The 113,770-nt window shown below is 57.3% G+C and carries 106 protein-coding genes and 2 pseudogenes (2 of these 108 running past the window's edge); 73 read left to right on the forward strand and 35 right to left on the reverse strand.

Translation table 11 applies throughout. The features are described from left to right. A protein-coding gene (locus tag CKW32_RS04630) for an acetylornithine transaminase (RefSeq protein ID WP_095184182.1) crosses the window boundary here: on the forward strand, positions 1-478 show its final stretch. Its footprint begins 701 nt before the window's first position; 478 of the gene's 1,179 nt are visible here — the last part of the coding sequence; its start codon lies off the left edge, out of view; the stop codon is at positions 476-478. Here CKW32_RS04630 and punR read toward each other — a convergent pair. Further along, the gene (gene punR, locus CKW32_RS04635) at positions 450-1,373 is read right to left on the reverse strand and encodes a DNA-binding transcriptional activator PunR (RefSeq protein WP_095184183.1); all 924 of its coding nucleotides are present in this window, start codon (positions 1,371-1,373) and stop codon (positions 450-452) included. The genes CKW32_RS04630 and punR overlap by 29 nt on opposite strands. A gap of 122 nt (positions 1,374-1,495) precedes the next feature. Between punR and punC the strand changes: the two genes are divergently transcribed. Then, entirely contained in the window at positions 1,496-2,674 is a 1,179-nt protein-coding gene (gene punC / locus CKW32_RS04640; RefSeq protein ID WP_032888880.1) for a purine nucleoside transporter PunC, read from the forward strand. 67 nt (positions 2,675-2,741) lie between these two features. Here punC and CKW32_RS04645 read toward each other — a convergent pair whose 3' ends face one another. Beyond that, on the reverse strand, positions 2,742-3,575 hold the full coding sequence (locus CKW32_RS04645; protein ID WP_095184184.1) for a nucleoside-binding protein: 834 nt from the start codon (positions 3,573-3,575) through the stop codon (positions 2,742-2,744). A gap of 157 nt (positions 3,576-3,732) precedes the next feature. Between CKW32_RS04645 and CKW32_RS04650 the strand changes: the two genes are divergently transcribed. Further along, positions 3,733-5,235: a nucleobase:cation symporter-2 family protein gene (locus CKW32_RS04650; protein ID WP_032888883.1), complete on the forward strand. Its 1,503-nt coding sequence runs from the start codon at positions 3,733-3,735 to the stop codon at positions 5,233-5,235. 100 nt (positions 5,236-5,335) lie between these two features. Here the strand turns inward: CKW32_RS04650 and CKW32_RS04655 are convergent, their stop codons facing one another. Beyond that, the gene (locus tag CKW32_RS04655) at positions 5,336-6,268 is read right to left on the reverse strand and encodes a proline iminopeptidase-family hydrolase (RefSeq protein WP_032888886.1); all 933 of its coding nucleotides are present in this window, start codon (positions 6,266-6,268) and stop codon (positions 5,336-5,338) included. Between the two features lie 92 nt (positions 6,269-6,360). Next, entirely contained in the window at positions 6,361-7,125 is a 765-nt protein-coding gene (locus CKW32_RS04660) for a LuxR family transcriptional regulator (RefSeq protein WP_032888888.1), read from the reverse strand. Positions 7,126-7,308: 183 nt separating this feature from the next. Between CKW32_RS04660 and CKW32_RS04665 the strand changes: the two genes are divergently transcribed. From CKW32_RS04665 to CKW32_RS04690, 6 genes are read left to right on the forward strand one after another with little or no spacing between them, the layout of a single operon-like run. Beyond that, complete coding sequence (locus CKW32_RS04665) at positions 7,309-8,196, forward strand: proline iminopeptidase-family hydrolase (protein WP_095184185.1); 888 nt, start codon at positions 7,309-7,311, stop codon at positions 8,194-8,196. A 3-nt stretch (positions 8,197-8,199) separates the two neighbouring features. Then, on the forward strand, positions 8,200-9,147 hold the full coding sequence (locus tag CKW32_RS04670; RefSeq protein ID WP_032888892.1) for an ABC transporter permease: 948 nt from the start codon (positions 8,200-8,202) through the stop codon (positions 9,145-9,147). Continuing rightward, positions 9,144-10,001 (forward strand): ABC transporter permease, encoded by an 858-nt coding sequence (locus tag CKW32_RS04675; RefSeq protein ID WP_032888893.1) that lies wholly within the window; start codon positions 9,144-9,146, stop codon positions 9,999-10,001. Before CKW32_RS04670 ends, CKW32_RS04675 begins: the two co-directional genes overlap by 4 nt. Further along, complete coding sequence (locus CKW32_RS04680; RefSeq protein WP_032888895.1) at positions 9,998-10,954, forward strand: ABC transporter ATP-binding protein; 957 nt, start codon at positions 9,998-10,000, stop codon at positions 10,952-10,954. Before CKW32_RS04675 ends, CKW32_RS04680 begins: the two co-directional genes overlap by 4 nt. Continuing rightward, positions 10,951-11,922 carry an ABC transporter ATP-binding protein gene (locus tag CKW32_RS04685; RefSeq protein ID WP_095184186.1) on the forward strand — a complete coding sequence of 324 codons (972 nt, stop codon included), beginning with the start codon at positions 10,951-10,953 and terminating at the stop codon, positions 11,920-11,922. Before CKW32_RS04680 ends, CKW32_RS04685 begins: the two co-directional genes overlap by 4 nt. Positions 11,923-11,957: 35 nt before the next feature. Beyond that, entirely contained in the window at positions 11,958-13,472 is a 1,515-nt protein-coding gene (locus tag CKW32_RS04690) for an ABC transporter substrate-binding protein (RefSeq protein ID WP_095184187.1), read from the forward strand. 193 nt (positions 13,473-13,665) lie between these two features. Here CKW32_RS04690 and CKW32_RS04695 read toward each other — a convergent pair whose 3' ends face one another. From CKW32_RS04695 to CKW32_RS04710, 4 genes are all read right to left on the reverse strand, one after another. Continuing rightward, positions 13,666-14,406 carry a YciK family oxidoreductase gene (locus CKW32_RS04695; RefSeq protein ID WP_032888901.1) on the reverse strand — a complete coding sequence of 247 codons (741 nt, stop codon included), beginning with the start codon at positions 14,404-14,406 and terminating at the stop codon, positions 13,666-13,668. Between the two features lie 202 nt (positions 14,407-14,608). Beyond that, positions 14,609-15,280, reverse strand: coding sequence for an N-acetylmuramic acid 6-phosphate phosphatase MupP (gene mupP / locus CKW32_RS04700; RefSeq protein WP_032888903.1), 672 nt, complete (start codon positions 15,278-15,280; stop codon positions 14,609-14,611). A gap of 4 nt (positions 15,281-15,284) precedes the next feature. Further along, entirely contained in the window at positions 15,285-15,983 is a 699-nt protein-coding gene (gene ubiG, locus CKW32_RS04705; protein ID WP_017734479.1) for a bifunctional 2-polyprenyl-6-hydroxyphenol methylase/3-demethylubiquinol 3-O-methyltransferase UbiG, read from the reverse strand. A gap of 64 nt (positions 15,984-16,047) precedes the next feature. After that, complete coding sequence (locus CKW32_RS04710; protein WP_095184188.1) at positions 16,048-17,379, reverse strand: TRZ/ATZ family hydrolase; 1,332 nt, start codon at positions 17,377-17,379, stop codon at positions 16,048-16,050. A gap of 109 nt (positions 17,380-17,488) precedes the next feature. Here CKW32_RS04710 and mtnA point away from each other — a divergent pair, with 109 nt between their 5' ends. The 28 genes from mtnA to CKW32_RS04855 all read left to right on the forward strand — a co-directional run bounded on the left by mtnA (position 17,489) and on the right by CKW32_RS04855 (position 50,858). After that, complete coding sequence (gene mtnA / locus CKW32_RS04715) at positions 17,489-18,559, forward strand: S-methyl-5-thioribose-1-phosphate isomerase (protein WP_095184189.1); 1,071 nt, start codon at positions 17,489-17,491, stop codon at positions 18,557-18,559. A gap of 423 nt (positions 18,560-18,982) precedes the next feature. Further along, a complete protein-coding gene (gene gyrA, locus CKW32_RS04720) occupies positions 18,983-21,643 on the forward strand; it encodes a DNA gyrase subunit A (RefSeq protein ID WP_095184190.1) in 2,661 nt (886 codons plus the stop codon). A 110-nt stretch (positions 21,644-21,753) separates the two neighbouring features. Continuing rightward, positions 21,754-22,839: a 3-phosphoserine/phosphohydroxythreonine transaminase gene (gene serC, locus CKW32_RS04725; RefSeq protein ID WP_095184191.1), complete on the forward strand. Its 1,086-nt coding sequence runs from the start codon at positions 21,754-21,756 to the stop codon at positions 22,837-22,839. Next, positions 22,839-23,933, forward strand: coding sequence for a prephenate dehydratase (gene pheA / locus CKW32_RS04730; RefSeq protein ID WP_003172650.1), 1,095 nt, complete (start codon positions 22,839-22,841; stop codon positions 23,931-23,933). Before serC ends, pheA begins: the two co-directional genes overlap by 1 nt. Positions 23,934-23,942: 9 nt before the next feature. Next, positions 23,943-25,055 (forward strand): histidinol-phosphate transaminase, encoded by a 1,113-nt coding sequence (hisC, locus tag CKW32_RS04735; protein WP_032888914.1) that lies wholly within the window; start codon positions 23,943-23,945, stop codon positions 25,053-25,055. Between the two features lie 28 nt (positions 25,056-25,083). Continuing rightward, positions 25,084-27,294 carry a bifunctional prephenate dehydrogenase/3-phosphoshikimate 1-carboxyvinyltransferase gene (locus CKW32_RS04740; protein WP_256585251.1) on the forward strand — a complete coding sequence of 737 codons (2,211 nt, stop codon included), beginning with the start codon at positions 25,084-25,086 and terminating at the stop codon, positions 27,292-27,294. Then, positions 27,291-27,980 carry a (d)CMP kinase gene (gene cmk, locus CKW32_RS04745; protein WP_003172653.1) on the forward strand — a complete coding sequence of 230 codons (690 nt, stop codon included), beginning with the start codon at positions 27,291-27,293 and terminating at the stop codon, positions 27,978-27,980. Before CKW32_RS04740 ends, cmk begins: the two co-directional genes overlap by 4 nt. A 120-nt stretch (positions 27,981-28,100) precedes the next feature. Further along, positions 28,101-29,786: a 30S ribosomal protein S1 gene (gene rpsA, locus CKW32_RS04750; protein WP_027604177.1), complete on the forward strand. Its 1,686-nt coding sequence runs from the start codon at positions 28,101-28,103 to the stop codon at positions 29,784-29,786. Between the two features lie 146 nt (positions 29,787-29,932). Continuing rightward, on the forward strand, positions 29,933-30,217 hold the full coding sequence (locus tag CKW32_RS04755) for a hypothetical protein (protein WP_032888916.1): 285 nt from the start codon (positions 29,933-29,935) through the stop codon (positions 30,215-30,217). A gap of 132 nt (positions 30,218-30,349) precedes the next feature. Further along, positions 30,350-30,646: an integration host factor subunit beta gene (gene ihfB / locus CKW32_RS04760; RefSeq protein ID WP_032888918.1), complete on the forward strand. Its 297-nt coding sequence runs from the start codon at positions 30,350-30,352 to the stop codon at positions 30,644-30,646. Positions 30,647-30,678: 32 nt separating this feature from the next. Next, a complete protein-coding gene (locus CKW32_RS04765) occupies positions 30,679-30,924 on the forward strand; it encodes a lipopolysaccharide assembly protein LapA domain-containing protein (protein ID WP_095184193.1) in 246 nt (81 codons plus the stop codon). Positions 30,925-31,743: 819 nt separating this feature from the next. Further along, positions 31,744-32,799: a hypothetical protein gene (locus CKW32_RS04770; RefSeq protein WP_143499321.1), complete on the forward strand. Its 1,056-nt coding sequence runs from the start codon at positions 31,744-31,746 to the stop codon at positions 32,797-32,799. 15 nt (positions 32,800-32,814) lie between these two features. Beyond that, positions 32,815-33,624 (forward strand): glycosyltransferase family 2 protein, encoded by an 810-nt coding sequence (locus tag CKW32_RS04775; protein WP_095184195.1) that lies wholly within the window; start codon positions 32,815-32,817, stop codon positions 33,622-33,624. After that, the gene (locus tag CKW32_RS04780) at positions 33,621-34,676 is read left to right on the forward strand and encodes a glycosyltransferase family 4 protein (protein ID WP_095184196.1); all 1,056 of its coding nucleotides are present in this window, start codon (positions 33,621-33,623) and stop codon (positions 34,674-34,676) included. Before CKW32_RS04775 ends, CKW32_RS04780 begins: the two co-directional genes overlap by 4 nt. Next, positions 34,669-35,640, forward strand: coding sequence for an NAD(P)-dependent oxidoreductase (locus CKW32_RS04785; protein WP_095184197.1), 972 nt, complete (start codon positions 34,669-34,671; stop codon positions 35,638-35,640). The genes CKW32_RS04780 and CKW32_RS04785 overlap by 8 nt, the downstream gene beginning before the upstream one ends. Before the next feature lie 428 nt (positions 35,641-36,068). Beyond that, the gene (locus CKW32_RS04790) at positions 36,069-37,568 is read left to right on the forward strand and encodes an oligosaccharide flippase family protein (protein ID WP_095184198.1); all 1,500 of its coding nucleotides are present in this window, start codon (positions 36,069-36,071) and stop codon (positions 37,566-37,568) included. Between the two features lie 114 nt (positions 37,569-37,682). After that, entirely contained in the window at positions 37,683-38,786 is a 1,104-nt protein-coding gene (locus CKW32_RS04795) for a glycosyltransferase family 1 protein (RefSeq protein WP_095184199.1), read from the forward strand. A 4-nt stretch (positions 38,787-38,790) separates the two neighbouring features. Continuing rightward, positions 38,791-39,750 carry a GDP-mannose 4,6-dehydratase gene (locus CKW32_RS04800; protein WP_095184200.1) on the forward strand — a complete coding sequence of 320 codons (960 nt, stop codon included), beginning with the start codon at positions 38,791-38,793 and terminating at the stop codon, positions 39,748-39,750. Positions 39,751-39,780: 30 nt separating this feature from the next. Next, a complete protein-coding gene (gene gmd, locus CKW32_RS04805; RefSeq protein WP_032888934.1) occupies positions 39,781-40,905 on the forward strand; it encodes a GDP-mannose 4,6-dehydratase in 1,125 nt (374 codons plus the stop codon). 1 nt (position 40,906) lies between these two features. Further along, positions 40,907-41,884: a GDP-L-fucose synthase gene (locus CKW32_RS04810; RefSeq protein WP_032888936.1), complete on the forward strand. Its 978-nt coding sequence runs from the start codon at positions 40,907-40,909 to the stop codon at positions 41,882-41,884. A 157-nt stretch (positions 41,885-42,041) separates the two neighbouring features. After that, positions 42,042-43,457 carry a mannose-1-phosphate guanylyltransferase/mannose-6-phosphate isomerase gene (locus tag CKW32_RS04815; protein ID WP_095184201.1) on the forward strand — a complete coding sequence of 472 codons (1,416 nt, stop codon included), beginning with the start codon at positions 42,042-42,044 and terminating at the stop codon, positions 43,455-43,457. 4 nt (positions 43,458-43,461) lie between these two features. Continuing rightward, positions 43,462-44,229 (forward strand): glycosyltransferase family 2 protein, encoded by a 768-nt coding sequence (locus CKW32_RS04820; RefSeq protein WP_095184330.1) that lies wholly within the window; start codon positions 43,462-43,464, stop codon positions 44,227-44,229. Beyond that, positions 44,229-45,194 (forward strand): SDR family oxidoreductase, encoded by a 966-nt coding sequence (locus tag CKW32_RS04825; RefSeq protein WP_095184202.1) that lies wholly within the window; start codon positions 44,229-44,231, stop codon positions 45,192-45,194. Before CKW32_RS04820 ends, CKW32_RS04825 begins: the two co-directional genes overlap by 1 nt. Beyond that, positions 45,191-46,216 carry a glycosyltransferase family 4 protein gene (locus tag CKW32_RS04830; RefSeq protein ID WP_095184203.1) on the forward strand — a complete coding sequence of 342 codons (1,026 nt, stop codon included), beginning with the start codon at positions 45,191-45,193 and terminating at the stop codon, positions 46,214-46,216. The genes CKW32_RS04825 and CKW32_RS04830 overlap by 4 nt, the downstream gene beginning before the upstream one ends. Before the next feature lie 92 nt (positions 46,217-46,308). Then, complete coding sequence (locus tag CKW32_RS04835) at positions 46,309-48,303, forward strand: nucleoside-diphosphate sugar epimerase/dehydratase (RefSeq protein WP_095184204.1); 1,995 nt, start codon at positions 46,309-46,311, stop codon at positions 48,301-48,303. 111 nt (positions 48,304-48,414) lie between these two features. Beyond that, complete coding sequence (locus CKW32_RS04840) at positions 48,415-48,747, forward strand: helix-hairpin-helix domain-containing protein (RefSeq protein ID WP_032888945.1); 333 nt, start codon at positions 48,415-48,417, stop codon at positions 48,745-48,747. A gap of 602 nt (positions 48,748-49,349) precedes the next feature. Further along, on the forward strand, positions 49,350-49,994 hold the full coding sequence (locus tag CKW32_RS04850) for a GntR family transcriptional regulator (protein WP_095184205.1): 645 nt from the start codon (positions 49,350-49,352) through the stop codon (positions 49,992-49,994). Between the two features lie 15 nt (positions 49,995-50,009). After that, positions 50,010-50,858, forward strand: a complete 849-nt coding sequence (locus CKW32_RS04855) for a DUF1989 domain-containing protein (RefSeq protein WP_095184206.1) — start codon at positions 50,010-50,012, stop codon at positions 50,856-50,858. A gap of 6 nt (positions 50,859-50,864) precedes the next feature. Here CKW32_RS04855 and CKW32_RS04860 read toward each other — a convergent pair whose 3' ends face one another. Then, entirely contained in the window at positions 50,865-51,032 is a 168-nt protein-coding gene (locus CKW32_RS04860; RefSeq protein ID WP_081797766.1) for a DUF2897 family protein, read from the reverse strand. 111 nt (positions 51,033-51,143) lie between these two features. Then, positions 51,144-52,508, reverse strand: coding sequence for an ethanolamine permease (gene eat, locus CKW32_RS04865; RefSeq protein ID WP_095184207.1), 1,365 nt, complete (start codon positions 52,506-52,508; stop codon positions 51,144-51,146). Positions 52,509-52,917: 409 nt separating this feature from the next. Between eat and kdpF the strand changes: the two genes are divergently transcribed. The 6 genes from kdpF to CKW32_RS04895 all read left to right on the forward strand — a co-directional run bounded on the left by kdpF (position 52,918) and on the right by CKW32_RS04895 (position 60,862). Beyond that, a complete protein-coding gene (gene kdpF, locus CKW32_RS04870; protein ID WP_003218754.1) occupies positions 52,918-53,007 on the forward strand; it encodes a K(+)-transporting ATPase subunit F in 90 nt (29 codons plus the stop codon). A 9-nt stretch (positions 53,008-53,016) separates the two neighbouring features. Further along, complete coding sequence (gene kdpA, locus CKW32_RS04875) at positions 53,017-54,711, forward strand: potassium-transporting ATPase subunit KdpA (RefSeq protein ID WP_032888953.1); 1,695 nt, start codon at positions 53,017-53,019, stop codon at positions 54,709-54,711. A gap of 14 nt (positions 54,712-54,725) precedes the next feature. Next, a complete protein-coding gene (gene kdpB, locus CKW32_RS04880; protein ID WP_177326448.1) occupies positions 54,726-56,783 on the forward strand; it encodes a potassium-transporting ATPase subunit KdpB in 2,058 nt (685 codons plus the stop codon). A 97-nt stretch (positions 56,784-56,880) separates the two neighbouring features. After that, a complete protein-coding gene (gene kdpC / locus CKW32_RS04885) occupies positions 56,881-57,426 on the forward strand; it encodes a potassium-transporting ATPase subunit KdpC (protein ID WP_095184208.1) in 546 nt (181 codons plus the stop codon). A 57-nt stretch (positions 57,427-57,483) separates the two neighbouring features. Further along, the gene (locus CKW32_RS04890) at positions 57,484-60,135 is read left to right on the forward strand and encodes a sensor histidine kinase KdpD (RefSeq protein WP_095184209.1); all 2,652 of its coding nucleotides are present in this window, start codon (positions 57,484-57,486) and stop codon (positions 60,133-60,135) included. A 37-nt stretch (positions 60,136-60,172) separates the two neighbouring features. Beyond that, the gene (locus tag CKW32_RS04895; protein WP_032888961.1) at positions 60,173-60,862 is read left to right on the forward strand and encodes a response regulator; all 690 of its coding nucleotides are present in this window, start codon (positions 60,173-60,175) and stop codon (positions 60,860-60,862) included. A gap of 21 nt (positions 60,863-60,883) precedes the next feature. Here the strand turns inward: CKW32_RS04895 and CKW32_RS04900 are convergent, their stop codons facing one another. After that, entirely contained in the window at positions 60,884-61,921 is a 1,038-nt protein-coding gene (locus CKW32_RS04900) for a patatin-like phospholipase family protein (protein ID WP_032888962.1), read from the reverse strand. Positions 61,922-62,139: 218 nt separating this feature from the next. Between CKW32_RS04900 and CKW32_RS04905 the strand changes: the two genes are divergently transcribed. From CKW32_RS04905 to CKW32_RS04915, 3 genes are all read left to right on the forward strand, one after another. Then, entirely contained in the window at positions 62,140-62,418 is a 279-nt protein-coding gene (locus tag CKW32_RS04905; protein WP_032888964.1) for a hypothetical protein, read from the forward strand. A gap of 45 nt (positions 62,419-62,463) precedes the next feature. Beyond that, on the forward strand, positions 62,464-63,225 hold the full coding sequence (locus tag CKW32_RS04910) for a CHAD domain-containing protein (RefSeq protein WP_095184210.1): 762 nt from the start codon (positions 62,464-62,466) through the stop codon (positions 63,223-63,225). Positions 63,226-63,315: 90 nt separating this feature from the next. Then, entirely contained in the window at positions 63,316-64,113 is a 798-nt protein-coding gene (locus tag CKW32_RS04915; protein ID WP_095184211.1) for an acyl-CoA thioesterase II, read from the forward strand. Positions 64,114-64,116: 3 nt separating this feature from the next. Here CKW32_RS04915 and CKW32_RS04920 read toward each other — a convergent pair. The 3 genes and pseudogenes from CKW32_RS04920 to CKW32_RS04930 all read right to left on the reverse strand — a co-directional run bounded on the left by CKW32_RS04920 (position 64,117) and on the right by CKW32_RS04930 (position 66,962). Next, positions 64,117-64,478 (reverse strand): annotated as a pseudogene (locus CKW32_RS04920) (terminase). A gap of 99 nt (positions 64,479-64,577) precedes the next feature. Then, positions 64,578-66,059 (reverse strand): methyl-accepting chemotaxis protein, encoded by a 1,482-nt coding sequence (locus CKW32_RS04925; protein WP_095184212.1) that lies wholly within the window; start codon positions 66,057-66,059, stop codon positions 64,578-64,580. A gap of 96 nt (positions 66,060-66,155) precedes the next feature. Next, positions 66,156-66,962 carry a TatD family hydrolase gene (locus CKW32_RS04930; RefSeq protein ID WP_032888971.1) on the reverse strand — a complete coding sequence of 269 codons (807 nt, stop codon included), beginning with the start codon at positions 66,960-66,962 and terminating at the stop codon, positions 66,156-66,158. A 236-nt stretch (positions 66,963-67,198) separates the two neighbouring features. Between CKW32_RS04930 and CKW32_RS04935 the strand changes: the two genes are divergently transcribed. The 3 genes from CKW32_RS04935 to CKW32_RS04945 all read left to right on the forward strand — a co-directional run bounded on the left by CKW32_RS04935 (position 67,199) and on the right by CKW32_RS04945 (position 69,726). Beyond that, on the forward strand, positions 67,199-68,620 hold the full coding sequence (locus CKW32_RS04935) for a transglycosylase SLT domain-containing protein (RefSeq protein ID WP_032888973.1): 1,422 nt from the start codon (positions 67,199-67,201) through the stop codon (positions 68,618-68,620). 103 nt (positions 68,621-68,723) lie between these two features. Beyond that, positions 68,724-69,158: a DoxX family protein gene (locus CKW32_RS04940; protein WP_032888975.1), complete on the forward strand. Its 435-nt coding sequence runs from the start codon at positions 68,724-68,726 to the stop codon at positions 69,156-69,158. Between the two features lie 259 nt (positions 69,159-69,417). Further along, the gene (locus CKW32_RS04945) at positions 69,418-69,726 is read left to right on the forward strand and encodes a hypothetical protein (protein ID WP_032888977.1); all 309 of its coding nucleotides are present in this window, start codon (positions 69,418-69,420) and stop codon (positions 69,724-69,726) included. A gap of 4 nt (positions 69,727-69,730) precedes the next feature. Here CKW32_RS04945 and CKW32_RS04950 read toward each other — a convergent pair whose 3' ends face one another. The 3 genes from CKW32_RS04950 to CKW32_RS04960 are packed head-to-tail and all read right to left on the reverse strand — an operon-like array spanning position 69,731 to position 73,140. Continuing rightward, positions 69,731-71,476 carry a Gldg family protein gene (locus CKW32_RS04950; RefSeq protein ID WP_095184213.1) on the reverse strand — a complete coding sequence of 582 codons (1,746 nt, stop codon included), beginning with the start codon at positions 71,474-71,476 and terminating at the stop codon, positions 69,731-69,733. 15 nt (positions 71,477-71,491) lie between these two features. Then, positions 71,492-72,217, reverse strand: coding sequence for an ABC transporter permease (locus CKW32_RS04955; protein ID WP_095184214.1), 726 nt, complete (start codon positions 72,215-72,217; stop codon positions 71,492-71,494). Continuing rightward, positions 72,214-73,140, reverse strand: a complete 927-nt coding sequence (locus tag CKW32_RS04960; RefSeq protein WP_095184215.1) for an ATP-binding cassette domain-containing protein — start codon at positions 73,138-73,140, stop codon at positions 72,214-72,216. The genes CKW32_RS04955 and CKW32_RS04960 overlap by 4 nt, the downstream gene beginning before the upstream one ends. Before the next feature lie 209 nt (positions 73,141-73,349). Here CKW32_RS04960 and CKW32_RS04965 point away from each other — a divergent pair, with 209 nt between their 5' ends. Beyond that, positions 73,350-74,333, forward strand: coding sequence for a hypothetical protein (locus tag CKW32_RS04965; RefSeq protein ID WP_095184216.1), 984 nt, complete (start codon positions 73,350-73,352; stop codon positions 74,331-74,333). A gap of 113 nt (positions 74,334-74,446) precedes the next feature. Next, complete coding sequence (greB, locus tag CKW32_RS04970; RefSeq protein ID WP_048729176.1) at positions 74,447-74,920, forward strand: transcription elongation factor GreB; 474 nt, start codon at positions 74,447-74,449, stop codon at positions 74,918-74,920. Between the two features lie 45 nt (positions 74,921-74,965). Here the strand turns inward: greB and CKW32_RS04975 are convergent, their stop codons facing one another. Further along, on the reverse strand, positions 74,966-77,476 hold the full coding sequence (locus CKW32_RS04975) for an ABC transporter permease (protein ID WP_095184217.1): 2,511 nt from the start codon (positions 77,474-77,476) through the stop codon (positions 74,966-74,968). Beyond that, a complete protein-coding gene (locus CKW32_RS04980; RefSeq protein ID WP_032888990.1) occupies positions 77,476-78,159 on the reverse strand; it encodes an ABC transporter ATP-binding protein in 684 nt (227 codons plus the stop codon). The genes CKW32_RS04975 and CKW32_RS04980 overlap by 1 nt, the downstream gene beginning before the upstream one ends. Positions 78,160-78,169: 10 nt before the next feature. Between CKW32_RS04980 and CKW32_RS04985 the strand changes: the two genes are divergently transcribed. The 3 genes from CKW32_RS04985 to CKW32_RS04995 all read left to right on the forward strand — a co-directional run bounded on the left by CKW32_RS04985 (position 78,170) and on the right by CKW32_RS04995 (position 80,182). Beyond that, positions 78,170-78,775: an arylesterase gene (locus tag CKW32_RS04985; RefSeq protein WP_032888992.1), complete on the forward strand. Its 606-nt coding sequence runs from the start codon at positions 78,170-78,172 to the stop codon at positions 78,773-78,775. Between the two features lie 58 nt (positions 78,776-78,833). Continuing rightward, positions 78,834-79,127, forward strand: coding sequence for a hypothetical protein (locus CKW32_RS04990; protein ID WP_010211879.1), 294 nt, complete (start codon positions 78,834-78,836; stop codon positions 79,125-79,127). A gap of 86 nt (positions 79,128-79,213) precedes the next feature. Next, the gene (locus tag CKW32_RS04995; protein ID WP_032888994.1) at positions 79,214-80,182 is read left to right on the forward strand and encodes a L,D-transpeptidase family protein; all 969 of its coding nucleotides are present in this window, start codon (positions 79,214-79,216) and stop codon (positions 80,180-80,182) included. A gap of 135 nt (positions 80,183-80,317) precedes the next feature. Here CKW32_RS04995 and oprI read toward each other — a convergent pair whose 3' ends face one another. Next, positions 80,318-80,569, reverse strand: coding sequence for an outer membrane lipoprotei OprI (gene oprI, locus CKW32_RS05000; RefSeq protein ID WP_003172710.1), 252 nt, complete (start codon positions 80,567-80,569; stop codon positions 80,318-80,320). Between the two features lie 612 nt (positions 80,570-81,181). On the opposite strand from oprI, the gene CKW32_RS05005 reads away from it, so the two are divergent. After that, positions 81,182-81,463 carry a GNAT family N-acetyltransferase gene (locus tag CKW32_RS05005; protein ID WP_003189869.1) on the forward strand — a complete coding sequence of 94 codons (282 nt, stop codon included), beginning with the start codon at positions 81,182-81,184 and terminating at the stop codon, positions 81,461-81,463. A 64-nt stretch (positions 81,464-81,527) separates the two neighbouring features. Here the strand turns inward: CKW32_RS05005 and CKW32_RS05010 are convergent, their stop codons facing one another. Both CKW32_RS05010 and CKW32_RS05015 read right to left on the reverse strand, forming a co-directional pair. After that, a complete protein-coding gene (locus CKW32_RS05010; protein WP_032888996.1) occupies positions 81,528-82,604 on the reverse strand; it encodes a 3-deoxy-7-phosphoheptulonate synthase in 1,077 nt (358 codons plus the stop codon). A gap of 131 nt (positions 82,605-82,735) precedes the next feature. Then, the gene (locus CKW32_RS05015) at positions 82,736-83,170 is read right to left on the reverse strand and encodes a pilus assembly protein PilZ (RefSeq protein ID WP_032888998.1); all 435 of its coding nucleotides are present in this window, start codon (positions 83,168-83,170) and stop codon (positions 82,736-82,738) included. Here CKW32_RS05015 and CKW32_RS05020 point away from each other — a divergent pair. From CKW32_RS05020 to cysB, 5 genes are all read left to right on the forward strand, one after another. Continuing rightward, entirely contained in the window at positions 83,169-83,555 is a 387-nt protein-coding gene (locus tag CKW32_RS05020) for a thioredoxin (RefSeq protein WP_032889000.1), read from the forward strand. The two genes, CKW32_RS05015 and CKW32_RS05020, sit on opposite strands and share 2 nt — an antisense overlap. Further along, on the forward strand, positions 83,552-84,505 hold the full coding sequence (locus CKW32_RS05025; protein ID WP_095184218.1) for a putative 2-dehydropantoate 2-reductase: 954 nt from the start codon (positions 83,552-83,554) through the stop codon (positions 84,503-84,505). Before CKW32_RS05020 ends, CKW32_RS05025 begins: the two co-directional genes overlap by 4 nt. A gap of 16 nt (positions 84,506-84,521) precedes the next feature. Further along, positions 84,522-85,439, forward strand: a complete 918-nt coding sequence (locus CKW32_RS05030) for a 5'-nucleotidase (protein WP_032889004.1) — start codon at positions 84,522-84,524, stop codon at positions 85,437-85,439. A gap of 53 nt (positions 85,440-85,492) precedes the next feature. Next, a complete protein-coding gene (locus tag CKW32_RS05035; RefSeq protein ID WP_095184219.1) occupies positions 85,493-85,993 on the forward strand; it encodes a universal stress protein in 501 nt (166 codons plus the stop codon). A gap of 104 nt (positions 85,994-86,097) precedes the next feature. Continuing rightward, complete coding sequence (gene cysB, locus CKW32_RS05040) at positions 86,098-87,072, forward strand: HTH-type transcriptional regulator CysB (RefSeq protein WP_095184220.1); 975 nt, start codon at positions 86,098-86,100, stop codon at positions 87,070-87,072. Between the two features lie 5 nt (positions 87,073-87,077). Here the strand turns inward: cysB and CKW32_RS05045 are convergent, their stop codons facing one another. Together CKW32_RS05045 and CKW32_RS05050 are read right to left on the reverse strand one after the other, a co-directional pair. Beyond that, on the reverse strand, positions 87,078-87,560 hold the full coding sequence (locus CKW32_RS05045) for a GreA/GreB family elongation factor (RefSeq protein ID WP_095184221.1): 483 nt from the start codon (positions 87,558-87,560) through the stop codon (positions 87,078-87,080). Positions 87,561-87,572: 12 nt separating this feature from the next. Beyond that, complete coding sequence (locus tag CKW32_RS05050) at positions 87,573-87,941, reverse strand: hypothetical protein (protein ID WP_032889011.1); 369 nt, start codon at positions 87,939-87,941, stop codon at positions 87,573-87,575. A gap of 132 nt (positions 87,942-88,073) precedes the next feature. Here CKW32_RS05050 and earP point away from each other — a divergent pair, with 132 nt between their 5' ends. Then, positions 88,074-89,207: an elongation factor P maturation arginine rhamnosyltransferase EarP gene (gene earP / locus CKW32_RS05055; RefSeq protein WP_095184222.1), complete on the forward strand. Its 1,134-nt coding sequence runs from the start codon at positions 88,074-88,076 to the stop codon at positions 89,205-89,207. A 49-nt stretch (positions 89,208-89,256) separates the two neighbouring features. Further along, positions 89,257-89,829, forward strand: coding sequence for an elongation factor P (locus tag CKW32_RS05060; RefSeq protein WP_032889016.1), 573 nt, complete (start codon positions 89,257-89,259; stop codon positions 89,827-89,829). A gap of 62 nt (positions 89,830-89,891) precedes the next feature. On the opposite strand, the gene CKW32_RS05065 is transcribed toward CKW32_RS05060, so the two are convergent. From CKW32_RS05065 to CKW32_RS05075, 3 genes are all read right to left on the reverse strand, one after another. After that, positions 89,892-90,311, reverse strand: a complete 420-nt coding sequence (locus tag CKW32_RS05065) for an organic hydroperoxide resistance protein (protein ID WP_032889018.1) — start codon at positions 90,309-90,311, stop codon at positions 89,892-89,894. A gap of 144 nt (positions 90,312-90,455) precedes the next feature. After that, positions 90,456-90,908: a MarR family winged helix-turn-helix transcriptional regulator gene (locus CKW32_RS05070; protein ID WP_095184223.1), complete on the reverse strand. Its 453-nt coding sequence runs from the start codon at positions 90,906-90,908 to the stop codon at positions 90,456-90,458. A gap of 78 nt (positions 90,909-90,986) precedes the next feature. Next, positions 90,987-91,937, reverse strand: coding sequence for a LysR family transcriptional regulator (locus CKW32_RS05075; RefSeq protein ID WP_032889023.1), 951 nt, complete (start codon positions 91,935-91,937; stop codon positions 90,987-90,989). 108 nt (positions 91,938-92,045) lie between these two features. Here CKW32_RS05075 and CKW32_RS05080 point away from each other — a divergent pair, with 108 nt between their 5' ends. Further along, the gene (locus CKW32_RS05080; RefSeq protein WP_095184224.1) at positions 92,046-92,795 is read left to right on the forward strand and encodes a sulfite exporter TauE/SafE family protein; all 750 of its coding nucleotides are present in this window, start codon (positions 92,046-92,048) and stop codon (positions 92,793-92,795) included. On the opposite strand, the gene CKW32_RS05085 is transcribed toward CKW32_RS05080, so the two are convergent. Next, a complete protein-coding gene (locus CKW32_RS05085; RefSeq protein ID WP_032889029.1) occupies positions 92,785-93,639 on the reverse strand; it encodes a LysR family transcriptional regulator in 855 nt (284 codons plus the stop codon). The two genes, CKW32_RS05080 and CKW32_RS05085, sit on opposite strands and share 11 nt — an antisense overlap. Before the next feature lie 96 nt (positions 93,640-93,735). Here CKW32_RS05085 and CKW32_RS05090 point away from each other — a divergent pair, with 96 nt between their 5' ends. Together CKW32_RS05090 and CKW32_RS05095 are read left to right on the forward strand one after the other, a co-directional pair. Beyond that, entirely contained in the window at positions 93,736-93,942 is a 207-nt protein-coding gene (locus CKW32_RS05090) for a DUF1127 domain-containing protein (protein WP_233896991.1), read from the forward strand. Between the two features lie 45 nt (positions 93,943-93,987). Continuing rightward, the gene (locus tag CKW32_RS05095; protein WP_095184226.1) at positions 93,988-95,220 is read left to right on the forward strand and encodes a winged helix-turn-helix domain-containing protein; all 1,233 of its coding nucleotides are present in this window, start codon (positions 93,988-93,990) and stop codon (positions 95,218-95,220) included. Between the two features lie 95 nt (positions 95,221-95,315). Here the strand turns inward: CKW32_RS05095 and CKW32_RS05100 are convergent, their stop codons facing one another. After that, positions 95,316-96,662 (reverse strand): class II 3-deoxy-7-phosphoheptulonate synthase, encoded by a 1,347-nt coding sequence (locus CKW32_RS05100; RefSeq protein ID WP_032889037.1) that lies wholly within the window; start codon positions 96,660-96,662, stop codon positions 95,316-95,318. Positions 96,663-96,786: 124 nt separating this feature from the next. Here CKW32_RS05100 and CKW32_RS05105 point away from each other — a divergent pair, with 124 nt between their 5' ends. After that, positions 96,787-97,542, forward strand: coding sequence for a spermidine synthase (locus CKW32_RS05105; protein ID WP_032889040.1), 756 nt, complete (start codon positions 96,787-96,789; stop codon positions 97,540-97,542). A 115-nt stretch (positions 97,543-97,657) separates the two neighbouring features. Here CKW32_RS05105 and CKW32_RS05110 read toward each other — a convergent pair whose 3' ends face one another. Then, a complete protein-coding gene (locus tag CKW32_RS05110) occupies positions 97,658-98,449 on the reverse strand; it encodes a crotonase/enoyl-CoA hydratase family protein (RefSeq protein WP_095184227.1) in 792 nt (263 codons plus the stop codon). 422 nt (positions 98,450-98,871) lie between these two features. Between CKW32_RS05110 and CKW32_RS05120 the strand changes: the two genes are divergently transcribed. Then, positions 98,872-100,545, forward strand: coding sequence for a DEAD/DEAH box helicase (locus CKW32_RS05120; RefSeq protein WP_027606997.1), 1,674 nt, complete (start codon positions 98,872-98,874; stop codon positions 100,543-100,545). 86 nt (positions 100,546-100,631) lie between these two features. On the opposite strand, the gene CKW32_RS05125 is transcribed toward CKW32_RS05120, so the two are convergent. Beyond that, complete coding sequence (locus tag CKW32_RS05125) at positions 100,632-101,399, reverse strand: class III extradiol ring-cleavage dioxygenase (RefSeq protein WP_095184228.1); 768 nt, start codon at positions 101,397-101,399, stop codon at positions 100,632-100,634. A gap of 105 nt (positions 101,400-101,504) precedes the next feature. Between CKW32_RS05125 and CKW32_RS05130 the strand changes: the two genes are divergently transcribed. Continuing rightward, complete coding sequence (locus CKW32_RS05130; protein WP_095184229.1) at positions 101,505-102,161, forward strand: thiopurine S-methyltransferase; 657 nt, start codon at positions 101,505-101,507, stop codon at positions 102,159-102,161. Positions 102,162-102,220: 59 nt separating this feature from the next. Here CKW32_RS05130 and htpX read toward each other — a convergent pair whose 3' ends face one another. Beyond that, positions 102,221-103,108: a protease HtpX gene (gene htpX / locus CKW32_RS05135; protein WP_032889053.1), complete on the reverse strand. Its 888-nt coding sequence runs from the start codon at positions 103,106-103,108 to the stop codon at positions 102,221-102,223. Between the two features lie 303 nt (positions 103,109-103,411). After that, positions 103,412-104,623 (reverse strand): pyridoxal phosphate-dependent aminotransferase, encoded by a 1,212-nt coding sequence (locus tag CKW32_RS05140; protein ID WP_032889055.1) that lies wholly within the window; start codon positions 104,621-104,623, stop codon positions 103,412-103,414. A gap of 202 nt (positions 104,624-104,825) precedes the next feature. Between CKW32_RS05140 and msrB the strand changes: the two genes are divergently transcribed. The 3 genes from msrB (at position 104,826) to CKW32_RS05155 (ending at position 106,325) form a co-directional block, all read left to right on the forward strand. Next, entirely contained in the window at positions 104,826-105,218 is a 393-nt protein-coding gene (gene msrB / locus CKW32_RS05145) for a peptide-methionine (R)-S-oxide reductase MsrB (RefSeq protein WP_032889057.1), read from the forward strand. A 133-nt stretch (positions 105,219-105,351) separates the two neighbouring features. Beyond that, positions 105,352-105,837 (forward strand): glutathione peroxidase, encoded by a 486-nt coding sequence (locus CKW32_RS05150; RefSeq protein WP_095184230.1) that lies wholly within the window; start codon positions 105,352-105,354, stop codon positions 105,835-105,837. Continuing rightward, positions 105,834-106,325, forward strand: coding sequence for a MarR family winged helix-turn-helix transcriptional regulator (locus tag CKW32_RS05155; protein WP_095184231.1), 492 nt, complete (start codon positions 105,834-105,836; stop codon positions 106,323-106,325). The genes CKW32_RS05150 and CKW32_RS05155 overlap by 4 nt, the downstream gene beginning before the upstream one ends. On the opposite strand, the gene CKW32_RS05160 is transcribed toward CKW32_RS05155, so the two are convergent. Further along, a complete protein-coding gene (locus tag CKW32_RS05160; protein WP_095184232.1) occupies positions 106,279-108,588 on the reverse strand; it encodes a response regulator in 2,310 nt (769 codons plus the stop codon). The genes CKW32_RS05155 and CKW32_RS05160 overlap by 47 nt on opposite strands. 163 nt (positions 108,589-108,751) lie before the next feature. Between CKW32_RS05160 and CKW32_RS05165 the strand changes: the two genes are divergently transcribed. Together CKW32_RS05165 and CKW32_RS05170 are read left to right on the forward strand one after the other, a co-directional pair. After that, positions 108,752-109,642 carry an ATP-binding protein gene (locus CKW32_RS05165; protein WP_032889064.1) on the forward strand — a complete coding sequence of 297 codons (891 nt, stop codon included), beginning with the start codon at positions 108,752-108,754 and terminating at the stop codon, positions 109,640-109,642. After that, positions 109,639-110,121 (forward strand): GAF domain-containing protein, encoded by a 483-nt coding sequence (locus tag CKW32_RS05170; protein ID WP_032889067.1) that lies wholly within the window; start codon positions 109,639-109,641, stop codon positions 110,119-110,121. Before CKW32_RS05165 ends, CKW32_RS05170 begins: the two co-directional genes overlap by 4 nt. Before the next feature lie 25 nt (positions 110,122-110,146). Here the strand turns inward: CKW32_RS05170 and CKW32_RS05175 are convergent. Next, positions 110,147-113,770, reverse strand: a pseudogene (locus CKW32_RS05175) (transporter substrate-binding domain-containing protein) (it continues 11 nt past the right edge of the window).

Here is a 113,770-nt window from a genome sequence, read left to right on the forward strand (position 1 = left end):
TGAAGGCATCCTGCCGGACGTGATGACCTTGGCCAAAGGCCTGGGCAACGGTGTGCCCATCGGCGCCTGCCTTGCAAGGGCGGGGGTGGCCCAGTTATTCACGCCGGGCAGCCACGGCAGCACTTTCGGCGGCAACCCGCTGGCGTGTCGCGTGGGCTGCACCGTGTTGGACATTATCGAAGAGCAAGGCCTGTTGCAGAACGCTGCGCAGCAGGGCGAGCGCTTGCTGGCGCGGTTGCGGATGGAATTGGACGAACACCCGCAGGTAATGGCGATTCGCGGGCAAGGCTTGATGATCGGCATCGAGCTGACCAGCCCTTACCGCGAACTGGCCCAGCGCGCTGCCCAGGAGCATGGGCTACTGATCAATGTGACGCGGGGTAAGGTCATTCGCCTGTTGCCGCCGTTGACCCTGGATGCCAAGGAGGTCGAAATGATCGTGCGAGCCATCACCCGTTTATTGGATCAGGCCCATTGAGCCATTCCTGGTTCATTGTCTCTTTATCCCCCAGATACTCCAGCAACCACGCCATGGCCGGGGACAGCTTGTTCTGTGCCCAGGCCACGCACGACGGGCTGGCGGGGAAGGGCCGGGTCAATTGCAGCGCCACCAGTTCACCGCGTTCGATCCACGGCAACACCTGATGCGCTGGCGCCATGCCGACGCACAGACCATCACGCAGGCAATCGATGGCGGACGCCCAGTTCGGCACCACCAGCCGACGCTGGTTATCCAGCGTCCAGGTGTCGCGCTTGGGGAGGTTGCGTGAAGTGTCGGTCATGCACAGTGATGCGAACGGGCGCAGTTGGTCATCGCTGAGCAGCCCTTGCACCGCCGCCAGTGGATGCTTGGCGCTGACCACACACAACCAGTTCAACAATCCCATGTCGCGAAAGGTGAAGTGACTGGCCACCGGCACCGCGCTGGTGGCGCCGATCACAATGTCGGTGCGCTCATCGGCCAGGGCGTCCCACACGCCGTTGTACACCTCGTATTCCAGCAACAATTCCACCTCGGGGAACTGTCGATAGAAATCCAGCACCAACTGCCGGCAACGCTGGGGTTTGACGATGGAGTCCACGGCCACCTTCAACTGACCGCTCCAACCGTTCGCCACTTGCTGACACAGACGCCGCGTGCCGAGCATCTTTTTCATCACGCCTCGGGCTTCGTCTATAAATAGACGGCCCGCCGGGGTCAGCTCTACGTCGCGATGGCGCCGCACAAACAGTGGCACTGCCAACCATTCTTCCAGTTGACGCACCGTGTAGCTGATGGCCGACGGCACGCGGTGCAATTCCTGGGCGGCAGCGCTGAAACTGCCATGGCGTGCCACCGCATCGACTACATCCAGGGAGTATTCAGACCACATGGTGACTGCCTTCAAAATTATTGATAAGAGTGTCCAATTATTATCGCTTCACACAAAATCTGTCAGCCTCATAATGGCCGCCAGTCAGCAAATAGTTTGATGGCAAGATCTACAAGGCTTCAATGAAAAATTCTTTTGGTTTTACCTGGTACCTGGCGGGGCTGAGCATGCTCGGTTATCTGGCCATGGATATGTACTTGCCGGCGTTCGGCGCCATGGGCGAGCAGTTGCAGATTGGCGCTGGCGCGGTGGGGGCCAGCTTGAGTATTTTCCTCGCCGGCTTTGCGCTGGGGCAGTTGCTGTGGGGCCCGTTGTCCGATCGCCTGGGGCGCAAGCCGATCTTGCTCGCAGGCTTGAGTCTGTTTGTGCTGGGCTGCGCCGGAATGTTCTGGGTCGAGACCGCGTCGCAGTTGCTGGCCTTGCGCTTTATGCAGGCCATTGGCGTGTGCTCCGCTGCTGTGAGCTGGCAGGCGCTGGTCATTGACCGCTACCCGGCCGACAAGGCTCACCGGGTGTTCGCCAGCATCATGCCGCTGATGTCGCTGTCGCCTGCCCTGGCGCCGCTGTTGGGCGCGATGGTGCTGAACCACTTCGGTTGGCAGGCGATCTTTGGGGTCTTGCTGGGCGTATCACTGCTGTTGCTGCTGCCGACCTTGTTCCTGCGCAGCGTGCCGAAACGGCAGGCAGAAACTCCGACACGCCTCGGTTATGGGCAGTTGCTCACCTCCCGGGTGTTCACCGGCAACGTGATGATCTTCGCTGCCTGCTCCGCCAGTTTCTTTGCCTGGCTGACGGCTTCGCCGTTCATCCTTGGCGACATGGGCTACAGCCCGAATGACATCGGCCTGAGTTACGTGTTGCCGACACTGGCGTTTCTGGTGGGCGGCTACAGCTGCCGCAGCGCCTTGCAGCGTTTCCAGGGCAAGACGTTGTTGCCTTGGTTACTGGCGGCCTACTGCATCAGCATGGTGGCGCTGTATCTGGTTGCGACCATGACCGTGCCGACCCTCACCACCTTGCTGATTCCGTTCTGTCTGATGGCGTTGGTCAACGGTGCGAGTTATCCGATCGTGGTGGCGAATGCACTGATGCCGTTTGCGGAAAATTCCGGCAAGGCGGCCGCGTTGCAAAACACCTTGCAACTGGGCCTGTGTTTTCTCAGCAGCCTGCTGGTGTCTTCGATGATCGACCAACCGCTGCTGATCACCGTGATCGTGATGCTGGCGACCGCGCCACTTGCGGTGTTGGGCTACTGGCTGGCGCGGCCGAAGCACACGGCTTCGAAGCTGTCGCGCGTTTAGGCTGACAGTGCGATCACTGTGAGAGGGGGCAAGCCCCTCCCACATTTTGACTCGGCTGGGTCAGTGGCTAAAACGTGATCTCCATATTCACCGTCGGTGTTGACGTGCGGCTACCCCGGCCGCCGTCTACACCGAATTTGTTGTGCCAGTACTCGTAACCCACGCCGAGGTACAGGTTCGGCTTTACGCTCTTACCCGGTCGTACCGCCACCATCAACGCGGTGCGCATCAAGGCTTCCGGCGCAGTGTCACGGCCATGGTAGTCCTCGCCTTTTTCCCCGACGTAATTGATAAAACCCTGGAATTTTGCCCCGTGGTTGGCGATTTCGAATGGGCGCATCCAGGTCAGGTTAAGCATGTAGGTGTCGTCGAAGGTGTGGTTCGACTCCTGCGCGCCGGGGATGCCGGTGTGATTCTTTTCCTTGTAGTACATCAGGCTCAGGTCCAGCACGCCCACGGTGTTGAACTTCAAGGTCGGGCCGAGCACCAGCGCACGCTTTTTGGCCGAGGCGAAGTTGTTGTTGCGGTTGGCATCAAAGCCCAAGGTCAGCGCGTAATCCTTGATCAGCCCGGTGCCCAGCGGCACATCAAATACGCGTGAGGCGTACAGCTGGTGCCGGTACACGGCGTACACCTCGCTGCCACCGTGATCAGTGCCCTTGCGCGGGTCGCGGCTGTCGGACAGGAACACGTCCAGGTTCAGGAAATTGCTGCCGTATTGGTAGCCGCTGGCGTGGGTGAAGCTGTAGATGCGCTTGCTGAATTCATCGGGGTTGTTCGGGTTGGTGAACTGCTGGCCGTAGCGAAAGCTTACGCTGTTGTTCATCCATTCCACCGCGACAGCCTCCCCGCCGCCGAGAAGGGTGAGTGCAACGGTGGCGCCCTGTAATACCTTTTTCATGGTCCTGGTCCTTTGGCGTTCTGGCTCATCACGGCCGGATTGTTTTTGTAACGCCGGCGGAGGGTATCTTGTTCGATTGATTGTATACAACTCTATGGACATCTAGTCCTAACATTGCATACAGTGGCCGCACAACAAAAACAGAGAACCCCTCACCATGACTATCCCGAAGGCGTCACCGCAGCGGCCAGAAGATGAGAATCTCGGCGTCGCCGCCAACATGGCTTACGGCCTGCAGCATGTGCTCACCATGTACGGCGGCATCGTCGCGGTACCGTTGATCGTCGGTCAGGCGGCCGGGTTGTCACCGGCAGATATTGGTCTGCTGATCGCCGCGTCGCTGTTCGCGGGTGGCTTGGCCACCCTGTTGCAAACCCTTGGCCTGCCGTTCTTTGGCTGTCAGTTGCCGCTGGTGCAGGGCGTGTCATTTGCCGGTGTGGCAACCATGGTGGCGATTGTCGGCAGCGACGGCGCTGGCGGGGTGCCGGCGATTCTTGGGGCGGTGATGGCCGCGTCGTTTATCGGGCTACTGATCACGCCCGTGTTCTCGCGGATTACCAAGTTCTTCCCGCCGTTGGTGACTGGCATCGTGATCACCACCATCGGCCTGACGCTGATGCCCGTGGCGGCACGCTGGGCCATGGGGGGTAACAGCCGCGCTGCGGATTTCGGCAGCATGCCCAATATCGGCCTGGCGGCGTTGACCTTGGTATTGGTGCTGCTATTGAGCAAGATTGGCAGCGCAACCATCTCGCGCCTGTCGATCCTGCTGGCGATGGTCATCGGCACGGTGATTGCGGTGTTCCTCGGCATGGCGGACTTTTCCGGCGTGACCCAGGGCCCGATGTTTGGTTTCCCTACGCCCTTCCATTTCGGCATGCCGACCTTCCACATCGCGGCGATCATTTCCATGTGCATCGTGGTGATGGTGACCCTGGTGGAAACCTCGGCCGACATCTTGGCCGTGGGCGAGATCATCGACACCAAAGTCGACTCCAAACGCCTCGGTAATGGCCTGCGCGCCGACATGCTGTCGAGTATGTTCGCGCCGATCTTCGGTTCGTTCACCCAGAGTGCGTTCGCCCAGAACGTCGGCCTGGTGGCGGTGACCGGGGTGAAGAGTCGCTTCGTGGTTGCCACCGGTGGCCTGTTCCTGGTGATCCTTGGCCTGCTGCCATTCATGGGGCGGGTGATCGCCGCGGTGCCCACCTCGGTGCTGGGCGGTGCCGGGATTGTGCTGTTCGGCACCGTGGCGGCCAGTGGTATTCGCACCCTGTCGAAAGTGGATTACCGCAACAACATGAACCTGATCATCGTCGCCACCTCCATCGGTTTTGGCATGATTCCGATTGCAGCGCCGAGTTTCTACGATCAATTCCCCAGCTGGTTTGCGACCATTTTCCACTCGGGCATCAGCTCGTCGGCGATCATGGCGATCCTGCTGAACCTGGCGTTTAACCACTTCACGGCGGGCAATTCGGATCAGCAGTCGGTGTTCGTAGCGGGGACCGAGCGCAGTTTGTGCTTCCACGATGTCGCGGCGTTGCGGGATGGAGATTACTTCAGGGGCGGCAAGTTGTTTGATGCCGAGGGCAAGGAGATTCCGCTGGTAGCGGAGGTGCCAAGGAAAGCTGCCCACGCTGAAACCACAGAGGTCTAAAAATGTGGGAGGGGGCTTGCTCCCGATAGCGATGGGTCAGTCACAAAAACAGTGGCTGACACACAGCGATCGGGAGCAAGCCCCCTCCCACATTTGGAACTCAACCAGCCTTGCGGACGGGGTGCGGCACTGAACAGGCCTCATCCAAAAACTTCACCACGGTCCCCATGCAGGCCTGGCGTTCTTCTACGTGGGGCATGTGGCTGGAGTCTTCGAACAGCGCCCAGCGTACATCCGCGATCTCATCCAGAAACGGCTTGACCACCAGTGGGGTGGCCTCGTCATGTCGGCCCGAGATCACCAGGGTCGGCACCTTGATCGCCGAGAGGCGGCCAATGGATTTCCAGTCCTTCAGACTGCCGATCACGTGGAACTCGGTCGGGCCGCTCATGGCGTGATAAACCGTAGGGTCTGAATCGACCTGGGCGAAAGTGCGCGCCACTTCCTCCGGCCAGGGGTTCACGCGGCATACGTGCTGGTCATAGAACACCCGCGAGGCGGCGAGGTATTCCGGGTCCTGATAGGTGCCAGCGGCTTCGTGCTTGAGCAGGGTTTCGTGCACGCCTTCCGGCAGCAATTGGCGCAGGCGATTGGCCTCGCTGACCCAAGTGCGCATGCAGGTCGGGGAGTTGGCCGGGATGAACGCGCGCAAACCCTTGGGTTGCAAGATTGCATGTTCACTGCCGAGCATGCCGCCCCAGGACTGGCCGAGGATCGCGTAGTTGTCGCTGATCTGCAGGTGATCCAGCAGGTTATCCAGTTCCTTGAGGAACAAGTCGACGGTCCAGAAGGACGGATCTTTCTCAGGCAAATGCGTGGAGCGGCCATTGCCCAGTTGGTCGTAGTGGATGACCGCGTGGCCGCTGGCTGCGACGTCCTTGAAGGCGTCGACATAATCATGGGTACAGCCGGGGCCGCCGTGGATGACGACCAGTGGTGTACGGCCGCTGGACAGGTCTCCAGTGACGCGATACCAGGTCTGGTAGGCGCCAAAGGCCGCATACCCTTCGCGGATTTTTTCGATGAATTCCATTTCGTACCCTGCTCTGAAAAAAGGCTCAGGGACACGATAGTCTGCGCGCGAAATTTAGGTAACTAGCAAAACAGCTAGGTTTTGCCGATGGATCAGTCTTCCAGCAGGCGGTAATGGGTAGCCCGAACCACCGCCTGGACTCGGTTTTTGGCGCCCAGCTTGTGCATCGCCGAAGCCAGGTGCAGCGTGACCACCGCCAGCGAACGGCTCAACTGCGTGGCGATTTCAGCAGCGGTCAGGCCTTCGGCGGCCCATTTCAGGCACTCGCGTTCGCGTTTGGTCAGGTGAATATGGGGGTAGGTGCGCAGTTCCTTGCTGAACAGCGGGTAGGCTGCTTCCTGCAACGCATGGGAAATCACACTGAAATCCGACAAAGTTTGCTGCGCGTCCTGCAACACCGTGTGCGCGCTACCGATACGCAGGCCGGTCAGCGAAGCAAAGCCACCACGGGGCAGGTGGATCGGTACGCTGACGCCGCAGGTCAGCTGCTGGTCATGCAGGTAGGATGAAACCGGCGCGTGGCACGGATCGATGATTTTTTGCAGTGGGGTGTCGGCCTTGGCTTCGTAGGACCATACGAAAGGCGATACCGTGCTCAGGGCCAGGTGTTGCACCGGGTCGATCTGGTAAAACCCTTTGCTGCACCATAATGCGTGCCAGTCGGGTGGTGTATTGCGCAGTTCCAGCACCGAGGGGGTGATCAATGCGCCGTCCTGGTCGATCGGCACGGGGGAGTAGTCGTACACCAGCGCATCGAAGCCTAACTGTTGAGCGAGGATAAACGCGTTGTCCATCTGCTCATCCAGGCTCCTGCCCGGCATCAGACGATTGTTGAAGGCAGTCAGCTTGGTCAGCATCCGTTCTGCTCCCGAATTCATTTGAATCTCGACATGCGGCAAGTAGAATGCCACGCCCCGGCGAAGGACTGCCAGGCCAAACCTATAAGAACTACTAGGTTATGGACGCGCGGCATCCTCGGTAGTGTTGGCCTGACAAGCGGCCGCTACTCGCCAGGCCGATACAACACAAGGAATGTATGCATGTGGCGTGAAATTGCCCCCGACCAGCAGTACAACGTGCAAGTCGACGGCCATAACCTCGTGGTCTACAGCTTTGGCGAAGGCGATGAGGTGCTGTTGTGCCTCAACGGCGGGCCAGGCCTGCCGTGTGACTACTTGCGCGACGCCCATGGCTGGCTCAAAGAGCATAACCTGCGAGTGGTTGCATTCGACCAGCTTGGCACGGGGGCATCAGCCAGACCGACCGATGTTTCCCTGTGGGAAATACGCCGTTATGTCGAAGAAGTCGAATCCGTGCGCCAGGCACTGGGGCTGGGCCGTGTGCACTTGCTCGGGCATTCATGGGGCGGCTGGCTGGGCATCGAATACGCCATCCATTATCCCGACGCGCTGAAAAGCCTGATCCTGGAAAACACTGTCGGCGACATTCCGCACCTGTCCCAGGAGCTGGAGCGCCTGCGCGGCGCCTTAGGCAGCGAAACCGTGGCCATGATGCAGCGCCATGAAGCCATGGGCACTCTCGATCACCCGCAGTACCAGGCCGCGATCACCTTGCTCAACTATCGCCACGTGTGCCGTCTGGACGAATGGCCCGAGCCGGTCAAACGCTCCCTCGGCGACTGGAACATGGGCCCCTACGAAACCATGCAGGGCCCTAACGAATTCCTCTATGTCGGCAACCTCAAGGACTGGAACCGCATCCCCGAGATGGCCGATTTCAAGATGCCGATCTTGATCACCACCGGCCAGCACGACGAACTCACCCCGGCCTGTGCCATGCGCATGAAGATGGCGGCCAGACACGCCGAACTGCACGTATTCCCCAACAGCAGCCATATGCCGTTCTACGAAGAACCCCAGGCGTATTTCCCGGTGCTGCTGGACTTTCTTGCTCGCCACCGAGGCTGACGGATGAACTTGGCGCGTTACCGTTTTGTGCTGTCCCGGCCGCTGCAATTGCTGCCGGTGCTGTTTGGCATCAGCCTGATTACCTTTGTGCTGGTGCGCTCGATCCCCGGCGACCCGGCGCGTGCGTTGCTCGGCTCGCGCAGCACACCGGACGCGTTGCTGAAAATCCGCGCCCAGTACGGCCTCGATCAGCCGTTGTGGCTGCAATATTTCTATTTTCTGAAGAACCTCCTGAAGGGCGACCTCGGTCAATCGCTGCTGTACAAGGTCGACGCGCTGAAGCTGATCGTCACCCGTATCGAGCCGACCCTGGTGCTGGTACTCGGCAGCGTGGTGCTGGCGCTGCTGATCGCGGTGCCCCTGGCAACCTGGGCTGCGCGCAATAAAGGCGGCTGGGCCGACAACCTGATCCGCGTATTCACCACGGTGGGCCTGGGCATGCCGGCGTTCTGGCTGGGCTTGATGCTGATCCTGCTGCTGAGTGTGAAATGGGGCTTGTTCCCGGTGTCCGGCTACGGTCGCACCTGGCTGGACAAGGCACACCATATGGTCCTGCCGTGCCTGACTATTGCCCTGGCGCTGTCGGCAGTACTGGTGCGCAACCTGCGGGCGAGCATGTTGATGGAGTTGCAGGCGGACCATGTTACCGCCGCCCGTGCGCGCGGACTTTCCGAAGCCGCCGTGTTTCGCCGCCATGTGTTGCCCAATTCCCTGGTGCCAGCGGTCAACCTGCTGGCAGTGAATATTGGCTGGCTGATCAGCGGCACAGTGGTCATCGAAAGCCTGTTCGCCATTCCTGGCATTGGTCAGTTATTGGTGCGCGGCATTTTTACCCGCGACTACATGGTGGTGCAGGGCGTGGCCATGGTGTTGGCCTGCGCGACGGTGGTGGTCAACTTCATCGCGGATGTGGCGACGGTGGCCCTCGACCCGCGGGTGAAAATGCAATGAGCAGCCGCCCGTTGATTGCCCCATGGCGCTTGCGCCTGCGCTTTGGTTTTCGCAATGGCCGGCTGACGGCCGCGTGGGGGCTATTGATACTGTTGGTGTGGTTGACCCTTGCGCTGTTTGCGCCATGGATCGCGCCTTTTGATCCGATTGCACAGAACACCGATATCAGTTTGATCGGTCCCAGCCTGGCCCATCCATTCGGCACCGATAACTACGGTCGCGACATTCTGTCCAGGGTCATCTGGGGCGCACGTATTGACCTGCAGCTGGCCATCATCGGGGTCATTTTCCCCTTCATGATCGGCACCTTTATGGGCGCGGTCTCGGGTTACATCGGCGGTCGTTTCGACAGTTTCTGCATGCGTGTGATCGATGTGATCCTGGCGTTCCCGTTCCTGGTGCTGATGCTGGCGATCATGGCCATCCTCGGCCCGGGCCTGAAGAGCTTTTACATCGCCATGGCGCTGGTGGGTTGGGTCTCGTATGCGAGGCTGATCCGTTCGCAGATCCTGGTGCTCAAGGAAAGCGACTTTGCCCTGGCCGCCAAGAGCCTGGGTTTTGGTCATGGGCGCATCCTGTTCCGGCATTTGCTGCCGAATGCGATGTTTGGCTCGATTGTGTTTTCCATGTCCGATGCGGTGTTGGTGCTGCTCAACGGTGCCGCCGTGAGCTACCTGGGCCTTGGGGTGCAACCGCCGACCGCCGAATGGGGGACGATGGTCGCCGAAGGGCAGGCGTTTATTACCACGGCCTGGTGGATCTGCACCTTTCCGGGGTTAGCCATCGTGACCCTGGCCATGGGTTTCAGCCTGTTGGCTGATGGTGTGGCGCAAGTGTTAGGGGATCGGTCATGAGTCTGCTTCAGGTACGAGACCTCAGCGTAATCGCCAATAACGCGGGGCGCGATGTCACCTTGGTCGACCGCGTCTCCTTCGACCTGGCCGAAGGCGAAATCCTTGGTTTGGTGGGCGAAAGCGGCTCGGGCAAGACCATGGCCTGCCGAGGCCTGATGCGGCTGCTGCCGTCGCCTGATCTGCGCGTGCAGGGCGGTGCCGTGTGCCTGGCCGGTCAGGATCTGCTGTCACTGGATGACGCCGGCATGCGTGCGATACGCGGCGGGCAATTGGGCATGATTTTCCAGAACCCCAGCAGCCATCTCGACCCGCTGATGCGCATCGGCGAGCAGATCGCCGAGGGTATTCGCCTGCACCAGGGCGCGTCGAAAAAAGACGCCCGACGACACGCCATCGACGTACTGCGCCAAGTGGGTATTCCCGATCCACAGGCGCGCGTCGACAACTATCCTCACGAGTTTTCCGGCGGCATGCGCCAGCGCGCCATGATCGCCGTGGCCTTGGGCTGCAACCCAAGGGTACTGATCGCCGACGAGCCGACCACCGCCCTGGATGTGACCGTCCAGGCGCAAATCCTGCGTCTGTTGTTGGACCTGCGCGACCAGCGTGGCTTGTCGATCATCATGATCACCCACGACTTGGGCGTGGTGGCGCAAACCTGCGATTCCATCGCGGTGATGTACGCGGGGCGCCTGTGCGAACACGGCAGTAAGTACGACCTGCTGGCCCATCCGCAACATCCGTACACCGCTGGCCTGATTGACTGCCAGCCGGCCCACAGCAGTGGCCACGCCTTGTTGCGCACCATTCCCGGCCAGCCGCCGTTGCTGGATGCCTTGCCCGGCGGCTGCCGCTTCAATCCGCGCTGCCCGCAGGTCGGTGCCTTATGTACCGAGGTGCTGCCAGAAGGTGCCCGCGTAGCCTGTCACTATCCGCTGGGAGCGCGACCATGAGCCTGTTGCAGATCAAGGACCTGGAGGTGCGCTTTGCGGCGTCCGGCAGCGGTTTTTTTGGCCTGAACACGCAGTGGGTGAGGGCGGTGAACGGTGTGTCGCTGAACCTGGCGGCCGGCGAAACCCTCGGGTTGGTGGGCGAGTCCGGCAGCGGTAAAAGCACCCTTGGCCGGGCGATCCTGCACCTCAACCCGATCAGCGCCGGGCAGGTGTTGTTCGATGGCATCGACATGGCCCATGGCAGCGCGATCGACATCGCGCGTTTGCGCCATGAAACGGCGATGATCTTTCAGGATCCCTACGCCGCGTTGAACCCGCGCCAGACCATCGGCGAAACCATCGCCGAGGTGCTTCGGGTGCAGCGCAAAGTCCCCGCAGAGCGCATCCCGGCGCGCGTCAACGAACTGCTTGAGCTGGTCGGCTTGCGCCCCGAACTGGCCAGTCGAAAACCCGGCTCCCTCAGTGGCGGTCAATGCCAGCGCGTCGGCATTGCTCGCGCCTTGGCGGTGGAACCGCGCCTGATCATCGCCGATGAGTGCGTGGCCGCGCTGGATGTGTCGATCCAGGGGCAGATCATCAATCTGCTGTTGGAACTGCAACAGCGCATGAACCTGGCCATCCTGTTTATCGCCCATGACTTGGCCATCGTGCGGCGCCTGTGCGACCGCGTGGCGGTGATGTACTTGGGCAAGATTGTCGAGGAAGGACCTGTTGAAGCAGTGTTCAGCGCGCCGCGCCATCCCTATACGGCGGCGTTGATCCAGGCGATTCCGGAGATCGATCCGCATCGGCCATTGCCTGCAGAACCTTTGCCCGGTGAGCCACCGAGCCCACTGAATTTGCCCACCGGCTGTGCCTTTCATCCACGTTGCCGGTATGCGCGCGCCATGTGTTCCGTGGCGTCGCCGCCTACTCATTTCCTGCACGAGCATCGATACAGTTGCGTGCTTGAATCACCTTTGGTTTGACCCTTTCCTGCCATTCATGAACAAGGAGTTATGACATGCAATCCCGTCACTTGAAGTTGCTCGCCGCCGCTACGCTTACGGCTTGGTCGCTGACCGCTGGTTTGGCCCAGGCCGCTGGCGTCCTGACTATTGGCTGCCGTGAAGACAGCACCACGTTCGACCCGATCAAAAGCGCGCAAAACCGCGACACGTGGGTGTTCGCCAACGTCTACGACACCCTGGTGCGCGTGGATAACCTGGGCACCAAGATGGAACCGGGCCTGGCCGAAAGCTGGGAGATTTCCAAGGATGGCCTGACTTACACCTTCAAACTGCGCGATGCGAAATTCTCTGACGGCTCGCCGATCACCGCTGAAGATGCGGCGTTCAGCCTGCTGCGCATCCGCGATAACAAAGCCTCGCTGTGGGCGGACCCTTTCAACCTGATCAACACGGCCAACGCCGCCGACCCGAAAACCCTGGTCGTCACCTTGAAGACGCCTGCCGTGGCGTTCCTCTCGCAACTGGCCTCCCCGACGGTTTCGATCCTGTCGGAAAAAGCCATGACCAAGATGGGCGAAGACGCCTACTCGGAAAACCCGGTGACATCCGGCGCGTTTACCGTGGAGGAGTGGCGCAAGGGCGATCGGGTGATCCTGAAGAAGAACCCGAACTTCTGGCAGGCCAAGAATGTGAGCCTGGATGGCGTGGAGTGGGTCTCGGTGACCGACGACAACACGCGCATGCGCATGGTGCAGAACAACGAGCTGGACACGGCGATCTTCGTGCCGTTCTCCCGGGTTGAAGAGCTGAAGAAAGACAAGAACGTGGTGATCCACGCCGACCCTTCCACCCGTGAAGATCACCTGTTGATCAACCACGCCCATGGCCTGCTGGCCAAGCCGGAAGTCCGTCAGGCGCTGGACATGGCCATCGACAAACAATCGCTGGTCAAGACCGCCACCTACGGTCAGGGCACCGTGGCCTATTCCTACATTCCAAAAGGTTCGCTGTACCACTACGCCAACAACCTGCAACGCCCGTACGACCCGGCCGAAGCCAAGAAATTACTGGCTGCTGCCGGTGCCAAGGACTTGAAGCTGAACTACGTGGTCAACGCCGGCAATGAGGCTGACGAGCAGATCGCGGTGATCATCAAGGACCAGTTGGCTAAAGTCGGCGTCACCGCCAACCTGCAGAAGGTCGACCCGACTCAAAGTTGGCAGATGCTGGTGGACGGTGAGTACGATATTTCCGTGATGTACTGGACCAACGACATCCTCGACCCGGACCAGAAGACCACCTTTGTGCTGGGCCACGACACCAACCAGAACTACATGACCCGCTACAAGAACGACAAGGTCAAGGACCTGGTGGCTGCGGCGCGGATTGAGGCGGACCCGGTCAAGCGTGAGCAGATGTATGTGGAGCTGCAAAAACTGGCGAAACAGGATGTGAACTGGATCGACTTGTACTACAGCCCCTACATCAACATCTCACGCAAGAACGTGAGCAATTTCCTGCAAAACCCGCTGGGGCGCTTCACCCTTGAGGAAGTGGTGAAGAACTAAGTAAACCCAATGTGGGGCGAGACCTGTGATGAGCGGGCTTGCCCCGCGCTGGGCTGCGAAGCAGCCCCAGTACAGCCAGCGCGATCTGACAGAGAGATCGCGCTGGCAGGTTTTGGTGCCGCTTCGCAGTCCCGCGCGGGGCAAGCCCGCTCACTACAAAAGCCAACTCACACAGCGAGTTGGGTGTCAGATGTTACTGCGCATCAAACGCCTGCCCATTGATGCCGGCACTGTCCGGCCCCATCAGGTACAGGTACACCGGCATGATCTCTTCCGGCGCGGGCCTTTCCATCGGGTTCTCCCCCGGATACGCCTGGGCCCGCATGCTGGTACGAGTGCCGCCAGGGTTGATGCTGTTGGCCCGCACCGCTGCCACATCTTCAAGCTCATCCGCCAAGGTCTGCATCAAGCCTTCAGTGGCAAACTTCGACACCCCATAAGCGCCCCAATACGCGCGGCCCTTGCGCCCTACGCTGCTGGAGGTGAACACCACCGACGCATCCTGGGACAGCTTGAGCAGCGGCAACAAGGTGCTGGTGAGCATGAACATTGCGTTGACGTTGATGTGCATCACCCGCATGAAGTTCTCACCGGAGAGCTGCTCGATGGGCGTGCGCGGGCCGATGATCGAGGCGTTGTGCAGCAGGCCGTCGAGGTGGCCGAATTCTTTTTCGATCATGGCTGCCAGCTCATCGTATTGATGGGGCAGGGCGGTCTCCAGGTTGAATGGGATCACCACTGGCTGCGGGTTGCCGGCCGCTTCGATTTCGTCGTAGACCTGGGCCAGATTGGCTTCGGTTTTGCCTAACAACAGCACGGTAGCGCCATGGGCGGCATAGGTTTTTGCCGCCGCCGCGCCAATCCCGCGACCGGCGCCGGTCACCAGGATGACCCGGTCTTTGAGCAGTTCTGGACGTGCAGAGTAATCAAACATAAAAAGCCTCGACAGAATTCAGCAGGTTACAAACAGCGAGCTGGAAAACACTGGAGATCCCCTGTGGGAGGGGCTTGCCCCCGATAGTGGTGTATCAGTCAACAAATGCAGTGACTGACACACTGCAATCGGGGGCAAGTCGAATCGTCGAACCGCCCCTCCCACATTTGGATCTTTATCAATCACTAAGGCCGGTGAGCCATTAGCAACTGCACAGCGCGTTATCCAGCACCTTGCGCAGTTCCAGTGGGTGATCCACCACTACATCTGCGCCCCAGTGGCGTGGGTTGTCGTCCGGGTGGATATAGCCGTAGCTGACCGCCGCCGTGCGCGTGCCGGCATCGCGGCCGGACTCGATGTCGCGCAGGTCATCGCCCACGAACAACACGCTGGCCGGGTCCAGACCGAGCATCTTGCACGCCAGGATCATCGGTTCCGGGTCCGGCTTGCTGTTTGTCACGTGGTCCGGGCAGATCAGCAGAGCCGAACGCTCGGCCAGGCCCAACTGCTGCATGATCGGTTCGGCGAAGCGTAACGGCTTGTTGGTGACGACGCCCCAGACCAGCTTGGCCTTCTCGATGTCTTCCAGAAGCTCGGCCATGCCGTCGAACAGCTTGCTGTGCACCGCGCAGTCCTTCAGGTAGCGCTCCAGGAATTCCTGGCGCAGTTCCTCAAAGCCCGGTGACTCCGGGTCCATCGAGAAAGTCACGGCGACCATCGCCCGCGCACCGCCGGAAATTTCATCGCGAATATGCTGCGGGTTGATCGGCGCCAGGTCGCGGTCGGCGCGCATGGCCTGGCAGATGGCGATGAAGTCCGGCGCGGTGTCCAGCAAGGTACCGTCCATATCGAAGAGAACCGCTCGCAACTTCACAGGCTTACTCCTCGCGCAGGGTCTGGATCATGTAGTTGACGTCAACGTCGCTGGCCAGTTTGTAGTGCTTGGTCAGCGGGTTGTAGGTCAGGCCGATGATGTCCTTGACGGTCAGCCCGGCCTGGCGGCTCCAGGCGCCCAGTTCGGACGGGCGGATGAATTTCTTGAAGTCATGGGTGCCGCGCGGCAGCAGCTTCATGATGTATTCGGCGCCAATGATCGCGAACAGGTAGGCCTTGGGGTTGCGGTTGATGGTGGAGAAGAACACCTGGCCGCCGGGCTTGACCATGCGGAAGCAGGCGCGGATCACCGAGGAGGGATCCGGTACGTGCTCAAGCATCTCAAGGCAGGTGACCACGTCGAACTGCTCGGGCATCTCTTCAGCCAGGTCTTCGGCTGTGATCTGGCGGTATTCCACGTTCACGCCGGACTCCAACTGGTGCAGTTGTGCCACGGCCAGCGGCGCTTCACCCATGTCGATCCCCATCACCGTGGCGCCGCGCTGGGCCATGGCTTCGCTGAGGATGCCGCCGCCGCAGCCGACGTCCAGCACCTTCTTGCCGGCCAGGTTGACGCGTTCGTCAATCCAGTTGACCCGCAGCGGGTTGATGTCGTGGAGGGGTTTGAACTCGCTTTCGCGGTCCCACCAGCGGTGGGCCAAGGCTTCAAACTTGGCGATTTCTGCGTGGTCGACGTTGCTCATGGTGAATCCTCTAAATCTGATAAATCGGTTTGTCGGTCCTGAACACTAAGGTTCAGAGCCAGCGTTATTCGGTGTGCCCGCTGATGCGTTTTCCCCAGGCAATGGCCGTGGCGATCAACTGTTGTTCATCCATGCGGGTGAGTTGCCGATCGTCGAGCAACTGCTTGCCGGCGACCCAAAGGTGTTTCACGCAATCGCGCCCGGTGGCATATATAAGCTGTGAGACCGGATCGTAGATCGGTTGTTGCGCCAGCCCTGTGAGATCGAAGGCGACCATATCCGCCGCCTTGCCCACTTCCAGGGAGCCAATCTCGCTTTCCAGGCCCATGGCCCGCGCACCGTTGAGCGTAGCCATACGCAATGCACGGTGCGCGTCCAGCGCGGTGGCCGAGCCGGCGACGGCCTTGGCCAGCATCGCAGCGGTGCGGGTTTCGCCCAACAGGTCCAGGTCATTGTTGCTGGCGGCGCCATCGGTGCCGATGGCCACATTGACCCCAGCCTGCCACAGACGCTCCACCGGGCAGAAGCCGCTGGCCAGTTTAAGGTTGGATTCCGGGCAATGGATAACGCTGGTGTTGCTTTCTACCAGCAAAGCCAGGTCGTCCTCGCTGATTTGAGTCATATGAACGGCCTGGAAGCGCGGCCCCAGTAATCCGAGGCGGCCCAAGCGTGCCAGCGGGCGTTCGCCGGTCTGTTCGACGGCTTGCTGTACCTCGAAGGCGGTTTCGTGCACGTGCATATGGATCGCGGCGTCCAGCTCTTCGGCGATCACCCGAATCTTTTCAAGGTTGGCATCGCACACGGTATAGGGCGCGTGGGGGCCGAACGTAATCTTGATGCGCGGGTGGTGCTTGAGGTCGCCGAACAGCTCGATGCCCTGGCGGATCGCCTCATCGGCGGTACTGGCGCCGGGAATCGGGAAGTCGAGGATCGGAATCGCGATCTGTGCACGCATGCCGCTGTTGTGCACGCAATCGCTGGCGACCTTGGGGTAGAAGTACATGTCGGAGAAGCAAGTGATGCCGCCCTTGAGTTGCTCGGCGATGGCCAGGTCGGTGCCATCACGCACGAAGGCTTCATCGACCCACTTGGCTTCGGCGGGCCAGATGTGTTTTTCCAGCCAGGTCATCAAGGGCAGGTCATCGGCCAGGCCGCGAAACAGGCTCATCGCCGCGTGCCCGTGGGCGTTGATCAGGCCTGGGCTGAGCAGCATCCCCGGCAGTTCGCGCACCTCAGTGGCTGACAGCTTCAAGGCAGCGGCCCGCGGCCCGATAAAGGCAATGCGCCCATCGCGGATGCCCACGCCATGTTCCTTGAGCACCACGCCAGCAGGTTCGACAGGTACCAGCCAGGTTGGCAGTAGCAGTAAGTCGAGCGGGGCGGCAGTGGAGGTCATCGCAGGCTTCTTCCCGGGCAGCTATAAAAGAAGCGCGAAGTATACCCGAGCGTCCTGGCTGGCGGATCGCTATAATCGGCGGCTTTTGTTCATGAGTGCGGAGTAAGGGATGCGCGACCGACTGTTGGCAGCGGAGAAAGTGAAGGCCATCGATTGGCGTGATGGCACGCTGCACCTGCTCGATCAGCGTGCCTTGCCGTCCCAGGAAAACTGGGTGGCCTGCTCCACGGTCGACGACGTGGCTGCCGCCATTCGCGCCATGGTGGTGCGTGGTGCGCCGGCCATCGGTATCAGTGCGGCCTATGGCCTGGTACTGGCCGCCCGTGATCGTATCGCCGAGGGCGAAGACTGGCAGGCTGCGTGGGAGGAGGATTACGCACTGCTGGCAGATACTCGTCCCACTGCGTCGAACCTGTTCTGGGCCCTCAAGCGCATGCGCGATCGCCTGGATCGCATCAAGATGCACGCCGATCCGCTGGCAGTCCTGGAAGCAGAGGCCATCGCGATCCATGAAAGTGACCGCGAAGCCAACCTTGTGATGGCGCAGTTGGGCGTTGAGCGGATTCGCAAGCACCAGGGTAACGCTCAGGCGATCCTGACCCATGGCAATGCCGGCGCGTTGGCGACGGGCGGTGTCGGCACGGCCCTCGGGGTTGTGCGTGCGGCCTTCTTGGAGGGCTTGGTTGAACACGTCTATGCCAATGAAACCCGGCCCTGGCTGCAAGGTTCGCGGCTGACGGCCTGGGAGTTGGCGGGTGAGGGCATCCCTGTCACGGTCAATGCCGACTCGGCGGGCGCGCATATCCTCAAGACCAAAGGCGTGACCTGGGTGATCGTCGGGGCTGACTGTATTGCGGCCAATGGAGATGTGGTCAGCACGATCGGCACGTACCAGTTGGCCGTGTGTGCCATGCATCACGGCGTGCGGTTTATGGTGGTGGCGCCGAGTTCGACTTTGGATCTGATGATGGCCACTGGCGAAGATGTTGCGTTGGAAGAGCGCGATCCCGGTGAGCTGCTGGAGGTCAACGGGAAGCGGCTGGAGGTTAATGCGTTTAACCCGGTATTTGATGTGACTCCGGCCGACCTGATTGATGTGATTGTGACTGAGAAGGGCGTGGTTGAGCGGCCGGATACGGCGAAATTGGCCAAGCTGATGTGCCGTAAGCGGCTGCATTGAGGGCTGCGGTGTCTGTGAAATGGCTACCGGGGGCAAGCCCCTCCCACACTTGAATGGCGAACACAGTCAAAATGTATGAGGGGGCTTGCCCCCGATTGGCCCTGAAAGTCAATGAAACCCTCGGATCCGCCCTCAAAAAAAAGCACCACCCCATCTCTGAGCCCCTCTCGTCCCCCTCAAGCCTGTCATCCGTCAAATTACTAGTCTCCATGCGCATCAGGGGGATAGGTGCGTGGCGGCGATTGTGATAACATCCGGCGGTTTCCAGGGCCGCCCCGAGGGGTTGCCTATAACGTGCAGATCCGTGTCATAACTCGTTGATTTGTCGTAAGTCGTTGTCAGGCACTCTGTCGGCAGCGGCGAGCTTCGTTCGTCCCATATGGATGTGACGAGGTTTCACCCGAAAAAGGAATCAGGCTTCTCATGGGCGAACTGGCCAAAGAAATCCTCCCGGTCAATATCGAAGACGAGCTGAAACAGTCCTACCTCGACTACGCGATGAGCGTAATTGTCGGTCGGGCACTGCCTGATGCGCGCGATGGCTTGAAGCCCGTGCACCGGCGTGTGCTGTTCGCGATGAGCGAGCTGGGTAACGACTGGAACAAGCCGTACAAGAAATCTGCCCGTGTTGTCGGTGACGTGATCGGTAAGTATCACCCTCACGGCGACACTGCGGTGTACGACACCATCGTACGTATGGCCCAGCCGTTTTCCCTGCGCTACCTGCTGGTAGACGGCCAGGGTAACTTCGGTTCCGTCGACGGCGACAACGCCGCTGCCATGCGATACACCGAAGTGCGCATGACCAAGCTGGCGCATGAGCTGCTGGCTGACCTGCACAAAGAAACCGTGGACTGGGTGCCGAACTACGACGGCACCGAAATGATCCCGGCTGTCATGCCTACCCGGATCCCCAACCTGCTGGTCAACGGTTCCAGCGGTATCGCCGTGGGCATGGCGACCAACATCCCGCCGCACAACCTCGGTGAAGTCATCGACGGTTGCCTGGCCCTCATCGACAACCCTGAGCTGACCGTCGATGAGTTGATGCAGTACATCCCGGGTCCGGACTTCCCGACCGCCGCGATCATCAACGGTCGCGCCGGCATCATCGAAGCCTACCGCACCGGCCGTGGCCGCATTTACATGCGCGCCCGCTCAATGATCGAAGACATCGACAAGGTCGGTGGCCGTCAGCAAATCGTCATCACCGAGCTCCCTTACCAGTTGAACAAGGCGCGTCTGATCGAAAAGATCGCCGAGCTGGTTAAAGAGAAGAAACTCGAAGGCATCACTGAGCTGCGCGACGAATCCGACAAAGACGGTATGCGCGTAGTGATCGAGCTGCGTCGTGGCGAAGTGCCTGAGGTGATCCTCAACAACCTCTACGCCCAGACCCAGCTGCAAAGCGTGTTTGGTATCAACGTGGTTGCCCTGATCGACGGCCGCCCGCGCATCCTGAACCTCAAGGATCTTCTGGAAGCCTTCGTGCGTCACCGTCGCGAAGTAGTGACCCGCCGTACCGTATTCGAACTGCGCAAGGCCCGCGAGCGTGGCCACATTCTGGAAGGCCAGGCGGTTGCGCTGTCGAACATCGACCCGGTTATCGCCCTGATCAAAGCCTCGCCGACACCATCGGAAGCGAAAGAAGCGCTGATCAAGATGCCGTGGGAATCCAGCGCCGTCGTGGCGATGGTTGAACGTGCCGGTGCTGACTCGTGCCGCCCGGAGACACTGGACCCGCAATACGGTCTGCGTGACGGCAAGTACTTCCTGTCGCCGGAACAGGCCCAGGCTATCCTGGAACTGCGCCTGCACCGTCTGACCGGCCTTGAGCACGAGAAGCTGCTGGCCGAGTACCAGGAAATTCTCAACCAGATCGGCGAGTTGATCCGCATCCTCAACAGCGCCGTGCGCCTGATGGAAGTGATCCGCGAAGAACTGGAAGTAATCCGCGCCGAATACGGCGACGTGCGCCGCACCGAAATCCTCGATGCCCGTCTCGATCTGACCCTGGGTGACATGATCCCGGAAGAAGAACGCGTGGTTACGATCTCCCACGGCGGCTATGCCAAGACCCAGCCATTGGCTGCTTACCAGGCCCAGCGTCGCGGCGGTAAAGGTAAATCGGCTACTGGCGTGAAGGATGAGGACTACATCGCTCACCTGCTGGTCGCCAACAGCCACACCACGCTGCTGCTGTTCTCCAGCAAGGGCAAGGTGTACTGGCTCAAAACCTACGAAATTCCGGAAGCGTCCCGCGCCGCCCGTGGTCGTCCGCTGGTCAACCTGCTGCCACTGGACAGTGATGAATACATCACCACCATGCTGCCGGTAGACGAATACACCGAAGGTCACTTCATCTTCATGGCAACTGCCAAAGGCACCGTGAAGAAGACCCCGCTCGAATCCTTCAGCCGCCAGCGCAGCGTGGGCCTGATCGCCCTGGAACTGGACGAAGGAGACGTATTGATCAGCGCGGCCATCACCGACGGCGAGCGTGAAGTCATGCTGTTCTCCGACGGCGGCAAGGTTACGCGCTTCAAGGAATCCGACGTTCGCGCCATGGGCCGTACCGCCCGCGGTGTGCGCGGCATGCGTCTGCCGGAAGGGCAGAAGCTGATTTCGATGCTGATCCCGGAAGAAGGCAGCCAGATCCTCACCGCTTCGGCGCGTGGTTATGGCAAGCGTACGGCCATCGGCGAGTTCCCGGAGTACAAACGTGGTGGCCAGGGCGTTATTGCCATGGTCAGCAACGATCGCAACGGCCGTCTGGTCGGCGCGGTACAGGTGCTCGACGGCGAGGAGATCATGCTGATTTCCGACCAGGGCACCCTGGTACGTACCCGTGTGGCTGAAGTGTCGAGCCTGGGTCGCAACACCCAAGGCGTGACGCTCATCAAGCTGGCCAGCGACGAGACACTGGTAGGCCTGGAGCGTGTCCAGGAACCATCGGAAGTTGAAGGCGAAGAGCTGGACGAGGCCGATGCCGAGTTCGCAGGTGAGGTCATGGCGAGTGGCGATGATATCGTCGACGAGCCAACCCTCGATGCTGCCGCAGACGAAGAAGAACCGCAGGAATAAGCGGACACAAAGGGGGCGGATGAAGATTCGCCCCCTTGTTGTTTGTCCCTTGTGAAATATTGAAATCCCGATTTATTGCACCACCCCACCAGATCAGAGTGAGATTGGATGTGAGCAAGAGAGCCTATAACTTCTGTGCCGGTCCCGCGGCGCTTCCTGAAGCAGTCCTGCAGCGTGCGCAGGGTGAACTCCTCGACTGGCATGGAAAAGGCCTCTCTGTGATGGAAATGAGCCATCGCAGCGATGAGTTCGTATCCATTGCTACCAAGGCCGAGCAGGATCTGCGCGACTTGCTGGACATTCCATCCAATTACAAAGTGCTGTTCCTGCAGGGTGGCGCGAGCCAGCAGTTCGCCCAGATCCCGCTGAACCTGCTGCCGGAAGACGGCACTGCCGACTACATCGACACCGGTATCTGGGGGCAGAAGGCTATTGAAGAGGCCTCGCGCTACGGTCACGTCAACGTTGCCGGCACCGCCAAGCCCTACGACTACTTCGCCATCCCAGGTCAGAACGAATGGAAGCTGTCGAAGGATGCGGCCTACGTGCACTACGTCGCGAACGAAACCATTGGCGGCCTGGAGTTCGACTGGGTGCCGGAAGTCGGCGACGTTCCGCTGGTGTGCGACATGTCCTCGGACATCCTCTCGCGGCCTATCGATGTGTCCAAGTACGGCATGATCTATGCCGGCGCGCAGAAGAACATCGGTCCAAGTGGCATCCTGGTTAACATCGTTCGTGAAGACCTGCTGGGCCGCGCCCGTTCGCTGTGCCCGACCATGCTCAACTACAAGGTCGCAGCCGACAACGGATCGATGTACAACACCCCGCCGGCGTTCTCCTGGTACCTGTCCGGCCTGGTATTCGAGTGGCTGAAAGAGCAGGGCGGTGTCGCCGCCATGGGCAAGCTCAACGAAGAGAAGAAGCGCACCCTGTACGACTTCATTGACGCCAGCGGCCTGTATAGCAACCCCATCAATCCAAGCGACCGCTCGTGGATGAACGTGCCGTTCCGCCTGGCTGACGACCGTCTGGACAAACCATTCCTGGCCGGTGCCGACGCGCGCGGCCTGTTGAACCTCAAGGGCCACCGTTCGGTGGGTGGCATGCGCGCCTCCATCTATAACGCTGTCGACATCCACGCGATCAATGCGCTGGTTGCCTACATGGCAGAGTTCGAAAAGGAACACGGCTAATGTCTGAACAAGAGCTCAAGGCCCTGCGTGTACGCATTGACAGCCTGGATGAGAAAGTCCTGGAGCTGATCAGTGAACGTGCGCGGTGCGCCCAGGAAGTGGCACGGGTGAAGATGGCGTCCCTCGCTGAAGGCGAAGTGCCGGTGTTCTATCGCCCCGAGCGTGAAGCTCAGGTGCTCAAACGCGTGATGGAGCGTAACAAGGGGCCGCTGGGCAACGAAGAGATGGCGCGGTTGTTCCGTGAAATCATGTCGTCGTGCCTGGCGCTTGAGCAGCCGCTGAAGGTTGCTTATCTCGGTCCTGAGGGTACGTTTACCCAGGCGGCGGCCATGAAGCACTTCGGCCACGCTGTGATCAGTAAGCCGATGGCGGCCATCGACGAAGTGTTCCGTGAAGTGGCGGCCGGTGCGGTGAATTTTGGCGTGGTGCCAGTGGAAAACTCCACTGAAGGCGCGGTCAACCACACCCTGGACAGCTTCCTTGAGCACGACATGGTGATCTGCGGCGAAGTCGAGCTGCGTATCCACCATCACCTGCTGGTGGGCGAGAACACCAAGACCGACAGCATCAGCCGCATCTATTCCCACGCCCAGTCCCTGGCCCAGTGCCGAAAGTGGCTGGATGCCCATTACCCGAATGTCGAGCGCGTGGCGGTATCCAGCAACGCCGAAGCGGCCAAGCGTGTCAAAGGTGAGTGGAACTCGGCGGCGATTGCCGGTGATATGGCCGCAGGTCTTTATGGCTTGACGCGTCTAGCCGAAAAAATCGAGGACCGTCCGGACAACTCCACGCGCTTCCTGATGATCGGCAGCCAGGAAGTGCCGCCGACCGGCGACGACAAGACCTCGATCATCGTCTCGATGAGCAACAAGCCTGGCGCGCTGCATGAACTGCTGGTGCCGTTTCACGACAACGGGATTGACCTGACGCGCATCGAGACTCGTCCTTCGCGCAGCGGTAAATGGACGTACGTGTTCTTTATCGATTTCATCGGCCATCACCGCGACCCGCTGGTCAAAGGTGTGCTGGAGAAAATCAGTCAAGAGGCCGTGGCGCTCAAGGTGCTGGGCTCTTACCCGAAAGCGGTTTTGTGAGGCGTTAACATGAGTGGCAACTTCCTCGCCCTGGCTCAGCCGGGCGTGCAACAACTGTCGCCTTACGTTCCGGGCAAGCCTGTGGACGAGCTGGCGCGTGAGTTGAACCTGGATCCGTCGAAGATCGTCAAGCTGGCGAGCAACGAGAACCCGCTGGGCCCTAGCCCCAAAGTGCTGGCGGCGATTCGTGAGGAACTGGCCGAGCTGACCCGTTACCCGGATGGCAACGGCTTCGCCCTGAAGTCGTTGTTGGCGGAAAAGTGCCGGGTCGATCTGAACCAAGTGACCCTGGGTAACGGCTCCAATGACATCCTTGAGCTGGTCGGTCGCGCTTACTTGGCGCCAGGCCTGAATGCGGTGTTCAGTGAACATGCGTTCGCGGTTTACCCGATTGTCACTCAGGCCGTCGGTGCTGACGCGCGCGTGATTCCTGCCAAGGATTGGGGGCATGACTTGCCAGCAATGCTGGCAGCAATCGACGCCCAGACCCGCGTCGTGTTCATCGCCAATCCGAATAACCCGACGGGTACCTGGTTCGATGAGCAGGCGCTCAACGAATTCCTGCAGGATGTGCCCGAGCACGTGCTGGTCGTGCTGGACGAGGCCTACATCGAATACGCAGAAGGCAGCGACCTGCCGGACGGCCTGGATTTCCTGGCGGCGTATCCGAACCTGCTGGTGTCGCGCACTTTCTCCAAGGCTTACGGCCTTGCTTCGCTGCGGGTTGGCTATGGTCTGTCCACGGCGGTGGTAGCTGATGTGCTGAACCGAGTACGCCAACCGTTCAACGTCAACAGCCTCGCCTTGGCGGCGGCTTGTGCGGCGGTGAAGGATGCCGAGTACCTGGAAGAAGGTCGGCGCATCAACGAAAACGGCATGCTGCAGTTGCAGGAAGGCTTGCGTGAGTTGGGCCTGGGCTGGATTCCGTCCAAGGGCAACTTTATTTGCGTCGACCTCGGCCAAGTGGCCGCGCCTGTTTTCCAGGGTCTGTTGCGCGAAGGTGTGATCGTGCGTCCGGTGGCTAACTACGGCATGCCCAACCACCTGCGCATCACCATCGGCTTGCCGGCTGAAAACAGCCGCTTCCTGGAAGCGCTGGCCAAGGTTCTGGCTCGTGGTTGATGTCACTGCATTGCAACCTGCTGTGCCTATGATCGGTCGCCTGGTGGTGGTCGGCCTGGGGTTGATCGGCGGCTCCTTCGCCAAAGGCCTGCGTGAAAGTGGGCTATGCGGAGAAGTGGTCGGCGTCGACCTGGACCCTCAATCGCGCAAGCTAGCGGTTGAGCTGGGCGTGGTGGACCGCTGTGAAGCGGACTTGGCGCTCGCGTGTCATGGCGCGGATGTGATCCAGCTAGCGGTGCCGATCCTGGCCATGGAGAAGTTGCTGGCGTTGTTGGCGGGTATGGACTTGGGGCAGGCGATTCTCACGGATGTCGGCAGTGCCAAAGGCAATGTGGTGCGCGCGGCGCAACTGGCATTTGGCGGGATGCCCGCGCGCTTCGTACCGGGTCACCCGATTGCTGGTTCCGAGCAGAGCGGGGTGGAGGCGTCCAATGCGCAGTTGTTCCGTCGGCATAAAGTGATCCTGACGCCGTCGGAGCAAACCGATCCCGCTGCGTTGGCGGTGGTGGATCGTCTCTGGCGTGAGTTGGGGGCGGACGTCGAGCATATGCAAGTCGAGCGCCATGACGAAGTGCTAGCGGCGACGAGTCATTTGCCGCATTTGCTGGCATTTGGTCTGGTGGACTCTTTGGCCAAGCGCAATGAGAACTTGGATATTTTCCGCTACGCAGCCGGTGGTTTCCGCGATTTCACGCGAATTGCCGGCAGCGACCCGGTGATGTGGCACGACATCTTTCTCGCCAATCGCGAAGCGGTGTTGCGTACTCTGGACACTTTCCGCAGTGATCTCGACGCCCTGCGCGATGCAGTGGATGCGGGTGATGGTCATCAATTGTTGGGCGTGTTCACCCGTGCGCGGGTGGCGCGTGAGCATTTCAGCAAGATCCTGGCGCGCCGGGCCTATGTGGAAACCGCTGTGAACGCCGACGAGTTGACCTTTGTCGCCAACCCGGGTGGCCGCCTGAGCGGGCGCATCCGTGTGCCGGGCGATAAGTCGATTTCTCACCGGTCAATCATGTTGGGCTCATTGGCCGACGGCGTGACCGAGGTCGAAGGCTTCCTTGAGGGCGAAGATGCTCTGGCGACCTTGCAGGCGTTTCGTGACATGGGAGTGGTCATTGAAGGTCCGCACCATGGGCGCGTGACCATTCATGGCGTGGGCTTGAATGGCTTGAAGCCGGCGCCGGGGCCGATTTACCTGGGGAACTCGGGCACGTCCATGCGGCTGTTGTCCGGCATGCTGGCAGCGCAAAGCTTTGACAGCGTGTTGACTGGCGATGCGTCGTTGTCCAAGCGCCCAATGAGCCGCGTGGCCAAGCCGCTGCGGGAGATGGGCGCAGTGATCGAAACCGGGCCGCAAGGACGTCCACCGCTGACCATTCGTGGTGGGCAGTCGCTCAAAGGTTTGGACTATGTGTTGCCGATGGCCAGCGCCCAGGTCAAATCCTGTTTGTTGCTGGCCGGGCTATACGCCAAAGGCAAGACCGCAGTGACCGAGCCAGCACCTACGCGCGATCATACCGAGCGCATGTTGCGCGGTTTTGGCTATCCCGTGAGGGTGCAGGGTGCTACCGCAGCGGTTGAGTCGGGTCATACGCTGACTGCTACCCGTATTGAGGTGCCGGGGGATATTTCCTCGGCGGCGTTTTTTATGGTGGCTGCGTCGATTGCCGAGGGTTCCGAGTTATTGCTGGAACATGTCGGCATCAACCCTACCCGTACCGGGGTGATTGATATCCTGCGGCTGATGGGGGCAGATATCAGCCTGGAGCACCAGCGCGAAGTCGGTGGAGAACCTGTCGCAGACCTGCGTGTGCGTGCTGCGGTTCTGAAGGGTATCGAGATCCCGGAAGCGCTCGTGCCGTTGGCCATCGATGAGTTTCCGGTGTTGTTTATTGCGGCGGCCTGCGCTGAAGGTCGGACCGTTTTGCGTGGGGCTCAGGAGTTGCGCGTGAAGGAGTCCGACCGTATCCAGGTGATGGCCGACGGTCTGCTCGCGCTGGGCGTGAAGTGTGAAGCTACCCCTGATGGGATTATCATTGACGGTGGCCTGATGGGCGGTGGTGAAGTCCATGCCCATGGCGATCACCGGATTGCCATGGCGTTCAGCGTAGCGTCCCTGCGGGCGACTGCGCCGATCCGTATCCGCGACTGCGCCAATGTTGCTACGTCCTTTCCGAATTTTCTTACACTGTGTGCCCAAGTCGGCATCCGTGTTGCCCAAGAGGCTCAATTGTGAATATCAAAGCACCGGTGATTACCATCGACGGGCCAAGCGGCTCGGGCAAAGGCACCATCGCCGGCATCCTGGCCAAGCGCCTGGGTTGGTGTCTGCTGGATTCCGGCGCGCTGTACCGGTTGCTGGCGTTTGCCGCACGCAACCATGGCGTAGACCTGACCAATGAAGAGTCCCTGAAGCTGCTGGCGGCGCACCTAGATGTGCAGTTCGTCGGGGCGACGGAAGGTCATCCCCAGCGCATCATCCTGGAAGGGGATGATGTGACGGATGATTTGCGCAACGAGCAAGTCGGTTCCTGGGCATCCCAGGTTGCCGCGCTCCCAGCTGTGCGTGACGCGTTGCTGCAGCGTCAGCGGGCTTTTCAGGAGCCGCCGGGCCTTGTGGCCGATGGTCGCGACATGGGTACCGTAGTGTTTCCCGAGGCACCGCTGAAGATTTTCCTGACGGCTAGCGCCGAGGAACGAGCTCGCCGCCGCTACTTGCAGTTGAAGGGCAAAGTCGATGGTGTTAGTCTGTCGAGTCTGCTAGATGAGATCCGTGCACGCGATGAGCGTGATACCCAGCGTGCAGTAGCCCCGCTAAAGCCGGCGGCTGATGCCATACAGTTGGATTCCACGGAGTTGTCCATCGAGCAGGTGCTGGAACGCATCTTGAGTGAAATCGCCATTCGCGATATCGCCGGGTGATCAAGAAGGCCGCAGGGGACCAGTCATAGTCCTGCGGTGGCTTCTTTTAACTGAAACTGACCCACGCCGTCTGGGGTGTGGAGATGGGCGTATTCTTCGCCCTTATCAACAGGAATTAAAATGAGCGAAAGCTTTGCGGAACTCTTTGAAGAAAGCCTAAAAACCCTGAACCTTCAGGCAGGCTCCATCATCACCGGTGTTATCGTTGATATCGATTACCAAGCTCGCTGGGTAACCGTTCACGCTGGTCTGAAGTCTGAAGCTCTGATCCCGCTGGAACAGTTCTACAACGATGCTGGCGATCTGACAATCAATGTCGGTGACGAAGTTCACGTTGCTCTGGACTCGGTTGAAGACGGTTTCGGTGAAACCAAGCTGTCCCGTGAAAAAGCCAAGCGCGCTGAATGCTGGATTGTTCTCGAAGCAGCCTTCGCAGCTGAAGAAGTGGTCAAGGGCGTTATCAACGGTAAGGTTAAAGGCGGCTTCACTGTCGACGTTAACGGCATCCGTGCGTTCCTGCCAGGTTCTTTGGTCGACGTTCGTCCTGTGCGCGACACCACGCACCTGGAAGGCAAAGAACTCGAATTCAAGGTCATCAAACTCGACCAGAAACGCAACAACGTTGTCGTTTCCCGTCGCAGCGTTCTGGAAGCAGAGAACTCCGCCGAGCGTGAAGCTCTGCTGGAATCCCTGCAGGAAGGCCAACAAGTCAAAGGTATCGTCAAAAACCTCACCGATTACGGCGCATTCGTCGATCTGGGTGGCGTCGATGGCCTGCTGCACATTACCGATATGGCTTGGAAGCGTATCAAGCATCCTTCCGAAATCGTCAACGTTGGCGACGAGATCGATGTAAAGGTTCTGAAGTACGATCGTGAGCGTAACCGCGTTTCCCTGGGCTTGAAGCAGCTGGGCGAAGATCCATGGGTTGCTATCAAAGCTCGCTACCCAGAAAGCACTCGCGTTACCGCGCGTGTTACCAACCTGACCGACTACGGCTGCTTCGCTGAGCTGGAAGAAGGCGTGGAAGGCCTGGTACACGTTTCCGAAATGGACTGGACCAACAAGAACATCCATCCTTCGAAAGTCGTACAAGTCGGCGACGAAGTGGAAGTTATGGTTCTGGACATCGACGAAGAGCGTCGTCGTATCTCCCTGGGCATCAAGCAGTGCAAATCTAACCCATGGGAAGATTTCTCTGGTCAGTTCAACAAGGGCGATAAAATCTCCGGCACCATCAAGTCGATCACCGATTTCGGTATCTTCATTGGTCTGGACGGCGGCATCGACGGCCTGGTTCACCTGTCCGACATCTCCTGGAACGAAGTTGGCGAAGAAGCTGTTCGTCGTTTCAAGAAGGGCGACGAGCTGGACACCGTTATCCTGTCGGTTGACCCAGAGCGTGAGCGTATCTCCCTGGGTATCAAGCAACTGGAAAGCGATCCGTTCTCCGAGTACGTTCAAGAGAACGACAAAGGCGCAATCGTTAAAGGCACTGTGAAAGAAGTTGACGCCAAAGGCGCAATCATCGTTCTGGCCGACGATATCGAAGCGACTCTGAAAGCCTCCGAAATCAGCCGTGACCGCGTTGAAGACGCGCGCAACGTTCTGAAAGAAGGCCAGGAAGTAGAAGCCAAGATCATCAGCGTTGATCGCAAGAGCCGCGTGATCCAACTCTCCATCAAGTCGAAAGATGAAGTGGAAGAGAAAGAAGCAATCCAGAGCCTGAAATCGGCTCCGGAAGCTGCAACCGGCGAGACCACTATGGCCTCCCTGCTGCGCGAAGCAATGGCTAAACAGAACTAAGTTCTGTAACGCTATAAAAAGGGCGACTTCGGTCGCCCTTTTTTGTGCCTGGAATTTGTTGATTTAACAAACGAGAACCAAGGCGCGCGGCTCAGTGTCAGAGTCACTATAGCCTTGAAAAAAGCTCGCCCGGAATAAGGATATCAATGAACAAGCTTGTCGTGATGCTCGCATTGGTAATGCTAGTCGGCTGCTCTGTCACTAGCGCTAAAACTCACGCCAGGCGCGGTGTCAGCGGCATCGAGGTCGATTGCTCTGGCCTTGGTAATCATTGGGATAAGTGCGAACAGCGCGCCGCTCGCGAATGCAAGATGCAGGGCTACAAGGTCATCACCCGGTCAAGCGACGCCAAGGACGAAGAGGGCGACTATTTTTTCGGCTTGAACCCGGCTGGAGCTGTCACCCGCACGATGCTTGTGATCTGCAATTAGGCGCGTTACTTGTTCGATACTTATGTTTATTCAGCCAGGAGATAAGTTGAAACATGGGCTGTTCAAATTCATCAAGTCATGCTAAAACCTTCGAAGCGCTTTTCCTAGCTGCTTGAAAAAGAAGGGAAAAATATGACGAAGTCGGAGTTGATCGAACGAATTGTCACCCACCAAGGGCTGCTCTCATCCAAAGATGTTGAGTTGGCTATCAAGACCATGCTTGAGCAAATGTCTCAGTGCCTGGCCACTGGGGATCGTATTGAGATTCGTGGGTTCGGGAGCTTTTCGCTGCACTATCGTGCGCCTCGTGTAGGTCGTAATCCAAAGACGGGCCAGTCAGTCAGCCTTGATGGGAAATTCGTGCCTCACTTCAAGCCGGGCAAGGAGTTGAGGGATAGGGTGAATGAAGACGAGGAAGACGGCGTCTGACTCGGCTATCTATTGTTATGGAGGCGAACGCTATGGCTAGAATATTACGGATTCTTTTAGGTGTGGTCTTAATGGTCATTACCTTTGCAGTCGTTGGGTTTGTTTTGGAAAATCAGCAGGCTGTTGTGCTCTCATTCTTTGGTTGGTCTACCGGTGAGGCCCCAGTAGCCGTGTTTGTTGTATTTGCGTTGATTATCGGCATGTTAATCGGTCCATTCTTAGGCCTGTTTAAGCGAAGCGCTGCGCCGCGTGACCTTGGTACGGCCAAGCACTTATGAGGGGGGGACGCGGAGTGTCCTTCGGTATGTGGCTGGCATCTTAGCTGATCCTGAGCTTAAGCCATCTGGAAGTAGCGGGTTGTTAATTGGTTTGAATGGGCCCGTCATCCTCAAATTTACGCGCTCTAGCCTCTCCCTGTTCCCATTTGCGTACGGTGCACTGCCGTAATTTTCGCTATAGCTGCTCAGATAATTCTTACAGTAAGTTCAGAACTTTTGCGAATGTAGTTGCTCTGTGTTGAATAAAAGGTTTTGCACTATAATAATTGGCCTTCTCAGAGTAATCGGAGCTGAGTCCAGTTATTGATCTGCACAGTTTTCAATTTTATCGGGTTGGCATTTCTCTGGTAACGAATGAATCACTGCTGCTGGCTGAACTGGCTGGTTGTCAAAATTGAAGCCCTGCTCCTTGAGGTCACTCACGGGCGCCTGTTCTCTCGCTGTTGCGTCAGTGAGTGGGGCTGAGTGGCAGGGCATGGCAATGACGAGCGCTCAGCATCGAATCTTCAAGACCCAGTGCTATGACCTGGTGTGCTCAATATCATGAAAAGCCTGCCAGAGTCAGTAAGTTGAGAACTATATGATAGGAACAAGGCTAGTTAATTCAGATTTTATGAGTAGGTGGGCCACTGCTGTCTGCGAATGGATTATGAAAGTAATAGCTGAGTACTACACTGGAGTGCTATTGACTCACTCAACGATGAGCGAAATTCATACAATTACGTATTTACCGATCCACGGCAGGTCTGTGTGAAATACTTATGTTATATACTCGGTGTCTTAATTGTCTTCCCGTTGAAGATTTTAAGCGTTGGTAGTGTGAACTATAAGTTTGATGAGATTTTGCTTGTATTCATTTTTGTTATTTTATTTTGTACTCGAGGCATAGCGTTTAGACCGCTGGTATATTGTGGTCTTATATTTCTATACTTAGCTTATGGTGCGCTGGCTATATTGGTTAGCGGTCTTGTTATTAATTATCAGGTTTATTTTCGCCTGCTTCAGATCGTATTAATCATTGTTGTTGTGTCAATGATGTCTGACGGCGAAAGAGTGAAGATGCTTGACGGTATTGCCAGTTGGGGGCCAGTCTTCGCTTTATGTATAGTCTTCTATCTCATTTTTATACTCGACTATTCTTTTGATCTGCTGTTGGACAATCAGCAGTACTACAAAGACTTTTTTAATGGAAAAACCACTTTTTTAAGTGTGCATATAAATACCGTCGGTACGATTTTGCTGTTGTCGATCTATCTTAACTTGTTAAAATTCCAGGTGACTAGAAATAAAGTATATGTTTTACTCTCTGCTTTTATGCTGTTGCCTTCGATAATGCTTTTGTCCAAGGGAGACCTGCTTGCCATTTTAATAGCTCTCGTCTTTTTTTGTTTTTCGAAATTAAAGATGTCGTATTTGTTTTTTGTGTGTTTGGCAGTTAGTGGCTTAATAGCGGGCTATGGCTTAAATCTTGCTAAATTTGATTCGACACGAGAAGCCCTGTATAGCACGGCATTGCAAGCATTTATTAGTAATCCACATGGATATGGGATTGGTACAGAGCGCCAAGTAATATTCGCTTCCTCTGGGATAAATTATCCTGCGCATAATTTTTTATTAAGTGCCGCGCTAGAGACTGGGGTCCTAGGCGTTATTTTTTTTCTGGCGTTGATTCTTTACAGCTATCTGAGAAACAAAGATTCGGTGGCGAGGGCTTTTTTAATAGCATTTGTCGTAGTTGGCTCGTTTGGTAATGTTATGTATTTTTATAAATACCATTTTGTCTTTTTTATGATAATAACTGGTTTTTATGATCGGGTGTACTGTCAAGCTGTTGCGTTGCGAGTTAAGGCTTCCGGCGCAATCGGCACACATTAACTGGGGCGAGTAGTAATGGCTAAGGCTAAAATCGGGATTGTTATTGCTACTTATAATAGTGGGCGTACGCTGCGCGAATGTTTAGATAGCATTCAAGCGCAAGATTTTGAAGATGTAGATTTGTATGTTCAGGATGGCGGTAGCACTGACGATACGCTGGCGATTTTAAGTGAATATGACTTCGTCCGATTCTCCAGTGAAAAAGACTCTGGAGTATATAGCGCCTGGAATAAAGCATTGAAGCAGGTGAATGCTGAATGGATAGTGTTTATGGGCAGTGATGACTATTTCAGCTCTCCGTCCGCGTTATCCTCCGTGCTTGAATATCTTAACGCCGCGGATCGGCAGGGTTTGAGGTTGGTTTACGGTAGAAATATACTCGTCGATCAATCTGGCGGCTTGATTGATGAGGTTGGAGTTCCTTGGAGTGAGGCAAAAAATGATTTATCCAAGAGGATGACCATTCGTCATCCTGGTTGTTTTCATCATGTATCCTTGTTTGAGAAAATCGGCGGGTTTAATGAGAATTATAAGGTAATAGGTGACTATCATTTTATTTTACGCGCTCTCGTCGGTAGCGATGCAGGGTTCTATCCTTTCTCTATCGTGTCCCACCGAGTGGGAGGGCTCAGTAATAAGCCAAGCTTGATGATGTCGATCATTCGTGAAAATTTTAGGCTTCGAAAAGAGTTGGCATTAACTCCGTTGTATCTAGTTGACGGAATTTTCATAAAACGGTTGGTTATTTTTTTGATGAGCTGTGTTTTGGGTGATCGTGGAGTAATGAAACTGCTGTCCATTTATGGTGGGATTGTGAAGAAATGAAAATCTGCTATGTGGTTCCTGCAATCGTCAATAAGGCGCCTATTCTAGTAGCCTTGCAATTGTGCGAGCAGATGCTTCGTCGTGGGCACGATGTCACCGTTCTTTATTTTGATGAGCGTGTCGATATAGGTTTTTTGGAAGGCGTAAGATTCGAGCGAGTGAGTTTTTATAAAAAATTTGATTTTTCGGGTTATGACATAGTTCATTCCCATCTCTTGAGGGCTGATGCATTTGTATTTAAAAATAAATCATTCTTTTCGAGTGTTCGCTATGTGAGTACGCTGCATAATTACGTAGAGAAGGAACTTTATTTTCATTACAATAAACTTGTTTCTGTTGTGTTTAGTTTCGTTTGGAATGTGTGCTGGACGAGGCATGACCGCCTTGTCGTGTTGAGTGACCATTCTATGCAGTATTACTCCAAGTTTTCATATAATAAAAAACTCTCCAGGGTTTACAATGGCAGGGATATCGTTGTTAATTATGAATTGATCGAAGATTGGTGTGCCGCTGAGATAAATAATCTGAAAAGCAAGGTTGATTTTTTGTTAGGTACGTACTGTGTGCTCACCGCAACAAAAGGTGTCGATCAGTTAGTGAGATTGTTGGCTCTTAATACCAGGCTGGGGCTTGTGGTTATTGGTGACGGTCCAGAGAAAAATATCTTACAGGATCTTAGTGTTTCTCTAGGCGTCGATAGTCGCTGTGTTTTTATTTCATCAATTCCCTATGCACATCAGTGCAATGTTTTTTTTGATATATTTGCGATGCCTTCTCGTTCTGAAGGCTTTGGGCTTGCTCTGATTGAAGCGGCTCTCCACTCAAAGAAAATAGTGTGCTCTGATATTCCAATCTTTCGCGAGCTTTTTGATGAAGATGCGGTTTCTTTTTTTAAACTAGATGATATTGTCGGGCTTAATGCTGCGGTTGTGCAAAGCTTGGCCGAAGAGTCAAAAGGCTCGGTTGTTCTGAGTGTTGCTTGTGAAAAATATAGTTCTTTTACAATGGCATCGAACTATCTTGAAGTTTATGAGGAGCTAACGCGTGACTAATGTCAAAGTTCTGGTTACAGGTGGGTCCGGTTTTATAGGGACTAACCTGGTGTGTCGGTTAAAGATATTAGGATATAAGGTTCTAAGCTTGGATGTGGCTCAGCCTAGAAATTTAAATAATCTTGATGTTCATCTCTGCTGCGATATTTGTGATGTGGATAGTGTCAGAGAGGCTTTTGATTCGTTTAAGCCGGATTATGTCTTTCACCTCGCAGCACGTACAGATCTCCGGGGCAAAAGTTTGGACGATTATCCCGAAAACATTGTAGGTGTCGAGAACTTGTGCTCGGTACTGTCTTCGGTGGACTACGTTAAGCATGCAGTCTTCGCTTCCAGTATGTTGGTTTGTAAAGCAGGTCACATACCATCGTCAATAGAGGATGTTTCCCCAACTACAGTTTATGGGGAGAGTAAGGTCCAGGGGGAGTGCATTGTTAAAAGATGGATTGATCGCATGCCTAGATGTTCTATTGTAAGGCCTACATCTATTTGGGGGCCTTGGTTCGGAGAACCGTACCGTAACTTCTTTGATATAGTACTTGCTGGTCGATATATTAGAATTGGCAAAAAATCGAGTACAAAGACGTATGGATATGTCGAAAACTGTGTGAATCAGATGATTTCAATTTCTCAGCAGCCAAATAATGCGGTCGAATATTATTACATAGGTGATGCAAAGCCTTTGAATGTAGATGAATGGGGTTTGAGTATCGCATCGCTTGCAGGCGTTAGACGTCCAGTTAAAGCACCGATGTTTTTTTTCTATTTCTTGGCGTTGATTGGTGATGTTTGTAACTCAGTAGGATTGAGATTTCCGTTTACTAGTTTTCGTCTGAAGAATATGACAACTGATAATGTCGTCGATTGTTCTCCAGCCGAGAAGTCAAATTCTTATCCTGTTGTGGATAAGCAAGAAGGTATTAAAAAGACGCTGTCATGGCTAAAGAATTCCTCGGCCAATTAATAACTTAGCTGGCCGGTATTGCGTTGGGTTACGTTCTAAGATTCGTTCATGTTTTTGGTTTTCTGAATGTTTATAGCGTCTTTATCCAGCGCCTGAGTATGGGCTGGTTTGATCGTCGAATAACGAAACTTTACTGTGCTTGCGCCGGAGAGCCCTTGAATTTCAAATTCTGTAATTTCTCAAGACTTTTCAGTGTGTCAAGATCATGCTAAAGTTATTGGTGTTGCTGAAGATTTGTTCGTGGCGGTCTTGAATCCCGCTGTCGGACCTAGTAGCTTCTTGTAAGCGTTCATGGGTAGAGGCTTTCAGAGCCAGCGTTGACTATATAATTGTATTTCTAGAGCCATTATTTATCAGTAAATATAATCGAATGGTTTCTAGGATGAGTTTTTTTGAAGTAAGATTTATGTGTTAAAGGGTTATGCCGCATGAATAGCGTTCTTAAAAATGTAGCGGCAAATTTTTTGGGGCAGGGTTGGGCTGCTCTTATGGGTATCTGTTTCGTACCCTTGTATCTTAAGTTTATTGGTATTGAGGGTTACGGGTTAATAGGCTTTTTCGTAATTCTATCTTCTGCTATGTCGATGCTTGATGGCGGATTTGGTGCTGTGGCAACTAAAGAGGCCTCTGTTTATGAATCGGCTTCGTCGCTGGAAAAGAAAAAAGTTATTCTATTGTTGAGAAGTGTTGAGTGGGTTTTTTGGGGTATTGCACTCACTGCTGGTGCGGTGGTGATATTGTTAGCGCCGCTGATTTCCAATTATTGGTTGGATATAAGTCCTGATAAGCTGGATTCTGTGACTCAATCGTTAAGAGTAATGGGTGGGGCGCTTGTTCTTCAGTTTCCTATAGCATTTTACTATGGTGCTCTTACAGGTCTTCAAAAGCAGGTTGAATTAAATATTGCAACTTCCATCTTTGCGACTTTCCGTTCGGGTGGAACGGTGTTGGTCTTGTGGCTGGTTTCTCCAACGGTTGAATGGTTTTTTATTTGGCAGTGCGTAATAAATCTTTTGACTGTTTTTATTTTGCGTATTCAACTCATTCGCGAGTTGGCAGGCTGGACGGATTCTATTTCTTTCTCTCTTGATACGCTTCGCCGCCTTCGAGGTTTTGCAGTGGGAGTAGGGGCGACGAATGCACTTGCGTTTCTACTGATGCAAGCGGATAAGATAGTTTTGTCAAAGACGTTGTCATTAACAGATTTTGGTTATTACATGCTCGCTTGGACGCTGGGTACGATCGCTTTCAGGCTTATATCTCCAGTTTTCAATGCTTATTACCCGAAGATAGTGGCATCTGTTGCTTCTGGTAATGCCGTAGAGGCATTTGGCTATTATATTAGGGCGAGTCAAATACTGTCGATGTTGGTAATACCGTTTTCTGTATGGATTGCATTTTACAGTCATCAGGTGCTTACGTTATGGACGCAGGATCAACATATCGCCGCTGCGGCGAGTGGGCCCTTGATGATACTGGTTCTCGGCACCATGATTCATTCATTCATGAATATGCCTTATGCATTGCAATTAGCTCACGGATGGACGCGTTTCAGCGTCTGGCAAAACTTTATAGCTGCCGTTCTTGTGGTTCCATTAACGTATTATTTGGCTGCCTCTTATGGGTTGGCGGGCAGTGCTTGGCCTTGGCTATTATTGAATATCGGTTTTTTTACCTTCTGTCCTCCGATTGTCTTTAAGAAGTTAAATATTAAACCTGCGAAGACCTGGTACATAGACGCCATTTTTATTCCGTTTGTTATTTCGGTTTCGCTACTCTATTTTTTTAAAAGCGTTTTTGATCTGCTAGCTATCGATAATCCCGTTGTGATGTTGTTGTCGCTAGGGATAACTTATATTGCAGTGGCACTTCGTTTGTTTGTTTTTAGTGTTGATATTCGAAAGATAACGTGGCGAAATGCGGTGTGATATAGATTTTACATAAATGATAGGCCTACTTTGATAAGTAGTCGTTCGAAATTTAATGCAATGCAAGCTCGATTTTAAACAGATTGGGCTTTGTTTTCTTTCGGGAACAGACATATGCGAGTTGCGTTCGATCACCAAATATTCTCATTGCAAAATTATGGGGGGATCTCTCGTTATTTTGCTCGTATCGCCGAGCAGATGGTTGACGCGGGTAATGATGTGGGTATTTTCTCACCTCTTCATCGCAATGCCTATCTGAAGGAGTTACCCGATGGAATTGTTCGTGGCCGCTGGATGGAAAAGTACCCGCCTCATACGGCTCGGCTGATACTCGCTTACAACCGCCTTAAAGGGCGGTCGGAAATGAGTCGTTGGCAGCCTCAGATAGTGCATGAGACCTATTACAGTCGCCGCCCAAGTTTTATCTCGGAGAAGTGCCCGGTCGTACTAACGGTTTACGATATGATCCATGAATTGTATCCCGAAAGCTTTTCATCTCAAGATAAAACGACCGCGCTCAAGCAGCAGGCTGTCGAGCGTGCTGACCACGTTATTTGCATTTCGGAAAGCACACGTCAGGACCTTATGCGGTTGTTTGCAGTCCCCGAGAGTAAGTTGTCAGTCGTTCATTTAGGCTTTGAGCAATTTAAAAAAGTTACCGGAAAAAAATATTGTAATTTATCCAGGCCCTATTTGCTTTATGTCGGCGCACGCTACGCTTACAAAAATTTCGCCGGATTGCTCCGTGCCGTAGCACGCTCCAAGCGATTAAAGTCCGATTTTGATATTGTCGCTTTTGGCGGCGGAGAGTTTTCTCAAGACGAACAGGCGTTGATGCAAAGTCTTGGTTTTAGTGCGGGTCAGGTGCGGCAGATCGGCGGTGATGATGCGTTGCTGGGGGAGCTCTATGAGGGTGCAAAGGCCTTTGTTTATCCTTCTGTTTATGAGGGCTTCGGTCTTCCACCTTTAGAGGCAATGGCGCACTCTTGTCCTGTTGTCAGCAGCAGCACCAGTTCCATGCCTGAGATCATCGGCAATGCGGGGGCTTTTTTTGACCCCGGTAATGATGACGAAATGGCTGTGGCGATAGAGAGAGTGGTTTACTCTGACAGCGAAGTTGCGAGGTTGGTGGGGCTCGGTCTTGAGCGCTTAAACCATTTCTCATGGCAGCGGTGTGGCCAGGAAACACTATCGATCTATAATTCATTACAAAGGTAATACTTTGGAATACTCAGAAAAAACCGCCCTGATTTGCGGTGTGAGCGGCCAGGATGGTGCTTATCTCGCGAGGCTGTTGCTTAGCAAGGGCTATACCGTCTGGGGTACTTCTCGGGATGCGCAGGGATCTTCATTCGTCAACCTCAAGCGACTGGATATCTTTCCTCGGGTGAAACTGCTGTCGATGGTGCCTGAAGACTTTCGAAGCGTTTTCATGGCTCTTAAGCGCAGTCAGCCTGATGAAGTCTATTATCTGGCGGGGCAGTCGTCGGTTGGTTTGTCTTTTGAGCAGCCCGCTGAAACGATCCAGAGTATTACCTTGGGTACGCTCAATATGCTTGAGGCCTGCCGGATGACAGAGCGTCCGATTCGCTTTTATCAAGCAGGATCAAGTGAGTGTTTTGGGGATACCAACGGTGAGCCCGCCGCTGAGGGGATGGCGTTCCACCCTCGTAGCCCTTATGCAGTGGCTAAGTCTTCGGCGTTCTGGTTGGTCGATAACTATCGTGAAGCTTATAATCTCTTCGCCTGTACAGGGATCTTGTTTAATCACGAATCTCCATTGCGCCCCTCTAGATTTGTAACACAAAAAATTGTAACGACAGCGAAACGAATTGCTGCTGGCTCTGATGAGCGATTAACTCTTGGACGCCTGGATATCGCTCGAGATTGGGGGGCCGCCTCAGAGTATGTCGATGCGATGTGGAGGATGCTGCAGTGTGATGAGCCGAGCGATTTTGTGATAGCCACGGGTCAAACCCATACGCTTGAAACCTTTGTTGCTGAGGCGTTTACACAGTTGGGCCTCGATTGGAAGGCTTATGTCGATCAATCCACTGAATTTTTCAGGCCTACTGATCTATTGGTCAGTCGAGCTTGCCCCGCTAAGGCCGAGCAGGTCTTGGGGTGGAAAGCCCAGTCGACGATGCCTGATGTCATTACCAGCATGTTAAATGCGATTTAATAGTAAATCTAAGAATTTTAGGACGTAGATATGACCCTGAAAAAAGCGTTAATTACTGGGATCACTGGCCAAGATGGCTCGTACTTGGCTGAACTTTTGCTGGAAAAAGGCTATGAAGTTCACGGCATCAAACGACGCGCATCGTCCTTCAATACGCAGCGTGTTGATCATATCTATCAGGATCCGCATGTTGATAATCAGCGTTTTATCTTGCATTACGGGGACCTTACTGACTCGTCGAACCTGACTCGTATTATTCAGGAAGTTCAGCCCGACGAGGTTTACAATCTGGGGGCACAGTCACATGTGGCTGTGAGCTTTGAGTCGCCGGAATACACTGCTGATGTCGATGCGATGGGTACGCTGCGAATTCTTGAGGCCATTCGTTTGCTTGGGCTTGAGAAAAAAACCCGTTTCTACCAAGCCTCAACCTCTGAACTCTATGGCTTGGTACAAGAGACCCCACAAAAGGAAACCACCCCTTTTTATCCACGGTCGCCGTACGCCGTTGCCAAACTTTATGCCTACTGGATCGTGGTTAATTACCGCGAAGCCTATGGCATGCACGCATGTAACGGGATTCTTTTCAATCACGAGTCACCACGACGTGGTGAGACTTTCGTGACCCGTAAAATCACTCGTGGTTTGGCAAATATTGCTCAGGGACTTGAGCAGTGTCTCTACATGGGCAACATGGATGCGCTTCGCGATTGGGGTCACGCGAAAGACTATGTTCGTATGCAATGGATGATGCTGCAGCAAGATGTTCCTGAAGATTTTGTTATCGCAACCGGCGTTCAGTACTCGGTGCGTGAGTTCATTCGCTGGTCTGCCGCTGAACTGGGACTGACCTTGCGTTTTGAGGGCACTGGCGTAGATGAGCGGGGCATCGTGGAATCTATTGTTGGCGACAAGGCACCTGCGCTGAAAGTCGGTGATGTACTGGTTAGTGTCGACCCGCGCTATTTCCGCCCTGCTGAAGTTGAAACGCTGCTTGGCGACCCTACCAAAGCGAAAACAAAGCTGGGTTGGGTGCCAGAAATTACCGCCCAGGAGATGTGTGCTGAAATGGTTCGCGAAGACTTGAAAGTCGCCCAGCGTCACGCGCTGCTGAAGAATCATGGTTACGATTTGCCGGTGTCGTTGGAGAATTAATATGTCACGTCAATTGAGCGAATGTGTTTTTGTTGCTGGCCACAAGGGGATGGTAGGTTCGGCCATTGTTCGACGCCTGCGAGCGTTGGGTTACACCAATATTGTGACCCGCGACAGGGCTCAATTGAATCTGTTGGACCAGCTTGCGGTAATGAATTTTTTTGCTGAGACCAAGATAGAGCAAGTCTATATGGCCGCTGCCAAGGTGGGTGGCATTCATGCGAACAACACCTACCCGGCTGAGTTTATCTACGAAAACCTTATGATGCAGGCAAACGTCATCCATGCTGCGCATCAGCACGACGTGCAAAAAATGCTATTCCTCGGTTCGTCGTGTATTTATCCCATTAACGTCAAGCAACCGATGCCTGAAGAGGCGCTCTTGACGGGAACGCTTGAGCCTACCAATGAGCCTTATGCCATTGCGAAGATTGCCGGAATCAAGCTATGTGAGAGTTATAATCGCCAATATGGACGCGATTATCGCAGTGCTATGCCTACTAACTTGTACGGTCCTAATGACAACTTCCACCCGCAGAACTCCCATGTAATACCCGCACTCTTGCGTCGCTTTCACGATGCAGTCGAAGAAGGCGTTGAAGAGGTTGTTATATGGGGTAGTGGTTCGCCGATGCGTGAATTCCTGCATGTGGATGATATGGCCAGTGCGTCGGTCCACGTCATGGAGTTGGATCAGAACCAGTATGGCGCCTATACCCAACCGATGCTTTCTCATATCAACGTAGGTACGGGCGAAGACTGCACCATTCGCGAACTGGCTCAAACCATCGCGAAGGTTACTGGGTTCAAGGGGCGCCTAAGCTTTGACAGCACAAAGCCAGACGGGCCGCCAAGGAAACTGATGGATGTTTCGCGTCTTGAGCGATTGGGGTGGCGTGCGAGCATCAGCCTCGAAGAGGGGCTTCGCGACGCATACGCCTGGTTCTCCGAGAACGCCTTGCACGCTCGCTCGCGCTAGCCTTTGTTGCTTGGGGTGGCTCGTCGGCTTGCGCATTTTTTCAAATGGCGCCGGCACCGTAAAGTTTAGGTTTCAGGCGTTGACCTGGTCCACTTTTAGTGGCTATTAGTGAGCGCGCTTATGTTGCGGCGTCGATCTCGGCCTTAAGGATGTTTGAATGTTTCTTCCAGTAATCATGGCGGGTGGCTCAGGTACCCGGCTATGGCCACTCTCCCGTCAATTGAACCCCAAGCAGTTTCTCCCCTTGGTGGATGCCGATATGACGATGCTCCAAGCCACTATCAAGCGCCTTGATGGGCTTGAGCATGGGGCGCCGCGATTGATTTGCAACGAACATCATCGCTTTCTGGCTGCCGAACAACTTCGGCAGTTGGGTCTGGACGACGCGAACATCATCCTTGAACCGGTAGGCCGCAACACTGCCCCAGCTATTACACTGGCAGCCCTGCAGGCACTCGCTGAGCAGGATGATCCAATCATGCTCGTCTTGGCGGCTGATCACTTGATTCAAGATGTCGAGGCGTTCCAGAGAAGCATCGCTACGGCGCTTGCGCTGGCGGAGTCTGGCAAGTTGGTCACCTTCGCCATTACGCCTACGTGCCCTGAGACGGGGTATGGCTATCTTCAGCTGGGTGCGCCTGTTGGATCGGGAGGGTTCAAGGTCAGTCGTTTCGTTGAAAAACCTGACTTGGTTACCGCTCAGTCCTACCTCGCTCAGGGCGATTACTTCTGGAATAGCGGCATGTTCATGTTTCGAGCCAGTCGCTATATTCAGGAGTTGGAAAAATTTCAACCGGAAATTGTGTCGGTATGTCGGGAAGCCTTGGCGGGTGGGCAACAAGATATGCATTTTACTCGGGTCGACAGTGCCATTTTCGCGACCAGCCCTGATGTCTCCATTGACTACGCAGTGATGGAGAAGACTTCAGACGCCGTCATGGTTCCTTTAGATGCCGGCTGGAGTGATATTGGGTCCTGGTCTGCTCTTTGGGAGGCAGGCGAGAAAAATGCAGATGGTAATCTGTTCAAAGGTGACGTGTTGTCTGAGAAAACCTCCGGCAGCTACGTTCATGCCACACATCGTTTGGTCACCACTGTTGGTGTAAACGACCTGATTATCGTGGAGACTAAGGACGCAGTCCTCGTTGCACACAAAGATCAAGTTCAGGAAGTTAAGAAGATCGTTGATCAACTCAAGGCGGGCAAACGCCACGAGCATACCGACCATCGCGAGGTCTATCGCCCTTGGGGTTTTTACGACTCTATTGATAGTGGCGAGCGCTATCAGGTTAAAAGAATTACCGTAAAACCAGGCGAGAAGCTCTCAGTGCAGATGCACCATCACCGCGCGGAGCACTGGGTGGTTGTCAGTGGTACTGCCCGCGTGACTAATGGTGATAAGACGTATCTCGTTACCGAGAACCAATCTACATTTATCCCTATTGGACAGATTCATGCACTGGAGAACCCTGGAATCATTCCGCTAGAACTGATTGAGGTTCAGTCGGGATCTTACTTGGGAGAGGATGATATTGTCCGGTTTGAAGATGTTTACGGCCGTGTAAAGGGTTGATGTGTTGAAAATTTCGATTATCACGGTCTCCTACAACAGCGAAAAAACGATCAGGGATACTATTGAGTCCGTATTGGCTCAGACGTATTTGAATATCGAATATATAGTTATAGATGGTGGTTCCAAGGACAATACGATGGGTATTGTTGGTGAATATGCTGCGTCTATCGCAACCATCGTGAGTGAGCCGGATCGTGGCATATACGACGCTATGAACAAAGGTATCGCGTTGGCCACGGGTGATGTTATCGGCATTCTCAACTCCGACGATTTCTATGAAAGTCCTACATCGTTAGAGAGCGTTGCAGCCGCGTTTCGTCTGAATCCAGAAAGTGCGCTCGTCTTTGGTGATGTTGTTTTTGTAAATCCTGAGGACTTGCAGCGGGTCACGCGTGTCTATAGCGCTTCACATTTTCGCTCGTGGAAGCTGCGGTTTGGGTGGATGCCTCCCCATCCAGGTACATTTGTACGCAAAGAGGCTTACGCCGACGTTGGTGCTTATTCCATGTTGTACGCCATCTCCGCAGATTACGAGATGTTTGTTCGCCTGCTCCTGATTAAAAAACTCAGATTTTCGCATATTGATAAGGTCCTGGTTCGCATGCGCTCGGGCGGCGTCAGTACCTCCGGTATAAAAAGTAGTCTGAAACTAAATCGGGAAATTGTTCTGGCGTGCAAGCGTAATGGGATATACACCAACTTGCTTATGGTGCTGAGTAAAATTCCATTCAAATTGCTGGAATACCTAAAGCGCTCGGGGACAAAGAACTGATGGACCATATCTTTATTACCGGAGCTACCGGTTTTTTGGGTAAAGATCTGATCCGCCGTTTGCAATCAGATAAGAAGTATCGCCTGTCTGCCTCCGTGCGTACCGCCGCGACAAGGTTAGATAGCGACGTTTCGGCCCATGTCATGGGCGATATTGATTCGACGACCGCGTGGGGGCAGGCATTGGCGGGTGTGGATGTTGTTGTCCACTGCGCTGCTCGTGTGCACATAACGACCGACGATTCTGCTGATCCGCTACAAGCTTTTCGTGACATCAATGTTAAAGCTACCTTGCACCTGGCAAGGGAGGCCGCCGCCGCCGGCGTTCGCCGTTTTGTCTTTATCAGTTCGATCAAGGTCAACGGTGAAGGGTCGCCGGCTGGCACGCCGTTCTGCGCCGATGATGAGCCGAACCCGGCTGACGCGTATGGCCTGTCTAAATGGGAAGCCGAAAAGGGGCTTCTACAACTCGCTGAGGCCGTCGAGATGGATATCGTCATCATCCGGCCAGTGCTTATCTATGGCCCCGGAGTAAAAGCAAACTTTTTGAACATGATGCGTTTTCTGTCCAAGGGAATCCCGTTGCCTTTGGGCGCCATACATAACAAACGCAGCCTTGTCGCGCTTGAAAACGTATCGGATCTGATTGTTACTTGCCTGGATCACCCTGCTGCCAGCAATCAAGTCTTTCTCGTCAGTGACGGTGAAGACCTTTCTACGACTGAACTATTGCGCAGGTTGGCACATGCATTACACGCACCCGCCCGCTTGATTCCCATTTCTTCGCGCTTTTTGACGTTCGTCGCTAAGCTATTCCGCATGTCGGGGCTCTCTCAGCGCCTGTGCGGAACGCTGCAGGTCGATATTCGCAAGACCCGCTCGCTGTTGGGGTGGGCACCTCGTGTCAGCGTTGATCAAGCTCTGAATGGTGCAGCTCGACATTATCTGGATACGAATAAACGATGAATTTTCTCTGGTTGCTCCCTGTCCTGGCGGGCATTTCCCTTCTGTTGACGTGGCAGCTGCGCCGTTATGCATTGTCAGCAAGCTTGATCGATACTCCGAACGCCCGTAGCTCACATTCAGTACCCACGCCCAGAGGCGGTGGCGTCGCGATTGTGATCAGCTTTCTCGCTGCTGTGCCTGTGCTCGCTTTTGCGGACCTTATTCCCTGGTCATGGGCGTGGGGCATGTTGGGGGCAGGCCTGGGCGTTGCCGTTCTGGGGTTCATGGATGACCACGGGCATATCGCAGCGCGCTGGCGCTTGCTTGGCCATTTCCTTGCAGCGGTATGGGTATTGTTTTTCCTTCAAGGCCTGGCGCCGCTAAAGATCTTCGGGCATTTGATTGACCTGGGTTGGCTAGGCAACTTCCTGGCTGTGCTTTATTTGGTGTGGTTACTAAATCTCTACAACTTCATGGACGGTATCGATGGTATTGCAAGCATCGAGGCGTTGTGTGCTTGCCTGGGAATGTGTGTCGTTTATGGCGTGGCGGGGCATGCACAACTGGTCTGGACGCCGCTGGTGTTCAGCATGGCGGTAGTAGGTTTTTTGTATTGGAACTTCCCTCCTGCGCGAATCTTCATGGGCGATGCAGGGAGTGGTTTTATCGGCATCATACTGGGGGCGTTTTCTTTACAGGCGTGTCTTATATCGCCTCAGTTGTTCTGGGCATGGCTGATAATGCTGGGTGTGTTTATTGTCGATGCTACCTTTACGTTGATACGTCGGCTGTTGCGTGGGGACAAGGTTTACGAAGCGCATCGCAGTCACGCCTATCAGTTTGCTTCCCGGCAGATCGGCAGGCACCGGCCGGTCACGCTGGCTGTTGCGTGTATTAATATTTTCTGGCTCCTTCCGGTGGCCCTGGCTGTAGTGCTGCTTGATTTAGATGGGGTTCTAGGCTTGGTTGTTGGCTATGCACCGTTGGTCTGGTTGGCAATAAAGTTTAATGCGGGCTCTTTAGAGCCAGCCAATACGCCCTGATTGTCATTAAGGCGCAGATGCGAATTAAGGTAGTCTGATAGTGAGGCCACCCCTGCCTTTTTTTCAGGCAGATGTAACTTTGGAGAGTAAGGATGGATCGGCTGCGCACGCTGCTACTTGGCCTACCAAGGCGTTATAAGCGCGTTCTACAGGTGCTGACTGACATCGTTGTGGTGTGGGCCGCGTTGTGGATGGCTTTTGTCGTGCGCCTGGGCATCGACGAGATGATCAATCCGGTTAGACAGCATTTATGGCTTTTCATTGCTGCACCTATCGTTGCCATTCCCTTGTTTGTGCGATTCGGTATGTACCGGGCGGTTATGCGTTATTTTGGTAATGATGCGCTGATCGCGATCATCAAAGCAGTCAGCCTGTCATCGTTGATCCTGGCGCTGGTGGTTTACTGGTATAGCAACCATCAGAACGTCGTCCCGCGTTCGATTGTTTTCAATTATTGGTGGCTAAGCCTGATCATGATTGGCGGCCTGCGCCTGGGGATGCGTCAATATTTCCTTGGGGATTGGTTCACCGCCACCCAGCATGTGCCGTTTACAAATCGTGATGACGGCTTGATCAAAGTCGCTATCTACGGTGCTGGGTCTGCCGGTAACCAATTGGTCGCCGCATTGCGCATGGGGCGTGTCATGCGTCCTGTGGCGTTTATCGACGACGATCCCGGGATTTCTGATCGTGTTATCTCGGGTTTGCATGTTTATAAACCCCGGCATATTCAACAAATGATCGACGCGACAGGTGTTCAGGAAATTCTCTTGGCCATCCCCTCGTCCAATCGTGGTCGGCGGCGTGAAATCCTGTCGTTTCTTGAAGGTTTCCCTCTGCACGTTCGCAGTGTTCCCGGCTTCATGGATCTGGCCAGCGGACGCGTCAAGGTCGACGATATCCAGGAGGTCGATATTGCAGACTTGCTAGGACGTGATGCAATCCCAGCCCAAGGCGAACTGCTTGAACACTGTATTAAAAGTCAGGTTGTACTGGTTACGGGTGCAGGTGGGTCGATTGGTTCAGAACTCTGCCGGCAGATTATATCCCTCAAACCTACGACGTTATTATTGTTCGACCATAGCGAATTTAACCTGTACACCATTTTGTCTGAGTTGGAGCAACGTATTACTCGCGAATCTTTGCCGGTAAAACTTTTGCCGATACTCGGTTCAGTACGTAACCAAGGCAAGTTGCTCGATGTTATGAAAACCTGGCATGTAGACACTGTCTATCATGCAGCTGCTTACAAGCATGTGCCGATGGTAGAGCACAATATCGCTGAAGGCGTGTTGAACAATGTCATTGGCACGCTCAATACGGCGCAAGCTGCACTTCAGTCTGGTGTGGCCAACTTTGTATTGATTTCGACTGACAAGGCCGTACGTCCAACTAACATCATGGGGAGCACCAAACGGCTGGCGGAATTGACGCTGCAAGCCCTGAGTCGAGAACTCGCCCCGGTATTGTTCGGCGATAAGGCGAATATCTCCCGCGTCAACAAAACCCGCTTCACTATGGTTCGCTTCGGCAACGTGCTGGGCTCCTCGGGCTCAGTCATTCCGTTGTTTCACAAACAGATCAAATCCGGTGGTCCCCTGACGGTTACCCATCCGAAAATCACGCGGTATTTCATGACGATCCCGGAGGCGGCCCAACTGGTCATTCAAGCTGGGTCCATGGGGCAGGGTGGGGATGTATTCGTGTTGGACATGGGCGAGCCGGTGAAAATTGTCGAGCTCGCAAAAAAGATGGTGCATCTATCCGGGCTCAGTGTGCGTTCTGACGAGAACCCTCAAGGTGACATCTCGATCGAGTTCACCGGCCTGCGCCCCGGCGAAAAGCTTTACGAAGAGTTACTGATCGGCGACAACGTGGTCGCCACTCAACACCCCATGATCATGAGCGCCAACGAAGATCATCTGTCTTGGGAAGTGCTTAAAGGCAAGCTCTCGGACTTATTGACTGCCGTGGATCAAGACGACTACGCCCGCGTCCGTCAACTCCTGCGCGATACGGTCAGCGGCTACTCCCCAGATGGAGAGATCGTCGATTGGATTTACCAGCAACGCCGTCTGGAGCCTTGATTTAATACTCTGTTACTCAACCGTTTTTGACGAATTTCCAACATCACCTACGTTTGAAAAGCAGCTTCGGAAAAGCTGCTTTTCTTTCAACGATGTCATGGAGCGTCACCAATGCAGAACACCTACATCTCTTCGCTGATTTTCGCCGTTCTTACAACCCTCTCCGTCGCCAGCACCGCAGCCCCTTCCATCAAGCCTGAAGCCCCAACCCCTATCAGCGCGCAGATGGCCAAGGCCGAGCAATCCGCCAAGGTCAACCTTAACGCCGCAGACGCCGAGACCCTGCGTCGGGATCTGTTCGGTATTGGCGCTGCCAAAGCCAAGGCAATCATCGCCTACCGCGAAAGCAATGGCCCATTCACGGCGGTGGATGAGTTGCTGGAAGTGAAGGGTATAGGCAAGGCGCTGTTGGAGAAGAACCGCGACAGGCTGGTGATCAACTAAGCTCCAAGGGGCCGGTCATTGATCGGCCTCTTTCTTCTGTGAGTTCCGCGCTTCACGTTCCCCCGCACCACGTCTATGTTCCACCTCAGCAATTGCGGGTCTTCGACACTCCTGGCAAGGACTTATGCGCCTACCAGTGTCGACATCTTCCCCAGCCTCTCTGCGCCGCAACACCCATCTCCCAGCGCCGTTTCAATTTGCTCAAGTCTTACGTCGATAGGGTTCGTTATCGCACTGGGCTGGTCGCTCAGATCTATCTCGGAAAACATTGTTGGCAGCGGGAAGCCGTGGTCCGGGGGAGGACATGTGCCGTTCCAACAGGTAGTTGTCGACAAATGCATCCAGCGGTCTTTGCTGACTGAACAGGTTGTCGCGATGGGCGTCCAGGTCCGCAGCTGATCTGTGAAGGCCGGGCGCTTCCTTGATGATGCATGGGTGAGTTTGGGTTTTGTGGTGTTGTAAATAACGTGTAAGGCGGGCCCAGCCACGGGCTGGCATTTTAACCAACCTTAACTTTTTATACCCAGATCGCCCGTTCTGGAGGTTGGCATGAAACGTGATTACCTCCAGACAGAAGATTGTTCAACAATCATGAGGCGATGATGACACCCAATATGTCTTTAGCAGACCAGATTGCTTTGGAGCTGCGTGCCGACATCATCAGCGGGCGGTTATTGCCGGGTATGGCCCTGGTCGAGGCGGATTTGGTCACGGCCTACAGTGCGTCGCGCAATACGATTCGCGAAGCCCTCCACCGTTTGGGGCAGGAGGGCTTGACCCGTTATGTGCGCAACAAGGGTGTGATGGTCCGGCGATTGGAGCGGGAGGAAGTTCGCGATCTGTTTGTTGTCCGCCGCACACTGGAATTGCAGGCCATCGCACAAAGCAAAGCGTTGACGGACGATCAATCTGAACGCATGCAAAACGCCATCGACGCCACCACCCTGGCCCGTGAGCGCGAAGATTGGCGTGCTGTGGCCACCCACAGTTTGTTGTTCCATCAGCACATCGTCGGGTTGATGCGCAGCCCCTTGTTCGATGAGTTTTTCGCCCGGGTCATCGCCCAGCTACGCCTCGTGTTTTGTGCGGCGCCCGATGAGCAGCGTTTTCAGTCACCTTGGCTTGAGCGTGACCGCGAGATTTACGCGTTATTGGTCCAGGCGAATAAACACGCGGCAGGGGAGGCGATGAGCCTGTACCTGGAAGATTCCGAACGCCTGTCGTTGGCGTTGTTTACCCACCCCTGATCGAGGATGTGCACCATGTACAAAGATTATCCGGCCGCTTATCAGGTCAGCAAAGGCTCGGCGCTGCAAGTCGACACGGCGTTTTACGAGCGCATTCGTGACCGGGCGGATCAACGCACCTTGATCGAACAGTTTGAGGTGCCTATTCGAACAGGCAGGGCCTGGAAGGTACCGGCGGGGCATGTGTTTCGTGTTACTACGCCAGTGGGCCCGCAGGTGGGTGACTTTAATGTCTGGAACGCCCACGACCCGCGGGAACGTCTTTGGGCGGCGCGCACCCGCCAATTGCAGGGCGCCCATGTCAGCACCCATGACCGATTGTGGTCGAACCTGCCGTTTCTGCGACCGTTGGTGACCATCACCGATGACAGCCTGGCCAGTTATGGTATCGACGAGCACGGCGGGCGCCTCCACGACTTACTCGGCACGCGCTGCGATCCCTACGTGAACCGGATGCTGACCGGTGAGGATTTCCATCACCACTGCCATTCGAACCTCACTCGCGCGGTGCTGCCCCACGGTCTTACGGAATTCGACGTGCATGACGTGTTGAATATTTTCCAGTGCACCGGCCTGAATCACGACGACATGTACTTCATGAAGGCGTGTCCGGCGCAGAAGGGTGATTACCTGGAGTTCTTTGCCGAGATTGATTTGCTGTGTGCACTGTCGACCTGCCCGGGTGGAGATCTGTCGCTGCCGATGTGGGGGCCGGACGCACAGGATCCGCTGACGGTATGTCGTCCGCTGGGCGTAGAGATCTACAAGTTGGAGGATCAATTGCTGAGCGGCTGGAGCCAGCCGGAGCGTGCTGCCTACAAGGGGCAGCACGGGTTGCATATTGCCAAGGCGGATTGGGAGTAAGCCTAACTAGCGATCCTGCGAATCCTTGGCGTCCGCCTGGGCGTTGCGTTCGGCCACGCGTTTGCGTTGCTCGTCGGTGAGTTCCACCTTGTTGGCGCTGTCTCGCAGCATCATCAGCCCACCGACGATCGACCCAATCGCGACCACCATAATCAACCACGCATACCACGGCATAAGGCTCTCCTTGAGGCAGATTGCTGTGGGAGAATTTTCCCACGGTAATAACTGCTTTGAGTTACGGGCTTTCTGAGTAGTTCAGTGTAAGCCCGTTCTGCCTCGTAAACCTTAGAGCCCAGTCAACATTGCGTCCGCTGGCGCATCGGCACGGTCTTGTGCGGTCAGTTGGAAGTAGATGAAACCTACCGCCATAAAGCCCAGGAAGATCAAGCCGATGAGTGTGTTGAACCACGCCATGGCCACCAGGCACACCACCGCCAGCACCAACGCAATGCCTGGCACGATCGGGTAACCCGGCGCGCGGAAGGTGCGTTCCAGCAGCGGTTCGGTTTTACGCAGTTTGAATAGGCTGAGCATGCTCATGATGTACATGACGATGGCGCCGAAAACCGCCATGGTGATCATCGCTGCAGTCAGAGTCATGCCGCCCAGGTTGATCAGACCGTCGCTGTAGATGGCGGCGATGCCGACCACACCGCCGGCGATTATGGCCCGGTGCGGTGTCTGAAAACGCGACAGTTTGGCGAGGAAAGACGGTAAGTAACCGGCGCGGGCCAGGGCGAAGAACTGGCGCGAGTAGCCCAGGATAATGCCGTGGAAGCTCGCTACCAGGCCAAACAGGCCGATCCACACTAACATGTGCAACCAGCCGGAGCTTTCGCCCACCACGGTTTTCATGGCCTGCGGCAGCGGGTCGTTGATGTTCGACAGGGTGCGCCAGTCACCCACGCCGCCGGCAAAGAACATCACGCCCATGGCCAGGATCACCAAGGTCAGGATGCCGCTGATGTAGGCCTTCGGAATGGTGCGCTTCGGATCCTTCGCTTCTTCAGCCGCCATGGCTGCGCCTTCGATGGCAAGGAAGAACCAGATCGCAAACGGAATTGCGGCAAACATCCCGGCAATCGCTGGGGCGCCAAAGGTATCGGAACCGGCCCATCCATTCAGGGCGAAATTACTGAAGCTGAATGCCGGGGCGACCACGCCCATAAATACCAGCAGCTCTGCGACGGCGAGCACGCACACCACCAGTTCAAAGGTCGCGGCGAGTTTCACGCCAAGGATGTTCAGGCCCATGAACACGATATAGGCACCGACGGCAGCGTGCTTCGGGTCCAGCGCAGGGAACTGCACATTCAGATAAGCGCCGATGGCCAAGGCAATGGCAGGCGGCGCGAAGACAAATTCGATCAGGGTGGCAAGACCGGCGATTAAACCGCCTTTCTCCCCAAATGCACGACGGCTGTAGGCAAACGGTCCGCCAGCATGGGGAATCGCGGTGGTCAGCTCGGTGAAACTGAAGATAAAGCAGGTGTACATTGCGGCGACCATCAACGAGGTCACCAGGAAGCCCAAGGTTCCGGCCACGCCCCAGCCATAGCTCCAGCCGAAGTATTCACCGGAGATCACCAGCCCGACGGCAATGCCCCATAAATGCAGGGTGCCTAGGGTGGGTTTGAGTTGTGTGTTCATGTGCTGCTCCCTGAACGGTTTGGAATGATTCAAGGTGTTGCAGCGGCCATGCCAGCTTGAGAATCATTGTCGTAAAGGCGCGCAACTGTCGTCTGGGGGATGGTTTGGCGTTTGAAATTTGCCGGTGTCGCACCAGATAGGTGCGGCGGTGACGGTGCCGACGCTATCGGGAGCAAGCCCCTCCCACAGGTTGACTGGCGCTCGGCATGACAACTCGGTCAAGTGTGGGAGGGGGCTTGCTCCCGATAACGCCTGCCCAGACGCTGGAAACCCGCAGTGTAAACCCCGCATAAAGCCACTCTTTACGCCTTCTTTACGCCCCGCCCGCACCCTCGCACTCGTTCCTTTACGCCACTCCTGCGGACAATTGCCCCACACGCGGCACTCGCCGCTGAACGGAGAGACTTCCATGAGTGTTCTGGACGGAGTGTCACTGCTATTGGCCGTGGCGCTGTTTATTTATCTGCTGGTTGCGCTGTTACGCGCGGATCGGAACTAGGAGCTGGCCATGCACAGTTATGACTATTGGCTGATCATCGCCTTCTTTGCCGTGGTATTGGTGCCGGCACCGTTCCTGGGGCGGTTCTACTACAAGGTGATGGAAGGCCAGCGCACGTGGCTGAGCCCGGTGCTCGGGCCTGTCGAAAAAGCCTGTTATCGCCTGTCGGGTGTCGACGCGCAGCAGGAGCAGAGCTGGCAGAAGTACATGCTGGCGTTGCTCGCATTCAACCTCGCGGGTTTCCTGCTGTTGTTCGCGATCCTGATGTTCCAGGACTATCTCCCGCTCAATCCGCAGAAATTGCCGGGGCAGGAGTGGACGCTGGCCTTCAACACTGCGGTCAGTTTCATGACCAACACCAACTGGCAGTCCTACAGCGGTGAGGCGTCACTGAGCTACCTCAGCCAGATGGCTGGCCTGACGGTGCAGAACTTCGTCAGTGCGGCCACTGGACTGGCGGTCCTGGTCGCTTTGTGCCGTGGGATCGGTCGCAAATCTGCCCAGACATTGGGGAATTTCTGGGTCGATATGACCCGCGCTACCCTCTACGGCCTGTTGCCGTTGTGCCTGGTGCTGGCGTTGTTCCTGGTGTGGCAGGGCGTGCCGCAGACGTTCGCCCATTACGTTGATGCCGTGACGATGCAAGGCGTGGATCAGGTGATCCCCCTGGGCCCGGCGGCCAGCCAGATTGCGATCAAGCAATTGGGCACCAACGGCGGTGGTTTTTTCGGCGTCAACTCGGCGCATCCCTTTGAAGACCCGACTGCCTGGGCCAACCTGTTTGAGGTGGCGTCCATCATCCTGATCCCGGTGGCGTTGGTATTCACCTTCGGTCATTACGTCAAAGACCTGCGCCAAAGCCGCGCCATTCTTGGCTGCATGCTGGCGCTGTTCCTGATCGGCGGCGCGACTTCACTGTGGTCCGAGTATCAGCCCAATCCGACCCTGAACAACCCGGCCGTAGAGCAAACCGCGCCGCTGGAAGGCAAGGAAGCGCGCTTCGGCACCACTGGCACGGTGCTGTGGTCAGTGACCACCACCGCGGCGTCCAACGGTTCGGTCAACGGCATGCAGGACAGCCTCAGCCCCCTCAGCGGGATGGTGGCGCTGGTCAACATGATGGTCGGCGAAGTGATCTTTGGCGGCGTCGGCGCCGGTATGTACGGGATGTTGCTTAACGTGTTGATCGCGGTGTTCCTGGCTGGCCTGATGATCGGCCGTACGCCGGAATACCTGGGCAAGAAACTCCAGGCCAAGGAAGTACAGTTGCTCGTCGTGACCTTGCTGGTGATGCCAGTCGGCGTGCTCGTGCTCGGCGCCATTGCCGCCAGCCTGCCAGGCCCGGCCGGCGCTATCAGTAACCCTGGTCCCCATGGCTTCAGCCAGTTGCTTTATGCCTACACCTCCGCCAGTGCCAACAACGGCTCTGCGTTTGGCGGCTTCAGTGCCAACACGCCGTTCCATAACCTGATGCTCGGCCTGGGCATGCTGATCGGTCGCTTTGGCTACATCCTGCCGGTACTGGCCCTGGCCGGCAGCCTGGCGATGAAAAAGAGCGCACCGATTGGCCAGAACAGCTTCCCCACCCACGGCCCGCTGTTCGTGACTCTGTTGACCGTAACCATCTTGCTGGTGGGCGGCCTGACTTTCCTGCCGACGCTGGCGCTGGGTCCTATCGCTGAACACTTGAGCATGGGCTTCTGAGAAGGGATATGAACATGAATATGCCTGCAAAAAACGCGGCCCCGGTCAAACCCCAGGAGCCTGCCAAAACCGCTATCTCTGCTCTGTGGCGCCCGGCGCTGGTCCAGGCGTTCGTCAAACTGGACCCGCGCGAACTGAAACGCTCGCCGGTGATGCTGGTGGTCGAACTGACTGCGATCCTCACCACGGTGCTGTGCTTCGTACCCGACACTTCCGTGCCGACCTTCGTTGCCGTGCAGATCGCCGTGTGGTTGTGGTTCACCGTGCTGTTCGCCAACTTCGCCGAAGCCTTGGCCGAAGGGCGAGGCAAGGCTCGCGCCGACAGCCTCAAGGCAGGCAGTGAAGGTCTGAGTGCTCGGCGCAAGGAAGCCGATGGCAGCTTCAAGGTCGTGCCGGCCACCAGCCTGCGTAAGGGTGATGTGGTGCGGGTTGCCGCAGGGGAAATGATCCCCGGTGACGGCGAGGTGATCGAAGGCATCGCGGCGGTTAACGAAGCGGCGATCACTGGCGAATCCGCCCCGGTGATCCGTGAGTCTGGCGGCGACCGCTCGGCCGTTACCGGCAACACCCGGCTGGTCTCGGACTGGCTGATGATCCGCATCACCGCCAACCCTGGTGAGTCTACCCTGGACCGCATGATTGCCTTGGTAGAAGGTGCCAAGCGCCAGAAGACCCCCAATGAAGTCGCGCTGGATATCCTGCTGATCGGCCTGACGCTGATCTTCCTGCTGGTGGTCGTAACGTTGCAGCCGTTCGCCCACTTCGCCAATGGCAGCTTGCCTTTGGTGTTTCTGGTCGCACTGCTTGTGACGCTGATTCCTACGACCATTGGCGGCTTGTTGTCGGCCATCGGCATTGCCGGCATGGACCGCCTGGTACGCCTCAATGTGATCGCCAAGTCCGGCCGCGCGGTGGAAGCCGCCGGGGACGTACATGTGTTGCTGTTGGACAAGACCGGCACCATCACCTTTGGTAATCGCCGGTGTGCAGCGGTGGTCGCGGCGCCCGGGGTCAGCGGCCGCGAGGTGGCCGAAGGCGCGCTGTTCGCGTCCCTGGCGGACGACACGGCGGAAGGCAAATCCATCGTTGAATACCTGCGCGCCTTGCACCCTCAGGCCGAGCCTTCCCAGGACGAGTTGACCGCCGTGCCGTTCAGCGCTGAAACCCGCTTGTCCGGCGTTGACTACCAGGGCCGCGTGTACCGCAAAGGCGCGGTGGATTCGCTGCTGGCATTTATCGGCCAGCAGCGTCAGGACCTTGCACCTGCGCTGTCGCGGGAAATCGACAAGATCGCCCAGAGCGGCGGCACGCCTTTGCTGGTGTGCGCCGATGGCAAGCTGCTTGGTGCGATTCATTTGAAGGACGTGGTCAAGCCCGGCATCCGCGAACGTTTCGCCGAGCTGCGCAAACTGGGCATCCGCACCGTGATGGTCACTGGCGACAACCCGCTGACGGCTGCTGCGATTGCCGCTGAGGCGGGCGTGGATGACGTGCTGGCCGAAGCCACGCCAGAGAAGAAACTCGCACGTATCCGTCATGAGCAGAACGACGGGCGCCTGGTGGCAATGTGCGGCGACGGCGCCAACGACGCCCCGGCACTGGCGCAGGCCGACGTGGGCATGGCGATGAACGACGGCACTCAAGCCGCCCGTGAGGCCGCCAACATGGTCGACCTCGACAGCGACCCTACCAAGCTGCTGGACGTGGTGCAGATCGGCAAGGAATTGCTGGTGACCCGTGGCGCGCTGACCACCTTTTCAATCGCCAACGATGTGGCCAAATACTTTGCGATTCTGCCGGCGCTGTTTGCCTCGATCTATCCGCAACTCGGCGTGCTCAACGTCATGCACTTGCAGAGTCCGCAGAGCGCGATCCTGTCGGCCATTGTGTTTAACGCGTTGATCATCGTGGTGTTGATCCCGTTGGCATTGCGCGGTGTGCGCGTGCAGGCGGCGAGTGCAGCGGCGTTGCTGCGGCGCAACCTGTTGATCTATGGCTTGGGTGGGTTGTTGGTGCCGTTCGTGGGTATCAAGGCCATCGACATGCTGTTGACCGCCCTGCACCTCGTATAAGCCAGACCTTGTAGTGAGCGGGCTTGCCCCGCGCAGGGCTGCGAAGCAGCCCCACTGCGACCAAGGTCGCTGTATCCAACGAATTGAGGAACCTGAAATGTCCAACATCATCCGTCCAGCCCTGAGCCTTTTAGTGCTCATGACCCTGATCACCGGCGTCGCCTACCCATTGGTGGTGACCGGCGTCGCCCAGGTGGCATTCCCCGATCAGGCCAACGGCAGCCTGGTACGCGACGCCGATGGTAAGGTGCGCGGGTCCAGCCTGATCGCCCAGGATTTTACCGGCGACAGCTGGTTTCACCCGCGTCCATCGGCGGGCGCCTTTGCGACGGTGTCCAGCAGCGCCAGTAACCTTGGCCCGAGTAACCCAGCGTTAGCCACCCGCGTATTCGATGACGCAAATAAACAGCTGGTGCCAGGTCAGGGCCCGGTACCTTTGGCCTCGCTGACTACCTCTGGCAGCGGTCTTGATCCACACTTGCCACCCCAGGCGATTGCCTATCAACTGGTGCGGGTAGCGGCGGCGCGGAATGTGCCGGTGTCGACCTTGCAACGGCTGTTGGATGAGCACATCGAAAGCCCATTGGTGGGGCCACCGGTAGTGAATGTACTGGCGCTGAACATGGCGCTGGAAAAACTCTGATCCCACAGTTGATCTTCACTTGCCCGATTACATCATCACCTGAAGGACACTGCCCGCATGAGCGACTCCGGCCGCGCCGATGCCCTGCTAGCTGATCTACCCCGTAATGGTCGTGGCCGGCTCAAAGTCTTCCTCGGTGCCGCACCCGGCGTAGGCAAGACCTACGCCATGCTGCAGGCGGCCCACACCCAACTGCGCCAAGGCGTCAAGTTGGTCGCCGGTGTGGTGGAAACCCACGGCCGCGCCGAGACCGAAGCCTTGCTCGCCGGCCTGCCACAGCAACCGTTGCTGCGCAGCGAATATCGCGGTGTGATGCTCGAAGAAATGGACCTCGACGGCCTGCTCGCCGCCAAGCCCAAGCTGGTGCTGGTGGACGAACTGGCCCACAGCAACGCGCCCGGCAGCCGCCATGAAAAGCGCTGGCAAGATATTCAGGAACTGCTCGCTGCGGGCATCAACGTGTTTACCACGGTCAACGTTCAGCACTTGGAAAGCCTCAACGACCAAGTGCGCGGGATCACCGGCGTGCAGGTGCGTGAAACGCTGCCGGACTGGGTACTGCAAGAAGCCGACGAACTGCTGCTGATCGACTTGCCATCCCGCGAGCTGCTGGAGCGCCTGCGCGACGGCAAAGTCTATGTTCCGGAACAGGCCCGTGCGGCCATCGATGCGTTTTTCACCCAGACCAACCTGATGGCCCTGCGCGAGCTGGCGATGCAGACGGCCGCAGCCCATGTCGACGACGACTTGGCCCAGGGCTATCGCCAGCTCGGCCAGGCCGCGCCGGCGGTGCGCGGCCGCTTGTTGGTGGGTGTGGATGGCGACGCGCAGGCCGAACGCCTGGTGCGGCATGCCAGTCGTGTGGCGCAGCGTCGACATTTGCCGTGGAGCCTGGTGCATATCGATAACGGCCGGGCACGGGATGAGCAGTCGCGTCTGCGCCTGCAAAACGCCCAGCAATTGGCCGAACGTCTCGGCGGGGAAGTCGTGTTGCTGCGGGCGGGGGAGGTGGCCAAAACCTTGATCCAGCACGCCGCCGAACGCCGCGCCAGCCTGGTGCTGGTGGGACAGTCACGGATGCGCTGGCGCCGTCGTTTATTCGGTGGAGGCCTGGCGGCGCGTCTGCTGCGCAATGCGCGCGGCTTGGAAATCAACGTGCTCGACAGTGACGATACTCCCGCGGCGCCGCGCTTGCCGCAGGTCCGCGGGCTGGTGTGGTTCGACTACTTTTTGGCGGTGGTGGCGACGGTGATTGCTGCCGGCGTGGCCTGGGCGGTGTCCAGTGTGTTGCCGTTGCCGAATATCTCGCTGGTGTTTCTTGCTGCCGTATTGCTGGTCGCGGTGCGCAGTAGCCTGGGGCCGTCCCTGGTCTGCGCGGCTTTATCATTTCTGACCTACGACTTCCTGTTTATTCCGCCGAATTTTTCCTTCTCCATCCAGCGTGAAGAAGATGTGCTGACCCTGCTGTTCTTCCTGCTGATGGCAGCGCTCACCGGCAACCTCGCGGCGCGTCAGCGTCGACAATTGCAGGCGTTGCGCGATACCCAGGAGGAAACCAGCGAGCTGCTTGACCTGTCACGCAAACTCACCGCCGCCACTGACCGCCAGGCCGTGGTCAGCGCGGCGGCCCATCACCTTGAAGGTTGGAACGACCTGGACCTGTGCCTGGTCAATCGCGATGGACAGGGTGGTTGGAAGATCGAAACCGGCGGCCCGCTGACCTTCAGCGAAGCCGAACGCGCCGCCGCCGATTGGGCCTGGCAACATGACCAACCCGCGGGCATGGGCACCGGCACGTTGCCGTTTGGGCGCTGGTGGTGGTGGCCGTTGTCGGGCGAGGAAGGTCCGCTGGGCTTGCTCGGTGTCAGTGCCAAACCGGGCCAGGCGTTGAGCGGTCAGCGCCGCCGCTTGCTTACTGCTCTGAGTCAGCCTCTGGCCCAGGCCCTGGCCCGTGCGCAGTTGGCGCAGGAGCTAGAATCCGCACGCCTGCACGGCGAAACCGAGCAACTGCGCAGTGCCTTGCTTGCGTCGGTGTCTCACGATTTGCGTACGCCGCTGACGTCCATGCGCGGCAGTATCGACAGCCTGCTGGCGTTGGGTGAAGCCATTCCCCTGGAGGACCGTCGCGAATTACTGGAAGGCACGCGTGATGAGGCCGAGCGCCTCGATCGCTATATCCAGAACCTGTTGGACATGACTCGCTTGGGCCATGGCGCTCTCAAGCTGGCGCGTGATTGGGTGTCGCCGGGCGATATCGTCGGCAGCGCCCTTGGCCGTTTGCGTGCGGTACTGGCGCCATTGCAGGTGAGCACCGAGGTGCCGCCTGAGCTGCCGTTGCTGTATGTGCATGCGGCGCTGATCGAACAGGCGCTGGTCAATGTGCTGGAGAACGCCGCACGCTTTTCACCCCCTCAGGGACGTTTGCAATTGAGTGCCGGCGTGTCGGATAAGCAACTGTTTTTCGCGGTAGCCGATGAGGGGCCGGGCATCCCCGAGGATGAGCGCGCGAAGATTTTCGATATGTTCTACACCGCTGCGCGCGGTGATCGGGGCGGGCAGGGCACCGGCCTGGGTTTGGCGATCTGCCAGGGGATGGTTGGGGCGCACGGTGGGCATATCAGCGTGGCCGATGGCATTGAAGGACGCGGCACCTGCATCACCTTGTTCCTTCCATTGCCTGCACAGCCTGGCCTGGAGCCTGAGTCGTGAGCTACCCTCTTTTCTCCACGGATTTTGATGGGACACCATGAGCCAGACCGCGACGATTTTGGTCATTGATGACGAACCGCAGATCCGCAAGTTCCTGCGCATCAGCCTGGCCTCCCAGGGTTACAAAGTGATCGAGGCGGGCACCGGAAACGAAGGCTTGGCCCAGGCGGCCTTGAGCAAGCCGGACTTGCTGGTGCTCGACCTAGGCTTGCCGGACATGGACGGCCAGCAAGTGCTGCGTGAGTTTCGCGAGTGGTCGACGGTGCCGGTATTGGTGCTGTCGGTGCGCGCCAGCGAAGGGCAAAAGGTCCAAGCCCTCGACGGCGGCGCCAATGACTATGTGACCAAGCCTTTTGGAATCCAGGAGTTTCTCGCCAGGGTTCGCGCGCTCCTGCGCCAGGCGCCCGCAGGTGAGGCGCAGGAAGCGGCGTTGAGTTTCGGCCCGCTGACGGTCGATCTGGCCTATCGCCGTGTGCTGCTGGACGGTGTCGAAGTGGCGCTGACTCGCAAGGAATATGCCGTGTTGGCGCAGTTGGCGCGGCACTCGGGACGGGTGATCACCCAGCAGCAACTGCTCAAGGATATCTGGGGGCCGACCCATACCGAGGACAGTCACTACCTGAGGATTGTGGTGGGCCATCTGCGCCAGAAACTGGCGGATGATCCGACTCAGCCACGCTTTATCGTGACCGAGGCGGGGGTCGGGTATCGGTTGTTGGGCGGTTAGAGTCTGGCGCCTGTCGACGCCTCAGGGCTGTTCACTTTCATAGCGGTCCAACGTATCGCTGGCAATTTCGCGCCCCAAAGCGATCAACTCCGGCGCCTTGTAGAACTCGAAAAACCGGCACACCCGCTTCGGCACGTTGATCAATACATCCGGCGGATAGCCCGCAATTTTGTACTGAGCCAATGACGTCTGCATCACCTCAAAACTCTGGTTGATCAGGTCCAGCAACGACGCCGGCCCCACGTTATCAATGATGAACGAACCGGTCGCCGACTTCGGCGCCCCGGGTTTTTCCGGCGCAGCGGCGGGTTGTTGGGACTCGGGCTCAGCCGAATCCAGCCAAGGGTTGATCTCGGCCGCCTGGGCCTGCAAGGCTTCCTGCTCCAGCTTCATCAACTGCTCGGCCTGCTTGCGGCGAAACGGCAGGTGCGAGCCGAGTGATTTCGCCAAGCTGTTGAAGCGGCTCTTGAACGCCGGCGGACGTTGGATCACCGGCAATTGGTAGTGTTTCTGGTTGGTGGCGTTGAGGTTGACTGCGATGATCAAGTCGCAATGGCTCGACACCACCGGCACGATAGGCAGTGGGTTAAGCAGGCCGCCGTCCACCAGCATGCGGTTACCTTGCATCACTGGGGTGAACAGGCTGGGAATTGCGGCCGAAGCGCGCATGGCCTGGTGAAGGCAGCCCTCTTGGAACCAGATTTCCTGCTGGTTGGTGAGGTCGGTGGCCACGGCCGTGTAGGGAATGCGCAGCTCCTCGATATTGATCTCGCCGACGATCTTGCGGATCTGTCCGAAGACCTTCTCGCCACGAATCGCTCCCAGGCGAAAACTCACGTCCACCAGACGCAGCACGTCGAGGTAATCAAGGCTTTCAATCCAGTTTCGATACTCGTCCAGCTTGCCCGCGGCGTAGATCCCACCCACCACCGCGCCCATGGAACAGCCAGCGATACAGGCAATGTCATAGCCGCGCCGTTCAATTTCTTCGATCACTCCGATATGGGCGTAGCCCCGGGCTCCACCGGAGCCCAGCACCAAGGCAACACGTTTCTTCATGGTCCATATCCTTTGATCGGCAGGTCCCCACAATGCACCTATTGAGGGGGCTGCTTCAATCTTCGCTGAACTGCGTAATATTTTTCCAGAATAGCGAGTAGGCTCGGGTATGCTCTGGCAATAGGTACTATCGATTTCAGGCTAAGGACAAGGCACTTTTTGTTGTAGGCAACGTCTACAACCGTACGACTGTTTTTCTTTATTTTGAGGTGTCATTGATGAAAGCCTGGATGTGTGTGCCTGTGATTCTGTTGGCCCTGGCCGGTTGTGCCGGGAAAACCGCTTACCGCGACAGTTGCGGCGCGCAATTGGACGCTGCCTGGAAAGAACTGGACCTGGCCAAGGCCGAAGGTTTCGCCGGTACCGTCAGCTATTCCAAGGCGTTGTCCCTCTTGACCGGTGCGAAGACACAGCAACAGTTTGAAGCGTTTGAAGGCTGCTCCAACAAGGCTGAGAAGGCACGGTTCTATATTCGTGAGTCGCGCGCCGGGCGTTGAGCCATGGGCAGCAAGTAGGATTTTTCATCAAAAGGCGGGGGCAGGATGTCAGCGTTGGTTGATCAGTTAGTCGCTCAGGTCATTGGCCTGGAAGTAGGGTTGCTGAGCTGCCAGGCTCGCCTCGCCGCCGTCACCGACGATGAAGCGCTGCATGACTTGCGCACCACCGTGCGGCGCCTGCGCAGCCTGTTGCGACCTTTGCGTGGGTTGCCAGGCGTCGAACAGCTCGAATTGGCTGCCAGCACCGTTGGCCGATTGACCACCCCCCTGCGTGATCGTGAAGTGCTGGCTGCTTATCTGCATCAGCATGGTCATCACGAAGCGGCAGATCGGCGTCTGCGCCTACAGCCCGACGCGTATCGCCAGGTAGCGCAAAGTCCGGAGTTGGCGCACTTGCTGCAGATTCTGGATGCCTTCCCACGCTTTATTCGCGCCTCCCAACATCAGAAATTGCTCAAAGGCCTGCGCTCGCGCATCGAGAAGCGTCTGGCCAAGCAATGGAAAACCCTCGGTGAAGCCCTCAAGGATCCCGGCCATGATCGCCACCGTCTGCGTTTGTTGATCAAGCGCGTGCGTTATGCGGCCGAGGCGTATCCGGAACTGGACAAACTGCCCGCCAATGCCATGTCGCGCCTGAAGAAAGCCCAAGGTGCCCTGGGCGATTGGCATGATTGCTGGCAGTGGTTGGCCCAGGCTGAACATCAAGCGGATCTGCAACCGTGTGTGGCGGTATGGCACAAAACCATGGCTAAAGCCGAGGGACAGGCGGATCGGGTGCTGGACAAGCTCAGCGCGGATTGTTTCTGAATCGGTCCGGTTTTTGGCCGGAATACGCGCTGTACCTCACCTGCACGATGGTTAAGATCCCTCATCTGTTTCCTTTGACCTGAGGTCGCCATGCGCTTTAGTGATTTGCTCGACGCTGCCCGTAGCCACCCGCTGGATGTCACCATCCCCGCCGAATGGGCCCAAGGTCGCGCGACGTTTGGCGGGCTGGTCGCCGCTTTGCAATACGAAGCACTGCGTGCCCAAGTGCCTGCGGATCGACCATTGCGGTCGTTGGCAATAACCTTCGTGGGGCCGGTGGCGCCCGATGTGCCCGCCAGTTATCAAGTCGAAGTGTTGCGCGAAGGCAAGGCAGTCAGTCAGTTGCTAGGCCGCGTCGTTCAGAACGGTGAAGTGGCGACCCTGGTGCAAGCCAGTTTCGGCGCATCCCGTGAGTCAGAGATAGATGTGGCAAGCGACGCGGCGCCGGTGTTCAAACACTGGGACGAGTGCCAGGAGTTGCCCTATATCAAGGGCGTGACGCCTGAATTTATGCGTCACTTAGCAATGCGCTGGAGCGTCGGCGGCCTGCCATTCACCGGTAATAAGTCCCGCGAAATGGGGGGCTGGGTTCGCTTGCGTGGGGATGTGAAAGAAGAGCCGTTGACCGAGGCGCATATCCTCGCCCTGGTCGACGCCTGGCCGCCGGCATTGCTGCCGCACCTGAAGAAACCGGCACCGGGCAGCACCCTGACCTGGACCATCGAATTCATCCAACCGTTGCAGGATCTGACCACCCTCGATTGGTGCCAGTACTGCGTCAACATCGAACACGCCCGCGACGGCTACGGCCATGCTGCCGCTGCGCTGTGGAGCCCTACCGGCGAGTTGATTGCTATCAGCCGCCAGACTGTTGTGGTATTCGCTTAAGCATCAGTGCAGATGGCGCTGGCGCCAGGCGCGCCACCTGCCACTGCTTGACACAACGCGCGCAGAGGTCACGAACTGCTCAATTACCAGGCGCTCACCGCATGTTTGCGGTCACTGAACGGCTGACTCGCCTGGGCTTCCAGGCTGTGACCATGACGCTGCAATGCCACGCCGGCCAGAATGCCGACTACGCCAACGGCGAAACTGGCCAGGCTCAGACTAAAGGCCCCAGAAACGATCAACAGAAAGCCAACGATAAACAGCGGCACGGCGATCAGGTTCAAGGCCATGTTCGTTGGATGCTGGTGCGTCTGCGGGTAGCTACGCCATTGCCAGGCGGGGAAATTCGGATGACGTTTGCCCATGATGGTGATTCCTCTGTCCGTTGAAACAACATGGAGAGAGTTTAGGTGGGGGCGGGCGCGTGGGCGAATTGGGGCTCGCTATGGGGCTCATAGCCAGTCCTACAGTTTCAATTGCCCAATCGCCTTGCTCAACTCCCCTGCCAACGTCGCCAGTTCATTGCTGGTCGTTGCCGAATCCACGGTTTGTTGCACGGTGTTCTCGGTCACATCGCGGATACTGACCACTGCGCGGTTCATCTCTTCGGCCACATGGCTTTGCTGTTCGGCGGCAACGGCGATTTGAGTGTTGCTTTCACGCATCTGCGCCACGGCACCGGTGATTTCGGCGAGTGCGGCACCGGCTTCCTGGGCTTGTTGCACGCAGTCGTCGGCCTTGAACGAGCTTTCCTGCATAAAGTCCACCGCGTCGCGGGTACCGGCTTGCAGCGCCGAAACCATACGGGTGATCTCGTCGGTGGAGCTTTGCACGCGCTTGGCCAGATTGCGCACTTCGTCGGCGACGACTGCGAAGCCACGGCCCATTTCTCCAGCGCGGGCGGCTTCAATAGCGGCGTTGAGGGCGAGCAGGTTGGTCTGTTCGGCGATGCTGTGAATCACGCTGACCACACCGTTGATTTTCTGGCTGTCTTCAGCAAGCTTCTGGATCATTACGGCAGTTTGTTGCACGCCGCTGGAGAGTCCGGCAATCGAGTGTCTTACCCGAGTCACCACTTCCTGGCCGCTACCGGCGAGGGTGTCGGCGGATTGGGACAAATCTCGCGTGGCGCCAGCATGTTGGGCGATGTGGTAGACGGTGGCGGTCATCTCGTTGATGGCCGTGGCGGCCTGGTCGGTTTCGCTTTGCTGGCCGAGCATGCCGTGCTGCACCTCATTCATGCTGCTGGCCAGACGTGCAGCGCCTTCGTCCAGTTGCCGAGCGGTGCGCGCCACGGTGCTGACCACGCGCTGGTAGCCAGCCTGCATGGCATTGAACGCGCTGGCCATCTGGCCGACTTCATCCTTGCAGGCCAGGGGGACGCGGGCCGACAGGTCGCCGGTTTTCTCCACGTGCAGCATGACATCCTTGAGCGTGTTGAGCTGACTGAGCAGGAAGCGGATCAGCAGTTGCGAAGCGCCAAGCATCACAAGCATCAGGATTGCGACAGCCACAGCGTAATTAGCGAAGCGGTCACTGAAGACCTGGCTCAAGCTTGGCGCGTAGGCAAGTACGCCAATGTATTGCCCATCCGGGCGGGCAATGACTTCAGCGCCTATCAATGGATTTTCGCCAAACAGCGGCATGTGATTGAGTTCGACCCAGCCGGTGGTGGTGCTCAGGGCTGACAGATCCAAATCGCCCAACTGTGGGACTTGGCCTCGGGCAAACGTCAGCCAATGCGAGTCCTTGGGGAGCGGCTGGTTGGTTGGCCAAGCCGCCAACAATCGCCCCTGGGCCTGCGCCGAAACCTGGGAGGCTGTGCTGCGCGCTTGTTGTTCGAGCTGCACGGCGTACAGCACCAGCAGCAGGGTGGTGATGAAGGCGACCGCGTTGACGGCCCAGAATTTGTACTTCAGCGAGATATTGCTAAGCCAGGCACCCATGGAAGGTTTTCTCTGATAGCGGAAACAGTATTGGCAAGGTGCCATTATTGTGCCGCTACTCAGAAAACCGGTTTTGACATGGGTCAATGCGCCGCATCAATCCAAGGTCGGCAACCCAAAAAAAGCGCGTGAACAGGCAGTGCTGTGGTCGGCCAAGTCTTGCGCGCTTTCGTTGCGGTGCAGGGCGACTTCGCGCAGCACTTCCGTCAGATAAGCCGGTTCGTTACGACCGTTTTTCGGCTTGGGACGCAAGGTGCGCGGCAGCAGGTAAGGCGCATCGCTTTCCAGCATCAGGCGGCCCCGGGGAATTTCTTTGACGAGTGGGTGCAGGTGCGTCCCACGGCGCTCGTCGCATATCCAGCCGGTGATGCCAATGTGCAGATCGAGGTCGAGGTAGCTGAACAGCGCCGCCTGTTCGCCGGTGAAGCAATGCACTACGGCGGCGGTGAGGTGGTCGCGGTAGTCCTTGAGGATCTCCAGCAGGCGTTGGTTAGCGTCACGCTCATGGAGAAATACCGGGAGCTTTAGCTCGACGGCCAGGGCCAGGTGTTCTTCCAGGACTTTTTCCTGTTGCGGGCGCGGTGAGAAATCCCGGTTGAAATCCAGGCCGCATTCGCCCACGGCACGTACGCGGCTTTCGCTGAGTAAACCGCGCAAACGCTGGGCGCTGTCGCCGTTCCAGTCGCTGGCGGAGTGGGGGTGGATGCCTGCGGTGCTGAACAGGCGTTGGCCGCTTTCGTCGAGGTTTACGCACAGTTCCAGAGCCTGTTCGCTGCCGTCGACGCTGGTGCCGGTGAGTACCAATTGCTGCACGCCGGCGGCGTAGGCGCGGTCGAGAACGGCCTGGTGCTTGTCGTCGAAACTGGGGTTGGTCAGGTTGACGCCGATATCAATGAGTTGCATGGTGCTATCTCCGCCTGCGGCCGGAAAGCATATCAGAGCTGTAGATTTATAAGAAAAACGAAGAACTACAATGAGTTATAGCTGTCTTTGAACGTCGCAAGTGACATCGTGTTTGGCTGAACGCCCTGCACTGTGCCACCGTTGCACGCAAAGCCTGCGCATAAAGCGCTCTGTTTCTGACCTCCACCGCGTCGTTTTTCGCGAGCGCGTTGGCCAGTATTCTTTCCGGAGAGCGGATGATCCGACCCTCGGCGTTGCTTATGTTGTGCCTGGCGTTACTGTTGCCTTTGGCGGCGGTTGCGCGTCTGGACGGGCCGCTGGAAGTGACCAAGCCTGGCAAGGTCCGTGACTTGGCGGAGATTCGTTCAAGTCGCACCCTTCGGGTATTGGTCAACCAAAGTCGCAACAGTTCCGGCGAGGTGCAGGGCCAGGCCATCGGTGTTGAATACCACCGCCTACGCGCCTTCGAGCAATACCTCAACGGTCACGCCCGTGATGGCCAGGAAATAAACCTCAAGATAATCCCCAAGGCCAAGGATCAATTGCTCGGCGCGCTGGCCCGTGGTGAAGGCGATCTGGTTGCTCCTGGCGAGTTGCTTGATGTGAAGGCTGCTCACAAGATCAGCACCAGTAGCCCGATTGCCAGCGCTGTACCGTTGTGGCTGGTGGGGGTGAAGGGAGAGCGGCGTTTTACCAAGTTGGAGCAACTGTCAGGACGAACGCTGGCGCTGACCACTGGCAGTGCGGCAGCGGATGCCATCAGCCAGGTCAATCAGAAGCTGGCCCTGCACAAGCAGCCACCGGTGAAGGTGGAATGGGTGGACCCGACCCTGGCAGTGGAGGACGTTCTGGAAATGGTGCAGGCGGGGATTTTCCACCTCACCATTGTCGAGAAACCGATTGCCGAACGCTGGTCTAAGATCCTGCCCAAGTTGCGCTTCGACAAACAAGTCGTCATCAGCGAACCCGGCGACGAATACTGGTTTGTTCGCCAGGACGCTTCGATGCTGCGTGCAAGTATTGATCGCTTTCTCAAGACCTATCGCACGCCTTCCGACCAGGACGTGGCGTTTCAACGTATTTATCGACGCCTCTACCAGGTGCGCAACCCACTGGCCCGCGCCGACCGCCAGCGCCTGGAAAAGCTGCGGCCAGTGCTGCAAAAACATGCCCGCGAGCAGGGCATGGACTGGCTTAACCTTGCAGCGCTGGCTTTCAAGGAATCCGCCTTCGATCCTGGCGCGCGCAACAGCGGTGGTCCTACCGGCTTGATGCAGATCACACCCTCAGCGGCCCAGCGGGTGGGCGTCAACAATATCGAAAGTCTCGACAGTAATGTGCAGGCGGGCGCGCGTTATCTGGCGTTGATCCGTCGCAAGTTCTTCGCCAGCCCCAAGCTCAACGAGCGTGAACGCATGGCTTTTGTACTCGCGGCCTACAACATGGGCCCGGAGCGCGTGCAGGGTATGCGCACCGAGGCCAGGCGCCGCGGATTGAACCCCAACCAATGGTTCTTCCAGGTGGAGCGCATTGCCATGGAGCAGGTGGGAATGGGCGGCGTCAGCTATGTTAATAGCGTCAACAAGTACTTCTTGGCGTTCGATCGGGAGCGTGAGTCCCTGGAGCCGCCAGCACCGAAAATTGCCTCACGGAAGTAATCGATTTTATCGATATTAATCAGGCATTTTTTCGGCTTTTATCATTGTTTAAACTGATTAATATAGCGGCCAACCAACCCCTACTTCGAAAAGGATTTACTCCATGAGCCCAATGATCAAAAGCCTACTGTCCACTCGTGCCGGCTACGGTCTGACCATCCTGCGCATTGTTGTTGGCATCATCTTCGCCGCCCACGGTTCGCAAAAACTCTTCGGTTGGTTTGGCGGCTACGGCTTGGCGGGCACTGCCCAATGGATGGAAAGCATCGGCCTGGCGCCGGGTACCCTGATGGCGCTGCTGTCGGGCGGAACTGAGTTTTTCGCCGGCCTGGCCCTGATCATCGGTCTGCTGGTACGCCCTGCTGCGTTGGGCCTGACCATTCTGTCGGTGGTGGCGATCTTCTCGGTGCATATCCATAACGGTCTGTTCATGGCCAACAACGGTTACGAGTTCGCATTAGCCTTGTTGGGCGGGTCCGTGGCAGTGCTGCTGGAAGGTGCCGGCAAACTGTCTGCCGACCGTGCAATAGCCAACTGACCCCTCTACAACACCTGAAGAGGCCCGCCATGTGCGGGCCTTTTCGTTGCTCGGGATTCTTGACATCGGCCATCCGGCTTCTCTAGGATGCTGCCCATGCGCCGATTTAAACAGCTAATTGCGGGGCGCCACTGGGACTCGATGCAGCCCGACAGAAGCCTGTTCTCCCCTGAGGAAACAGCTTCGAAATACCGCTAAAGCGCTGGTTCGGTGTTGCCTCTCACCTGCCCGCAGACTTTTGAGGCAGAGACACGACACTATGAATGCACTACGCCCCCTGATACGCCTGGCTCCGATCACTGCGGACCTTACTCAACGCAATCCGAAAATCCTCTTGGGCGGTAAGCACCAGCCCACGCTGTTGCGTTACCTGGACGGCTGGCCACGTCGCACCGGGCGGCCTTCGGCTTTCCTGATCCAGTTTGTCGAAGATGGCGGTTCCCTGGCCCGTTTTGCGAGTAATAGCTTCGACCTGGCAGTTATCCAGGCGCCCAGTGCCAGCGACGCGGCTGAAGTGATTCGTCAACTCACACGTATTGCCCGGCAGGGGCTGATTGCCAGGCGTTGAGGGCTCAGGAGAGTCCGACACTCGCCTGTAATCGGCGCCGTTTATTCCTTACAAAAACCACCCAAGCGACCAGACAGAGCACGCCCGGGATTGCCAAGGTCACGAACAGCTTTATCGCGAGCTCCAGGCGATGCACCTCAGCGTGCGTCTGAGCCCTCAAAGCGTGTAATTCCATGGGTAAGCGCAGGCGCTCCTTGTTGAGCGCCACCAATTGGGGGGTGGTGTCCACTGCTTGGGAGCCGAGGGGGGCTGCCGGTGGGTTCAGCATTTGCCATTCCTGTTCCGTTCGTAACAGACGCCGTTCCAATTCAGTCGCCTTCTGCACGTAGGCTTGTTCGGCGTTGTCGCGTATCCGCTCCATCATGTTCTTCGATCTGTCCATCGGTGCGCGCGGGCGGATGTTGGTCAGTGAATCGCTTGCGGACAGGTTATCCAGCGTATTTAAGATAAAGACTGCGTTGCTGTCAGGCGCTGAGCTATTGATGTGATCCGTGAGCAAATCAGTGTCGGCCACCACCACCACATGGATCTGTGCCGCTTTTTGCAAACCTGCGGGCTGCTCCTTAATGCCATCGGGGAATGCTGAGTAGGCTGGCCCCTCTATACGAGCAGCAATCACATGGTGTTGCGCCCGAGTGGATGCGTTATCGGCCGTTGAGTCGATCTCATGTGCTGAGGTAAATCGGTTGGTTTCCAGCAACCTGGATTGCCCGGAACTTTGCAGAAGCGGGGTGAGGGTGGTGCCGCTTTTTTTGCGATGAAAAAGCGCACCACTGCTCGAGACCGTCACAGTATTAAGTTTCCAAGTGCTGATGTCGTGCGTGTTCATTGCCTGCCGAGGCAGCTTCAATCTGCCCGGATACTGCACTGGGAGCTTACCCAGCTCAGGTGCCGCCGATTCCGCGTAGCGGTGGTCGATTAGAAACTTGTCTGCTGGCATCTCTACGCCCCAAGCGGAAAGCACCTCTGTCAGACGGGTATTGGCGGACGTGATGTTCGAACTTTGCTCAGGCATGGGGTCGATAAACATCATCAATTTACCGCCCCTCAACACAAATTGTTCAATCCCATACAACGATTGTTCGGGCAGCGCTTCAGGACGCACGACCATAAGCGTTTTGACGTGTTCCGGTATGCGCTCGGTGGTCGCCTCCAGATTGACCAGGTTGAAATGACGCTGCATTTCCGTCACCAACTGGCCTGCATAGTCTCCCATCGCTAAACCAGACAATAGTCCGATAACCGGGCGGTCTGGGTACTGCAACTTATAGATCAGATGGCTGATTTCATATTCGAGCAATGGCTCCCGGTCCAGGCTGAATGATTCAATACGTTGCGCTCCGTGGCCGGCTCGGGTGCCGATTAGCCCCAGAAATCCCGCCTGGTCGTCGAGACCGAAAAGCCTGGCTTTGTAGGCGTCTTCTGAAAAAGATCCGGGATCAATAAGGTGCAGATTGATCATACCCTTCGCTGCTTTTTCGTATTCCCGCAACCGGTCTTCTATGTGCTTGCCGTGGCGCTTTAGGGCGAAGCTTCGTTTCGGGTCGTTATTGGTATTGAAATAATACAAGTCCAGTGGCGACTCAAGCGACGAAAGTAATTGTCTAGCGGGTGGGGAGAGGGTGTGGACCTTATGTCGCGAAAGATCCCATCGAATATCAGGAATTTTCGCTATCCAAACTAAGTTGAACGCTAGAAATAATAACAATATGACAGTGAGTGTAATGCCTGTGCGCAGAGTAGGTTGCATGGAGGGCTTTCCTTCTCAGCGATGTCGGTAATTGAGGGTTACTGTCGTGGCTGTGAGGAAGGCGACTATTATACTAATGAAGTAAAGGATGTCGCGAAGCATAAACTTTCCGTTGTCAATAGCGCTGAACCTTGAAAAAGGGCTTAGGGAGGCCAGGCTGTCTATTGCCCAGATGGGCGCCTGATGCTCTAGTGCATCAAGCAAATAAGAAAGAGCGCTGGAGGTGAGCAGCAGGCCTACTGTCAGTATGAAAAGGACAGTGCGCTGAGGCAGTAGTGTGAAAATAAACAATCCAACAGATAAATAACTGCCTGCCAGCAGCCAGCTAGACATAAATTGCGAGGCAATAATATTGTTGTCTGCATTACCCATGTAGTTGGCAATGATGACGAGGGGGAACGCCAACATCAGGGCCATGCCCACCACGGCCCAGGCTGCTAGAAATTTTCCAACAACCCATTCATGCGTCGTGACGGGCACTGTTTTCATCAGGTCGAGAAAGCCTGCATTGGACTCGTCCGACCAAAGTTGCGTCGCGAGTGAAGGAATCAATAATAGATATAGCCAAGGGTGCAACTGGAAAAAAACCTGCAAGGTATTGATGTCGTGTTCAGGCCACGGACTCATGTGCAACCCGAGTGCCACGTAAAGCACTGAAAAAATGGCAACGCTCAGATAAGTGCCGGGTGTGCAGGCGTAGTGGAGAAGTTGACGCTTGAAAATGACTGGCAGCAGTTTCAAAGACGGGCCTCACGGCTCAGATGATGAACCACATCGCTCAGTCGACCGGGCTCTAGGTTCAGTGAGTTGATTTTCCATCGGCGATGGGCAATGAGTGCATTGATGTGGGGGTAGATGGTGTGTCCTGGCATGGCCAGGACGGTCACCGTACCGGGTGCATGCCGATGCTCTTCGATCCCTGCCACACCTGGCAGTACGGCCAGAGCCAACAAGTCCAACGGAGCGTCTGCGGCGAGGGTGACCGCCTGAAAATGACGGGAGTTGCGTTGCAAATCGGGCATTGGGGTGTCGGCCACCAGGCGATTGCCTGCGATAACCAGCGCGCGAGTACAGAACTCGGACAATTCATCGCAGTGGCGGGAGGCGACGATCACTGTCATGTCTTGTGTCAACGACAGGATAAGCGCCCTGAATTTGTGTTTTTGATCAGGTGTGAGCCCTTCAGTTGGCTCATCGAGTAACAGCAGCGTAGGGGTGTGCAAGATGGCTTGGGCAATGGCGACTTTGCGCTTAAGGCCGATCGACAGCGCATCAAGGGGCGCGTTGAGCACCGATGACAATTCCAATCGTGCAGCAGCCTGTTCAACCTTTGCGCGCTTTTCGGTGCCGCAAAGTCCGCGGATGGCTGCGATGTAGTCAAGGAACTCTTTAACCAGCATCGTCGGGTGACTGACACACTTGTTAATTTGGTAGCCGACTATCTTTTTTACTTTATTCGATTGGGTGGTTGTATCGATACCTTGGATGTTGATATGTCCGCTGAAGGGGAGTGTCGAGCCTGAGATTAAATCGAGAAGTGCTGTTTTAACTGTAGGATTTTCTCCGAATAGTCCCAGGCATTCATGTTTGCAGGCGCTAAATGAAAAATCGTTGATTATTGTTTTCTTGTTTAGATGTTTTATCAGGTTGGTTATTTTGATCATTTAGTCTGGTGCGCGCAGGGCGAAGATGTTGAAAAAGAATACGAGCAATAGTGGTTTTTGGGAACTCCGATAAGCATTAATAGGAAAAGTCCTACGTGCACGCTAGGCAGGTCGCTGGAACAATTGTTTTGTGTTTGTAATCTCTAACTGCCTAGTGTTTGTCTGGGAGTTGTAGAGATTTTCCGAATGTCTAATGAGACCTGATTATCATGATGCTTCTACGTACTCTTGTTCTTGAACGCGATGGCCAAGATACGCCGGTCAACGGGGCGTTGCTCTGTGGATTTGCTGTTGGTCAGATTGCCTCAAACTTTCTTGTTTATAGCTTGGATGAAGAGGTGGAGCCGGCGAGTTCAAGGGTCTATATCGCAACCCTGCGCAAAAAACTCGATCGGTATTTTCTGGATGGGGTAGAGTCCAAGGAAGACTTACAGGTGGCAATGCAAGTTTTTAAGCAGATTCTTACATCGGCGTCGGGTATTAAGACCGGCAGTGTTACCGACACTCAAGTTTCTTATCATTTTCTCGATTTGAAAGGGTGCAAACTGCCCCCTGCGAGGCCTGAAGAGCATCATTCGGTGACCATCAAGAAGGCCCTGGTGATGAAGGTGATCACCCTGGGAATGTCTGCTCCGGTGATGCCACCCATCGAAAGTGCTTCATTGATTGTGCCTTCCATTCGCTTCTCGTCGAAAATGAGTGCGCCTCCCAGGGACGCGGACCCAACCGAGCCTGCCCAGTTGCCCGTAAATGAACAGACGCCAGAAGAGCCAAGGCAGATGCCAATCAATGAGCCGGTGACCGTGTTGCGGACTGCACCAGCCGTAATGAATGAGCCAGACGCTCCGGTGCAGCCAAAGCAACTGGCGCCAGCAGACCGCTGCAACCTGTTCGAAGTGGACAGTACGCTGACCAACCTTGCTCGTGTCGCTCAGGAACTCACCCAACAAAAACTCGCTGCAATGGAACGCGAAACAGCCCTTGATCAATGGCAGGCCCGATTGCAGCAAGAGCAGAGTCAATTGGATGAAAGGACCCGCGAATTGGAACAGCGCACCACTCAGTTGCATGACCAATCGTTGGCCGTCAGTCAGCGGACCGAAGCCCTGAAAGTGATGACTTCGCAAGTGTCGGGTTTACGCCAGAGTTTGCGGGGTGTGCTGCTTGACCTGGATCAGACCCTGGATGGTTAGACTGCCCTGGCTACTTTCCCGGGTTCATTTATCATCAACCCCAGCGAACCGACGTCAGGGAGTTATTGCCTGGCCTATCGGCATCTATGGACATTGCCTGGGGATGCATGCGTTTGAGTACCAAGCTGATTACCAAAGAAGGTCATGAGGCGCTGAAGAAAGAGCTGGATTATCTGTGGCGCGAAAAACGTCCAGATACCACGCGCAAGGTGACGTGGGCCGCCTCACTGGGGGATCGCAGTGAGAATGCCGACTACCAGTACAACAAGAAGCTGCTGCGAGAAATCGACCGACGGGTGCGTTACCTGCGCAAGCGTCTGGAAGACATGCGCGTGGTGGAGTACATGCCCGAGCAGGAAGGTAGGGTTTTTTTTGGTGCTTGGGTCGATATTGAAAACGAGCAGGGAGAGACCAAGCGTTTTCGCATAGTCGGCTATGACGAGATTTATGACCGGATGGATTACATTTCTATCGACTCACCAATGGCTCGTGCCTTGTTGCGCAAGGAGGTCGACGATGAGGCCATCGTGCAGACTCCCGGTGGCGAAGTGTGCTGGTGGATCACCGGGATCGAATATGTGAAATAGGCAATGATGGCCCGCAGTCTTTGAAGAGTGCGGGCCATCGGCGTTTCAGCCTTCGCGCAATACCGTCAGTGGGCTGGCATTCAACGCGCGGCGTGTGCCGAATACTCCTGCGGCACCGATCAGTACGGCGCCGATGATCGGCAGCAGCAACAGCCATGGGTGCGGGTGCCAGACCAGGTCAAAGGCATAACGGTACAGCACCCAGGTCACCAGTTCGGTACCCAATGCCGCCAACAAACCGCTGACGGCGCCCAGCAAGCCAAACTCGATACGCCGTGCCTTGACCAGCAACTTGCGTTCCGCGCCCAGCGCTCGTAGCAGTGCGCCTTGGCGGATGCGCTCGTCCAGCGTGGCCTGTAAACCGGAGAACAACACGGCCATCCCGGCAGCCAGTACAAACAACAGCACGTATTCCACCGCCAGGGTCACTTGGGCGAGGATGCTGCGCAATTGCTCCAGCAGGGCCTCAACCTGGAGGATCGTAACCGCCGGAAATGCTCGCGACAGATCGACGATTTGTTGGTCATGCCCTGACGCCAGGTAGAAGCTGGTCAGGTAGGTGGCCGGCAGGTCCTTCAACGTGCCGGGCTGAAAAATCATGAAGAAGTTCGGCTGGAAGTTATCCCAGTTGATGGTTCGCAGGCTGGTGACCCGCGCTTCACGATTTTCCCCGGCAATGGTGAACACCAGGTGATCGTTCAACTTGAGCTTGAGGCTTTCAGCAACTTTGGCTTCTACCGAGACGCCAGGAATATCCTCGGTGGGTCGTTGCGACCACCATGAGCCTGCAGTCAGCGTATTGCCCGGTGGCAGGTCGGCGGCCCAGGTCAGGCTCAGATCGCGTTGTACTGCGCGGTCGCCGCTGGAGTCCTTGCTGACTATATCCTGTACCGGGTCGCCATTAATGCTAATCAACCGGCCCGGCACCACGGGGTACAGCGGCGCTGATTGCGCCTGCACTTCCAGCAGGCGGGCGCTAAAGGCGTCCTTGTCGGCCGGCAGGATGTTCAGCGCAAAGTAGTTAGGCGCGTCCTTGGGCAACTGGTTTTGCCAAGTGTCCAGCAATTCGCCGCGCAGCAGGGCGATCAAACCCATGGACAATAAGATCAAGCCAAACGCCAGTGACTGGCCCGCCGCCGCCAATGGGTGGCGCAGCAGTTGGCCCAAGCCCAGGCGCCAGGGCAGGGAGGCGCGAGCCAGCAGGCGCCGCAGGCTTTGCAACAGCAGCAAAAGCAAGCCGCCGAGGACCAGCGCAGCCACCACGCCACCGCCCAGCAGGGCGAAGGTCAGCACCAGATCCAGGCTCAGGCGCCACATGATCAGGCCCAGTGCGAACAGCGCAGCGCCGTAAACCATCCAGGTGCTGGACGGAATTGGCAGCAGGTCGCGGCGCAACACCCGCAACGGCGGTACCCGACCGAGTGCTGCCAACGGCGGCAGGGCAAAACCGGCGAGAGCCACCAGCCCGGTGCCGATCCCGGCAACGGCCGGCAACAGTCCCCCGGGGGGAACATCCGCTGGCAGCAGGTCGTGCAGGAAATAGAACAAGCCGAACTGTGCCAGCCAACCGAGCAGGGCGCCGGCCAGGCTTGCGAGCAAACCCAGTACGGTCAGTTGCAGGCTGAACAGCAACATGGCTTCGCGTCGTGACAGTCCCAGGCAGCGCAGCAATGCACTGGCGTCGAAGCGTCGGGTGGCAAAGCGGTTGGCCGACAAAGCCACGGCCACGCCGGCCAGCAGCACGGCTACCAGGCTGGCCATGTTCAGGTAGCGCTCGGCTTTGCCCAAGGCGCCGCCAATCTGTTGATTGCCGTCGCGTGAGTCCTGCAGTCGCTGGTTGGCGGCGAGCCCCGGCTTGAGCAGGTCGCGATAGGTTTGCAGCACCGTGCTTTCCGGCGGCCCGCGCCATAATTCGCGGTAGCTGACGCGGCTGCCGGGTTGGACCACGCCGGTGGCGTCCAGGTCTGCCAGGTTGATCATCACCCTTGGCGTGAGGCTGTAGAAGTTGCCGGCGCGATCTGGTTCGTAGGTGAGTACGCGGGCCAGACGCAGGGTTTTCATGCCGACATCGACGCTGTCGCCGATTTTGAGGTCCAGTGCCGTCAGCAGCCGCGCCTCCACCCAGGCTTCGCCGGGTTTGGGGCCGCCGCCAGGGGTTTCATCGCCAAAGGGCGCAGCAGCGCTCTTCAGTTCGCCTCGCAGCGGATATTGCTCGTTGACCGCCTTGATACTGGAAAGCTGGATTCCGTTATCTGTGGCGATAACACTGGAGAACTCCACGACTCGCGCGTGATCCAGACCCAGTTCGGTCCCGGAGCGGATTTGCTCGGACCGGGCTGGTGAGCTTCCTTCAAGTACCAGGTCGGCGCCTAGGAACTCGGTGGCGCGCAACATCATGGCGCCGTTGAGACGTGCACCGAAGTAACCGATAGCAGTGCTGGCGGCCACGGCCACCAGCAGGGCAAAGAACAACACGCGCAATTCGCCGGCGCGGGCATCGCGCAGCAATTGACGCATGGCAAGGCTGAACAGGCGCAACAGCGGCAAACGTGCCATCAAGGCTCCAGGGGCGCTACCATCAGGCCGGCTTCAAGGCGGATCAGGCGTCGGCAACGGTGGGCCAGGCGCTCGTCGTGGGTGACCAGCACCAGGGTCGTGCCGCTCTCTTTATTGAGCTCGAACAGCAGGTCGCTGATGCGCTCGCCGGTGTGGCTGTCGAGATTGCCGGTGGGTTCATCGGCAAACAGCACGTCCGGTTCGGCGGCAAAGGCGCGAGCAATGGCTACACGCTGCTGCTCGCCACCGGAAAGTTGGCGTGGCGAGTGGGTGAGGCGCTGGCCGAGGCCCACGCGTTCCAGCAGGTGTTTGGCGCGCTCACGGGCGTCTTTGCGGCCATCCAGCTCCAGCGGCAGCATGACGTTCTCCAGCGCGTTAAGGCTGTCGAGCAGTTGGAACGACTGGAACACAAAACCTACGTGTTCGGCGCGGATGCGTGCGCGCTGGTCTTCGTCGAGGCGGCTGAGGGCTTGTCCGGCGAGGGTGACTTCGCCGCTGCTGGGCAGGTCGAGTCCGGCCAGCAGGCCGAGGAGGGTGGATTTACCGGAGCCGGAGCTGCCGACGATAGCCAGGCTATCGCCCTTGTTCAGTTCGAGGCTCAGTTCGTGCAGGATAGTCAGTTCACCTTCCGCGCTGGGAACCACTTTGCTAAGGTTCCGCGCGGTGAGAATGCTTGCGCCCATGGAGAATCCGATGCGAATGTGGTTTTTGAGTGCTGGCCTGGCCTTGATGTGCATGGCCCAGAACGCAGCGGCGGGTACAGTCCTGATCGTTGGCGATAGTATCAGTGCCGGTTTCGGCCTGGATACACGCAAAGGGTGGGTTGCCTTGTTGGAGCAACGGCTCAAGAAGGAAGGTTTCGACGATAAAGTGGTCAACGCCTCCATCAGTGGTGATACCAGTGCTGGAGGTCTCGCGCGGCTGCCGGCGGCCCTTGCAGAGCATAAGCCTGAGGTAGTGATTATCGAACTGGGTGGCAATGACGGCCTGCGCGGTATGCCCCCTACGCAATTGCAACAAAATCTTGCGTCGATGATTCAGAAGTCCCAGGACAGCGGCGCGAAGGTGCTGTTGCTGGGCATGCAGATTCCACCTAACTATGGGAAGCGTTATGTCGACGCCTTCGCCAAAGTATTTGCCGATGTCGCCCAGCAGAAAAAGGTGCCGTTGGTACCGTTTTTCCTTGAAGGAATCGGCGGCAATTCGCAATTGATGCAGGCTGACGGGCTGCACCCGGCTGTCGCTGCTCAGGGCAAGTTGCTGGAAAATGTCTGGCCTACGCTAAAACCGCTGCTATGACGCTTTTCTACTGGCAGGCTTTCGGCTAAGGTGGCGCCCCCCCGATCTGGAGCCCCCGATGTCGCGTCCTGCCTGGTCACTGTTTAACTACCAACTGATCGAGCCGGACGAGCAGTTGGATCTCTTCGCCTGCCAGGAAGTGCGGGTGCATTTAGTGGCGCGTCAATTGGAACTGGGCGGCTCCATTGATCGCACGCTGTGCGGCACGTTACTGCCAGCGCAGCCACGTTGGTCGCGGGTTGATCGCTCGATTTTCCAGGACCAGCGCCTTTGCCCCTTGTGCCGGGCCATCTTGGAGTCCCAAAAGCGCGGCACACCGCCGATCTGGCCTGAGCTGCGTTTCGAACTCTAGGGGCCGCGACACGCTTGCAGCTAGAAGCTCACATCACGTATACAATCGATTTTTACCTACACGTCGTTCTGCGAAGGATTTTCCGGATGTTGTCGCGCCTTTCCGTCGTCACCTGCTGCCTGTCTCTCGCTGCACTCTGTGCGGCGGGTTCTGCATCTGCTTTGCAGTTGCCCTTGCCACCTCCGGGTGAAGACATCGTCGGCCAGGTCCAGGTGATCAAGGCCAAGTACGAAGACACCTTTGCCGACCTGGGCACCACTTACGACCTGGGCTATTCGGAAATGGTCGCGGCCAACCCAGGTGTTGATGCCTGGTTGCCGGGAGCGGGCACCGAGATCGTGCTGCCGACGCGTTTTATCCTGCCGCCGGGGCCTCGCGAGGGCATCGTGATCAACCTGGCGGAATACCGGCTCTATTATTTCCCCAAGGGCCAGAACGTGGTCTACACCTTCCCGTTGGGGATTGGTCGTGAGGGCTGGGGCTCGCCCATTGCCCACACCAGTATTATCGCCAAGACGCCGAACCCGACATGGACGCCGCCGGCTTCGATCAAGGCCGAACACGCCGCCAACGGTGATCCTTTGCCTAACGTGGTGCCTGCTGGCCCAGATAATCCGCTGGGCCCGTTCAAGTTCACCCTGGGCACACCGGGTTACCTGATCCACGGCTCCAACATGAAGTTCGGTATTGGCACACGTACCAGTCATGGCTGTTTCCGCATGTTCAACAATAATGTGCTGGAGATGGCGGGCATGGTGCCGGTAGGTACGTCGGTGCGCATCATCAACGATGCCTACAAGTTCGGCAGCAGCGGCGGCAAGGTCTATCTGGAAGCGCATACGCCTTTGAATGATGATGGAACGCCATCGGTGGTCGACAAGCACACGGCGGTGATCAACGCTTTGCTCAAGCGTGAAGACTTGGCCAATAACCTGCGGGTCAATTGGGATCAGGTGCGTGATGTGGTGGCCGCGGAAGATGGTTTGCCGACTGAAATCGGCGTGCCAGGTGGGGCGCCTATAGCGTCCAGCTCGCTGATCGATCTTCAGCAGTAACTCTGCTCGATCAAAAGCCCGCCCACAGCCTTGCGCTGCGGCGGGCTTTTTATTGCCTGCGTTCAGGTGCTAATCGCAGACAATAAAAAAGCCGATCCATAAATGGATCGGCTTGATAACAATCCCGAAGGATTATTACTTGCGGCTAGCTTTTTCAAGCATACGCAGAGCGCGCTCGTTAGCTTCGTCAGCAGTCTGTTGTGCTTTTTGAGCAGCAGCCAGAGCTTCATCAGCTTTACGGTAGGCTTCGTCTGCACGGGCCTGGGAGCGAGCTGCTGCGTCTTCAGTTGCAGTCAGACGAGCTTCGGTTTCTTTGGAGACGCTGCTGCAACCGGTAGCCAGAACTGCGGCCAGAGCCAGAGCAGAGAATTTCAGAACGTTGTTCATCGTGTTCCCCTTCAAGGACTTTCTATTAAATGGCTACTTTCTCAGAGTGAGCTAATAGCCGGCGTACATACTACCCATTACTTGTAGTAAGTAAACTGACGTAGCGCAAGAAGCAAAAAAAATTCTCGCACCTAATCTATTTTGGCTAATCTTTTGGAGGTTTGTATAAAAACCGTCCAATTTTTTTCATACGGGTGAAGATTGGATCCAGGCTGAAAGCGCCGGCCTGCATGCGTTAAGCTTTGTATATAGATGAAAATTTATATATTCGGGCCGACACTTACGTTGCGTTTGGGGTTGCTTTGCCGGGCATCTTTTACGCATGTAGAGGTGACTTTAAGAGCGCCTGTTCGTCTCAAGGTTCAACTGCCGGCAATGTTCAGGCTTTCGACCAGTGTTTGGTCGAGGCCCCTTCTATATCCACCAGCAGCAGGGGATGACGAGTGCGCCTTGAGCAATTTCAGGATTGGTGCCTACTATTCCCTACGTGCTGGTTGTTAGCGCTCAAGGTTTTCTCGTTGTCGAAACCGGCACGGGGTGGCGTAGATGTTCCTTCGCCGGAAAAACATCGGTAAGGTAGGGGTCAGAATTCAAGACCCGCGAGGAGTAGTGATGAGCGAGGCGTTGTCCATCCACCATGACCAGGCTGGTCATCAGTTCGAGACCAATGTGGACGGTCATCGTGCCTATCTGACCTATATGGACCTCGGGAAGCAGACCCTGGATATCTATCGGACCTTCGTGCCTAACGCACTGCGGGGCCGTGGCATTGCGGCGGCGTTGACCGAAGAGGCCTTAAAGTTTGCCGAAGAGGCTGGCTACACGGTGATCCCTTCCTGCTCCTATGTCGAACGCTACATGGAGCGCCACCAGCGTCATGCCGCGAAGCTCTGAGTGATCAGCAGACAATAAAAAAACGCCGGGCTTAGCCCGGCGTTTTTGTGTGTGCAGTTGCGGTTCAGGTGCGTTTGCGTGTCGGCAATACGTCCTTGAGCTTTGCGTGCATGCTGCGCAGGGTGTTTTCGGTGGCGGCCCAGTCGATGCAGGCATCGGTGATCGACACGCCGTACTGCAAGTCGGCCAGGTCTTTTGGAATCGCCTGGCATCCCCAGTTCAAATGGCTCTCGACCATCAGGCCGATGATCGACTGATTGCCTTCGAGGATCTGGTTGGCAACGTTTTCCATCACCAACGGCTGTAGGGCCGGATCCTTGTTGGAGTTGGCGTGGCTGCAATCGACCATAATGTTTGGCTTGATCTTGGCCTTGTTCAACGCTTGCTCGCACAACGCAACGCTGACTGAATCATAGTTGGGCTTGCCGTTGCCACCGCGCAGTACCACGTGACCGTAGGCATTGCCCTTGGTAGTGACGATGGAGACGCCGCCTTCCTGGTTGATACCCAGGAAACGGTGGGGGCTGGAAACTGATTGCAGCGCGTTGATCGCTACAGTCAGGCCGCCGTCGGTGCCGTTCTTGAAGCCCACGGCCGATGACAGACCGGACGCCATTTCACGGTGGGTCTGGGACTCGGTGGTACGCGCGCCGATGGCCGACCAGCTGATCAGGTCCTGCAGGTATTGCGGGGAGATCGGGTCAAGCGCTTCGGTGGCAGTGGGCAGGCCCATTTCGGCCAAGTCCAGCAGCAACTGACGACCAATGTGCAAACCGTCCTGGATCTTGAACGAGTCGTCCAGGTACGGGTCGTTGATCAAGCCTTTCCAGCCGACGGTGGTACGCGGCTTTTCGAAATAGACGCGCATCACCAAGTACAAGGTGTCGGACACTTCTGCCGCCAGTACCTTGAGGCGCTCAGCATATTCGTGTGCGGCCTTGAGGTCATGGATCGAGCATGGGCCGATTACCACAAAGAGGCGGTGGTCGGTGCCGTCGAGAATCTCACGGATGACTTCGCGACCCTTGGTGACGGTCTGCAGGGCAGCGTCGCTCAGGGGGATTTCGCGCTTGAGCTGATCGGGCGTGATCAGCGTCTCGTTGGATTCGACGTTTAGGTCATTGATCGGTAAATCAGCCATCGTGTTACTCGTCAGGGTCACGGGTGCCGGCCGCCAGCTATCCCCGTGCGGCGGAGCACAGCATGATTTGGATGCAGGGGGGAGGAACCTTAGCGCGTAACACGGGCCCGCGACAATGGGCAAAGCCCCCTTTAATCCCCTGCTGGCCGCACAAACGCCTCATGGGAGAAGTCACTGGCGTGTCGCGCCACCCACTCGCGGGCCAGGGCTTCGACTTTCGCAGGGCTAGGCTCAGCATCTTCGTGCTGGCGGCAGTAGCGCTCTATCCGGCATGCTTGTTCGCCCATGCGCGCACCGAACAACGCATGTTCATCGGTAAACGAAATGCCGACGCGGTAGCCGTTTTCCACCTTGCGACACCACGCCACGTAGCCTGGGTATCGGGCGGTGGCGCCCAGGGATGGAATGTGCAAGTCAACGGCCGTGCCCTGGCGCCAGGCGCGCGGCCAATTGCAGGCAATGCCACCCAGGCCGTTAGAGAGCAGGCGTTGGCGGGGTATGGCGGGAGAGGGGCGTTGGATTAACTCGACAGCGACATCATCAGGGTGAGGTAAAAAACGACCCATGTACACGGACTCCGAGCACCGTCCTGTAGACGGCGGTGGCAGCAGTATAGTGAAGGAACTGGAATTGACCGACCTGGATATTGACCAGCAATTGCTGGGATTGCCAGGGATTTCGCTCGTGGTGTTCACCAGCGTAGGATGCTCCAGCTGCCGTTGGGCGCGCCAGCAACTGCCAGGGTGGCACTTGCCGGTGGACCGTGTGTGCTGGGTGGATGCCGGGCACAACGGTGGCGCGGTTGAACGCTATCAGATCTTTCATTTGCCCGCGTTGTTCGTCGTGTGCGAGGGTCAATTCCTCGGACAATTACAGACACGTCTTACATCTGCCGACCTTGCCGACGCGATCAATCAAGCGTTGATCCGTACTCCAGAGGATTTGCCATGACAGTACAGTCGCCACGCGTTGGCATTATCGGAACCGGTGCCATCGGGGGATTCTACGGTGTGATGCTGGCTCGCGCCGGGTTCGATGTGCACTTTCTGCTGCGCAGCGAATATGCCGCGGTCAGCGAGCACGGCTTGCACATCAACAGCACGGTGCACGGCAAGTTGCACCTGTACCCGGTTCAGGCCTACGCGCGCGCCGCCGATATGCCGCCGTGTGACTGGTTGCTGGTGGGCACCAAGTCCACGGGCAATGTTGAGTTGGCGCCGACCATTGCCCAAATCGCGGCGCCGGATGCCAAAGTGGTGCTGCTTCAAAACGGCCTGGATGTAGAAGACAGCCTGCGAGAACACCTGCCGCTGTCGCTGCATCTGCTCGGCGGCCTGTGCTATATCGGCGTGCACCGTTCTGGTCCGGGTGTGGTTGAGCATCAAGCCTTGGGACGGGTCAATCTGGGCTATCACAGCGGTTCTGCTGCTAACGATGAGGCTCGTCAGAAAGCAATTGTCGAGGCAGGCGCCGCGTTGTTTCATAAGGCTGGTATCGAGTCCCAGGCGATGGCCAATGTGCATCAGGCACGCTGGCACAAGCTGGTGTGGAACGTGCCTTACAACGGCCTTTCGGTAGTGTTGGGGACTGGCACCACGGCCCTGATGGCCGACGAATCCAGTCGCCAACTGATCCAGGCGCTGATGGCTGAAGTGGTGCAGGGTGCCCATGCCTGTGGCCAGGAAATCCCCAAGAGTTACGCTGAGCAGATGTTTGCCATGACCGAAACCATGGACGATTACTTGCCGAGCATGTACCACGACCACGTACATAAGCGCCCGCTGGAGCTGGAGGCCATCTATGCTCGCCCTCTGGCAGCCGCCAAAGCCGCGGGCTGCGAATTGCCGCGTATGCAGGCGCTGTATCAGGCCTTGAGTTTTATTGATCGGCATAACCGCTGATTCGGGGGGTAAATGCATGGCGAAGGGATTGGGCGACAAACTGGTGCTGGCGATTTCGTCGCGGGCCTTGTTCGACCTGAGCGACAGCCACAAGGTCTATCTCGCTCAAGGGGTGGAGGCCTACCGCAAATACCAGATCGAACACGAGGAAGAAATCCTTGAGCCCGGCGACGCCTTCCCGTTGGTCAAAAAGCTGTTGAGCCTCAACGCCAGCCTGGGTCGTGCCCGGGTTGAAGTGGTGCTCGTATCGCGCAACAGTGCCGACACTGGCCTGCGCGTATTTAACTCTATTCAGCACTACGGCCTGGATATTTCCCGCGCCGCTTTCGTAGGAGGGCGTAGCCCTTATCCTTATTTGGCCGCCTTTGGTTGTCATCTGTTTCTTTCGACCCATGCTGAAGATGTGCGCAGTGCCCTTGATGCCGGCTTTGCAGCGGCGACGATTTTGTCGGGCGGCCCGAGACGGGCTTCCAGCGAGGAACTGCACATCGCCTTTGACGGCGACGCGGTGTTGTTTTCCGATGAGTCGGAGCGCGTGTACCAGGCCGGCGGGTTAGCCGCGTTCCAGGCCAGCGAGCGCGAATCGGCGCGCCAGCCCTTGCACGGCGGTCCGTTCAAGGGGTTTCTGGCCGCGCTGAACGTATTGCAGCGTGAGTTTCCTGAAGAGGCCTGTCCGATCCGCACAGCTTTGGTAACCGCCCGTTCGGCGCCGTCTCACGAGCGGGTGATTCGCACGTTGCGTGAGTGGGATATTCGCTTGGACGAATCCTTGTTTCTTGGCGGTCTGGAGAAGTCCGCGTTTCTGGAAGCGTTTGCCGCTGATGTATTTTTCGATGACCAAGCCGGTCATTGCGAGAAAGCCAGGGAGGTGGTGGCCACGGGGCACGTGCCCCATGGCATCAGTAATGAGGTGAGGATTCAGGCCGAGAGTTAGGGCCGCTGCTAAGCTCATTCAATCTCCTCCACCCTGGCAGTCCAGGAGGTTTTATGATTCGTTCGATGCTGTACGCCACGGACCTCGGTCTGTACGCGCCCTATGTGATGCAGCATGCACTGGCGCTGGCGCGAACGTTCAAGGCTGACCTGTATGTGATTCACGCGGTCGAGCCTATTGGGTTGTTCGCCGAATCGGTGCTGCAGAGCTACCTTGATGAAGCTGCATTGAGTGAATGGCAGACTCAAGGGCTTAGCACGGTGATGGCGACCATCGAGCAGCGGGTGCTCGACAGTTTCCGCGAGGAGTTGGGGGAGGGTGAGCAGGACTTGAAGTTGATCCGCTCGGTACGTGTGATTCAGGGGGACCCGTGCGAGGTGATTCTCGACCAACTGCGCAAGCTGTCCGTCGACCTGTTGATCGTCGGTAGCCACAGCCATGCAGCCGGCACGACAGCGCCGCTTGGGCGTACCGCGGCACGGGTGCTGCAGCTGTCTACGGTGCCGGTTTACTTGGTGCCGTCCTTACAAGGTCGACGCATTGATGACGTATGATCGGTAGAAAACGATAAAAAGTTCTAGATTTATCCGTCTAACCTTTAATATAGTTATATACCGTCGCTGATACCCGTGGCGTCTATCTGCTTTGAGGGACACATATGAAGCTTCAACAACTGCGCTACATCTGGGAAGTGGCGCACCACGACCTCAACGTTTCCGCTACCGCTCAAAGCCTGTACACCTCGCAACCCGGTATCAGCAAGCAGATACGCCTGCTCGAAGACGAGCTGGGCGTCGAAGTGTTCGCGCGCAGCGGCAAGCATCTAACCCGTGTCACCCCGGCTGGTGAGCGCATCATCACTACTGCCGGCGAGATCCTGCGTAAAGTCGAAAGCATCAAGCAGATCGCTCAGGAATTTTCCAACGAGAAAAAAGGCACTCTATCGATCGCCACCACCCACACCCAGGCGCGTTATGCATTGCCTCCGGTGATCCGCGATTTCATCAAGCAATACCCGGACGTGGCCTTGCACATGCACCAGGGCTCGCCGATGCAAATCGCCGAGATGGCCGCTGATGGCACCGTCGATTTTGCCATCGCCACCGAAGCTCTGGAACTGTTCGGTGACCTGGTGATGATGCCGTGCTACCGCTGGAACCGTTGCGTTGTGGTGCCTCAGGGGCACCCGTTGGCCAAACTGCCGAAGCTGACCCTCGAAGCCCTGGCTGAATACCCGATCGTGACCTACGTGTTCGGTTTCACTGGCCGCTCCAAGCTCGACGAAGCTTTCAGCCATCGCGGTCTCACTCCGAAAGTGGTGTTCACCGCCGCCGACGCCGACGTGATCAAGACTTACGTGCGTCTGGGCCTGGGCGTGGGTATCGTCGCCAAGATGGCCGTCGACACCAACCTCGACAAAGACCTGGTGGTTCTCGACGCCAGCGAGTTGTTCGAATCCAGCGTGACCAAGATCGGCTTCCGGCGTGGCACGTTCCTGCGTGGGTTCATGTGCGACTTCATCGAGGAGTTTGCGCCGCACCTGACCCGCGAAGTGATGGCCAAGGCGATCCAGTGCCATAACAAACAGGAACTGGAAGAGCTGTTCGACGGCGTTGAATTGCCCGTCCACTGAGTGGTTTATCGGGCCTCGGTAACCGTAAACAGTTGCCGGGCGCCTGCCACCAGAATCTCTACTTCATCGCCTTCCAACTTGCCCAGCAGGCTTTTGCCCAGGGGCGAGCGCGGGGTGATGACAGTCACCGGTTGCCCGACCACATCCACCTTCAAGCCTGCAGCATCAGGCGCCAGGAATAGCCATTGCTGGCGACCGTTCTCGTCCTCCAGGCCCAATAGCGCGCCGACTTCTATGCCTCGTTGATCATCGTAGGCACGCAACTGCAGGTTCTGGCACAGCGCGAGCGCTTGCTTGATTTCCTCGACCCGTTTGGCCTGCCCGGCCGCGAGATACGAAGCCTCCAACCCCAGGGTGTCGTATTTGTTTTCCGCGATGTTCTCTTCGTGAGTCGCGGTTTCGTAGGCGGTCTGCGCGGCGCGCTGGGCGATATCGAGATCGACAGTGAGTTTTTCCAGGATCAACTGGAGGACGGCGTGCTTATTCATGGTTGTGCTTGATCATTCGCAGAATTGCAGGACATTGGCCCGGCTCTTTTCATTGGGCGCGTTCTGGTCCTGTTGCAGCCAGAACTGGCATTTGGGGTTGGACAGGTTACGTGCGTTGTTACGTGCCTGGTCCAGGGCTTGTTGCTGTTCCTGCTTGTGCAGGTTCTGCTGGTACTGCTCGAACATACGGTTGGGTGGCTCAGGCGCGACAACGGTCGGCTTGCCCAATTGCTGGACTGCCTGCGCCACCGGCGCAAGGCTTTGCGGGAACAGGTAGCTCGACGCCAGCCAGGTGGTCAGCGCAATGGCGATAAACCCCAGCCATACACCCAAGGCGATAGCGATGCACAGCTTGAGCAGCGACAACGATTGATCCGACATGATGGCCTCCTGGCGGGCATTTGCGGCGTAGCAGCGATTGTCGCACAGCCACTGTGCAGAATAATCGCGATCAAGCCTTCTGCATGGGCGCATTTATGCGGACAATCGAGCCTTTGAGCGTTGGAGCCCGGAATGAAAGCCCGCTGGGATATTTTTTGCAGCGTTGTCGATAACTTCGGCGACATCGGCGTGACTTGGCGGCTGGCCCGGCAATTGGTGGTGGAGCATGGCTGCGAGGTGCGCTTGTGGGTTGATGACCTGCGGGCCTTCGAACGCATGTGCCCCGAGGTGGATGTGCAGCGGGAGCAACAGTGGCAGGAGGGCGTTGATGTACACCACTGGCCAGCCCAATGGTCGCCAACTCCTGCCGGAGATGTGGTGATTGCCGCTTTCGCCTGCCAGTTACCGCTTGAGTATATGGAAGCCATGGCCGAGCGTGAGCGCACGCCGTTGTGGATGAACCTGGATTACCTCAGTGCCGAGGACTGGGTGGTGGGCTGCCATCGCCTGCCGTCGGTGAAGTTCAAGGGAGTACAGAAGTACTTCTTTTTCCCCGGCTTCCGACCTGGTACTGGCGGTTTGCTCCGTGAGGCGGGGTTGCTGGAAAAACGTCACGCGTTTCAACTGGATGTCGCTGCGCAGCGACAATTCCTGCAAACCTTGGGTGTGATTCCGGATGATGGTGCGCGGCTGTTCTCACTGTTTGCCTACGAAAACGCTGGTCTCGCCGGATGGCTGGACGTCTTATCGACGGACGGGCGTGCCACTCATCTATTGGTGCCGGAGGGCCGCATCCTCGGTGACGTACAGCGCTGGCTCGGTGTAGGAGGGCTTGTCGCGGGCGATATTCATCAACGTAAGGCTCTGGCCGTGCAGGTGCTGCCGTTCGTGCGTCAGGAGCAATATGATCACCTGCTGTGGTGCTGCGACTTTAACGCAGTGCGCGGTGAAGACTCGTTCGTCCGCGCCCAATGGGCGGGGCGCCCGTTGCTGTGGCACATCTACCGCCAGGACGAAGACATACACCTCGACAAGCTAGATGCCTTCCTGGAGTTGTACACCGCCGCCTTATCACCGGCCGCGAAGGCGGCGTTGGTCGCGCTTTGGCAGGCTTGGAACACCGAGGGTGACATGGCACAGCCGTGGAAAAAATTGTTGGACCACTGGCCGGAAGTCACTCAACACGCCGAAACGTGGTGTCTGGAACAGGGCTTGCAGGCTGATCTTGCGACGGCGCTGGTACAGTTTTATGAAAGTTGGATATGATACGCCACCTTGATTTTTGTAAATCCCATCCAAATTTCGGATATATGCAATGAAAACTGGTAAAGAACTGAAACCCGGTACAGTGATCCGTCTCGAAAACGACCCTTGGCTGGTTCAGAAAGCTGAGTTCACCAAGTCTGGTCGTAACAGCGCAATCATGAAGACCAAGCTGAAGAACCTGCTGACCGGTTACAAGACCGAGATCGTCTACAGCGCCGATGACAAACTGGACGACGTAATCCTCGACCGCAAAGAAGCGACCCTGTCCTTCATCAGCGGCGACACCTACACGTTCATGGACACCACTGACTACACCATGTACGAGCTGAACGCTGAAGACATCGAAGCCGTTCTGCCTTTCGTGGAAGAAGGTATGGAAGACATCTGCGAAGCGATCTTCTTCGAAGAGCGTTTGGTTTCCGTTGAACTGCCAACCACTATCGTGCGTAAAGTTGCCTACACCGAAGGTTCCGCTCGCGGCGACACTTCGGGCAAGGTGATGAAGCCTGCCAAGCTGGCTAACGGTACCGAGCTGCAAGTAGCTGATTTCATCGAAATCGACGACCTGATCGAGATCGACACCCGCGAAGGCGGTTCGTACAAAGGCCGCGCCAAGAAGTAATTCTGGCCCCGCCCATAAAAAAACCCGACTTCACGTCGGGTTTTTTTATGGGCGGGTGTTTTTCATACGGTTACATGCAGGCGCACATCGACGTTGCCACGGGTGGCGTTGGAGTACGGGCAGACTTGGTGAGCCGCATCGACCAGGCTTTGCGCGTCATCCTGGGCCAGGCCTGGCAGGCTGATGTGCAGGTCGATGTCCAAGCCGAAACCGCCGGGGATCTGGCCGATGCCTACGTGGGCAGTGATCGAGACGTCGTCCGGGATTTTGCGTTTGGTCTGGCTGGCAACGAATTTCAGCGCGCCGATAAAGCAGGCCGAGTAGCCAGCAGCGAACAGTTGTTCCGGGTTAGTGGCTTGGCCACCGGCGCCGCCCAGCTCTTTAGGCGTGGAGAGCTTAACGTCGAGAATGTTATCGCTGGAAACAGCGCGACCATCACGTCCGCCGGTGGCGGTGGCTACTGCGGTGTAGAGAGTTTGCATGGTGTCGTCCTCGGTCTAGTTTTTCGCAAAATATTTGCGCGCTAATTAGTTTGTGGGGGTAAATGTATAGCGCTAATGTTTAGCGCGCAAGATAATTTTTGAAATGTTTTCCGGGGAGTGCTGCAAGTCAATGCGTGAAGGTGGCTAAACGGTGCTTTGCAGGTTACTGCGCAACGTAATCAGATCAGCTTGCAGCTTGCGCAACTGCTCCAGTTCCAAACCGCTGGCCCCGAGGATGCACTGCGGAATACCCATTGCCCTGTCCTGCAAGGCACGTCCCGCGGCAGTCAATTCCACCACCACCACCCGTTCATCTTCGCGGCTGCGGGTGCGGCTGAGAAGGCCTTCGGCCTCCAGGCGCTTGAGCAGTGGCGTCAGTGAGCCAGGGTCCGTCAGCAGGCGGCTGCTGATTTCGCCGACAGTCAAACTGTCCTCTTCCCACAGCACCATCATGGCTAAGTACTGCGGGTACGTCAGGCCGAGAGCTTGCAGCAGAGGCTTGTAGACCTTGGTCATAAGCAATGAAGTGGAGTGCAAGGCGAAACACAGCTGGTTATTCAGCATCAGGGATTCGCACGGATCAGGGGTTTTGCTCATGGCGGTGCCTTAAAAACGTATATGGGCTGAAATCTAGCGGGCAAATCTTTAATGCGCCAGATAATTCGGTCCAGGCGCTCAGACCAGGCCGCTCTGTAGCGCCAGATCCCATGGCGGCACTGGACTGAAACGGGATTTGAGGTACTCCAGCAGCAAGCGGCTGCGCGCGTTGGCCTGCTGTTCCAGTCGCAGCGCATAGATTCCGGTGGTTTCCGGGCTGGGTAGGCCATCTTCGCAAAACAGCGGCAGCAATTCGCCACGCACCAGGTATTCGCTGGCCAGCCAAGTGGGCAGGTGGGCGATGCCCAACCCGGCCAACGCGCCTGAGAGCAGCGCTTCGGCATTGTTGGCGCTCATGCGGATGCGCCGCGGGCGATAGGTTGCGCGGCGCCCGTCCAACTCGAAGCGCCACGCGAACATCGGCGCCAGGCCATCCCAGTCCAAGCCGTCATGGTCACTCAACTCTCGGGGATGGGTCGGAGTGCCGCGGCTTTTGAGGTAGGCGGGACTGGCGCAGGCGATGCGCACGATGCTGGCCAAGGGCGTGGCGATCAACCGGGTGTCGACGATATGCCCGGCCCGCAGTACCAGATCGACCTTGCCCAAGTGCGCACCCTGCATATCCACAAAACTGTCGATCAGATGCAGGTGCACGTCCAGGCCGGGGTAGACCTTCAGAAAGTCCGCAATCACCGGTGCCAGATGCCGTCGACCAAACGCCGCGGGCGCATCCACGCGGATCAAGCCTTCCGGCGCATGGCTCAGGGACACCGCTTCGGCGCGCGCCAGTTGCAATTCGCTGACAATCCGCCGCGCCCTCTCGGCAAACGCCAGGCCAGCGGGCGTCGGCACTACCGCATGAGTGCTGCGTTGGAACAAGCGGCTACCCACTGAGCTTTCCAGGCTGTCGATGCGCCGCGCCACCGCGGAGGGCGTCAGTGGGTGGCGGCGTGCAGCTGCGGAAAAGCTGCCGGTTTCGAGCACATCTAGAAACAGGCTCAACTGATCAGTGAGGGTATTGGGGTTCATGGCTGAGTGCTTGTGCAAAATTGGCACAGCCATTGTGCGTTGCTGTGCGTTTCCGCGCCAGGGCCGACTGCGTAGCATGCAGAGCCTGGGATTGTGGAGTAATAAGCGGTGTGGGATTTAGCGATGTATCTGGTGCTGGGCGCTGCCTTGGGCACGGTGGGCGGGTTGTTTGGCATTGGCGGTGGGCTGATTGCGATCCCGGTGCTCGGCGTATTGTTTGGCCTGGATCAACAAATTGCTCAGGGCACCGCGCTGGTGATGGTAGTGCCAAATGTGATGCTCGCCCTGTGGCGTTACCACCAGCGCAACCGAATTGAACTGCGTCACGCGCTGCCGCTTGGGATTATGGGTTTCAGCTTTGCCTGGCTGGGCTCGATCTGGGCGGTAGGCCTTGATGCCGGCGCGATGCGGATTGGCTTTATTGCCTTTCTGGTGGCGTTGTCGGCTTACAACCTGCTGCGCATGTTCACCCGCAACGCGCCGCCGACCGCGCAAATGCGTTATTCCTGGCCCTGGCTCGGGGTGCTGGGCGCCGTATCCGGCTCCATGGGCGGCCTGTTTGGTGTCGGCGGCGCGGTGGTCGCCACTCCGGTGCTGACCAGTGTGTTCGGCACCACCCAAGTAGTCGCTCAAGGCTTGTCCCTGGCCTTGGCTTTGCCTAGCACGGGCGTGACCCTCGTCACCTACGCCTGGCACCACGAAGTGGACTGGATGATCGGCATACCCCTGGCGGTCGGTGGCCTGCTCAGTATCAGTTGGGGCGTGAAAGTTGCCCACGCATTACCCGAACGCCTGTTGCGTGGCCTGTTCTGCGGGTTCCTGGTGGTGTGTGCGGTGATGCTGACCTTTAAAGTCTGAAGCCTTCCAGGATGTACTCGGCCAGGCACTCGGTGATTGGCGAGGTGATTTGCGGGTTGCGCAGCAAGTGCAGATTCATCGAGGGCAGCGGTGGGAAACCCTCGTCGCTGCCGAGTACGCGCAAGTCTTCAGTCACCAGGCTTTCCATGCAGATCATCGCGGCCAGGCCGGCACTCACCACCGCCTGGATAGCTGCCACGTTGGTGCTGTGGTACGCCAGGCGATAGTCTCGGCCGGAAGCATCCAGAGCGGCGCGGGTCCACTGTGTATACAAGCAGTCGGCGCCGGAGACTGCCAGGGGCACGGCATCGTGGTCTTCCACGCAAAAGCAGGGCGCTGCTGCCCAGACCATCCGTTCAGTGCGCAACAGTTCGCCGATTTCTTTGCCAGGTTCGCGGCTGATTACCGTCAGTGCCAGGTCGCGTCGCTGCATCAGCACCGTTGACGACTCGCAATGCAGTTCGATTTGGATCAGCGGGTACGCTTTGGAAAATTGCTTGAGGATTCCTGGAAGGAAGCGCATTACGTAGTCGTCCGGCGTGCCGATCCGTACCAGCCCCACCATATGCGGCTCGCGCAGGGTGTTGAACACCTCGCTATGCAGTTTCAGAATTCGCCGCGCATATCCCAACAGTACTTGGCCCTCGGGCGTTAGACGCACCTGCCTGCCGTCGCGCTCGAATAGTTTGCGCTGCAACACGTCTTCTTCGAGGCGCTTCATCTGCATGCTCACCGCCGATTGAGTGCGGTTGACCAGTTCGCCAGCGCGGGTAAAACCGCCTTGATCGGCGATGGCGACGAAGGTGCGCAGCACTTCAGTGTCGATGCTTGGGTAGCTGGACATTGATCAATCCCAGAGATGTATTGCATAAGAAACATTCGTTGGATTGATCATAGTGCCACGCACACACTGACGTCATCCCCAAGGGAGGGCGAGAAGATGAAAGGTCAGAATGGTTTTGCGTTGATGGCGAAGTGGCCGTTTGCCGGGTTGTTTCAAACCGTAGCCCGCTGGCAAGCATTGCACGAAGAGCGCCGAATGCTGGCGAGCATGAGCGATGAAGCGCTCAAGGACATCGGCCTCAGCCGCGCCGATGTGGAGCAGGAGAGCCATCTGCACTTCTGGGAAGACCCGCTGCGAAAATGACTCCGGATGCAGTAGGGTAGGTCGCGCGCCTTCAAGGAGATTCCCATGCCCGCCGACCAGTCTTTTTCCCTCAAGCAAGCTCGACGCATGGCGCTGGCGGCCCAAGGTTTTTCCGGGCGCCAGCCCCCTGCAGAGATCAAGTCCGCGCACCTCAATCGACTGATCGAACGCCTCGGTGTATTGCAGATTGATTCGGTCAACGCTGTGGTGCGTTCCCATTACCTTCCGCTGTTTTCCCGTCTGGGTCGCTATTCTCCTTTACTGCTTGAGCAGGCCGCTTGGAGCCAGGGCCGGCGGCGTTCGCTCTTCGAATATTGGGGGCATGAAGCCTCGCTGTTGCCCATGGCGATGTACCCCTTGATGGGTTGGCGCATGGCGCGGGCGCAGCAGGGGCAAGGCATTTATGCGCAGATGGCGCGTTTCGGAAGGGAGCAGCAGTCCATCATTCAGCGTGTGCTGAAGACTGTCGAACAACAGGGCGCCCTCGGTGCCGGTAGCCTGTCCACCCGCGAAGAGCGCGCAGGTCCCTGGTGGGACTGGAGTAATGAAAAGCACGCGCTTGAATGGTTGTTCGCCGCCGGCCTGGTGACCGTTGCCGGTCGTCGTGGTTTCGAGCGCCTTTACGACTTGCCCGAGCGCGTTATCCCTGGCGATATCCTTAAGCAAGCCCCGTTGACTGAAGCCGAGGCCCAGCGCGGCTTGTTATTGCACAGCGCCACCGCCTTGGGGGTGGGCACCGAAAAAGACCTGCGTGATTACTTCCGCCTCGATCCCGCCGACAGTCGCAAGCGTCTGGCCGAATTGGTCGAAGAGGGGCTATTGCTGGTGTGCCAGGTGCAAGGCTGGAAGCAACCGGCTTACTGCCTGCCAGAACCGAAAGTGCCGCGCAAAGTATCGGTGAGTGCGCTGCTGTCGCCGTTCGATTCGCTGATTTGGGAGCGCAGCCGCACAGAGCGCCTGTTCGATTTCCGTTACCGGCTTGAGATCTACACCCCGCAAGACAAACGGGTGTATGGCTATTACGTGCTGCCGTTTATGCACAACGAACGTATTGCCGCGCGGGTGGACCTGCGAGCGGAGCGCGCCAACGGGCGTTTGGCGGTGCATGCGGTGCACGAGGAAGAGCTGGGGTTGGATGATGAAGGGATGCTTGCGCTTGCGCTGAACCTGCGGCAGATGGCCGATTGGTTGGGGCTGGAACAGGTACAGCTCAATTGCCAGCGCCCGAGCGCCGCTCGGTTGCGGCTTGCGATGCTCAATGGCGGCGCTGGTTTCTAGGGCGCCATCGGGAGCAAGCCCCCTCCCACACTGGAATACGTTTCCCTGTGGGAGGGGGCTTGCTCCCGATGGCGTCAATTCTGCCAACTAAAATTTCAGCGTTTGACTTGCTTCAGCGTTTCGGCAATCAGGAACGCCAACTCCAGCGACTGATCGGCATTCATCCTAGGGTCGCAATGGGTGTGGTAGCGGTCCGACAAGCCATCTTCGGTGATCGGGCGCGCGCCGCCGATGCACTCTGTGACGTTCTGCCCTGTCATCTCGATATGAATCCCGCCGGCATAGCTGCCCTCGGCCTGGTGCACCTGGAAGAACTCCTTCACTTCGCCGAGGATCTGCGCAAAGTCGCGGGTCTTGTAGCCGCTGCTGGCCTTGATGGTGTTCCCGTGCATCGGGTCCGAGCTCCACAGTACCTGCTTGCCCTCGCGCTGCACGGCGCGGATCAGGTTGGGTAGATGGTCGCCGACCTTGCCTGCACCCATGCGCGCGATCAGGTTCAGGCGGCCCGGATCGTTGTTCGGATTGAGGATGTCGATCAGGCGGATAAGATCCTCCGGGTTCATGCTCGGGCCGACCTTGACGCCGATCGGGTTGTTCACCCCGCGCAGGAATTCGACGTGAGCGCCATCCAACTGACGGGTGCGGTCGCCGATCCACAGCATGTGGGCCGAGCAGTCGTAATAGTCGTTGGTCAGACTGTCGCGACGCACGAAGGCTTGTTCGTAGTTGAGCAGCAGCGCTTCATGGGCGGTGAAAAAGCTCGTTTCGCGCAACTGCGGCGAGCTGTCCATGCCGCAGGCGCGCATAAAGGCCAGGGTCTCGTCGATACGGTTTGCCAGTTGGCTGTACTTCTCTGCCAGGGCGGAGTTGGCGATAAAGTCCAGGTTCCACTGGTGCACCTGATGCAGGTCGGCGAAACCGCCCTGGGCGAAGGCGCGCAGCAGGTTGAGGGTAGCGGTGGATTGGTGATACGACTGCAGCAGGCGGTCCGGATCGGGTACACGGCTTTTTTCGTCGAAGCCGATGCCGTTGACGATATCGCCACGGTAGGCGGGCAGGGTGATGCCGTCGATGGTCTCATCGTTGGCCGAGCGCGGCTTGGCGAACTGGCCGGCCATGCGCCCGACTTTCACCACTGGGCAGCCGGCGGCGAAGGTCATCACAATCGCCATCTGCAACAACACCTTGAAGGTGTCGCGGATTTTCGCGGCGGAAAACTCGACGAAACTCTCGGCGCAGTCGCCGCCTTGTAACAGGAAGGCGCGACCCTGGGTCACTTCGGCAAACTGGCGGCGCAACTCGCGGGCTTCCCCGGCAAACACCAGCGGCGGGTAGCTGGCCAGACTCTGCTCCACCCGCAACAGGTGTGCAGCGTCCGGGTACTGGGGTTGTTGCTGGATCGGCAGGGCGCGCCAGCTGTCGGGGCTCCAGGGTTGGCTCATCATGAACTCGATTGGCTGATTGACGGTCGGGCGCCAATGTTATCAGCAATTAGTGCGTGACCTGCTGCTGCCGGTTGGCCGACAATCGCGCCTTTGCCGTACAGCAAACCCGTTAGGAGTAGTGATGACAGAGGAGCGTGTCGAGCGCCTGCTCGCCGAAGTTCATGATGACTTCGGCATGATCCGTGTGCTCGAAGTGGCCGATTACCGGTTTCTCGAATTCGGCGACGCCATTGAGCAAAGCTGCGTGTTCACTGCAGATCCGAGCTGGCTGGAGTACGACTACACCCGCGCGATGCTGATCGGCGCGTTGTGCCATGAACAGCCGGAGAGCGCCTTGTTCCTCGGTCTGGGCGCCGGTACGTTGACCCAGGCGTGCCTCAAGTTCCTCCCGCTGGAAGACGTCGAAGCCATCGAGCTGCGCCCCGATGTGCCGCGCCTGGCCATTGAGTACCTGGGGCTGGACGATGATCCGCGCCTGTACATCCGCATCGGCGACGCCCTGGAGTTGCTGGAGACCGCTGAATCGGCGGACTTGATTTTCGTCGACCTCTATACCGATGTCGGCCCCGGCGTTGGGCACCTGGCGTGGACCTTCCTGGAAAACTGCCAGAAGAAACTCAACCCCGGCGGCTGGCTGGTGATCAATCAGTGGGCGACTGACGACGGCAAACCGCTGGGCGCGGCGTTGTTGCGTGGGTTGTATCACCGGCACTACTGGGAACTGCCGGTGAAGGAGGGCAATGTGATTTTGCTGGTACCTTCGGAGCTGGATCAGGAGCTGGATCTTGACGCCCTTTCTACTCGGGCTGAGTTGTTGGCGCCGCGTCTGGGGTATTCGTTGCAGCCCTTGATCAAGGCGATTCGGCCGGCTACGTAGTCGCCTGTACCGACGCCATCGGGGGCGAGTCGAATCGTCGCACCGCACGTCTCACACTTGGAACTCATTTCAAATGTGGGAGGGAGCTTGCCCCGATGGCGTCGGTATAGGCGACTCAAATGCCCTTGAATACCCCCGGCCGCTTCTCGACCATCGCGCGCAGGCCTTCCTTGGCATCCTCGCTGTTCAGCAATTTATCCACCATCGGCGGCAGCGCGGCGGCCGCAACGGTTTCGCCTTCCACACGCGCCAGGCGGGCCGACATCAAGGTGGCCTGGACGCCAAGCGGCGCCTGGCGCGCGATGCGACTGGCCAGTTCGATGGCGCGGGGCAGCAGGTCTTCACTGGCCATTACTTCCTGCACCAAACCCAGGCGCAGGGCTTCATGGGCGTCGAACTCGTCGCCGGTCAGCAGCCAGCGCATGGCGTTGCCCCAGCCGGCGATCTGATGAAAGCGCAATGTCGCACCGCCAAACGGAAAGATCCCACGCTGTACTTCCATCTGCGCAAAGCGGGTATTGCTCGCACACAGGTTGATATCCGCCGCGAGCATCAACTCGATACCAATGGTGAGGCAGTAGCCCTGGGCGGCGACGATCACCGGTTTACTGACCCTGGGGCCTGCGAAAACGCCCCAGGGATCACAGCCTCCCAGCGGCGGTTGCCAGCCGCCCGCCATTACCCCGCTGACATTGGCCAGGTCCAGGCCGGCAGTGAAGTGGTCGCCATGGGCAAATACTACGGCCACTCGTGCGTCATCGTTTCGATCAAATTCGCCATAAGCCAAGCTCAGCTCATTGAGCAAATCCAGGTCGAAGGCGTTGCGCTTGGCCACCCGGTCCAGGCCCAACAGCAGGACATGGCCCTGGAGTTCACGGCTGACGCGGCTGCTGCTGGCTTGATTCATTGGGTGTGCCCTCGGGTGGAGAGAAGGGTTTCAGACCAAAGGTCTTGGTCTAAGGGTGAATCGTTTAAGCCTTATGACCAACAGGGCCGGGCCTTTGAAAAATAGACCCTGGCAGGGTTATCTGCAAAGACTGTGACGCAGCACGGTTTATCGGTGCTTTGCGATAAAAAAAGCTCCCTTTTTCAAGTATTTCCGGTATAGTGCGCGCCGGCCTTTAACCGGGCCGCGTTTAGGTAGCGCAATTCCCCGAAGTCAGCTTCGGCTGCATGTCCGCACAGCGGACTCTTCCTTAACGAATCTTTTTCATTCATTCGTTTTCGCAAATCCCCGCCGACAAAGCAGCCAGGGCGACTCTTGAGTCTCAACACGGCATGCGCAGCTTTGGAGCATGGGTCTTTGCGGATGCACTTAGAGGCAGACCCATGACCCAGGAAACCGGCGGCTTCGCCGCTTTTAATCTTAACCCGAACATTCTTGCTGCCGTCATTGCGACCGGCTACGAAGAACCTTCGGCGATTCAGCAGCAATCGATCCCGATCATCATGGCCGGCCAAGACATGATTGGCCAGGCGCAAACCGGTACCGGTAAAACCGCCGCGTTCGCCCTGCCTATCCTGCACTGCATCGATCCTGCCAAGCGCGAGCCGCAAGCCCTGATCCTGGCGCCAACCCGTGAGTTGGCGCTGCAAGTAGCAACCGCTTTTGAAACCTACGCCAAGCAAATGCCGGGCGTTACCGTTGTTGCCGTTTACGGCGGCGCGCCGATGGGCCCGCAACTGAAAGCCATCCGTAATGGCGCTCAGATCGTCGTGGCTACCCCAGGCCGTCTGTGCGACCACCTGCGTCGCGACGAAAAAGTACTGTCGACCGTGAACCACCTGGTTCTCGACGAAGCTGACGAAATGTTGAAGCTGGGCTTCATGGATGACCTGGAAGTCATCTTCAAGGCACTGCCACCGACCCGTCAGACCGTACTGTTCTCGGCCACCCTGCCACAGTCGATCCGTGCCATTGCCGAGCGCCATCTGCGCGATCCGCAACACGTGAAGATCCAGACCAAGACTCAGACCGTTACCGCGATCGAACAGGCTCACCTGTTGGTTCACGCTGACCAGAAGACCTCGGCTGTATTGAGCCTGCTGGAAGTCGAAGACTTCGACGCCTTGATCATGTTCGTGCGCACCAAGCAAGCGACCCTGGACTTGGCCAGTGCCCTGGAAGCCAAAGGCTATAAAGCCGCTGCGCTGAACGGTGACATTGCCCAGAACCAACGTGAGCGCGTGATCGACTCCCTCAAGGATGGCCGTTTGGACATCGTTGTTGCGACCGACGTAGCGGCTCGTGGTCTCGACGTTCCGCGTATCACCCACGTGTTCAACGTTGACATGCCTTACGATCCAGAATCCTACGTTCACCGTATCGGCCGTACAGGCCGTGCCGGTCGCGAAGGTCGTGCACTGCTGCTGGTGACTCCACGTGAGCGCCGCATGCTGCAAGTGATCGAGCGCGTAACCGGTCAGAAAGTTGCCGAAGTCCGCCTGCCGGATGCCCAGGCCGTTCTCGATGCCCGCATCAAGAAACTGACCAACAGCCTGTCGCCTCTGGTGGCTGACGCTGAATCGACTCACGGCGACCTGCTGGACCGCCTGACCGCCGATATCGGTTGCACTCCACGTGCCCTGGCTGCTGCCCTGCTGCGCAAGGCTACAAACGGTCAGGCCCTGACCCTGGCAGCTATCGAGAAAGAGCGCCCACTGGTACCGAACAACGCGCCACGCGGTGATCGTCCAGAGCGTACCGGCGACCGTCCAGACCGTGGTGATCGTGAGCGTCGTGCTCCGGTTCCATTGGCTGAAGGTCGTGCTCGTTGCCGTACCGCGCTGGGCGCGCGTGATGGTATCGCTGCCAAGAACCTGCTGGGCGCTATCCTGAATGAGGGTGGCCTGGCACGTGAAGCAATCGGCCGTATCCAGGTCCGTGACAGTTTCTCCCTGGTGGAGCTGCCGGAAGACGGTCTGGAGAAGCTGCTGACCAAGCTGAAAGACACTCGCGTTGCCGGTAAGCAGTTGAAGCTGCGTCGCTACCGCGAAGATTGATCCGCCCTTGGGCTGATTGATCACACATAAAAAATCCCCGACTGGTTCGGGGATTTTTTTTGCGCCGCTGTTTTAACAATAAAGAGTTAGCCGAAGCGGTAAATGTCCATGCCCAAGGCGCCCATGGTGAAGCCTTGGTGCGCGATGCTGAAGTCCCCACCAGCGCCACGCGCAAAGTACAGCGGCAACAGATGTTCATCGCTTGGATGGCTGCGCACGGCGTGGGGTGCTTGGCGCCGATAGTCGTGCAACGCGGCTTCATCGTTGGCAGCGAGCTTATCCACCACCCAATCCCGGAAGCCCCGCGCCCAAGGTTCGATGCTTTCAGGCCCTGCGTGCCAGTCCAGTTCGCCCAGATTATGCGTGATGCTGCCGGAACCGATCAGCAGTACGCCTTCCTCGCGCAAACTGGTCAAGGCATGCCCGACTCGCGTCTGCAGGGCAGGGCCCATGCGGCTGGGCAAGGATACCTGCACGACTGGGATATCCGCCACGGGGTACATCAGCGACAGAGGCACCCAGGTGCCATGGTCGAAGGGGCGCTGGTCGTCGATGCGTGCATTCAGGCCGTCGGCGCGCAGCAGCCCGACGATCTCTCCCGCCAACTGTGGGTTGCCCGGTGCGGGGTATTGCACGGCAAACAGCTCGCGGGGGAAGCCGCCGAAGTCGTGCCAGGTTTCGGGTGCGGCGCTGCCGCTGACCAGTAAATCGTGGCTTTCCCAGTGTGCCGATACCACCACTATCGCCTTAGGGCGGGGCATTTCGGCAGCCAGGCGTTGCAAAGCCGGTCCGCTGGCGCCGGGTTGAAGGGCAAGCATGGGCGAACCGTGGGAGATAAACAGGCTGGGGAACATAAGAAGAGTCCTGAGCGTTAACATGTAGCCATCTTCAGTCAGATCATTGATCTAAATCTAATATAAGTTTTAGCGCGTTTTGATCGAATTATCGGAGGTGATTCCATGGAGCCCAAGTTTTGGCAGGAGCGCTGGGCGAGAAACCAGCTCGGCTTTCATTTGCCTGAGGTTAATCCTTATTTAGAACGGCATTGGCCTTCGTTGGCACTCGCGGAGGGCGCCAAGGTACTGGTGCCGCTGTGTGGCAAAAGCCTGGACCTGATGTGGCTGGCCACCCAGGGTCATCGGGTACTCGGCGTTGAGCTATCAGAGCAGGCGGTTGAAGCCTTCTTCAGCGAGCAGAGCCTGACGCCGCGAATCACTCAGCGCGGTGTGTTCACGGTGTATCAGGCTGATTTGATCGAAGTGTGGTGCGGCGATTTCTTCGCCCTCGACGCTGAGGTTCTGGCTGATTGCACTGCGGTCTATGACCGTGCCGCTCTGATCGCCTTGCCGCCGTTGATGCGCTCGCAATACACCGAGCAGTTGAACAACATGCTACGTCCAGGCTGCCAGGGTTTGCTGATCACCCTCGACTACGACCAGACGCAAAAGGCAGGCCCACCGTTTGCGGTGACGGATGAAGAGGTAAAGGTGCTGTTGGGAGCACACTGGAGCCTGCAGATGATCGAGAAGCAAGACATTCTGGGTGAGAGCTGGAAGTTCGTGCAGGACGGCGTCACGCGCTTGGACGAGCGGGTCTACAGAGTTGCGCGGGCATAAAACTGTGCCCACAAAAAAAAGGGGCGATCTGATCGCCCCTTTTTTTGCATTACCAGGTATCAGCCCCGACGACGAAGCGCGTCAATACGCTCTTCCAGTGGTGGGTGGCTCATGAACATACGAGCCAAACCCTGTTTGATGCCGCCGTTGATGCCAAAGGCGGTCAGGCTGTCAGGCATATGCACTGGCAGGCCCTGTTCGGAACGCAAGCGTTGCAGCGCGCTGATCATTGCATTGGTGCCTGCCAAGCGCGCGCCGGCTTCGTCTGCGCGGAACTCTCGTTTGCGCGAGAACCACATCACGATCGCACTGGCCAGGAAGCCCAGCACCACTTCGGCAAAGATGGTCGCCACGAAGTAGGCGATACCGCGACCGCCTTCGTTCTTGAAGATTACTTTGTCCACAAAGTTACCGATAATTCGCGCAAAGAACATCACGAAGGTGTTGACCACACCCTGTACCAGCGCAAGGGTAATCATGTCGCCGTTGGCTACGTGACCAATTTCGTGCGCGAGTACTGCCTTTACTTCATCGGGTGAGAAGCGTTCGAGCAAGCCCTGACTGACAGCCACGAGCGCGTCGTTCTTGTTCCAGCCCGTCGCAAAGGCATTGGCCTCATAAGCAGGGAAAATCCCGACTTCGGGCATTTTGATACCTGCTTCTTGAGACAACTGCTCCACGGTTTGCATCAGCCATTGTTCATGGCGAGTGCGTGGTTGGGTGATGACTTGGGTGCTGGTGCTCATCTTCGCCATCCACTTGGAGATGAACAGCGAGAACAGCGAGCCGGCAAAACCAAAGACCGCACAGAAAATCAGCAGCTGATTGAGGTTCAGATCAACCCCGTTGGCCGCCATGAACCCGTTGAAGCCGAAAAGGCTCAGGGTGATGCTGGCAATCAGCACGACCGCCAGGTTAGTGGCCAAGAACAGCAGGATGCGCATCATGGTTGTAGAGTTCTCCTCATGCTTAATATGTCGCGTACTGCGGGGTATATAAGGTGCGGCATGGGGTGATTCAACCGAGCGACTATTTCAAACTGTGTCCTACAGCCTGAATGTAGAGCTTTGAAGGGATTTTCCGACTAGGAATGTCACCAGAGATGCCCCACTTTTTGCCTCACAACCCTGCAATTATAGGGGGCACGTGGCTTGAGAGAGGCAAGTGCCATACAGAAAAAGGGCGAGATCAGAGAAGTGTTGCCAGATAATCGCTGTACGACCGAATGTCGGTCGTACAGCGCCATGCTACTACTGGCGATAGGTCTTGAGGAAATTGCCAATACGGCCAATCGCCATGTCCAAGTCATCTACGCGCGGCAAGGTCACCACGCGGAAGTGATCCGGCCACGGCCAGTTGAACGCGGTGCCCTGAACCACCAACAGCTTTTCCGACAGCAACAAGTCGAGCACGAACTTTTCGTCGTTGAGGATCGGGCATACCTTCGGGTCTATCCGTGGAAAAGCGTACAGCGCACCCATGGGTTTCACGCAGCTCACACCGGGGATCGCATTGAGCAGCTCCCACGTGCGGTTGCGTTGTTCCAGCAGGCGGCCCTGGGGCAGTACCAGGTCATTAATGCTCTGGTAGCCGCCCAGAGCGGTCTGGATCGCATGCTGGCTCGGTACGTTGGCACACAGGCGCATGTTGGCCAGCATGTCGATGCCTTCGATGTAGCTCTGGGCGTTGTGCTTGGGACCGGAGATGGCGATCCAGCCGGAGCGGAAACCCGCCACGCGGTAGGACTTGGACAGGCCGTTAAAGGTCAGGCACAACAGGTCCGGTGCCAGGGAGGCAGTGCACACGTGCACGGCGTCGTCGTAGAGGATCTTGTCGTAGATCTCGTCGGAGAACACCACCAGGTTGTGCTGGCGTGCCAGTTCCAGCATGCCCAGCAGCACTTCCTTGGAATACACCGCGCCGGTGGGGTTGTTCGGGTTGATGATCACCAGTGCCTTTGTGTTCGGAGTGATCTTGGCCTTGATGTCAGCCAGGTCCGGGAACCAGTCGGCGCCTTCGTCGCACAGGTAGTGCACCGGGTGGCCGCCGGCCAGTGTCACGGCAGCGGTCCACAGTGGATAGTCCGGTGCCGGTACCAGCACTTCGTCGCCATTGTTCAGCAGGGCCTGCATGGACATCACGATCAGTTCGGACACGCCATTGCCCAGGTAGATGTCTTCAATGCCGACGCCTTCCACCTGCTTCTGTTGGTAGTACTGCATCACCGCTTTACGCGCGCTGAACAGGCCTTTGGAGTCGCTGTAGCCCTGAGCGGTAGGCAGGTTGCGGATAACGTCCTGGAGGATTTCGTCCGGTGCTTCGAAACCAAAAGGCGCCGGATTGCCAATGTTCAGCTTGAGGATGCGATGGCCTTCCTCTTCCAGGCGTTTGGCGTGCTTGAGCACTGGGCCGCGAATGTCGTAGCAGACGTTGGCGAGCTTGTTCGATTTGCTGACCTGCATGGCGATGTGATCCTGAAAATGAACGATCCAGACGGTGTGTGCACTACCGTACTGCGAATCCTGCGAGGCCCGCACCCATAAATACGTTTGAATGCCGATAGCGCGGGTGCCAGACTGGCGTTTTGAAGAGGCGCAATCATACGTGCCGCCTGATCCATGGAAAAGACACAGATCAGGCTTTTTCAGTTGCCGAGGTGTACCGATGGAAAAGTTGCAGAAAACCGTTGAAGAGTGGAAGGCCATGCTCGATCCGGAGCAGTACAACGTGTGCCGGCTCAAAGGCACCGAACGGCCTTTCAGCGGCAAGTACAACGGCACCAAGACCGACGGCGTTTACCACTGCATCTGCTGCAATGAGCCGCTGTTCGATTCCACCACCAAATTCGACTCCGGCTGCGGCTGGCCCAGCTTTTACGCGCCGATTGCCGACAGCGCGATGATCGAGATTCGTGATGTCAGCCACGGCATGATCCGTACCGAGGTAACCTGCGCAAAGTGTGACGCGCACCTGGGCCATGTGTTCCCGGATGGGCCGCCGCCGACCGGCCTGCGTTATTGCATCAATTCGGTGTGCCTGGACCTGGTCCCGCGTTAAGCCTGCGTGGTGAGGGAGCATCCTCCCTCACCACGTGCGCCCATAACGGATCATCAGTTTGATCAATTCAATTGCACACAATTGAATTGCCTACTATGTTTCTACTTCTTTCCGCTTTTATCGAGGCACTGCCATGAGCAACGACCTGCTGAGCATCCCTTGCACCACCATCAAGGGTGAGCAAAAGACCTTGGCCGATTTCGCCGGCAAGGCCGTGCTGGTGGTCAACACTGCCAGCAAGTGCGGCTTCACCCCTCAGTACAAGGGGCTGGAACAGCTCTGGCAGCAGTACAAAGACCAGGGCCTGGTGGTGCTGGGCTTTCCCTGCAATCAGTTCGGCAAGCAGGAGCCCGGTGACGAAGGCGCTATCTCAACGTTCTGTGAGCTGAATTTCGGTGTCAGCTTTCCGTTGTTCAAGAAGATCGACGTCAATGGCAGCGATGCCCATCCACTGTTCGTGCAATTGAAAAAACAGGCGCCGGGCCTGTTGGGGTCCAAGGGCATCAAGTGGAACTTCACCAAGTTCCTCATCGGCCGTGACGGCCGGGTGGTCAAGCGCTTCGGCCCTACCACCAAGCCAAAAGACCTTACCCAAGAGATCGAAGCCCTGCTCAAATGACCGACTTGCCCGCCGTGTCCCTGGCACTGGATAACCAGCTGTGTTTCAAACTCTACGCCGCCTCACGGGCCGTGACCCGCGCTTATAAGCCGATGCTCGACCAGTTGGGCCTGACTTATCCGCAATACCTGGCGATGCTGGTGTTATGGGAATGGCACGACGCAGCCCCTGAGCAGCCGACAGTCAAAGCTCTGGGCGAACGCCTGATGCTCGACTCGGGCACGCTGACACCCTTGCTCAAACGGCTGGAGCAGATTTCACTGGTGCGGCGCCGGCGCAGTGCCCAGGATGAACGGGAGGTGCATCTGAGCTTGAGTGACACCGGCGTGGAACTGCGTGATCAGGCTCTCGTTCTGAAGACTCGGCTGTTGTGCGACAGTGGGGTTGATCTGAATCAGGCAGACACCTTGCGCGTTGGCCTGGATCAGTTATTGGCGCAGATCAGAGCGCTGTCGTCCGAGGCACCCACAGGTCCAGCAGCGCATTGAGTTCTTCGCGGCGGAACGGTTTAGCCAGATAGTCATTCATCCCCGCCGCACGGCAGCGCTCTCGTTCTTCGGGCATGGCGTTGGCAGTCAGCGCGACAATCGGCAGGTCTGGCCAGCGCCCGCTGCGGCGAATCTGCCGGCTGGCCTCGTAGCCATCCATCACCGGCATGTTGCAGTCCATCAGCACCATATCGAAGCGTTGTTCTTCAAGAAACTTTAGTGCTTCACCACCGTGGGCGGCCACTATCACTTCGCAGCCCAGCTTGCTTAGCATGCCCTTTGCCACCAGTTGGTTTACCGGATTGTCCTCCACCAGGAGTATGCTGCCGCGATGCGCGAGTGGGGCGGCATCCAGTTGGATGGGGTCAAGAACCAGGTGCATGTCGGTGCGTAAATTGCGCTGAAGAATCTGGTACAGCGCGTTGCGGCTCAAGGGGCGTGCTTGCTGGTGCAAGGGCGCCAACGCCGCGACCTCTTCGCTGGGCATGAAATTGCCATAGGCCGTCACCAGCAGGATGGGCGCGGTAATGCCCGGTCGTATACGGAACAGACATTCAGGGCAGTCGGTAATCAGCAAGTCAGGCGTTTGCCCGCTCAAGTCGTCATCCATGGTGAAACATTGGGGGGTAAGGCCCCAACTGGGCAGCAGGGTCGTGAGCAACTCGGTCAGGCCACCGCCGATGTTGGTGATGGCAACGACCTTGCCTGTGAGAGGCGGTGGTTGCACGGCGGGCAAGTGGGTAGGTAATGGCAGTTGCGCACAGAACTGGCTGCCAAAGCCTACCTCTGAACTGATACTCAACCGTCCCTTCATGGCTTCACACAGATTGTGAGTCAACGCCAGACCCAGCCCTGTCCCGCCAAACTGACGAGTGATCCCGGCGCCGGCCTGGGTGAACGGCTGGAATATTTTCACTTGCGCTTCCTGCGCAATGCCGATGCCGGTATCGCAGACCTCAATGCTCACGCCGCCGTCGTAAGTGCGCAGGCGCACATCAACTCGACCGAATCGCGTGAACTTCAGAGCGTTGGACAGTAAGTTGCTGACGATCTGACGTACACGGGTCGGGTCACCTAGCACTTGGGCCGGGAACTGCGGGTCGATCAAACACGTCAGTTCCACGCTCGGTGCGGCATTCTGCGACAAGAGGTTGGCGGTATCTTCAATCAGTGCACCAAGGTCGAACGGGATGCGCTCCAGCTCCAACTGACCAGCGTCGAATTTGGACAGGTCGAGAATGTCGTTGAGCAACTCCACCAGCACTTTGCCGGAGTCATGGGCGATAGACAGTTGCTGGCGCTGCTCAGCATTCAACGCGCTGTCCAGCGACAGCGCGATCATGCCCAGCAGGCCGTTGAGCGGGGTGCGGATTTCGTGGCTCATGTTCGCCAGGAAGGCTGCCCGAGCCTGAGCCATGCCTATTGCATTCATCTTCGCCGTTTCGAGCTCATCGTTGGACTGGGTCAGTCGCTGGTTGCTAGCCTTGAGTTCAAGTGTGCGGGCGGAGACGATATCTTCCAGTTGCCCCAGGTATTCCGTCAGTCGGTCTTCGGCGTGGCGGCGCTGCTGGATTTCGGTTTCCATATTTTCAAATTGCTGGTTGGCGACGTTCACCAGTACGCCGATTTCGTCATTCTCATGCCCCGGCGGACAGTCCAGGTGGGCCTGCTTGCGAGTGCTCAACTCACGAATGATGCGCACCAGCGGCTGGGTCAGCATCACGTAGAACAGACCCAGCAAAATCCCGGTCAGTAATAGGCTGCGTACGAATCCGTTGAGCAGGGTGATCTCGGCGCGGTGTAGGAACCGGCTGCCGAAGGCGTAGGTGTCTACATCCAGACGCAGTACACCCAGTGGGTCGTTGGGCATATGGCTCAGGAACAGTTGGTCTTCGAACTGGCGGTTGGCGCCAAACATGAAGTCACTGATAGGCCGGTAGGTACTTTCTCTACGTGGCCGGTCGACATCGGCGAGCACCACGCCATTGTTGTCGATCAACTGCGCACGAATGATGGCAGGGGAGTGCAACAGTCCGAGGGTCAGTTCCTGGGCCAATTCAGCATCGATGTTGTAAGCAATACGTGATGCTGGGTTATGGCTGATTTCGATCAGTGAGCGTATTTCACGGTTGATGGATGCGTCTTCGCTGGCATAATCAATGCCGATTTGGATCAGGCTGAGCAAGGTTCCCAAGACGAAACCGACCAGCACAGTCAATCTGGCTTGTTTATAAGACAAGCGGTGGGCGAACTTGATATCCATCGAGTGTTGAACCACTTCACGTTTCCCTTCGCCCGGCAAGCATAGCTGAACATCCACAGGCTTAGGCTTGCCCGGCATGAACCGTTTTTTACGCAGCCCCAAGCGGTCTGTCGCAGGGTTGCCAATACGCCATCTTTTACAAGAACTTGCCAGAGGAATAATCGTGGATTCTCGATTGAATGCCTTTCTGGAGCGAGCCGATGCAGTGCTCGCTCGCCTGGAGCCCTTGTTGCCCGCGCCACGCCAAGCCATCGACTGGAGCCACTGTCTGGCCGCCCGCTGGCAGCGCGAAGGCCGCAGCGGTTTTCTGTTGCCACTGGACGTAAGCCTGGACATGCGTCTTTCCGACCTGATCGGTGTAGACAAGCAGCGTGAAACATTGGCGCGTAACACCCAGCAGTTTCTTGATGGACTGCCCGCCAACCACGCGTTGCTGTGGGGCTCGCGCGGCACCGGTAAATCGTCCATGGTGCGCGCGTTGCTCGCTCATCACGCGAAGGCCGGTTTGCGCCTGATCGAAATCGAGCGTGACCACCTGGCGGATTTGCCCCGTGTGGTTGAGCAACTGCTCAAGCTGCCGCAGCGTTTCATCCTGTTTTGTGATGACCTTTCGTTCGAAGCCGGCGAGGGCGACTACCGTGTGCTCAAGAGCGTGCTGGATGGTTCCCTGGAACAGGCGCCTGAAAACGTGCTGCTGTACGCGACGTCCAACCGCCGTCACCTTGTGCCGGAAAATCAGAGTGACAACGACAACTGGAAGAGGGTGGATGGGGAACTGCACCCCAGCGAGGCCGTGGAAGACAAGATTGCCTTGTCAGACCGTTTTGGCTTGTGGCTGTCCTTCTACCCGTTCACCCAAGAGCATTTCCTGGATGTGGTCGAGCACTGGATCGGTGAGCTAGCGAGCAAGGCCGGTTTGCAATGGCAGCGCGACGAAGCCCTCGACATTCTCGCGGTGCGCTGGGCGACCGGGCGCGGTAACCGCAACGGCCGCTGCGCGTATCAATTTGCCCGTTACTGGGTGGGTCTCAAATTACTGGAGCGTCAACCATGATCGATTTACAACAAGCCGGCACTGGTCTCGGTGGCTACGCCCTACTGTGTGCCCAATTGGAGTCGCTGCTGGCTGATGAGCGCGATTTCATCGCCAACAGCGCGCAGTTTTCCGCTTTCCTCTTTAGCCAACTGGATGACTTGAATTGGGCCGGCTTTTACCTCAATCGCAATGAAGAGCTGGTGCTTGGCCCCTTCCAGGGGCAGATCGCTTGTGTGCGTATTCCGTTTGGCCGAGGGGTCTGCGGCGCTGCTGCAGCGTCGCAGCAGACCCAGCGAGTAGAGGATGTGCATGCATTCCCAGGACATATCGCCTGTGACAGCGCGTCTAACAGTGAGCTGGTCGTGCCACTGCTCAAGGACGGTAAGTTGATCGGCGTCCTCGACCTCGATAGCCCGTCGTTGGCCCGCTTTACCCCTCAGGATCAGGCCGGAATCGAACAGTTGGCGGCAATTTTCCTCCGCTTGACCGACTGCTGATCAAGTGAGGGGCGCAACCCGCCCCTTATTGGCCATCCAGTCTTTGAAGCCGCTCTTGCAGCATCCTTTCGAGTTCCAACATCAGCTTTTCCAATGACTTCACGCCTATTTCGATCAAGGGCCTGTCATCACCACGGGCACAGGCCTGTTCGAGGGCTTCGCACCGCGAGGCCAGCGTACTGGCCTGGACAATTCTGGCCGCGCCCTTGATCTTGTGAGCCTGTTCGATGATGTCCTGGGGCGATGCCTGCGCAACCATCAGTGCGACCAGTTCCTGGCGATCCTGACGACTGCTGCTCAGCAACTCCTCCAGCAGCAGACGACTCATCTGCGGATCGCCACCGGTAAGGGCCTCGAAGTTGCCAATGTCCTGGATCAGGCCGGTGGGTTGAGGACTAATTTTCGCCAGTTGCTGCTCCAGCGCCGTGAGATTGATAGGTTTGAACAGGCAGTCATTCATGCCCGCCTGTGCGCAGCGTTTTTTCTCTTCTGGCTGGGCATTGGCGGTAAAGCCCAGTACCACACAAGGGGTTAGATTCTCGCGTTGCTCGTATTCACGGATTGAGCAGCTCAGCTCGTAACCATTCATGATCGGCATATTGCAGTCGGCTATTACCAAGTCGAAGTGCTCCTGGCGCCAGGCCTGGAAGCCCGCTGCGCCGTTCTGGGCAGCGGTGAACTGGTGGCCCAGGTAGCCGAGTTGCTGGCACATCAACAGGCGACTCGCCGGGTGATCATCAACCACCAGTACATTGAGCACAGACACGCTGGCAGGTGTTGTTGGCTTGAGTTCGTCGACTACCGGCAGTGCCTGCAGGCGATTCATCTTCAGGCTCACATGCACCTGCGTGCCGACCATAGGCACGCTGCTCAGGCTTAGTTGCCCACCCATCATCGCGCACAGGCTGCGACAGATCACCAGCCCCAGGCCCGCACCGCTCCTGGCCAGATGTCCCGAATTGTCCGCCTGGGCAAAGGGTTCGAACAGACGCGTTTGATCGTCCCGGCTGATGCCGATGCCGGTATCTTCCACCACCAGCTTCATCTCGATCTGCTGCGCCAATTCAGTGTTGGATACATGCACCTTGATTTTTACTTGGCCACGTTCAGTGAATTTGATCGCATTGCTGATCAAGTTGGACAGCACCTGCTTGAAGCGCAGGGGGTCAATCAGGACTTCGGTGTCTTCTAGGTCTGGCGTGAATTCCAGCAACAGGCTAAGGCTCTTCTGGCGTGCCAGGCCGTCGAATACACGCACTACCGATTCGATCACCTCTCTCAGGTTGACGCGTTCGGGCGCCAGGCTGAGGCGACCGGACTCAATACGTGCGATGTCCAGGATGTCGCCGATTAGCTCCAGCAGATCCTTGGCCGAGTTGTAGGCCACTTCGATGGCCGGCCGATCAAGGTGGCCCTGGTCTGCCCGCTTGAGGGTCAGCTCCAGCATGCCAATCACCGCGTTCATAGGCGTACGGATTTCATGGCTCATGGTGGCGAGGAACGTGCTTTTGGCGCGATTGGCTTCGTCGGCTCGCTCCTTGGCGGTGCGAAGTTCGTCGAACAGCTGACGTCGCTCGCTGATGTCGATCCAGCCACCGATGATGCCCTGAACTTCACCGACGGAATCGCGGTAGGGAAGGATCCAGTGGTAGATCGTCAGTTTCTGTCCACGAATATGCAGGGTGCGGTCCACGATCATTGGCCTGCCTTCGGCCACCACACGTTGATAGTCGGCATGATATTGCGCCGCTTCTGCCGCGAGAGCTGTACTGATCTGAACTGCGCTTTTACCGATCACGTCTTCGCGCTTGACGTCGAACACCTGCAGGTAACTATCGTTGCAGGTCTGCAACAGTCCCTTGTTATCACGCACGTAGATCGGATGCGGGGTTTCATTGACCAGTGCGCGCATGAACTCGAACTGATCATTGAGGGCGCGCTCGGCCATTTTCCGGTGCCTGATTTGGCGGCGCATGTAAGCGTTCCAACTCAGTGAAATCAGCAACAACAACCCGGTGCCGATGATGATGCGCGCAATCAGTTGGTGATAGTCACGCCAGTAGCTGTCGGAGGCTGCGGAATAGCCGCGCCAACGGCTATTGATCACACCCAACTCGTCAGGGGCGACGCTGAGCAAGGCCTTGTCGAGGATCGAACTGAGTTCGGTGGCGCTGCGTGATGTTGCCAATCCAAAGGTGGCGGGCATTGTGCCAATGCTGAAGCTGATTTGAATCTTGTCTTGGAACATCTGCGAGGTCAGGAAGTAGTTGGCGACTACCAGAGTATTCACGGCCCCCTCAACATTGCCTTGTACGAGGAGTTCGGCTGATTTGAAGGTGTCACCCGTTTCTACTAATTGAATCTTTGGGAACTGCTCAATCAGGAGTTTCTTCAGTGGGCTGCCTTGAGTAATCGCCAGTCGTTTGCCCGACATTTCCTCCAGGCTTGTAGGTGCCTGGCCGTCCTTACGCGTCAACATTACGTAGGAGTTTTCCAGGTAGGGGCGACTGAAGTTCAGTTGGGCTTCCCGCTCGACGCTGGGGGCGATAGCGCCAATGATGTCTGCTTTGCCGGCCTCGACCTGTTCGATCATCGTGTCCACATCACGCGCGCGCTGGATGTCGAAGCGCAACCCGGTGCGCAGGCGAATCAGTTCCAGGAGGTCAGCGGTGATTCCGCGAAAGTTGCCATCGTTGTCGAAGAACGTCAGCGGCGCAAAGGTGGGGTTCACGATCACCTTGACCACCGGGTTATCCTTTAGCCAACGTTCTTCGCGCGGGGTCAATGCAGCTTTTGGTCGGTTAGCAGAATGTCACTGCCGGCACTCCAGCGCTTGGCGATCGCCTCCCGTTCGGTGGTCGGCACGGCCCTCAGTGCCGCGTCGACGATGCTCAACAGTGTTTGCTGGTCCTGGAGCATTGCGAAGCTGAACCCATAGGCTTCATGTTTGCCGAAGTTGGCCATGCGGATGTTTTTCAGGTAGCCCTTGTTGATCATGTAGTGGGTGGAAATGGTATCGCCGAGAAAGACGTCAGCCTGGTCGAAAGCCACTGCATTCAAAGCGTTTTGGTAAGAGGGGTAGGCGCGGATGACGGCTTTGGGATACAGCTTTTCCACCTCCGCCAGTGGTAGATAGTGGTAGACCAGTGCCAGGCGCATCCCGGCCAACCCCTCGCTCAGACTGCGGGTTTCGCCTTCGCGGGTCACCAGGACGGGTCGATCCACGGCATAGGGTTCCGACAGGATCAGGTTAGGTTTTGCCGCTTCAAAGCTGTTGGAAGAGCCCAGTAAGTCGATATCCCCTGCTTCGAGGGCACGAATGGCGGCTTCTCGGGAGGGGTAGCGCATCACTTTCACCGGCAAGGCCAGTGCCATGGCCAGCAAGCCAGCGTAATCAGCGGTGAGTCCCTCATAGTCGCGCCCGCTGGAGGTTAGGTCAAAAGGTGGGTAGTCAGGGAACGCAGTGCCCAGCACCAGTTCGCGTTTGTTCTGGAGCCATTGGCGCTGGCCCTTGTCCAAGTGGGTTTCCAGCTGTACGGAGCTTGCTCGACTCAATAGGTTGAAATGTTCCGTGCTCGCTGGAGGTGTCGCAGGCACAGCGGTGCTGAAGCACAAGCCGGCACTCAATATAATCAAATAGTCCTTTATA

The organism is Pseudomonas sp. Irchel 3H9 (assembly GCF_900187495.1).
Classification (GTDB): domain Bacteria; phylum Pseudomonadota; class Gammaproteobacteria; order Pseudomonadales; family Pseudomonadaceae; genus Aquipseudomonas; species Aquipseudomonas sivasensis.

Bases quoted from the DNA above. Each gene is read 5' to 3' on its own strand.
- CKW32_RS04825 (WP_095184202.1), top strand. From the start codon at position 44,229: ATGGACCATATCTTTATTACCGGAGCTACCGGTTTTTTGGGTAAAGAT.
- CKW32_RS04860 (WP_081797766.1), bottom strand. From the start codon at position 51,032: ATGCCGTGGTATGCGTGGTTGATTATGGTGGTCGCGATTGGGTCGATC.
- CKW32_RS05085 (WP_032889029.1), bottom strand. From the start codon at position 93,639: ATGTCCAGCTACCCAAGCATCGACACTGAAGTGCTGCGCACCTTCGTC.
- cysB (WP_095184220.1), top strand. From the start codon at position 86,098: ATGAAGCTTCAACAACTGCGCTACATCTGGGAAGTGGCGCACCACGAC.
- CKW32_RS05030 (WP_032889004.1), top strand. From the start codon at position 84,522: ATGGCGAAGGGATTGGGCGACAAACTGGTGCTGGCGATTTCGTCGCGG.
- CKW32_RS05130 (WP_095184229.1), top strand. From the start codon at position 101,505: ATGGAGCCCAAGTTTTGGCAGGAGCGCTGGGCGAGAAACCAGCTCGGC.
- gmd (WP_032888934.1), top strand. From the start codon at position 39,781: ATGACCCTGAAAAAAGCGTTAATTACTGGGATCACTGGCCAAGATGGC.
- CKW32_RS04960 (WP_095184215.1), bottom strand. From the start codon at position 73,140: ATGATCAAAATAACCAACCTGATAAAACATCTAAACAAGAAAACAATA.
- ihfB (WP_032888918.1), top strand. From the start codon at position 30,350: ATGACGAAGTCGGAGTTGATCGAACGAATTGTCACCCACCAAGGGCTG.
- punR (WP_095184183.1), bottom strand. From the start codon at position 1,373: ATGTGGTCTGAATACTCCCTGGATGTAGTCGATGCGGTGGCACGCCAT.
- CKW32_RS04895 (WP_032888961.1), top strand. From the start codon at position 60,173: ATGAGCCAGACCGCGACGATTTTGGTCATTGATGACGAACCGCAGATC.
- CKW32_RS04660 (WP_032888888.1), bottom strand. From the start codon at position 7,125: ATGCTGACCAAGCTGACTGCCTTCAACAATCGTCTGATGCCGGGCAGG.
- htpX (WP_032889053.1), bottom strand. From the start codon at position 103,108: ATGATGCGCATCCTGCTGTTCTTGGCCACTAACCTGGCGGTCGTGCTG.
- CKW32_RS04915 (WP_095184211.1), top strand. From the start codon at position 63,316: ATGCGCTTTAGTGATTTGCTCGACGCTGCCCGTAGCCACCCGCTGGAT.
- CKW32_RS05010 (WP_032888996.1), bottom strand. From the start codon at position 82,604: ATGGCTGATTTACCGATCAATGACCTAAACGTCGAATCCAACGAGACG.
- CKW32_RS04790 (WP_095184198.1), top strand. From the start codon at position 36,069: ATGAATAGCGTTCTTAAAAATGTAGCGGCAAATTTTTTGGGGCAGGGT.
- CKW32_RS05075 (WP_032889023.1), bottom strand. From the start codon at position 91,937: ATGAACCCCAATACCCTCACTGATCAGTTGAGCCTGTTTCTAGATGTG.
- CKW32_RS04695 (WP_032888901.1), bottom strand. From the start codon at position 14,406: ATGTTTGATTACTCTGCACGTCCAGAACTGCTCAAAGACCGGGTCATC.
- CKW32_RS04965 (WP_095184216.1), top strand. From the start codon at position 73,350: ATGATGCTTCTACGTACTCTTGTTCTTGAACGCGATGGCCAAGATACG.
- CKW32_RS05025 (WP_095184218.1), top strand. From the start codon at position 83,552: ATGACAGTACAGTCGCCACGCGTTGGCATTATCGGAACCGGTGCCATC.
- msrB (WP_032889057.1), top strand. From the start codon at position 104,826: ATGGAAAAGTTGCAGAAAACCGTTGAAGAGTGGAAGGCCATGCTCGAT.
- hisC (WP_032888914.1), top strand. From the start codon at position 23,943: ATGAGTGGCAACTTCCTCGCCCTGGCTCAGCCGGGCGTGCAACAACTG.
- CKW32_RS05125 (WP_095184228.1), bottom strand. From the start codon at position 101,399: ATGTTCCCCAGCCTGTTTATCTCCCACGGTTCGCCCATGCTTGCCCTT.
- CKW32_RS05100 (WP_032889037.1), bottom strand. From the start codon at position 96,662: ATGAGCCAACCCTGGAGCCCCGACAGCTGGCGCGCCCTGCCGATCCAG.
- earP (WP_095184222.1), top strand. From the start codon at position 88,074: ATGAAAGCCCGCTGGGATATTTTTTGCAGCGTTGTCGATAACTTCGGC.
- gyrA (WP_095184190.1), top strand. From the start codon at position 18,983: ATGGGCGAACTGGCCAAAGAAATCCTCCCGGTCAATATCGAAGACGAG.
- CKW32_RS04905 (WP_032888964.1), top strand. From the start codon at position 62,140: ATGAAAGCCTGGATGTGTGTGCCTGTGATTCTGTTGGCCCTGGCCGGT.
- CKW32_RS05095 (WP_095184226.1), top strand. From the start codon at position 93,988: ATGCCCGCCGACCAGTCTTTTTCCCTCAAGCAAGCTCGACGCATGGCG.
- CKW32_RS05065 (WP_032889018.1), bottom strand. From the start codon at position 90,311: ATGCAAACTCTCTACACCGCAGTAGCCACCGCCACCGGCGGACGTGAT.
- CKW32_RS04780 (WP_095184196.1), top strand. From the start codon at position 33,621: ATGAAAATCTGCTATGTGGTTCCTGCAATCGTCAATAAGGCGCCTATT.
- pheA (WP_003172650.1), top strand. From the start codon at position 22,839: ATGTCTGAACAAGAGCTCAAGGCCCTGCGTGTACGCATTGACAGCCTG.
- rpsA (WP_027604177.1), top strand. From the start codon at position 28,101: ATGAGCGAAAGCTTTGCGGAACTCTTTGAAGAAAGCCTAAAAACCCTG.
- CKW32_RS05120 (WP_027606997.1), top strand. From the start codon at position 98,872: ATGACCCAGGAAACCGGCGGCTTCGCCGCTTTTAATCTTAACCCGAAC.
- CKW32_RS05050 (WP_032889011.1), bottom strand. From the start codon at position 87,941: ATGTCGGATCAATCGTTGTCGCTGCTCAAGCTGTGCATCGCTATCGCC.
- CKW32_RS04765 (WP_095184193.1), top strand. From the start codon at position 30,679: ATGGCTAGAATATTACGGATTCTTTTAGGTGTGGTCTTAATGGTCATT.
- CKW32_RS04675 (WP_032888893.1), top strand. From the start codon at position 9,144: ATGAGCAGCCGCCCGTTGATTGCCCCATGGCGCTTGCGCCTGCGCTTT.
- CKW32_RS04990 (WP_010211879.1), top strand. From the start codon at position 78,834: ATGTCGCGTCCTGCCTGGTCACTGTTTAACTACCAACTGATCGAGCCG.
- CKW32_RS04900 (WP_032888962.1), bottom strand. From the start codon at position 61,921: ATGAAGAAACGTGTTGCCTTGGTGCTGGGCTCCGGTGGAGCCCGGGGC.
- CKW32_RS05140 (WP_032889055.1), bottom strand. From the start codon at position 104,623: ATGCAGGTCAGCAAATCGAACAAGCTCGCCAACGTCTGCTACGACATT.
- CKW32_RS04980 (WP_032888990.1), bottom strand. From the start codon at position 78,159: ATGGGCGCAAGCATTCTCACCGCGCGGAACCTTAGCAAAGTGGTTCCC.
- punC (WP_032888880.1), top strand. From the start codon at position 1,496: ATGAAAAATTCTTTTGGTTTTACCTGGTACCTGGCGGGGCTGAGCATG.
- CKW32_RS04685 (WP_095184186.1), top strand. From the start codon at position 10,951: ATGAGCCTGTTGCAGATCAAGGACCTGGAGGTGCGCTTTGCGGCGTCC.
- CKW32_RS05060 (WP_032889016.1), top strand. From the start codon at position 89,257: ATGAAAACTGGTAAAGAACTGAAACCCGGTACAGTGATCCGTCTCGAA.
- kdpB (WP_177326448.1), top strand. From the start codon at position 54,726: ATGAATATGCCTGCAAAAAACGCGGCCCCGGTCAAACCCCAGGAGCCT.
- CKW32_RS04910 (WP_095184210.1), top strand. From the start codon at position 62,464: ATGTCAGCGTTGGTTGATCAGTTAGTCGCTCAGGTCATTGGCCTGGAA.
- CKW32_RS05035 (WP_095184219.1), top strand. From the start codon at position 85,493: ATGATTCGTTCGATGCTGTACGCCACGGACCTCGGTCTGTACGCGCCC.
- kdpA (WP_032888953.1), top strand. From the start codon at position 53,017: ATGCACAGTTATGACTATTGGCTGATCATCGCCTTCTTTGCCGTGGTA.
- CKW32_RS05045 (WP_095184221.1), bottom strand. From the start codon at position 87,560: ATGAATAAGCACGCCGTCCTCCAGTTGATCCTGGAAAAACTCACTGTC.
- CKW32_RS04815 (WP_095184201.1), top strand. From the start codon at position 42,042: ATGTTTCTTCCAGTAATCATGGCGGGTGGCTCAGGTACCCGGCTATGG.
- CKW32_RS05090 (WP_233896991.1), top strand. From the start codon at position 93,736: ATGAAAGGTCAGAATGGTTTTGCGTTGATGGCGAAGTGGCCGTTTGCC.
- CKW32_RS04655 (WP_032888886.1), bottom strand. From the start codon at position 6,268: ATGGAATTCATCGAAAAAATCCGCGAAGGGTATGCGGCCTTTGGCGCC.
- CKW32_RS04775 (WP_095184195.1), top strand. From the start codon at position 32,815: ATGGCTAAGGCTAAAATCGGGATTGTTATTGCTACTTATAATAGTGGG.
- CKW32_RS05020 (WP_032889000.1), top strand. From the start codon at position 83,169: ATGTACACGGACTCCGAGCACCGTCCTGTAGACGGCGGTGGCAGCAGT.
- CKW32_RS04855 (WP_095184206.1), top strand. From the start codon at position 50,010: ATGTACAAAGATTATCCGGCCGCTTATCAGGTCAGCAAAGGCTCGGCG.
- CKW32_RS04755 (WP_032888916.1), top strand. From the start codon at position 29,933: ATGAACAAGCTTGTCGTGATGCTCGCATTGGTAATGCTAGTCGGCTGC.
- CKW32_RS04710 (WP_095184188.1), bottom strand. From the start codon at position 17,379: ATGACCTCCACTGCCGCCCCGCTCGACTTACTGCTACTGCCAACCTGG.
- CKW32_RS05005 (WP_003189869.1), top strand. From the start codon at position 81,182: ATGAGCGAGGCGTTGTCCATCCACCATGACCAGGCTGGTCATCAGTTC.
- CKW32_RS04665 (WP_095184185.1), top strand. From the start codon at position 7,309: ATGTGGCGTGAAATTGCCCCCGACCAGCAGTACAACGTGCAAGTCGAC.
- kdpF (WP_003218754.1), top strand. From the start codon at position 52,918: ATGAGTGTTCTGGACGGAGTGTCACTGCTATTGGCCGTGGCGCTGTTT.
- CKW32_RS04795 (WP_095184199.1), top strand. From the start codon at position 37,683: ATGCGAGTTGCGTTCGATCACCAAATATTCTCATTGCAAAATTATGGG.
- kdpC (WP_095184208.1), top strand. From the start codon at position 56,881: ATGTCCAACATCATCCGTCCAGCCCTGAGCCTTTTAGTGCTCATGACC.
- ubiG (WP_017734479.1), bottom strand. From the start codon at position 15,983: ATGAGCAACGTCGACCACGCAGAAATCGCCAAGTTTGAAGCCTTGGCC.
- CKW32_RS04670 (WP_032888892.1), top strand. From the start codon at position 8,200: ATGAACTTGGCGCGTTACCGTTTTGTGCTGTCCCGGCCGCTGCAATTG.
- CKW32_RS04740 (WP_256585251.1), top strand. From the start codon at position 25,084: ATGATCGGTCGCCTGGTGGTGGTCGGCCTGGGGTTGATCGGCGGCTCC.
- CKW32_RS05070 (WP_095184223.1), bottom strand. From the start codon at position 90,908: ATGAGCAAAACCCCTGATCCGTGCGAATCCCTGATGCTGAATAACCAG.
- oprI (WP_003172710.1), bottom strand. From the start codon at position 80,569: ATGAACAACGTTCTGAAATTCTCTGCTCTGGCTCTGGCCGCAGTTCTG.
- CKW32_RS05015 (WP_032888998.1), bottom strand. From the start codon at position 83,170: ATGGGTCGTTTTTTACCTCACCCTGATGATGTCGCTGTCGAGTTAATC.
- CKW32_RS05110 (WP_095184227.1), bottom strand. From the start codon at position 98,449: ATGAATCAAGCCAGCAGCAGCCGCGTCAGCCGTGAACTCCAGGGCCAT.
- CKW32_RS04945 (WP_032888977.1), top strand. From the start codon at position 69,418: ATGAATGCACTACGCCCCCTGATACGCCTGGCTCCGATCACTGCGGAC.
- CKW32_RS04985 (WP_032888992.1), top strand. From the start codon at position 78,170: ATGCGAATGTGGTTTTTGAGTGCTGGCCTGGCCTTGATGTGCATGGCC.
- CKW32_RS05170 (WP_032889067.1), top strand. From the start codon at position 109,639: ATGATCGATTTACAACAAGCCGGCACTGGTCTCGGTGGCTACGCCCTA.
- CKW32_RS04690 (WP_095184187.1), top strand. From the start codon at position 11,958: ATGCAATCCCGTCACTTGAAGTTGCTCGCCGCCGCTACGCTTACGGCT.
- CKW32_RS04680 (WP_032888895.1), top strand. From the start codon at position 9,998: ATGAGTCTGCTTCAGGTACGAGACCTCAGCGTAATCGCCAATAACGCG.
- CKW32_RS05150 (WP_095184230.1), top strand. From the start codon at position 105,352: ATGAGCAACGACCTGCTGAGCATCCCTTGCACCACCATCAAGGGTGAG.
- CKW32_RS05160 (WP_095184232.1), bottom strand. From the start codon at position 108,588: ATGGATATCAAGTTCGCCCACCGCTTGTCTTATAAACAAGCCAGATTG.
- CKW32_RS04835 (WP_095184204.1), top strand. From the start codon at position 46,309: ATGGATCGGCTGCGCACGCTGCTACTTGGCCTACCAAGGCGTTATAAG.
- CKW32_RS04830 (WP_095184203.1), top strand. From the start codon at position 45,191: ATGAATTTTCTCTGGTTGCTCCCTGTCCTGGCGGGCATTTCCCTTCTG.
- CKW32_RS04975 (WP_095184217.1), bottom strand. From the start codon at position 77,476: ATGGCACGTTTGCCGCTGTTGCGCCTGTTCAGCCTTGCCATGCGTCAA.
- CKW32_RS04650 (WP_032888883.1), top strand. From the start codon at position 3,733: ATGACTATCCCGAAGGCGTCACCGCAGCGGCCAGAAGATGAGAATCTC.
- CKW32_RS04850 (WP_095184205.1), top strand. From the start codon at position 49,350: ATGACACCCAATATGTCTTTAGCAGACCAGATTGCTTTGGAGCTGCGT.
- mtnA (WP_095184189.1), top strand. From the start codon at position 17,489: ATGCGCGACCGACTGTTGGCAGCGGAGAAAGTGAAGGCCATCGATTGG.
- CKW32_RS04810 (WP_032888936.1), top strand. From the start codon at position 40,907: ATGTCACGTCAATTGAGCGAATGTGTTTTTGTTGCTGGCCACAAGGGG.
- CKW32_RS05155 (WP_095184231.1), top strand. From the start codon at position 105,834: ATGACCGACTTGCCCGCCGTGTCCCTGGCACTGGATAACCAGCTGTGT.
- CKW32_RS04935 (WP_032888973.1), top strand. From the start codon at position 67,199: ATGATCCGACCCTCGGCGTTGCTTATGTTGTGCCTGGCGTTACTGTTG.
- CKW32_RS05105 (WP_032889040.1), top strand. From the start codon at position 96,787: ATGACAGAGGAGCGTGTCGAGCGCCTGCTCGCCGAAGTTCATGATGAC.
- CKW32_RS04840 (WP_032888945.1), top strand. From the start codon at position 48,415: ATGCAGAACACCTACATCTCTTCGCTGATTTTCGCCGTTCTTACAACC.
- CKW32_RS04890 (WP_095184209.1), top strand. From the start codon at position 57,484: ATGAGCGACTCCGGCCGCGCCGATGCCCTGCTAGCTGATCTACCCCGT.
- CKW32_RS04995 (WP_032888994.1), top strand. From the start codon at position 79,214: ATGTTGTCGCGCCTTTCCGTCGTCACCTGCTGCCTGTCTCTCGCTGCA.
- CKW32_RS04940 (WP_032888975.1), top strand. From the start codon at position 68,724: ATGAGCCCAATGATCAAAAGCCTACTGTCCACTCGTGCCGGCTACGGT.
- CKW32_RS04925 (WP_095184212.1), bottom strand. From the start codon at position 66,059: ATGGGTGCCTGGCTTAGCAATATCTCGCTGAAGTACAAATTCTGGGCC.
- CKW32_RS04645 (WP_095184184.1), bottom strand. From the start codon at position 3,575: ATGAAAAAGGTATTACAGGGCGCCACCGTTGCACTCACCCTTCTCGGC.
- eat (WP_095184207.1), bottom strand. From the start codon at position 52,508: ATGAACACACAACTCAAACCCACCCTAGGCACCCTGCATTTATGGGGC.
- CKW32_RS04930 (WP_032888971.1), bottom strand. From the start codon at position 66,962: ATGCAACTCATTGATATCGGCGTCAACCTGACCAACCCCAGTTTCGAC.
- CKW32_RS04950 (WP_095184213.1), bottom strand. From the start codon at position 71,476: ATGCAACCTACTCTGCGCACAGGCATTACACTCACTGTCATATTGTTA.